Consider the following 115,343-nt stretch of genomic DNA (forward strand, 5'->3'; position numbering starts at 1 on the left):
GGGTAATATTGACCCCACCTGCGACTAGCATGCGACTGGCTGAGCAGTACTTCTCTGCTGATAGATGAATGGCCTTTTCGACCTGTTTGTCTTTAATGTCTTGACCAGTAACCACAAAATGCAGGTGAATATCGGTGTAAACGGCTGGTGTGGTTTCGGCACGTTGCGCAGTTAGCTCACAACGCACATCCGTCACTGCTTGACGTGATTTTTGGAGGATTGACACCACATCGTAGCTGGCACAACCACCCAGTCCTAGTAAGACTAGCTCCATTGGGCTTGAGCCTTTTTCTTTGTCCGCATCGATTTGTACATTGTGTCCTGATGGTGACACGCCCATGAACGCTTTGTTCTCTTGCCATGTAACGCTTGCTTTTGATTCTGACATTGTAAATGTTCCTTACTGTAATTGGCATAAGCCTATTTTTATTGTTTGAAATATATGCAGCTTTGCTAGTGTAGCATAAGCCAAAGCAAGATTTGATAAAGCCATTGTTTGGCTATGGTGTCGTGAGAAAACAATTTCTTGGTTTTACTCTCTTCTTCAATAAATGATTTGAGCACTATGAAGCTATCGTTACTCGCATCGATATTTATCAAATTTTTATTTGAAAAACCTACAAAAGTCTGTTTATAAATAATTGATTTTAAAAGGTAAAACTCGTGAAACATTTTATAGCAAAATACTGTTACACATTCTGCTTGTTTCTTGGTTTAATGACGGTAATGAATCTTGTTTTTAGCTGATATTGATAACCATCACCTTATAATAATTATGATTGCTATCGCAGTATCAGATGAAAACAGGCTATTTTTAAACAAATTAAAAAGGTTTAGTCATGATAGATGCAGACGGCTTTCGCGCCAATGTCGGCATCATCTTGGCAAATACACAAGGGCAGGTTCTGTGGGCAAAACGTATTGGTCACAACGCTTGGCAATTTCCGCAGGGTGGTATCGACCGCGGGGAGACGCCGATGGATGCAATGTATCGCGAGCTCTGGGAAGAGGTCGGTTTACACCCGCGTCATGTGGACTTATTGGCAGTCACTCAAGACTGGCTGCGCTATCGTCTGCCAAAACGTTACGTACGCCATGGCCAGCACCCCTTATGTATTGGGCAAAAACAAAAATGGTTTTTGCTACGCTTAGATGAGCCGAATACCCAACATATCCGCTTTGATGAAGGGAAACCTGAATTTGACCATTGGCAATGGGTCAGCTACTGGTATCCACTCGGACAAGTGATTCACTTCAAACGAGGCGTGTATCGTCGCGCCCTACAAGAGCTGGTACGTGAGCTACCCTTAAAGCAAGAGCTGATCTTGCCTGAGCAAAGCAATCATTTGATTCAGTCTTAATCAGTAAAACGTACTTTTATTGTTTGTCATATTACAAAAAGCCTGTATCCAGTGATGCAGGCTTTTTTGTGTGAATGGTTTTAATAATGATGTATAGGTTCTCGTGAAATCAGTAGAAGTTATCACTGACATTGAATAATAAGTTTTTACTCACTAGCCACTGAATGTGGATACTCTCGACTGACAATGTGAGCGGTGATCTCTGAATCTACCCCGCCATTTTTGCTCAAGGTCAAAATACTCTGGGTTCGTGTTCCATAAGTAGGCTTGCTGGTGTCAGCATTGCCAAAGCTCACAGGCTCAATATAGACAGAGGATAAGGTCTGTTCAAGCTCAGTGCTCATCCCTGTATCTGGCAACTGATCATCCGGTGCCTTGGTATTATCTGACAGCACATTGAATGCAGCTGCTTGCCAGTAGGCAGCCGCGCTGTCCTCGGCAATCAATGGCAACACCTCTTGGCGTAAACGCCCACGCAACCGCTCAGTCTTAAACCAGCTATCCTCTGGCTGACCGTTTGAAATCACATGCAATCCTGTATGTAGCGGCGTGGGGGCATGACCGCGATTATTAACAATGACTGCTTGCCTAGCGTCACCAATAATCAGATTGAAACCCGCATAAGCTTGTAATTCAATCTGTCGTGCAAACGCCATCGGACTGAGCGTACTGGTCAAAAAACGCGTTACCAACTCACCACGTGAACGTTCATTGGCACTTGCCTGCACACCGTCCCGAAAGTTCAATACGGCCGCCCAGCGACCATTTTGCTGATAAATAGTGTCATCCTCGCCTACTGTATCTGTTAGCGACTGCTGATGAATACCTAGCCATGTACCGCCACTTTGCTTATCACGCCCTGCATAAATCGGCTGATCAGACCATTGATGCAGCTTCTCTGTCGGACGCTGCAAAAACTCATCGCGATTAGACAATAGCACTAATGGCAGCTCGTCAAACAACTGCCAAGCAATGGCGACAATACACATAATATTCCTTTGATAAACGTTTATGGGGCGCGAGATTTTTGGTAAAAATAAACATCATCACTTAAAACTGATTTGCTCAGCAAGGATCATCTATCGATCACCACTCAATATCTTATTGGCAGGGTAACTGATTTGGGATGTTGTACGTATCACCTGTGACTGTTTACTCGGCACGTTAAACTCCCACGCTACCATACCTTGATTGTCATTCCAATTACGCTCGGTGACAGGCGGCGTGTGGGTAACGGCGACTTTGAGACTGTCATCACGACTGATAGGCTCGCTCCCCAATACTTGCAGGCGCACAGTGCGGTTATGCTGATTGGTAAATTCATAGGCTTGGGTGGTTGTTAGAGTTTGGGTGCGGTTGAGCACGCCTTTTTCCCCTTGCTTGTCTTCATTGATTAGCGCTTTGACCATCATGCTAGGATCACGACCAAAACCAATCCCCTGCTCTTTTAGCATTTGATAGTTATAGCGCGATTGTCCAACATAGTTGTCATCACGGTACAGCTGTAGTGAGCCGTCCACCCACTCTGGCGTCAGGAACGGCGCTGATGCATACCAATAGGCGGCCGTCTCAACGCTCGGGGTACTACGAACCCACAGCTTACTGCTGCCAGACTGCTCGCCAATGACAGTACGCACTCGCCTGCCACCACTGGGTATCGTCACTCGCTGCGGCAAGCGATATTCAATAATACCGTTTTTATTTTGGCTACTGACCGTAAAGTTCGGCAGTGGTGCCATATTTGGTGCTCTAGAATCGTCGCTATAACCTTCTCTGGCAGATACTACGACAGGCGTGTTATCCGACATAGGTATTGCATACTCAACATTTTGGTTTTCTTCATAAAGTGATAGGCGCGGCACATGAGGCAGTCGTCCTGTCGCGCGCTGGTTGGGGTTGGCTGTACTGAGAGTGACAGGAACGTTGGTCCAATTCTCGCCCGTTTGTTGGGCGATAATCGCAGAAGCGGTGATATTTAGCTGCTCGCTATTGGTGTTGAGACGCGCCTGATACGTAGGCTCCCACCCTGCGCCTTGCACTTGATAGTGCAATTTTAGCGTACTTGGCGAACGACTGGCAGTGCGTACACTCACTTGGGTCACATTACTCGCCGTTGACGTGACACTGCTTGCCATCATCTGATTTAGTGTATCTTGGGCGCTTGCTTGGCGCTGCTCCATCTCAATAATACTTTGGTTAATACGGGTCGCCTGCGCCTCTATATCGCGTGCGTTACTAGCAATCGTACTCGCCGTGTTGACTTGCGTGGCCTTAGTCAAATTTTGCAAATAGGCTTTTGCTAAGCGCGCCGCTTCTAATTCCGCATTAATACTAGCTAAAGTATTTTGCTGTGTTTGTACCTCGGCATCGCCTTGATATTGGCACTGGATTGCTTGCTCTCCTGTTAACTCTTCAATGCTGATTTCACCAATATTGACACCACCTATTGCCTGCACGCTGAGACTGTCTTTATCCATATAAGGTGATAGGCACGAAAATACCACGGTTTGCTCACCGCTACCAGTAATGGGCAATGAGCGTGTCACACTCGCCAGCCCTTGATAGACAGTCACTTGCTCGATACTACTCGTTGCTGCTTGGGCGACGGGTAAGCCTAATACCGTACTGCCCCCAAGCACAAGTGGCAAAACCATAAGGCGCGATCGTTGCGAGCGCCGTGATAAGGTGCGAGCAGGAGCCGTTAGGCCAGACCACTGTGTTCGGTATGCGTTCATATATCTTTCCTTGGGGGTGTGATTAATCATGGCGTCAGCGTAATCTGTTCATGAGATACGTATGTGAAATAATGTCTATTCTATAGGCATTACCGTAGACGTTTTGTCAGTCTTTGGCAATAAATGCTTTTGTTCGTTGTGCTATTTTGATAATAACGGCTCTTTTTTTGCTACCAGTCTGTCAATTGCACCAATTTTTTATCTCCTTCCCCGTTATGGTGCGTTCTATTAACAAACGTGCACTAAATTAACGAAAATAATAGAAAATATTTTTTTATTGCTCAAATATTATACGATTATTGGCATTTTTGAGTTGGCACGGAACTTGAACGCTTAATAACTGTTCAGGAGCCATACTTTATCTTTTGTGTCTATTTAGGAGATGTCCATGTTTTCGTTACCCACTTTAGTCAATCCTCAGTTTGTTGACGCTCACCTACACGGCAAAATCAAATCACGCTTCTCGTTACTAGCGATTGCCGTCATTGGCAGCCTGAGTCTTACTGCTTGTCAAAAGCCTGCCGAAACTGCGACATCGACAGAGACAACAACCGAAACCACGACAGAAACAACAACCACTCCTGCCGCTGATGGCGACACGATCAAAGTAGGCATCTTACACTCGCTATCTGGCACCATGGCCATCTCTGAAACCTCGCTAAAAGATACCGCACTCATGACCATTGACGAAATCAATGCCAATGGCGGCGTGCTCGGTAAGCAGCTAGAGCCTGTGGTGGTGGACCCTGCCTCTGACTGGCCCTTGTTTGCCGAAAAAGCGCGTCAGCTGCTTACTCAAGACAAAGTCGATGTGATTTTTGGTGGTTGGACCTCGGTCTCGCGCAAGTCTGTCTTGCCCGTGGTTGAAGAGCTCAACGGCTTGATGTTTTATCCCGTTCAGTATGAAGGACAAGAGCAATCAGAAAACATCTTTTATACTGGCGCGGCGCCCAACCAGCAGGCCATTCCAGCGGTAGAGTATTTGATGAGTGAAGAAGGCGGCGGTGCAGAGCGCTTTGTATTACTGGGTACCGATTACGTCTATCCACGAACTACCAACCAGATTCTAAAGGCATTTTTGAAATCAAAAGGCGTGGCTGATGAAGACATCATGGAAGAGTACACGCCATTTGGTTTTAGCAACTATCAAACCATCGTCTCGAATATTAAGAAATTCTCAACAGGCAAAAAGACGGCAGTGATCTCTACCATCAATGGCGACTCAAACGTGCCATTCTATCGTGAGCTTGCCAACCAAGGCATCAAAGCCTCGGATATTCCCGTCATGGCATTCTCAGTTGGCGAAGAAGAGCTGCGCGGTATCGATACCAGCTTGCTACAAGGACACTTGGCGGCATGGAATTACTTTATGTCGATCAAAAATCCCGTCAATAGCGATTTTACCAAACGCTATAAGCAGTACGCCTTGGACAAAAACCTGCCGAATGCCGACAAGGTTGTGACCAACGATCCTATGGAAGCCACTTATGTGGGTATCAATATGTGGAAACAGGCAGTGGAAGATGCTGGCACCACCGATGTTGATAAAGTACGTATTAGCATGGCTGGACAGACATTCGATGCGCCCTCTGGCTACACCCTCAAGATGGATGAAGAAAACCATCACTTATGGAAGCCTGTCATGATTGGTCAAATTCGCGCCGATGGTCAGTTTGATACGATTTTTAAAACGCCAGAGGTCATCCGAGCGCAGCCATGGAGCGAGTATATCCCGAAATAAATGGCTCCCTCAATAAATAGGTGCTGAAAAGCGCATGGTGGTAGCAAGTATGAATAGTAGACAAATAGTCCATATCAATGAACGAGCCACCGCCTACTCGCTATCTTGAAGTTCAGCACTTATTCTCAAAATTTTAAGTACCTCCAAACCTTATCACGGCTTCTATGACTTACTGCGTTAAGTAATAGAGGACAAGGATTTGTTGTCTGTAAAAACAGGGAGCCGCACATGCAGCACCATACTTTACGCCCATTGTTGGGGCAGATATTATCCAAAAACAATAATGATCAGCAAGCATTAGCAAAGACATATGCGGCTAGGATCTCAATGGTTGTGCCGCGACGGCTGCTGGTATTAATTGCCTTACTGTTAGCGGCCTTCACCACCATCGTTCATGCAGATGACGATGCTCAATCGGTAAATATCGCCACTGTGACCTCAGAGTCGATGACCGATGGTAGTGACACGCTGCGTACCAATAATGAGCAGTCATTGACTACCCCGACACAGCCTACGACGGCAGTATCAGGCGATGCTATTCAACAATTTGTGGCGGGCGATTTTAGTCAGCGCCAAGCCATGCTAAGTGCTTGGCCAGGATCGGTTGAGAGTTTGGACAATCTTGTCGAGTTGATTGCCAATGATGAGCTGTATCAAGGCAACCGTGGGCAAACGTATTTGCTCAATGCAGAGGATCAACTCTTCACATATCCCGACAAAACCGAAACGTCCGATTGGCCAAGCGATTTGTCCCAAGTCACCTTGACCAATACCTTACGCTCGGCGCTTATCTTTGGACAAGCCAAGGTAAAGCTCGAATCTGACAAGCCAGCACAGCGCTTGCAGGCTGTGGAGATTTTGGCAGATAACATTGACCAAGTCGATCCAGCCATTATCACAGCCGCTGCCGCAAATGAGGACAATGCCAACGTTCAAAAAGCACTAACGGCTCTACAGGCTCGTATTGATTTCAAAAATGGCGATTTACCCACTCAGATTGAGGCTGTGAACCTACTTGCTGATAGCGATAATCCGCAGGTATTGGTTGATCTTGAATCTGCCCTTGCATCTGACGACTTGGATCCCACGCTTGAGGCGGCGCTCAGTGATGCCAGAGATAGCGTGGCACGCCGTATTGAGATAAGCACATGGACAGGTCATATTTTCACTGGCATGAGTACCGCCAGCATTTTATTGCTCGCAGCACTTGGCCTTGCGATTACTTTTGGTTTGCTTGGCGTGATTAATATGGCGCATGGTGAGCTAATTATGATTGGTGCGTATACCACTTATATGGTGCAAAATTTATTTAAAGCTTATTTGCCAGATATGGCGGGCTGGTATTTGCTTGCTGCTATTCCCGCTGCATTTTTGGTCAGTGCCATCATCGGTATGATTATTGAGCGCATTGTCATTCGTCCGCTATATGGTCGTGAGCTGGAGACGCTATTGGCAACCTTTGGCGTGAGTCTAATCTTAATGCAATTGGTACGGATGATTTTTGGCGCGCAAAACGTTGAAGTCAGCAATGTGGCGTGGCTCAGCGGTGCCTATCAAGTGTCATCAAGTTTGGTACTGCCTTATAACCGTATTGCCATCATCGTATTTACCGTCATTGTCGTGGCGCTACTGGTGTACTTGCTCAACAAAACCCGCTTTGGATTATTTATACGCGCCGTCACTCAAAACCGTCAAATGGCACGTGCCGTTGGTATCCCTTCTGCGCGCATCGATATGATGGCATTTGGTTTGGGCTCTGGACTGGCTGGTATGGCTGGTTGTGCGCTTGCTCAAGTGGGCAACGTGAGTCCTGATCTGGGTCAGACGTATATTATCGATACCTTTTTGGTCGTCGTCGTTGGCGGGGTCGGACAAGTATGGGGCGCGGTTTTGGCCGCCTTGGGATTGGGTGTCAGTGGCACGGTGCTTGAGATTGGTATCGGTGCGGTATTGGCCAAGATTGTGTTGTTGGTTCTTGTGATTCTGTTCATTCAGAAGCGGCCACAAGGTTTATTTGCCCTCAAAGGCCGCTTTGTCGAATAAGGAGACTCTTATGATACTGACCAAATTACTGTCTGATACAAGGCGTAGCGCCATTTTAATCGGTTTGTGCTTTGCGGTGCTATTGATACTCCCTTGGCTGCACTTAATGCCAGAGACGTCACCCTTTCACCTATCCGCCTACTGGATTACCCTGATTGGCAAAATCATGGCACTGGCAATGGTGGCCTTGGCACTAGATCTGGTCTGGGGCTACGCTGGTATTTTGAGCTTGGGGCATGGTTTATATTTTGCGCTGGGTGGTTATGCGTTTGGCATGTACTTAACGCGTGAGACTGCTGGCGATGGCTTGCCTGATTTTATGCGTTTTTTGAGCTGGACTGAGATGCCTTGGTATTGGGCCGGCACGCAGCATTTTTGGTGGGCGATGGCATTGGTGGTTTTGGTGCCAGGTGTGATTGCCTTTATCTTTGGTTTTTTTGCTTTCCGCTCAAAAATCAAAGGTGTTTATTTTTCTATCATCACTCAGGCCATGGTCTATGCCGCCGCCCTGCTATTCTTCCGTAACGAGACCGGCTTTGGTGGCAATAATGGCTTCACGGGCTTTACTACCCTCTTAGGTTATGACATTACTGCTGCCTCAACCCGTTCTATGCTGTGTTTTGTTACCGCCTTGTCATTACTCCTCTCTTACATAGGTCTGCGTTATTTGATGAATCAGCCGTACGGGCGAGTGCTAGGCGCAATTCGTGATAGCGAAAACCGCTTACAGTATTTAGGCTATCGCACGCTGTGGTACAAGCTCTCCGCTTGGGTATTGTCCGCCGTCATTGCTGGTCTCGCAGGTGCGCTCTATGTGCCGCAAGTCGGTATTATCAATCCAAGTGAGATGAACCCTGTGAACTCAATTGAGATGGCCGTTTGGGTAGCCACTGGTGGTCGAGGCAGCTTGGTGGGTGCGATTTTGGGAACAGGTGTGGTGAATGCAGTAAAAACCTATTTTACAGTTGCCTATCCTGAGTTTTGGCTATTGATATTGGGCGGGCTGTTCGTTGTGGTCACGTTGTTTTTACCCAATGGCATTATGGGCTTGTTCGACCGCTTTAAAAAGGAGAAAGAGTAATGCTAACTGATAAATCAACAACGTCCGAGCAGCCAACTAATGAGTATGGGCGTACTCATGGTGGTACGGGTCGCAGCCATCCAAAGCCGTCAGGCGTTGATTTTAGCCATGGCATTGCGCTATATCTAGAAGAGGTGAGCGTTTGGTTTGACTCGTTTCGCGCACTCAACAATCTGTCGCTCTATATTGAGGAAGGTGAGCTGCGCTGTATCATCGGCCCCAATGGCGCGGGTAAAACCACGCTGATGGATGTCATCACTGGTAAAACTCGACCTACCGAAGGCAGTGTGTTTTTTGGTCAAACGCATAATCTTGCCAGCCTATCTACCGAAGAAATCGCTGAAGCGGGTATCGGGCGTAAGTTTCAAAAACCCACCGTGTTCGAAAATTTTACGGTAATGGATAATTTGCTACTTGCTGCGCCAAAAGACAAGCGCGTGGTCAAAAGCTTGTTCAACAAACTCGATGCCGATACGCGCGATACCCTCAATTCGACCCTTGAGCAAATCCGCTTGACGGACAAAATCAACAAGCCAGCGGGCTTACTCTCTCATGGTCAAAAGCAATGGCTAGAGATTGGTATGCTGTTGATGCAAAGCCCCAAGCTCATTTTGCTCGATGAGCCTGTGGCTGGTATGACGGATGCCGAAACTGACCATACTGCCGAGCTGTGCCTGCGCCTCAAACAGAACCATACCTTAGTGGTGGTCGAGCATGACATGACTTTTATTGATGCGATTAGTGAAAAAGTCACCGTATTGGCACAAGGGGCGATATTGGCCGAAGGTACCTTGGCGGAAGTGCAAGCCAATGAAGCGGTGATTGAGTCCTATTTAGGTCGATAGTTGGACAATGATTCAATACATCATTAGCCCATAAACCGCGAAGCTATGCAAATGCCAAGCTATGCAAATGCGAAACCCTGCAAATATTAAAAATCATTGAAAGATTAGGAGACCGTCATGTTACAAGTCAATGGTATCAATCAATATTACGGCGGCAGTCATATTTTACGAGATGTCTCGTTTACAGCGCCTGTAGGCGCGTGCAGTGTGGTACTTGGACGTAATGGTGTGGGCAAAACCACGTTACTCAAATGCCTGATGGGGATATTACCGATCAAATCAGGACAAATTTTGCTCAATGACCAAGACATCAGCAAACTCTCCCCCGAGCAGCGCGTGCGAGCAGGTTTGGCTTATGTGCCGCAAGGTCGCGATATCTTTTCGACACTAACGGTAGAAGAAAATATCTTAATTGGTATGGCAAAGTTTTCACGCGCTAAAGCCAAGCAAGTACCCAAGCATTTATATGATATTTTCCCAGTGCTTGATGAGATGAAACATCGCCGCGGTGGTGATTTGTCTGGCGGTCAGCAGCAGCAGCTTGCCATTGCTCGTGCGCTCGCCTCCGAGCCGTCTGTCCTTATTTTGGATGAGCCAACCGAAGGTATTCAGCCGTCTATTATCAAAGATATCGGTCGTGTGCTTCGCGACTTGGCTGACAAAGGGGACATGGCGATTGTACTGGTTGAGCAGTTTTATGAGTTTGCCGAAGAGCTTGCTGACAACTACACCGTATTATCACGTGGTAAGGTCATCTCTCAAGGTGCAGGCGATACGATGGTCGACAACAAGGTACAAGATTTGGTCGCCATTTGATGACTCTTTCTCATACTTAGATAGTCATGCTCGCTCTTTGCCACTGATAATTGTGTTTCTATCTTACGCTGTGCATCATGAGAAACTCTTTATGATCGTTCTAAACCGCTCGCCTCTCTTCTATCATCCATATCTAGGGCATCAAATCAATGCCCTAAATCATCAATACCGCGTGCTTGCCTTGATAGCAATTGTGTATGACCAGCGCTTGAAATTTGCTATTATAGTCAGCACTTTATTATCGATATTATGACACTCTTATGATGATTCATCCTCAGTACGATCCTGTCGCCTTGGCACTTGGGCCCGTCGAAGTCCACTGGTATGGCCTCATGTATTTATTGGCGTTTGCTGCCGCTTACGGTCTGGCATGGTATCGCAGTACCAAGCGTGAGGGCTGGACGACAGATATGGTCTCAGATCTCGTGTTCTTTGGTGCACTGGGTGTCATCTTAGGTGGTCGTGTCGGTTACGTGTTGTTTTATCAATTTGGCGAGTTGCTACAAAACCCAGCCTACCTCTTCAAGGTTTGGGAAGGCGGCATGTCATTCCATGGTGGCCTGATTGGTGTCATGCTGGGTATGCTGTACTTTGCTCGCAAATATAAAAAGACCCCGTTTCAAGTACTCGATTTTATCGTGCCTTGCGTCCCGACAGGCTTGTTGTTTGGTCGCATCGGTAACTATATCAATGGCGAGTTATGGGGCCGTGTCTCTGATGGTGGCTACAATTGGCTCACCTACTTTCCCCAAGCGGCTGGCTTTGATATGCAGCAGCTACAAGCCAATCCTGAGCTACAAGAGGTGATGACTGAGGTCAATGGTCAGTATTTATTGCCTCGTCATCCGTCACAACTGTATGAAGCCTTTGCCGAAGGTCTGCTGCTATTTTTATTCCTTTGGTGGTACTCATCAAAGCCTCGTCCGCGTATGGCAGTGACTGGTGTCTTTATGCTGGGCTATGGCTTGAGCCGCTTCATCATTGAGTTCTTCCGTCAGCCAGACGTTGACCAAGGATTTATTTTGTTAGGTTGGGTGACCAAAGGACAAATATTGAGCACGCCGATGATTATTATTGGTTTGTTTTTAATCGGTTACGCTTACAAGCGTGGCATCTACGATTGGGGTAAGCATGCCGCTTACTAAGGCTCTCGCCTTACCGACAAAACGATTAATCACTTGAATAAGAGGGTACGCCTCATAACGCCTACCCTAGCAATACTTTTAACAATGACAGCTTCTATGTGGATTATTAGCCTAATCTGTGGACGCTGCCAGCAGTAATTAAAGAGCACTTTTATGAGCAATGGCACCCAAAGTAACAACGAGCAAGCGTATCTTGATTTGCTGCGCCACGTCTTAGACAACGGTACTGAAAAAGGCGATCGCACGGGTACGGGTACGCTGAGTCATTTTGGCGCGCAGCTGCGTTTTGACTTATCGGCAGGTTTTCCATTATTGACGACCAAAAAAGTCCACTTCAAATCCATCGCCTACGAGCTATTATGGTTTTTGAGTGGCAGCACCCATGTTCAATATTTGCAGGACAATGGCGTGCGTATCTGGAATGAGTGGGCGACAGCGGAGCAAACAGCACGCTTCAATCGTCCTGCAGGCGACTTAGGTCCCGTATATGGTCATCAGTGGCGTAACTATGGTGCAAGTAAAGGCGCGGACGGCAGCTACAACGATGATGGTGTCGATCAAATCGCACAGGTCGTTGAGCAAATTAAGACCAACCCCAACTCGCGCCGCTTGATTGTATCAGGCTGGAATCCAGGCGAAGCAGAGCAAGTGGCACTACCGCCGTGTCATACACTGTTTCAGTTTTTTGTGGCGGATGGTAAGCTCTCTTGCCAGCTGTATCAACGTTCGGCTGATCTTTTCCTAGGTGTGCCCTTTAACATTGCCAGTTATGCGTTATTAACGCATATGGTCGCGCAGGTTTGCGGCCTAGAAGTTGGTGAATTTGTTTGGACAGGTGGTGATTGCCACATTTACCAAAACCACCGCGAGCAGGCTGAGCTACAACTGACACGTTCGCTATATACACCGCCAACATTGACCCTGAACCCAGAGGTGAAAGATATTTTTGCCTTTGAATACGACGATATTAGCGTCAATAACTATGAGTCTCATCCGACCATCAAAGCCAAAGTTGCCGTTTAAAATACGTCTTGTGCACGACAATAAATAAGTCTGTGAGTTAAAATATAGATGTTTAAAAATATAATAGAAAGGACCCATTATGAGCTATGCCCACACTGAAGTTGCCCAAATCGCCGCCATAAGTAGCAATCGCTGTATCGGTAAAAACAACGAGCTGCCGTGGCATATCTCACAAGACCTGCAGCACTTCAAAAAAATGACCACACGTGACCCGCAAAATACGGCCTCGAGTAGCGATATTCAGGGCATCGTCATCATGGGTCGTAAGACGTTTGAATCCATGGGTAGCAAGCTTTTACCAAAGCGTGTGTGCTTTATCATCTCTACCCAAATGGACTATGCAGAACAGCAAGGACTGGTCGGACATGAATACGCGCATGTGGTGCATAATTTAGATGATGCCCTTACTCATGCCGCAAGTTTGGCACATGGGCTACATCTGGAGACGATCTGGGTGATTGGCGGTGAGCGCGTCTTTAGCGAAGCACTGATGTATACCGACCGCATTGAGCTGACCCACGTAGATACTGATATTACGGATGGCGATGCGTTCTATCCTGAGCTACCAGATCGCTTCAAAGTAGCAGAAGAATCTGAGCAAATGCACGATGAAAAGAGTGATTTAAGCTTCAAATTTACGACCTATAAAGTAGAGAAGACTGACCAATAGTGTTTGATTGACTCAAAAAAAAGGGTCAGCTTCAGATATGTATATTTATCAAAGCTGACCCTTTTTTATTTACTATCGTTTTAGCGTTACAAATCTACTCGTGTAATACTTTATAAACCGTCTTTGCCAGTACAGGGCCAATCCCTTGTACGCCTGCCAACTCTTGCTGTGACGCGCCAAGCAGTTGCTGCATACCGCCAAAGTGATTGAGTAAATCACGGCGGCGCTTTTCACCAAGACCTGGAATGACCTCAAGTACCGATGAGGAGCGGCGCTTGTCGCGTTTTTTGCGGTGCGCGGTGATCGCAAAACGATGCGCCTCATCGCGAATATGCATCAGTAAATGTAATGCTTTGCTATCCATGGGCAAATCTAATGGCTCATGATCCAAAAAGTGCAAGACTTCAAGTCCCGCCTTACGCCCTTCCCCTTTGGCAACACCAATGAGCAAGGTATCACCAAGAATGCCCAATTCAACCAGCACTTCTTTCGCCATACTCAGCTGACCCTTACCACCATCGATAAGCAACAAATCAGGCAACGGCTGCTTTTTATACCGCCTTGTCAGCACTTGCTTCATGGCTGCATAGTCATCGCCGCCTTGGATATCATGAATGGCATATTGACGGTAATCACGCCTGCGCGCACCGCCTTGGTCGAACACCACGCAACTACCGATGGTCGCCTCACCCATGGTATGCGAGATATCAAAACATTCAATCCGATCAATGGTGCGATCAGTCACCTCAGCCAGTACGTCTTTTAGTGCGCCAAAGCGTGCGTGCAGCTCTAAATAATCACCAAGCTTAGTCTTTAGCGCATTGCTGGTATTGAGTGTTGCTAAGTCCAGCCACTCTGAGCGATGCTCACGCACATTGGTTTTGATGACCACTTTATTGCCAAAATGCGTTGCTAGTGCTTCGCTTACCGCTACCTGATCAGGAATCTCATGACTTAATATAATCTCTGCTGGCAGATCGTCCGTCACCTGAAAATAAAACGAGGTAATAAAAGCTGATAGGTTATCTGCTAGCGGCTCGCTACTGTCCACATCAGGGAAATAGTTTTTACCGCCTAACACGCGACCACCGCGCACGGTCAGCACGTTGACACAAGTCATGCCCGCCTGACTGGCAATGGCTATCACATCTGCCTCACCTTGCACCGTATAGACAGCTTGCCTTGCCTGCACTTCACGTAGCATCGACAATTGATCACGATAAAGGACGGCCTTTTCAAAATCTAACGCTTCGGCAGCGCCTTCCATTTTCTCGATCAGCGTACTATGAATATCACTAGAGTCGCCCTTCAAAAAGCGAATGGTGTTATTCACATCTTCTGCATACTCTTCCGGCGATACCAGTCCAACGCAGGGCGCACGGCAACGCTTAATCTGATACTCCAGACAAGGGCGCTGGCGCTGCTTAAAAAAGGTATTAGTGCACTGGCGCATCTGAAACATTTTTTGCATCAACACCAGCGTTTCTTTTGCTGCATGGGCAGAGGGAAATGGGCCAAAAAAACGGCCTTTTTGGTGATTGCCCTTGCCGCGTCCATACGCCAAACGTGGATAAGGCTTATCCGCTGAGATAAACACGTATAGATACGACTTATCATCACGTAGCAAGACGTTATAAGGCGGGCGATACTCTTTAATTAAGTTCTGCTCGAGCAACAACGCCTCGGTCTCACTACGCGTGATAATGGTCTCAATATTATGAATCCGTGCCACCAGTGCCCGCGTTTTTGGATGATCGATCGTCTTGGCAAAGTAACTATTCACACGGCTTTTTAGCGACTTGGCTTTACCAACGTATAAAATATCGCCGTTTTTGCCCAGCATCTTATATACCCCTGGCAAATTAGGCAAGTTCTTGATCAGATGCTTAAGACGGGCTTTTTTGTCATCGACAGGACTCGATTCTGAGACAGTAACCATAGAATGTATTGCTCTTAAAAATCTTAGTAATACTAATAGTTATGGGGCAGGAATCGTGGTTTTGCAAGCTGATTATTACTTCGATAGCACGCACAAAAAAGCCAGCTTTATGCTGGCTTCGTTTGTTCGGTTATATGCTAATTATCAATGGTCTAATGACGGAAGTTTGCCATTAATGCTGGAATACCTGGCAACATACCGACGATAGCCATCACGCCAGTCAGTACCACGAACATAATACCCGGTATGATCCATCGGCTCATTTTAGTCAAATTAGCACTGCGCTCTTTTGAGCCAATCAAGCCCAAATTATCAAGCAATAGCGTGAGTGACCAACCAAAGGCTGGGTTCACTAAGGCAGAAGCAAACACCACAATAGCAGCAGACTGCGTGGTTTTACCTTCGCGCGTCATCTCCATGCCAGCCTCTAAGAGTGGGATGAAAACCCCAACGATCAATGCCACGCACATCACGGGTTGCCAGATGGCCAAATCCATTGGATAGCCCCAAACACCTGCGATAATACAGAACAAGGCCGTCAATAAAGCACCAGCAGGAATCGGACGCCTAGCAATCGCCGCAGGGACGATGTAGGTGCCCCATGATGAGGCAAAGTTGGCACCGCCTAGCACAGAGCCCACTACCTGACGAAATGAAGCGCTGGTCATCGTGTCATCGATGTCCATGAGCACTTTTTCAGTACGCTTAGGGTAGCTGATTTTTTGGAATACCTGATGACCCAAAAAATCTGGTGACCACATAGCAACTGCCAAGATAGCAAACGGCAATACCACAATGAAGCTTTCAATCGTCGGTAGCCCTAACATCCAACCTGTATTCTCACCCCACCAATACATTGGGTTCATATGCGGTAGGCCTGGTGCCGTTTTGAACGCAAAAGGTGCGCCTAGTGTAAAAGCAAGACCGCCACCTAACACGCAACTGAGCGGAACCGCAAGCCAGCGCTTTTGCCAATGCTCAAGCAATGCATATAGCAGGATAGTCGCTAGAATAATAAAGAAAGCAATGTGCGACATACCAATCCCTTCTGCCCAAGCAAAAAGGTTCTTAACCTGTGACGTCGTACCGATAAACCCTAAGTAAATTAAGAGGCCACCGCATACGCCTTTACTGGTTAAATTGGCCAGTAAGCTTCCTCCTTTACTAATAGCAAGCAGCAGGCCAAAAGCCCCAATGAGTAGGCCAAAAGCCATTGGATGCCCACCTGCAGCAACGACAATGGGAATCAATGGAATAAGTGGCCCATGAGTACCAGCGAGGTTGGCTGTCGGTAGCAGAAATCCAGAAAATAAGATAATAAAGAACGAGACAATCAACAGCTCATAACGAACGTTTTCTAAAACAAACGCATCACCTAAGCCGAGTGGTCCTGCAAAGGTTGCTGCAATAGCGCCCACCATGACCACTTTACCGATGGTCGCTGCCATCGCTGGGATAGTATCTTCATACTCAAAACGATAATCACGAAATGGTAAATTGGGACGCCAGCGTTTTGGCTGCATGATTTGCAATTCGTGGTTAAGATAGGCATCTCGACTGTCGAAGCTTGAGCTTGGCTTATGCAAATCTATATAACTGCCTTGCAATTCGCTGTCTTGATTGGCTGGGTTTGGTCGCGGCGTATTAGACCCTGAAGATGAGGCCTGAATGTTACTCATCACATTTCCTTGTGTCGATTAGGTTTTGATTGAATACTTTTTTGGTTTGGCGTTAGCTAAATGACCAATCGGTCATGATAAGCGGAAAACCATTGTATGTTAAGGCATAACGAAATGCGAATTTAAGGTGAATTAAAAAGACTACATGTATCGTTATAAAAATAAATTAAAGTTTTCATTGGATACAATAATAAACTTAATAAGAAACTATTGGGAATAAACAGCGCTAATCTGGACATAAAATTAAATTAAAGGCCAATTTTCTTAAGAATAACTGACATCTGAATATTTTTTATCATATAACTAAATACTAAAGATAGTTATACTAAATATTGCTTTGCGATAACTATAAAGACTATGCTTAGTTACGCTTTGAAACTAGCGGGCGTAGTCATTTTTAACTATGATAAATGTCTTTGTCGTTTATCATCTAATAGCAAGCACTAAAAAACAGCGCTACCCATATCACTGAAAAATCAATAAAAGCAACAGGATAGATTTATGAGTGTACTACCCAGCAATTTTGAGACTTTGAAGCGTCGAGCCAAGCAAAGTATCATGCCGCTACTGACCCCGCATCTTTTAAAGCTGCGACTCAATACTTACACGCCCTATATCGGTGCAGGCATCAAAATCGACCACATCAGCCTCGATCAGGGATTGTGCGTGGTCAGCATGGGACTGACCACTCTCAACAAAAATATCGTCGGTACACAATTCGGTGGTAGTTTATACTCCATGGTAGATCCCTTCTATATGCTCATGCTGATGCATCAATTAGGTAGCAACTATGTGGTCTGGGACAAAAGCTCACATATTGATTTTATCGCGCCCGGTAATAGTAAAGTCACCGCACGAATGAAAATACCTAGCGCTGAGGTGATTACCATTCAAGAGTTGGCAAAAGACGGTGAAGCTGTGTTTCGCGAATATAAAGTCGATATCGTAGACGACCAGAAAAAGCTCATTGCTACCGTCACCAAAACCTTGTATATCAGACTACGCAAATACAGCAAATCTAAAGAGCAGGCCAGCCGAATTGAAACACCCCATACTGAATAGTTTTTGGCTACTTTACTGGTAAGGCTTTTTGACTAATGACAAGGCATAGTATCTATCAGCTGTGAATATCCAGTTAACCACTCAGCAAGTTTAAATTGATAAGCGCGCACATACAAAAACCCCAATCTAGCATTCGCATAGATTGGGGTTTTGTCTTTTTTGGTATGGCCCGCTTATTTATAAATAAACCTATGAATAAGGGCTTGTATCTACTATTACCTTATTTGAGTCAATTCTAAAACCATACAATCAACTCAAAACGGCAAACTTGTACTTAGATACCAGGTGCAGTATCAACTGCATCAGGTACACCAGCGTCAGTCTTTTTCTGAGCTGGACGTGGCGCAAGTTTTTCGCGGATACGTGCTGATTTACCAGAACGCTCACGTAAGTAGTACAGTTTCGCACGGCGAACAGCACCGCGGCGTTTCACTTCAATGCTATCGATCAGTGGTGAGTGCAGCTGGAATGCACGCTCAACACCAACGCCGCTTGAGATTTTACGTACGGTAAACGCTGAGTTTAGACCACGGTTACGCTTAGCAATTACAACGCCTTCAAAAGCCTGTAAACGCTCACGCTCACCTTCACGTACTTTTACTTGTACCACAACGGTATCGCCGGGTGCAAAGTTTGGGCGCTCAATCAATTGAGCATTTTCGATGACCTGAACCAATGGATGCTTGTTGCTCATGAGAGTTATCTCCTCACATTAGATAATAGAGGCTTTACGCATATCACCTGTTTGTAATAATTAATCGTATCTCTTTATAGTGAGATACAACATAAATGGGTTATAACCAACGGCCACTATGCGATGACTCGTTTTATTATTGCTCAAAATTCTGTTTGTTAACTGTTTATCAAGCTTAATGACGATAAAGTCAGGTATCAACAACCTACTTTTTATCTGCTTTTGCTAGTGCTTTAAGCCATTTCGCTTGCTCTACCGTCGGAGTAAACGCTTGCCACAAATCTGGACGACGCGTTTGCGTACGACTGACTTGCTGAGCAAAACGCCACTTAGCAATATTGGCATGATGACCTGAGAGTAATACCTCAGGGACGCTCATACCTGCAAACTCATGCGGCTTGGTATAATGCGGACAGTCAAGCAAGCCATCGACAAACGAATCTTGCTCTGCTGACTTGTCATCACCCATGATATCGGGTAGACGACGTATCACGCTATCCATCAGCACCATTGCTGGTAGCTCACCACCAGTCAACACGTAATCGCCCAATGATACTTCCATATCGACATATTGTGACAGTAGGCGCTCGTCGATGCCTTCATAACGACCGCATAATAAAATCATGCCATCATAATTAGTCATACCGATGACGCTACTCTCACTAAGCGTTTGCCCTTGCGGTGACATATAAATCACCGGACAATGCTCACTATCGACACGGCAACCGTATTCCTTGGCACGCAAGCGTGCATCCTCAATGGCTTTTGACAATGGCTCAGCCATCATCACCATCCCAGGACCGCCACCATAAGGGCGCTCATCAATACGGCGATAGTTATCAGTGGTATAATCACGTGGATTAATGCATTCAATCGTAACTTGCTCCTGAATCACTGCCCGTCCCGTGATTCCAAACTCACGAATCGTGGCAAACATCTCAGGAAAAATACTAATGACGGCAAAATACATCTGATGTCTACTTACATTGAGGCTAAAACAATCGGTGTGACTATTAATAAATTCTGACTAAAAAGCCAGAAGCGATATCACCAGAGGCAATATTAATAATCACTTGGCCATGCCACAAATACGGTTTTTTCAGTCGTATCGACTTCTATCACCGTTTGCTTATGCCATGGAATTAGGCGCTCTTCATTATCCAAACTGTCTGAATTGGTTCCCACGCGCATGATATCATGGGCACCAGTTTCAAACATTTCAGTGATATTGCCTAGATACTCGTTCTGCTCGTTCATCACGCGCAAACCGACCAAATCCGACCAATAATATTCGTCTTCAGCTGTTTCCGGCAAGACGTTTTGTTCGACCCAAACGGTCACGCCGTTCATGGTCTCAGCAACATTGCGATCAGGAATCTGCTCAAATTGAGCCACAATTCCTGTTCCTTGCTCACGCCAAGCTTTCACAGTCAAAGGTTTCATGCCAGTAGCAGTTTTCATCCACCACGGCTTCATATCGAATATCGCTGTACGATCATCCGTATCACTAAACACCCAAAGCCAACCTTTGATGCCATAAGGCTTCTTAAGTTGACCGATTTTCATAAGGGCACTAGCGTTTGGAGTGGATGACATAGCAGCTAACCTAACAATGATTAAAACAGCAATTGCAAAAACAATTGTGTCAAAAGCGATAAACAGTTAATGGCGCACCCTGGTTAGACCAGTTACGCTATGTGTTCTAAAGTCTACTGAATCAGCTTGTAATAAGACTACGAGCGGCTCAATAACAACGGAAACTTAAGCAGTTGCTTCAGTTTGTGCTGCAGACTTGTTGTAAGCTTTTGCTAATGAAGCAACGCGATCTGAAGGTTGTGCACCTTTTGCGATCCACGCATTGTACGCTTCCATGTTTAGGCGTACTGCTTCTTCAGACTCTTTAGCGAGTGGGTTAAAAAAGCCGATGTTTTCAATATAGCGACCGTCACGCGCGCGGCGTTGATCAGCAACAACTACTTGATAAAATGGGCGTTTCTTGGCACCGCCCCGTGCTAAACGAATAACAACCATGTGAATTCTCTCTTTCGCAGGTATACCAAAAAGGGCATAATTATATCACAGTCTTTATTTGTTGAAAACATAAACTGTGCTTATTTAATTATTTATTAACAATAGCTTAAATACCTGTCTATGTAAAACATAATCGAGCATAACCGTACGTTTTATACAATTATTAAGGACTCTCTATTTTAATCAGTTACTAAAATATACCGCGCTTTAGATTTGGTATTATTAAAATATTGGAGAGGCACATAACAAACTGCTTAAATGAATAGCGTCACAGTAAGATTCATCGATTATGCTATTCTATGGTGTGTTGAAGTAGACTTGCACACCCTAATCTCAGCCATCATGTTTAGAAATAACCCGCTCTTTCTCCAAGATACAATCGCGGCTTAACTCAAAACCAAATTTAATCAGACATTTTCTTAATCTGCTGGATTTATATGATTACTCCAAACTCAAAGCCCCGTCGCAAAGGTTGGCTGCCACGTTCTTATTCCAATACTTGGCTGACAACCTTGATGGTCGCTTTTATTGTTCTCATAAGTGTGAGTTTGTCGATTTTATTCTTTTGGCGCAGTCTTTATCTGCCAGAACTCAAAAACCATGCGCGTTATTTGACAAGTGAGCTGCGATTAATCAATAGTGTAAATAAAGACTGGCAATATCGTCCTGATATCCGCCAATGGGTGTATCAACATTCTCATGTCGTGGTGGTGAACAACCCCAGTGACTTTCCAGAGGTGGCTGACAAAGCATTTGTGAGCTTCTTTACTGATGTACTTCAGTATGAGATTGGTGCACAGCTGGGTCGACCTGTCGAAGTTTATTTCAAGTTCAAACCAACACCGCAGCTTTGGGTACAAGACAGCCGCGATGACAGTTTCTGGATTCGTGAGCCAGTAGTTTATTACTCGCAGTACAGCCCAACATTGCTCATATTGTTTTTGATTGGATTGCCTATCTTATCGCTGCTAACGATTATTTTGTTAGCTAGGCAATTGAACCGCCCTTTACGTTATCTACAACGTGCAGCGACTAACTATATTCGTCTGGGTCATGCGACCACACTGCCAACGCAAAAAGGCCCTACCGAGATACGTCAAGTAAACATGGCTTTCAACCGTCTATTTACAACGTTAAATCAAGCCCAAAAAGAGCGAACCATTATGCTCGCAGGTATCTCACATGACCTGAGGACACCATTAACTCGTATGCGTTTGACTGCTGAGATGCTACCAGATGATTTTTTTCGTGAAGGGCTAATTTACGACATTGAGGATATGGATGCGATTTTGGAGCAGTTCATCTCATTTATGAAAGACGGCTCCGATGAGCCAGTTAGCTTGACCAATTTGGACACGATATTTAATGAGATCATGGTGCAGTTCGCACCCATGAAGTTCGTTTATCAATCAGAGTGTCACAAGGTCATTCCTGTACGCCCCTTATCCATCAAGCGTCTCATCATCAACCTGATCAATAACGCCAATCGTTATGGCAAACCGCCGATTTATCTATCAGCCACGGTGATACCAACATTTATAGAAACGGTTGAAGAAGAAGATAGCGATGTCGTCAGTGAGAACGTTGTCAATAAAGAAGCACAAGAGCAACTGATGATTTGTGTGCGTGACTGCGGTGACGGTGTGGCAGAGGATCAATTGGAGCGTATCATGCAGCCATTTGAGCGTGGGGAGACCGCACGTACTACCCAAGGTAGCGGTCTAGGGCTGGCCATTGTAGATCGCATTGCGCGGTTACATCATGGTACAGTCGAAGCCATCAATCACCCTGATGGTGGGTTACAAGTATGTGTACGTATACCGCTACTTTCTAAAGTTGCTGGAGACAGTACTTTGGCTGCTGATGCAGTCGATGACAAATCTACAGTCGATAGTATTACATCGAATGCAGACAATTCTTAATACTATCGCTTGAACAAACCCTGCGTGGATAAATTAATCTTTGCTGCCAATGATAGGCGGAATATATTCAGCACTATTAGTAAATTCTAATGGCTGAGTAATTTCTTCTTTGGCTGTCTTTAGTGTTTGGGTTGTTGATGGCTGCTTTAGAAACAAGTAGTAACCCAGCGTAATCGCATTCAATAGCACCAAGCCACCAAATAAATATGGCATCCTTTGCCTCCTATATTGTCAGACTACCCTAGAATAAGCTGCTGCAAGCATGACACCTGATTATCAAAATATTGGTAATCAGGTTCGTTTAATGATGACAACTTTTTACTTGTCATCATTGTTCAGTATTATTCAGAACTGTTATTTAGTTTCAAAATCGCGTTCGCTTTTTTCTTGCGTCAATTCATCAGCAGCCAAAACTTGTGTCAATGGTTTGATAGGCCATGTCATTACGAATCTTGCGCCGCCAAGATCTCGGCTCTCATCTACTTTCATACTACCATTAAACCAAAAGGCAATGCGCGATACAATAGACAGACCTAGGCCGTAGCCGCCTGATGCTCGTGTACGGCTATCATCCAAGCGCGAAAACGGTATAAATACTTTTTCACGATCAGCCTCAGGAATACCATGACCGTCATCTTCGACGCTAACGAAAGCATTGCCCTTTTTAACACCAGCACTCACGATAATAGTAGTTTCAGCATAACGTAAAGCATTACCTGCAAGATTCTGAATCACACGGTGCAGATAGCGTCGATCAGCAATCGCGGTTACTTTCGCATTTGGCAAGTTGGTCACTATTTTAATCGGCTTACCTAGTGCATTGGTCTCACGCTCAATCTGCTGTAGCAGCTCTATGAGATTTACTGGTTCTAAATCTAATTTTGGCGAGCCTTCTTCGAGCTTGGCATAAGTCAAAATCTCATCAATCAAGCCATTAAGTGATTCGATATCTTCATCGATATAGTCACGCTGCATAAACCGTGAATCTTCGTCATCAGTATCAGCCAGCATATCTACCGCAAATCGAATACGAGCAACTGGCGTACGAAGCTCATGTGATACGGCTCGCGTGAGCTCTCGCTGCGACTCAATCAAACGCTTAATATGTGACGTCATTGCGTTAAAGGTGGCTGATAAACGTGCAATCTCATCTTGACCAATTACTTGTACTTGAATATCAAGGTTGCCTTTACTCACCTCATTAACACCAACTTGAATAAGCTGCAGCTTGCGCTCAAGTGGGAAAATAAGCGCATAAACACCCAAACTGATTAAAAACATACTAATCAGGATCATACTAATAATCAAATTAAGTGGAAACCAGTTAAATAAGGGTACAGGCCCTATCAAGACTGCCATATCATTGATTTCAGACGGAACCACTATCTTGATGGCCGAGCTACTGGTACTACTATTAGGGTCTTGTAATGAGATGACCACTTCATCGCGGCGTAGGCGTGACATTTGATCTGAATCTAAATCGAGCGTGTTAACAGGCACAAATGCCAGAGGAAAAGAAAATTTCTCCTCAAGTTCGGCCAAGCGTGCACGTTTATCAGACAAGGTGACTTCATAAGACAAATCGTCCAATAAAAAGACAGCAATTGCTCTGACTTGCTGCTCCGTAACCTCCGATATCCGTGCTGTTAGGACATTCTCATTATCCGGCAAGCGATAATAAACATCTGCATACACAGGCTGTTCGACGTAACGAACGACAGTATTATCATTTTTAAAGCGTCGTAGCTCGCTGGCAGTAAAATCTACTTCATCAATAGGTATGATTTTAAAATTTGCACCAAACAAACTACTGGCATCAGACAACCAGTATTCCCGCTCTTCTGCAGTGTTTTGGTGAGAGATACCTTCGCTCACCAAATGAAAAGCCCCCATTGCCATGTTTTCACGGTAGGACTGTACACGCTCCTTATTGATAGTACCCATCAATAACTGCGCAAACAATGCTACGCACAAACAGACTATGAGTAGTCCAGCATAGATACGAACAAAAATACTGTGTTTTAAAGAAGAGACTAATGACATACGTGCCGTGACCAACTTAATAAATAAAAACTGCTGACATCATCTAGCATATAATCGCTGCTATGTGATTGATATCGAACACTGTTGAATAGGATTATCAGACGCTAAATATAATATTTTAATGGATATGCAATGATCATCCAAAAAGAATAGACATTTTATGCATTTAGTTCACGTCTATAATAAGTGCTTAATTAAACCACATAACACCGTATTTAAGTTCAAAAATTAAAATTTAGCCACAAAAAAACCAGCAACTAGGCTGGTTTTTTCAAACGGCGATCAATATTTAGTCATTAAATAAGCAAAAATGACTTAATTACCTTCTTTCACAAACAGATAACCCTTACTACGTACCGTCTTAATACGTTTTGGATTTTCTGGATCATCACCGATTTTTGGACGGATACGTGAGATACGTACATCGATTGAGCGATCTTGTCCATCATACTCAATACCGCGTAGACGCTCAAAAATATCTTCACGAGATAAGATACGACCTGCGTTAGACGCAAGTAACCATAGTAGATCGTATTCTGCACTGGTGAAATCAACCAATTCGTCACCTAGATTGACTGAACGACCACCGTTATCGATGACTAGCTCGCCAAACTCTAGACGCTGTGGCACATCTTCTGATGGTGCATTTTCTGAGCGGCGCAATAACGCACGAATACGAGCTAATAGTACGCGCGGCTGAGCGGGTTTGGCAACATAATCATCAGCACCCATCTCAAGGCCGAGTACTTGATCCATGTCTTCAGTACGGGCAGTCAACATCAGAATTGGATTTTGATAATGCGGACGCACTTCACGGCATACGGTCAGACCATCGCTACCAGGAAGCATAACATCAAGTACGACCATGTCTGGTTGCTCATTGACGATACGGCGAATAGCGCGGTTACCATCAGTTTCAATTGCTACTTCTAAACCATTTTTGACCAAGTAATCTTGAGTCAACATGGCCAGACGCTCATCATCTTCAACAATCAAGATTCGGGGGGTGTTGTCTTCTTCAGTCGTTGTCATTGTTATATCCTCTAATACATCTAATTTAAAAGCAGTAAAAGTAAGAGCGGTAAAAATTAATAGCACCATAAAGTGGCACAATCGATGTTCGTATAGCTGTTACAAACTTAGCAGCACAGTATACTATTAAACCTATCGCTTCCCATACTATAGCTGATAGTCGTTAACAAAACCTATAAACTACATCGACTAAAACTTTAGTTTACGTCCAAAAATAATGTCATATATTTCTGCATTAGCTAATGGTTTTACTTTTGCAGACTACTTAATATCTAAGTACATATGAATTATCAAATGAATGATTAAGGTTGCTCAAATACACTCAATCATCGCTGTTCATTTACGATGTTCCATTATCTAATATAACGACATATTACGATTGTCGCCAGTAACTTTTCGGAATATTCTAATATTGTTTCTCTCAATCATAGATGAACCATTTTGCTTTAAAAAATAGAGAATTGATTTATTCATAGCTCAGAGCTTATCGAGGTCAATCATGATAAAGTGAACCAATCATTAACGAGTAGACATAAAAAAACAGCCCATATGATGGACTGTCTTTTTATCATTACTTCTAGCGATAACTCTAAATGATTAGCTAGAACTATCAGCAATGAATTATGCGCGGTTTTTATACTTACGAATAGTCTGTAATTGTCCTACTGACTCTGCAAGCGACGCTAAAGCTGCATTGGTTTGTAGTGTATCAGACTGATTGACCAGCATTTGCTCTGCTTTTTTGCGTGCTTCAACGATTTTGCTTTCGTCAAGATTATGCGCACGCATAGCGGTATCAGCCAATACAGTTACCATTTTTGGTTGTACTTCTAGTACACCACCTGAAACATAAATGACTTCTTCTTCGCCGTTTGCTTTTTGCACTCGCATTGCACCCGGTTTTAGCAAAGTAATCAGCGGTGTGTGACCTGGCAATACACCAATCTCGCCTTCGGTACCAGTAGCTATTAACATGCTAATTTCGCCTGAATACAACTCTTCACGAGCACTTACGACGCGACATTGTAACGTTGCCATACTTAACTCCTTACCATCAAAGCGCAATCAAAAAACAGTAAACACTGCGATGCGTTACTAAAGAGTAGATATAAAATTTATATTATACCTACTCATTAACTCATGCTCATACAACTTACGCTGCAGAAGACTTCATTTTTTCAGCTTTAGCAACAACTTCATCGATGCTACCAGCCATATAGAATGCTTGTTCTGGCAGGTCATCATACTCACCTGCGATGATTGCTTTAAAGCTAGCAATGGTATCGCGTAGTGGTACGTATTTACCAGGTGCACCCGTAAAGACTTCAGCGACGTGGAATGGCTGAGACAAGAAGCGCTGAATCTTACGAGCGCGATAAACAACCAATTTATCTTCTTCTGATAGCTCATCCATACCCAAGATAGCAATGATGTCTTTAAGCTCTTTATAACGCTGCAATACTTCCTGAACACCACGAGCAACGTTGTAATGCTCTTCACCGATAACTTGTGGATCTAGCTGACGCGACGTCGAATCTAGTGGATCAACCGCAGGATAGATACCCTGTGATGCGATATCACGGCTTAGTACGACTGTTGCATCCAAGTGAGCAAACGTTGTAGCAGGTGATGGATCGGTCAAATCATCCGCAGGTACGTATACCGCCTGAACTGAAGTAATCGAACCTGACTGCGTTGACGTAATACGTTCTTGCAGTAAGCCCATCTCTTCAGCGAGTGTTGGCTGATAACCAACCGCTGATGGCATACGGCCAAGTAGTGCTGATACTTCTGTACCCGCTAGTGTATAGCGGTAGATGTTATCAACAAACAACAGTACGTCACGACCTTTGCCAGTAACAGGATCTTTGGTATCACGGAAGTACTCAGCCATGGTCAAACCAGACAGTGCAACGCGTAAACGGTTACCTGGTGGCTCATTCATCTGGCCATATACCATTGCTACTTTAGACTTACTAAAGTCTTCAGTGTTTACAACGCCAGCTTCCTGCATTTCGTGATAGAAATCGTTACCCTCACGAGTACGCTCACCAACACCAGCAAATACTGATAAACCTTCATGTTTTAGAGCGATGTTGTTGATCAGCTCCATCATGTTAACGGTCTTACCAACACCAGCACCACCGAACAGACCAACTTTACCACCTTTAGCAAACGGGCAAAGTAGATCAATAACTTTAATACCCGTCTCTAGTAGCTCAGTGCTGTTTGATTGCTCAGCATAACTTGGTGCTTCACGGTGGATGGACCATTTATCGTCAGCAGTAACAGGACCTTCTTCATCGATAGGACGACCAAGAACATCCATGATGCGACCTAGCGTACCAGTACCTACAGGCACAGAAATCGGTGCACCAGTATTAGTAACAGGTAGGTTACGCTTTAAACCTTCGGTTGAACCCATTGCAATAGTACGTACGATACCATCACCTAGCTGTTGCTGCACTTCTAGGGTGGTTTCGGTACCATCTACTTGCAAGGCATCAAAAATTTGAGGAACTTCATTACGGTTGAACTCAACGTCAAGAACCGCGCCAATAATCTGTACAATACGACCGCTACTCATTGCGTTCTCCTTGAACTTCTATATATAGGTGTAGTCAATTATGAAACAGCAGCAGCACCGCCAACGATTTCCGAGATTTCTCGGGTAATCGCCGCTTGACGCAGCTTGTTATAAACCAACTGTAAATCGTTAATAAGGTCACCAGCATTATCTGTTGCCGCTTTCATCGCGACCATACGTGAAGACTGCTCAGAGGCAATGTTTTCCATTACCGCTTGATAAACAATCGACTCGATATAGCGACCAAGCAATTCATCAATCAACATCTTGATGTCAGGCTCGTAGATATAATCCCAGCTAAGTTCTGTCTGTAGACCACTGTCTTCATCACCAAATGACTGCTCTGGTAGAGGTACCAACTGATTGACTGTCGGCTTCTGAGTCATCGCATTGACGAATCGGTTATAGACCACATAGATACGGTCAAGTTTACCGTTGCTGTAGTCCTCAAGCATGGCTTGAACCGGTGCATTTAATTGCTCAAACGTTGGTTTGTCACCATAATCGGTCACAGCCGATGTAACATTACCACCAAAGTTTTTGAAGAAGCTGACACCTTTGGCACCGATGACTGCAAACTCAGCTTGTACTGACTGATCTTGATAATCTTGGATACTTTTAGTTAAAGCTTTGAATAGGTTAATATTCAAACCACCCGCTAGGCCACGGTCAGAGGTAATGACAATATAGCCAACCTTATTGACTGGACGCGATACCATATACGGATGTTTGTAGTCTGATGAGGCATGCACCAAATGTGAAATAACCCGGCGCATACTATCAGCATACGGGCGACCCACTTCCATGCGCTCTTGGGCACGGCGCATTTTACTTGCCGCTACCATTTGCATCGCACGAGTAATTTTCTGGGTGCTTTTAATACTGGTGACTTTGGCACGTATCTCTTTTAAGCTTGCCATAATGATTCCAATATAAGAGGGTTAAAAAGCATTGGCGCATGCGACAATCGTTTAATATACAACATCACTTTTATAGAATAACATTTTATATCTTGTGGCATTACGCGATCTAATACCGATCATGGTTAAAACAGTGGCGCCAATATCTAGTCAGACAACGCGCCACTTTTCAAACGACAGTCATAACCACTTCGGCTTAACCCGTTAAATTAATAACTGTGATTTTGTTTAAAGGTCTCTAACGCTGACTTTAAACGACCTGCGATATCATCATTGTAGTTCGCAGTGTCATCAATCTCACGCATCAATTCACTTTGCTCATCATGCATATAGCGCAAGTACGCTTCTTCGAAAGAACCAATCTTTTCGACAGGTACGTCAGCTAAAAAGCCTTCGTTTGAAGCATAGATAACCGCTGCTTGCTCAGAGATTGACATCGGCTGATACTGCTTTTGCTTCATCAATTCAGTCACACGCTCACCATGATCAAGCTGTTCGCGAGTGGCGTCATCAAGATCTGAGGCAAACTGAGCAAATGCTGCCAATTCACGATACTGAGCCAGTGCGGTACGAATACCACCAGAGAGCTTTTTGATGATCTTAGTCTGAGCAGAACCACCAACACGCGATACCGAGATACCAGCGTTGACTGCTGGACGGATACCTGAGGCAAATAAACTAGACTCTAAGAAGATCTGACCATCAGTGATTGAGATCACGTTGGTTGGTACGAATGCAGATACGTCACCAGCTTGTGTTTCAATGATTGGTAGTGCGGTTAAAGAACCAGTTTTACCTTTCACTTCACCGTTAGTGAACTTTTCTACATAATCAGCGTTTACACGTGATGCACGCTCAAGTAGGCGTGAATGTAGATAGAATACGTCACCAGGATAGGCTTCACGACCTGGCGGACGACGTAGCAATAGTGAAATCTGACGATAAGCAACGGCTTGCTTTGATAAATCATCAAATACAATCAATGCATCTTCGCCGCGATCACGGAAGTATTCGCCCATCGTACAACCTGAGTACGGTGCGATGTACTGAAGTGCTGCAGGCTCTGATGCTGAAGCAACCACAACAGTGGTATATTCTAATGCGCCAGTTTGCTCAAGCTTACGTACCACGTTAGCGATGGTCGAACGTTTCTGACCGATAGCCACGTATACACACTTAATGCCTGAGGCTTTCTGTGCGATGATCGCATCGATAGCCATTGCTGTTTTACCAGTCTGACGGTCACCAATGATAAGCTCACGCTGACCACGACCGATTGGGATCATAGTATCAACGGCTTTATAACCGGTCATGACTGGTTGATCTACTGACTGACGATCGATAACACCAGGGGCGATCTTTTCAACTTTGTCAGTCATCTTGGCATCGATAGGACCTTTGCCATCAATAGGATTACCCAAAGCGTCAACAACACGGCCTAGCAGCTCAGGACCTACAGGTACTTCAAGAATGCGACCAGTACAATAGGCTTTTTGACCTTCTTGTAATTTTAGGAAGTCACCTAGTACTACTGCACCAACAGAATCACGCTCTAAGTTAAGCGCCATTCCGTAGACTTCACCTTCAAACTCAATCATTTCGCCGTACATGGCATCTTCAAGACCATGAATCTGCACGATACCGTCAGATACTTTGACAATCGTGCCTTCATTCTTTGCAGTTGCACCCGCATCAAGGTCTTGAATACGCTGCTTAATCAGGTTACTGATTTCCGCTGGATTCAATTGTTGCATTGCCTTGTTTCCTTTAATTTATGATAACCCGCCCACTGACTCAAATGCTCTTGCTATGACGCAGATAATATATGACTGCATCGATAAATGGCATTAGGCAGTTAGCTGTGTTTTTAACTGTTGTAACTTGCCGCGCATCGAATCATCAATGACTTTATCACCGACTTTGATTGTAGCGCCTGCCAATAAACTTGGATCAACTGATTCGTGAATCACTACACTGGCATTTAGCGAGGCAGCAAGACGCGTTTGTAGCATTTGACGCTGGTCATCAGTCAATGGGTAGGCAGAAGTCACATATGCGTCAAGCTGCTTTAAGCTTATTGCCTTGTGACGGCGATAATGCTCATAAACTTCAGGAAGCAGCGCTAGACGCTCTTGTTGCGCCAACTGCTTAACAAAATTATTGAGCTGGGGTGATACTTTAGGGTAGCTAATACTGTTACCGTAGCGAGAACCTTTGCTCTCGCCTAGTAGCTGTTTAAAAGCAGAGTCGCTATCACCGGCCACTTGTGAGTCATAAAGATCGACCAAAGCAGCTGACTTATGCTCAGCAGAAACAGCTGGATTGTCTAGCCAAGTACTGAACGACTTGTCATTGACAACAGTGCTAGCGACAAGTAAGAAATCTTCCCACTCGTGTACAGCGCCGTTTTCATTGGCATAGTCAAATGCGGCTTTAGCGTACGGTCGTGCTAAGGTTGATAAGTCAGCCATTATATCCTCACAATTACAGCTTCGCCGCCAGTTGGTCTAACATACTGGCATGTTTTTGCACATCGACTTTGTCTTGCAAAATCTTCTCTGCACCAAGTACAGCCAGTTCAGCAACTTGGGCACGTAATGATTCACGCGCTTGATTGATTTCTTGGTCGATAGACGCTTGCGCTTGTTGACGAATGCGCTCGCCTTCCGCTTGGGCTTGCGATTTTGCATCTTCGATGAGCTGATTGGCACTCTTGTTTGCTTGCTCGATTAGAGCGGCAGCCTTGGTCTTTGCAAGATCAAGTTCCTGCTGGACATTTTGCTCCGCGGTCGCCAAATCTGCTTTTGCTTTTTCTGCGGCATTCAGACCTTCAGCAATTTTACGCTGACGCTCATTGATGGCACCGATAAGTGGTGGCCACACGAATTTCATGCAAAAAATCACAAATATTGCAAAAGCAATGGCTTGACCGACGAGGGTAAAATTGATATTCACGTGATCACCTCTTTGTTAATGAAAAATCAGTTTCATTGATCATGTTTGGTAGTCAAATCTTGACTATATTTAATAGAAAACCCTTGAGCACCAAACATGTACAACTGAGCTTTCGGATTAACCTGCTAGAGGGTTAGCGAACAACAATAGCATAGCAATACCAACACCGATCATCGGAATAGCATCCAAAAGACCTGCTACGATGAACATACGAGTTTGCAACTGTGAGCCAAGCTCTGGTTGACGAGCAACGCCTTCTAAGAATTTACCACCTAGAATAGCAAAACCAATACCTGTGCCAAGTGCGCCAAGACCGATAAGTAGTGCTACTGCGATAACTGTGTAACCACCTAATACTGGATCCATTGATGTATCCTCATTTACCTATTGAATGTCTAATTAATGTTCAGTTGATGATGCAAGCGACATATAAACTATCGTCAGCATCATGAATACGAACGCTTGAAGTGTAATAACTAAGATGTGGAAGATAGCCCACGGTACCGATAACGCCCATTGAATCCAAAACGGCATTAGAGCAATCAGTATGAAAATCAATTCCCCAGCATACATGTTACCGAATAGACGCAAACCAAGTGATACAGGTTTCGCTATTAAGGTAACTGCTTCTAGGATGAAGTTGATCGGGATCAAAATCGCTTGTACGATTGGGTTTTTGGCGCTAAATGGATGCAGTGTTAACTCACCGATGAAGCCGCCCAAACCTTTTTCTTTAATGCTATAAAAGATAATCAGTGCAAAGACAGAGAACGACATGCCAAGCGTGATGTTAGGATCAGTCGTTGGAACAATCTTAAAGAAAACATGATGTGGATCGTGACCCATAGCGGCGCCAACTTGTCCTGCAATACCTGGAATAAAATCAACAGGTATCAAATCCATCAAGTTCATCAAGAAGATCCAAACAAAAATAGTCAACGCCAATGGCGCGATCAGTTTTGATGTACCACTGTACGAATCACGAACGTTGTTATCAACAAACTCAACGATCATCTCAACCGCTGCTTGAGTTTTGCTTGGTACGCCTGAGGTGACTTTTTTGGCAACCATCCAAAAGATGGTACAAAATAAAATACCTAGACCAACTGACCATAGCATAGAATCAAGATGGATAGCGTTAAAGCCCATTTGCCCTGCTTCTTCAGCATCATAGGCAACTTTCCAACCTTCGCCCGGCAGATAGCCGTACGTCCAATTCGTTAAGTGGTGAGAGATATATTCTGATGATGTTTGCTCGGATGCCATAATGTAAGCTTCTTATTAATCAACGATTTAATCAACTACCAAAAATATGGTTGTCATCTGATGGGGTTTAGTGTTTCTATTTGCCTTGCAACTAAGCAAACAAATAAATCATACTAAAAGCACCCATGTAACCAACAACATCCAACCCATAGTTCTATTACTAATGCTATATTTGATAACTTGACATAAATTTTAGCTATCAAAAAAGGGCTTATGATAACTCAGTAATAGCCCTTGCATGTATACGCAAAATTATTATATATGTGCTTGTCTACTGGCCGTTTTTTACGACCGGCGCTTAGTGTAGCGCTCATAAACAAAATATTTAGCTGCCTATATTAATGCAGCGTTGTATTCGTGTAAAGTCAATTATGATTTTATTATCCACTGTATGAATAAGTTAGCTGACAATAACGGCTACTAATATAGTTAGTCGTCCATAACTAAACTGTAAAAATTTAATCATCAGTGAGGTTAATAGCTGGGTCAGCTCTACCCCATCACTGTGTCGTTGCATACTGCGCCTGACATAGAGGCTCATACTTCGATTTTTATAATCATTGGTGCTGTCATTGGACAGTTTTGTACTTTGACTTTCTGAACTAGTCATAGAGAAGTTGGACGGCAGGGTGACTTGCCAGTACTATGAATAAATTATCTATGTGATGATCATTTATTAGCGCTAGCGTATATGCCACAACATCCAACTGTGACTAATTTGCATTACCATAAAACCGATAAACAGCGCAGGCGCCGATAGGGGTTGTACGGTAATAAAAATTAGTGCGAAACCAAACACAGTCAACAGCCATTTAGCCATCTGACCTCGATATAGCTGGCTAACGATATGTTGGCGCGCGCGATATCCAGTGTACCAAAAGATAAAAAAAGCAAAAACGGCTTGAGTCGTAAAACTGAGCAGTGCACCAATGGCGGCGCTCTTTGCTACAGTAAGCTCACTACGTAACCAAATCGTATCTATAACCCAAGCAATAATGATAAGGATAAACAATATCCATGCTTGCCGTTTGATATAGATGCCTATTTTATCTTTTTGCGTGCGTTTGGCAGGCTTGGTCATCGATATTCCTATAGCCTTTCAGCATTGGGATAATATAGCATACTTACAACACTTTTATCCGTAAATGACTTACTCTACAGGCATTACCTTTAAACCAAAATAAAACGCCACTTATTATAAGGAGACAGCCACTATTAAGCAAGTAAAATATGACTTTTATCAGTCACCTAACGCAACCCACTGGTATTGCTATGTTACGTAGCCATAGCAGATACTTGAAAAACAGCTGTCTCACTCTTTTTAAAACTTTAGCTTATAGAACAACCCTAACGAATGGCTTCCTATTCTAGGATATGCATTGGTGAATTTGCTGAGCCATTGCTGTCCATCCTTCTACAAAGTCTTCGCTATCGCTCATATCTTCGATTTGGACAGTGGTATTGATAGGTTGCAATTTGGCAAGCAACCCTTTGCTAGCGGTGCTCTGATTGACTAAGCACATCTGTTTGGCTGGACGATTGTCATTAAGCCAGCGCAATTGACTTGCTTTTGGGGCAAGGTGATGGTCTGGACTTAAGCTACCTGCCAGCTTTATTTGTGTGGCATTTTCAATATATTGATAGGCATCGTGATAGGCCCAATAAGGACGCTGTTTTTGTGTGGATTGCTGTATCTTCGCTACAGCATTGTCCATACGCTGTGCAAATTTTTTGGCGTTGGCTTGGTAGGTGCTTTTATACTTTGGATTGGCATGGCTATGAATAACAGCTAAGGCACGAGTAATGGCCTTTGCATTTTCAGGATCGAGCCAGATATGTGGATCAAATGTACCCGCAATAGGCTTTCCTTGAATATCACGAAGAGGATGTCGAGTAAAAGCATCAAAAGCAAATAGGTCAATGGCATTAGGTGCCATCTCTAAACTGCCAGTCAGGCTGTTTTCTAATGAGGGACCAAACCAAACCACGAATTTACTGTCTTGAATGGCTTTCTTATCACTTGGACTAATACTGCTATGATGCCCCACATCGCCAGCTTGTAAAATTTGGTTAGCAGAAGGTGTGCCTTCCGTTACGGCTTGACTGAGTAAAAACATGGGATGATTGCTGACACTGACCGTTGCTGCGTGCGCGCTTAATGTAAAAGAGCCTAAGACTACCAATCCTGTAATCAGTAAGCGCTGTAACGTAATGATTGAGCGTCGTAAATAAGTAAAAGCAGAGTTCATGGTAAGCTCTTTAATCAATGAGTAACAAAGTTATGAGTCACAGTGTCGTGCCGCATCATTGGATAAAAAATGATCAATATATATAAGCGATGTGAGACAACTGATTCAACTTCACGTTTATTATGTTATACTATAACAATAGAAAACGCTATCATAAAAAACGTCATGCGATTACCATGCTATTTTGGGAGCCTGTACTATGTCTACTACCTCATCGAATTGCGAACATTTACATGATGTGCAAGATTTGACTCCGCATGACGTTATTGAACGCTTAGCAGCAGCAAAAGAGCACTGTCGTCTGAGTGGGGCACGTTTTACCCCTTTGCGCCAGCAGATATATCAGCTGGTTTTAGAGTCTGATCAACCTGTTGGTGCTTATGACTTAATCACGCAATTGCAGCAAATGCGCCTCTTTGAGATGGATGATAGTGATACGCTAAAAGCATCAGGCTTATCAAAGCAATCTGTAGAAAAACCATCAACCAAAAAGCGAGCACCAAAAAATGTTGCGCCGCCGACGGTTTACCGCAGCTTAGAGTTTTTACTAAGTGAAGGGTTGATTCATCAATTAACGTCTATCAATGCTTATGTTCCTTGCTGCCATCCCAGAGCACAGCACACGGCTGCCTTTTTAATCTGCGATCAGTGCCAGCGAGTTCAAGAATGTAGCAGCTTACCAGTACAAGAAATGATGAGTTTCGCTGAGCAAGATGTGGGTTTTACGGTTGAGCGTAGTGTTATTGAGCTGAGTGGTCGTTGCCAAGTTTGCCAGTAAGATTGATTCAGTCTTTTTGGTTGCTTGAGAAGTACGTCGCTGTTCTTGATTGTTTATTTGTATTATCCATTTACCTATTCGTTGTTATCCTATGAGCCTGTCTACCTCACCCTCTAACCAGTCGACTACTGCTATTGTGAATAGTAGTACCACGAATGAAGCTGGCAAACTGCTGAGCTTGAACGACGTCAGCTACCATATCGGCCACCAACGTTTGCTCTCACATATTGATATTGATATTGCAATCAATGAGACCGTCAGTATTATCGGACCTAATGGTGCGGGTAAGTCAACGTTGGTCAAGCTTATTTTGGGTCTGATCGAATCCACAAAAGGCAGTATCACAGCTCATCAACAGCTACAGCTTGGCTATGTACCGCAGCGATTCGCTGTGCCGCCCATATTGCCGCTGCGCGTCTGCGATTTGTTGGGACAAGCAGATAAGAGACGCCTTACCGCTGAGCAGCGACAGTTTATCTTTGATAATTTGTCACTAACGCATTTGTTGTCACGACAAATGCTGCACTTATCAGGTGGTGAGACGCAGCGAGTGCTACTGGCAAGGGCGCTATTAGATAAGCCCAATTTACTTATTCTAGATGAACCGATGCAGGGTCTCGATCCTGATACCGAGGTTTGGTTATATCAATTTATCGATGAGTTGCCGGAGTTTTTGCGCTGTGCGATGCTGGTAGTATCACATGATCTGCACTGGGTAATGAAAGGCAGTCGCCGTGTCATTTGTCTCAACAAGCACATTTGCTGTGAAGGACAACCAAGCGAGCTTGCTATGAGCTCTGAGTTTCAAAAGCTATTTGGTCATCATTATGAGCAGCCATATGTGCATCAGCCACATGCTTGCGAGCATCATGCACCAAGCGAGCTATAACGATAATGACCAAAAACAATGATGAACTAAATCGAAAATAGCTAACATCAAATTCGTTAAAGCCAGCGTTACCAGACCGATAGACAGCACTAACTTTTCTTATAAAAATTTTACGGACACTTCTTATGACCGCTTGGTTAGCCATTATTGCACCTGCTTGGATCGCTGGCAGTATTTTAGCCCTACTATCAGCGCCTTTAGGATGCTTAGTCTTGTGGCGACGCATGGCATTCTTTGCCGATGCTTTAGCACATGGTACCTTGCTTGGAGTCGCACTTGCTGCTTGGTGGCAGTTGCCCATGGGTATAGGTGTGGCATTGGTTAGTGCAGCGGTGGTGCTGTGTCTGGTACTGATGGATGATGACCGTCTGCCAGCTGATGCCGTGCTTGCGGTGGTAGCCGTCACGCTGTTGTGTTTGGGGCTATTGACTTTAACGCAGCTGACCAATCAACAAGCCAATGTCTTAGGGTTTTTATTTGGCAATTTACTTGAACTGGACTGGGCGGATTTGCCACTACTCGCTGGTAGTGTACTGGCTGGATTGGGGCTACTATTGTATATTTGGCCCGCTCAAATAAAACTTGCAACTCATGAAGCATTAGCTCGCATTCAAGGCATTAACCCGACCCGCCAGCGACTATTTTTTATGGGTGTTCTTGCAGGGTTTTGTGCGATTGCGCTACAGGCTGTTGGCAGCTTATTGATTAGCGGTTTATTGGTATTACCTGCACTGACGGCACGCTTATGGTCTTCATCACCAAAACAAATGGTGATCACAGCGTTTATCATTGCGCAGCTCGGCGTGACGCTTGGCGTGTGGGGAAGTATCTGGCTAGATATCCAGACTGGACTCTCTATCGTATTGATATTAGCGATATTGTTTTTTATCGCGCTAATGGTTTCGAAGCTAGCCAAAATAAAATTTCGGTCAGCGCGCTAGCGTGCTGATATATAGGCTATAGCAGCATTACACATCTGCTTTAGTCAACTTTATTTCATTAATATCACTAGAGCTTTCATTGGCTTTATGTTATAAACTTGCTTTACCATTATTTGTACCGATTCACTATATGACTCGTCATTAATTAGTGTTAATAATAGATTAATATAATTTTGAAAATAGTAGATCATTTATCCATATTCGTTCTCACAATGACCATTGTTTTGATTCGATAAGGGACCGACCCAATGCCAAACTATCCCGTCAATAAAATCAGCACGTCCGATGAACAGATAAATATTTTACAAATTACTGATTTGCATCTATCTACGCCTGTCGCTGCTGATACTGACAGTAGTCATGTCAATGAGGTGGGTGATTGTCAGCGTAATTTTGAAGCTGTACTGCAGCAAGCACTGAGTGAAGATATTCGCTGTGATTTGATTATTGTGACTGGCGATCTGGTCAGTAAAGTAAAGCCCGCCACCTATGATCATATCTTTGATGTACTACAGGCAACCCAAATTCCTTTTGTATGTATCGCTGGCAATCACGATGTGACTGATGAGAATGGTGAAGACTTGCCGTTTTTTCAGCGGACACTCATTGCCCAGCCTGCTGACTCACGCTTACTCAGTCGGCACATCATTGAGAGTGATCACTGGCAGTTACTGTTATTAGACTCGTCTATCACAGGTAAAGTGGCAGGTGAGATAACCACTACAGATATTGATTGGTTATGCAAACGGCTTGAGGCATGTGCTAAGCCTGCGCTTATCGCCCTACACCATCACCTCATCCCAGTAGATTCTGACTGGATTGACACCCATATGGCGCAAAACGCTGAAACTTTTTGGGAGTATATGGCGCCTTTTGAGCATTTACAGGTAATCATTAGCGGTCATACTCACCAAGAGCAGATTCGTTATCGTCAAGGTGTGACTGTTTATAGCACACCATCTACCTGCTATCAATTTAAACCTTATTCGCATGATTTTGCTTACGATGAAGCTTGCTTGCCTGGTTACCGCTGGTTGCAATTAGCCAACAATGGAAAGGTTGCAAGCTGGATTGAAAGACTGGATACTTAATGCCCATATTTATTGGTGCATAAAATAGCTATAGCGCTTATACCTCAAGGATTTAGCACTTATTAACTGAGGTAACGCTAGAGAGTAGATTAAGAAAAAATGAGATCAGGATAAAAAATAACTTCATTATTATTAAAAACAATGATACAACTTGTAAAATGAAGCGAAATGACCTGATATCTCGCATTAGTCAGCAATATAGTAGCTAAAATCGTTTTTCACAGTCAGTCATTTACCACATGATTGCAGCCATGCCATTGAACGAAAATGTTGCATCGCAGTATACCTAAGCAATGGTGTGTCGATACCGATAGGCCAACATAACGATATTATTCGATCAGCTGTGTTACTTGTGTTACCAAGTGGTAAAACGTTTGATAAAGGGACAAATTATAGCGTTTGTAAAACTGATAACGTCTTGTCTTTTGATACGTCGTTTTATTGAATTAATTTGAAAAAGTAGGATACCCATATGAGCACCGTGACCACAAATCCAAGTGAATTCAAGTTTACTCCTTATGTGCCAGCCCCAGACGAAGAGTATATGTCTGATGCGCAGTTAGAGCATTTTAAGGCAATTTTGTTGGAATGGAAAAACCAACTGATTGGCGAAGCGGATCGTACCAAAAGCTACATCCAAGACGAATCAAGCGCCATGCCTGATATCAATGACCGTGCAACTCAAGAAGAAGAGTTTGCGCTAGCCTTGCGCACACGCGACCGTGAACGCAAACTTATCCGCAAAATCGACAAGTCCATGCTAGAAATCGAAAATGATGACTATGGATTTTGTGAAACTTGTGGTGTAGAGATTGGTTTGCGCCGTCTTGAAGCACGTCCAACAGCGACCCAATGCATCGACTGCAAGACTTTGTCTGAGATTAAAGAACGCCAAAACCAAGGCGCTTAAATCAGATAGAACTAAGATGACTGTAAAACAAAGCGACCCTATGAGTGGTCGCTTTTTGCATTTTAGACGACCGTTTAGATGACTGCCTCTTCACGCAAACGCTCCCCCTACTCTGTGTTGAGTAGATGACTGATGTAGCGTTGGTGAAATGTTGCCTTTGCTCACGAAACAATCTCATTTAATAAATATCTTTTGAACCTGATTTTTATTATTCTATCTGTATTATTTTTATCGATAGCCATTTATTGTGAAAACTATTCCTACTGATACGCCATCTCACACCAAATCATCCCAGCCTATTGGCCGCTTTGCCCCTTCACCAACGGGTGAGTTGCACCTTGGTTCTTTGACCACGGCACTTGCAAGCTTTTGCCATATCAAATCGCTCGGTGGACAGTGGCTGCTGCGTATCGAAGATACCGATACTGAGCGCTGTGATAGACAGTTTACTGAACAGATTTTGATGGACTTAGAGGTACTTGGGTTGCACTGGGACGGTGATGTCATTTATCAATCTGAACGCATTGATATTTATAACGAATACTTGTCCTCATCGTTACGCCCATTGACCTACGGCTGCCAGTGCTCACGCAAAGATTTAGAGCAGTATTGGGCGCAAGAGGAAATTAGTAGACATCACAATAATGCGCACCTAACACAACCATGCAATCAAACGCAGCCAAACAGACAGCATTACCCACGACGCTGTGTCGCATCTGGCCTTGATAGGCAACAGCATAAATTACGTATACAGCTGCCAGACTATAAAATTGGCTTTCACGATGGTATCCAAGGACTGCAGTGGGACAATCCGCAGCAGACACTAGGAGATATGGTGGCTCGTCGTCAAGACGGTATGATCAATTATATACTGGCAGCCAGCATTGATGACGGCCTACAACATGTGACTCATATCATGCGTGGTTTGGATATTTTACCCATGACCACAGCGCAGATCAGTATCATGCAGGCGGCACAACTGCCAACCATCGACCATTGGTATCATCTGCCATTAATCAACAATACAGATGGTCAAAAGCTCTCTAAGCAAAATCTTGCGCAGCCAATTGATACCTCAGACCCAAGCCAGCTTATCGCTGATGCCTTAAAACTCCTACAGCAACCAAAGGTCGATATTGATACACCAGAGAATATGCTCAAGCAAGCAATTGCTCAATGGGACAATACGCCGCTACAAGGGAAACAGCAGTTGAATTCGCCTTATTAAAGATAACTAAAAAGCAACTCACAAAAAATAGATAGCAAAAAGCGCCACTGTTTGCGGCGCTTTTTTAGTGCTTGATCATAGAATGTATAGACTAACTTAAACTTTTTAGTAGTAGCGGCATTGGCTCTTTTCAATCTCAGGGCTTTCTTTATATATTTTCAATAATAAAGCCACCATCACCAAGCTAATCAACATTGAAGAACCGCCATAACTAAAGAATGGCATGGTGAGACCTTTGGTAGGAATGGCACCCATGTTCATCGCCGCATTAATAATCGTCTGCGCAATAAACACCACACCGATACCGAACGCGGTATAGCTCATGCGCATTTGGCGACGTTTTAGCGCGTTGTAACTGATACGCATCGCACTACCGATAATCAATGCCTCAAGTATCAATACCATACTGACACCAACAAAGCCCAACTCTTCACCCGTAATCGCCAATAAAAAGTCAGTATGCGCCTCAGGCAAATGCGATAGTTTTTGTACGCTTTCGCCATAACCAACCCCAGTGAACTGTCCACGGCCAAAAGCAATCAGACTACGTGCCAGCTGATAATCGGTATCCTGCACATCATCAAACGGATCCATGAACGACATCACACGTACCAATCGGTACTCTGCCGTGGTCACCATCAACACTGCGCCACCAACGGCTGCCGCACCCAATGCTAAGAAATGCTTATAAGGTGCTCCAGCGATATAAAAAATCGCAAATAGCGTCCCCAAAATAACGACAAAAGAACCAAAATCTGGCTGCGACAATAGCAGTATCGTTATCAGTACCACCACTAGCATAATGCGTAAAAAGCCATCTAGGCCATTACGAACCTCAAAAGAGCGACGCACCACAAAATCAGAGACAAACACAATCATGACAAGCTTAGCCAACTCGGCTACCTGAAAGTTAAAGCCTCCCAGCGTGAGCCAGCGCTTAGAGCCGTTAATGGGTGTACTAAACAGCGTTGCCACCAGCAAAATACCAGTAATACCCAACAAAATAAACTGCGTTTCAGTCTTATATAACGTGCGTAACGACACACTATAGTAAGGAATAATGGCAACGATCAAACCTATCGTCATGTATAACAGCTGGTTTTTGAAAAAGTACAGCTCTGTCATACCGCGACTGAGCGCAAAAGGAATAGAAGCAGAAGCCACCATCAGCAGACTAAGTACCATCATGCAGCCGACGCTCGATAATAAGATTGCGCGCGCTGATGGCATAGAAAGCACACCATCTGAGCCAGAGGCTTGCTTGGTTTTGGGCGAAGAACGAAAAAAAGAAGAGAGCGCCATAATTTTATATACACTAACAAACGAAAAAACACGGCGTCTATGAAACGCCACCGTTTAAAAAATCATAAAGTAAATCTTACTAGATAGACGATGATAAAAACCCTCAATCATCAAAAAATGCTTGAGCAATCATTTATCTAGCAATCAGAGTCATTACGATCGACAGTAGCAGCAATTTATAAGCAAAACAATCATTTATACGAGAAATGCTGCTTTGGTTAATAAGTAACTCACGTGCTACTACACCATCTAAGCTAATCTGTTCGAGCCCATAGCCATTTAAGACTTTTAACTGATAATCGTGCTATCTGATTGTGCCGTATCTAACTGAGCAAACAATCGACTGAAATGCTCACCGCGAGCCGCATAACCACTGTATTGATCAAAACTGGCACAGGCAGGTGACAACAATACCGCTTGCACTTGCGATAGGCTGCTAGCAGTGACTTGCTGAATAGTGACAAAGGCGTTTTCTAATGTTTGGCATTGATGCAATGCGACATCATCGCCTAATTTTGTTGCGCGTAAATGCTGCTCAATTTGCTTGCCATCCTCACCAATAAACAGCACTTGGCTGACATACTGATTGATAAAGGGCGTCAACTCGCCAAACTGCTGGCCTTTACCTTGCCCGCCCAAAATCAATAATAGCTTACCATCTTTTGGTGCATAGACCGCGCCTAGCCCTTCGATAGCAGCCATGGTCGAGCCAATATTGGTGCCTTTAGAATCATCAAAATAGTCGATATTAACAAAGCTCCCTACATACTGGCAGCGATGCTCGAGACCTGTGAATTGCTGTAACGTCTCAAGCATACTCTCAAGCGGCAAACCTGCAAGCTCACCGAGCGCTAAAGCTGCTTGCGCGTTTAGCAGATTATGACGTCCTTTCATCAACAGTTTGTCTGCGGACAGTAACCTTTCTGTACCACGCGCAATAAATGTTTGGCCTTCCACATCTGTTATCAGGCCATACTGACCTTTGTCAGGCGCATGGATGCCAGTACTGATCCTTGGCAGATTGTCTGCAACCAATGGACGGGTGAGTGCATCCTCACGGTTGATGACGACGGACTTAGCGCCTTGGAAAATACGATGTTTGGCCTGATGGTAGCCCAGCATATCACCATGGCGATCGAGATGATCTGGCGACATATTGAGGACAGTAGCAACCTTTGCCCCCAAATTTGTGACGGTTTCTAGTTGAAAGCTAGATAGTTCTAGCACCGCCAGCTCCATGTTCGTATTATCCAGCAAAGTGAGTGCCGGTATCCCTATGTTGCCGCCCACACCCACATTGATACCAGCGTCTGCTGCCATTTGCCCCACTAAGGTGGTCACGGTGCTTTTGGCATTGGAGCCTGTGATCGCCACAATCGGCACCGTACAGGCTTCACAAAAAAGCTGAATGTCGCTGACGACGGGAATATTTGCGTGACGAGCTGCTGCAATGGCAGGCATGTCAAGCGAGATACCAGGACTGATAATAATGCGGGCAGCTTGCTGCAATAATTCTGCATCAATGGTACCAAACTGACGAACCTCAATCTCATCTGGCAATTGTGCTGCCAGTGTAGGCGCGACCTGTGCATCTGTTACCGCCACTTGATAGCCTTGTTTGGCAAGATAATGCGCGACCGATAACCCAGACTGTCCCAAACCAACCACGACCTGTAGACCATCACCCTTGTGAATCAAGGTTTCTGTTGCGTTATGAGCGGTCATATCTATTCCTTCTATTGAACGAGCGAGATGTCATCAAGCACACTGATGCGGATAGCGACTCCAAATGACACCGTCGAGATGACAAGCATCATAACGGTATCGTTCAGATTTCGGTACTGATTTTTTATGTGTTTGTGCTATTATTCGCCTATTTTTATATTCAGTGGCTAATGCTATAATAGCTAACTTAATTGATGCGTGACATTGCTATATGATAAAGCAGTTCACCCAAGCATTTTAGTTTATCATGTTGTCACATTAATCGCGCTATTGTCACGTCTCTTTAGCAATGATTTATGTGTTACAACGGGATGTCAGACCCGCATTCTTTTCTGGCAGATTATTGATTACCCTCTACTGCAGCAAGTGATTGCTGATTCTATGTCTTACGATAGGCCTTTTTTATAGCCTATTTTAAGCAATCTGGTTCAAACCATATTTTAGGTAGTTTTATTGCTCTTATCATCTTTTTGAATATTGATGAGCGTATTTGTGATACCAAAAAAATCAGTAGACATACTTATGATTGACCTTTCACATTCCAACACGGCAACATGACCTGTGCATGTTGACGTAAAAGAAAAATGAATAGCTATTTTTAGTGACACGATCATTTTATAAATGAGTAATGATTACTTTTTTTGCCTCTAACCCTATGTAGTTTACTTATGATATCTTTTGTTGATAACTTGCGTGACGAGTGGTTCTCCAACGTTCGCGGTGACGTTTTATCGGGCTTGGTTGTCGCCTTGGCGCTTATTCCAGAAGCCATTGCCTTTTCTATTATCGCAGGTGTTGATCCAAAAGTCGGCCTATATGCCTCATTCTGTATCGCGGTCGTGATCAGTTTTGTCGGTGGTCGTCCAGGTATGATTTCAGCAGCAACGGGTGCTATGGCCTTAGTCATGGTCGATTTGGTAGCCGATCATGGTTTGCGGTATTTACTGGCTGCGACCTTATTGTGCGGCGTCATTCAGGTCGTCATGGGCATCCTAAAGCTTGGTAATTTGATGCGCTTTGTCTCGCGCTCAGTCGTCATTGGCTTTGTTAACGCACTAGCAATATTGATATTCGCCGCCCAGTTACCAGAATTAAATCCCATGACTGAACGTGTCGGTATGACGGTATATATCATGACGGCTGTGGGTTTGGCAATTATTTATCTGTTTCCCCTTATTCCTAAAATAGGCCGTGTGATTCCCTCTCCATTGATTTGTATCGTTGGTTTGACAGCGGTCGCCATGTATATGAACCTTGATATTCGTAACGTTGGTAGCATGGGTGATTTGCCAGATTCGTTGCCTGTGTTTTTGTTGCCTGATATTCCATTAAACCTAAATACATTGTTGATTATTGCTCCTTATTCTATTGCGCTTGCCATTGTGGGTTTATTAGAGTCTATGATGACTGCGACGATTGTCGATGAGCTGACCGATACGCCAAGTGATAAGAACAAAGAGTGCCGTGGTCAAGGCATAGCTAACGTGGTGTCAGGTTTCTTCGGTGGTATGGCAGGCTGTGCGATGATTGGTCAGTCAATGATTAATGTAAAATCCGGTGGACGCACGCGCCTTTCTACCTTGATCGCAGGTGTAGTACTGCTTATCATGGTGGTATTCTTAAGTGAATGGGTCAGCCAAATTCCGATGGCAGCCCTCGTTGCTGTCATGATTATGGTATCGATTGGCACGTTTAACTGGCAATCTATTCGCGAATTCAAAACGCATCCTATGTCATTCAATATAGTGATGCTAGCGACGGTATTGACCACTGTCTTTACGCACAACTTAGCTTATGGCGTTGGTGTTGGCGTGTTGCTATCTGCCTTAGCATTTGCCAATAAGATTGGTCAGTTCTTAACCATATTCAGTGAGTACGATGATAGTAGCAATACCCGTTATTATTATGTTCAAGGACAGGTGTTCTTTGCCTCTACGACACAGTTTTTGAATAGCTTTGATACCAAAGAAGCGGTAGACAGCATTCAAATTGATGTGAGTCATGCACATTTCTGGGACGTTAGTGCGGTTGATACTTTAGACAAGCTGGTCATGCGCTTGCAACGTGAAGGTATTGATGTCAAAGTGGTAGGACTCAACAATGCGAGTCGAACACTGATTGACCGCTTCTCTATTCACGATCGCCGAGATATTGGTTTATTAGATTAAGCAAATCTACGTCTAACTTGTCATTGATGTATGGCAAGGTTTTGTGAATCGATGAATGATTTGTGAATCGATGGATAAATAGAAAGCTGCGTTGGTCAAAAGAGTTGGGTATGTACGTGATGCCTTAGCCCTACGCTGAGTGGCTGATTTTGATGATTAGAATGATGTGGCCGTTTTATGAGTAACTTAAAACCAGATAGTGTCATTGCTTGCTTGGACTGTCCTGATCATGTTCAAGCTGTATTAGAGGCCAGCATGTGGGCTTCTATTCGCTTGCGCGCGCCTGTAGGACTGCTACATTCAGTCCCAAGCTTACAGCAAAAAGCTGCGGTCAATTATTCTGGTTGTCTCAATATCGATGATAAAAATGCCTTGCTTGAGCAGTTCACAACCAAAGAGCATTTGAGCAACTGTGAGCTAAAATCACAGGGCAGACTATTACTGTCTCAAGCTACCACGTATTGCGAGCAAAAGCCTCATAAGCTTAAAACTTATACCTTGCATCGTCATGAAAACCTGAACCAGAGTATCGATTACGTCGATGACAAGGCACAATTGATCGTCATCGGTCATCATGTCACGTGCAAATCGACATTAGGACAACTGATTAGAGTCAGCCACTGCCCCATTTTGGTGACACATGCACCATTTTTGCCCCCTACTACCGCTTTATTTGCTTTTGACAACAGTCCAACGTGCCATAAGCTACTTAATTGGTTGTGTAAAACCCCACTCGTGCGTGCCTTGACCATTCATATTGTCATGATCGGCAAAGAGACCTCTGATAACTGTGACGCCCTACGTGAAGCATACGCGAAGCTCAAGCAAGCAGGTATCAAATCTAAAAAAACATTATTAGACTGCCGTGATGTTGCGGCGGCTTTAAATTACTACCAAAACCAAAACGATATCGGCCTACTCATAACAGGCGCGTTTGGCCAATCGCGTTTACGTGAGTTGCTACAAGGCAGCGATACTAAGAAGTTATTAGGCAGCACCAAAACACCATACCTCCTTTTTCCTAAGGCTTAAGCATCGTTTTATCCACACACATAGCCTATCTATATAAGCGCAGAGCACCAATGACTCTTTTGGTCTCTGCCGCTTACCGCGACCTCTCCTCTATTTAGCTTTAATCAGCTGTCATCAAACGTTCATTTTATTACTAAACTCAAGTTAGCAAATCGTCACATGAAATAGAGGGATAGCCTCCCCAAGCACCTAAAAAGTTGGTTATAATAAAGTTTTCATTAACCAAATGCTAAAGGTTGATTCGCTTTTACTATGTTTATAATGATGGCTCTCATCATTACATCGTCACCCATATACTCTGTTGCAACCGCGGTTATTTTTGAATAGATAAACCCAATTCTACCTCCCCCTTGAGTAGGTTGGCACAGTTCTTGAATAACTTACCGTAAGCAAAGCAGAGATACGACGATGCACCATAATGCCTCTATCAATCTGCGGCATCACACAAATAAGGAATTTTTTATGAAGCTAATCACTGCGATCTTAAAACCGTTTAAGCTCGACGATGTGCGTGAAGCGCTTTCTGACATCGGTGTTAAAGGTGTTACCGTCACTGAAGTCAAAGGTTTCGGTCGTCAAAAAGGTCACACAGAGCTCTATCGCGGCGCAGAATACGTGGTGGACTTTTTACCTAAGGTAAAAGTCGAAGTCGCTGTGATCGATGAGATGGTCGAACCTGCTATTGAAGCAATCACTCGTATCGCTAGCACTGGCAAGATTGGTGACGGCAAAATCTTCGTCACTGCGCTTGAGCAAGTCATTCGTATCCGTACGGGCGAAACCGGACCTGATGCTATCTAGATTTGAGGCCATATCTATAAACATCGATTTATAGAGAAAGGCTCTTACTGCATTTTTATCTATCGGTCATACCGATATCTATATTGTAAATTCAAGGGGAATTTAAATGGAAAGTCAAATCTTTGAGCTCCAGTATGCGCTCGATACGTTTTACTTTTTGATCTGTGGGGCGTTGGTCATGTGGATGGCAGCTGGCTTCACTATGTTAGAGGCCGGATTGGTCCGATCAAAAAACACGGTCGAAATCTTAACTAAGAATGTCGCGCTATTTGCAACCGCCAGTATCATGTACATGATATGCGGCTACGCTATTATGTATGGTGGCGATCTGTTCTTGAGCGGAATTGCAGGCGGCGACACCTTGGTAGAAGACGCACTAGCAGCCTCTGCCGAAAATGGCTTTGGTGGTGACTCTGTCTACTCTGCAGCCTCAGATTTTTTCTTCCAAGTAGTCTTTGTAGCGACTTGTATGTCAATCGTTTCAGGTGCTGTTGCTGAGCGTATGAAGCTATGGGCTTTCTTATTATTTGCTGTTGTCATGACTGGTGTTATCTATCCATTAGAAGGCAGTTGGACTTGGGGCGGTAACGATGTCTTTGGGTTATTTAACCTAGGTGACATGGGTTTCTCTGACTTTGCAGGCTCTGGTATAGTCCATATGGCGGGTGCTGCTGCTGCTCTAGCAGGTGTATTACTCCTAGGACCCCGTAAAGGTAAATACGGTCCTAACGGTGAGATACGTGCGATTCCTGGCGCCAATCTTCCACTTGCGGCACTTGGTACATTGATCCTATGGATGGGTTGGTTCGGTTTCAACGGTGGTTCAGTACTCAAGCTTGGCGATATCGCCAGTGCCAACTCTGTCGCCATGGTCTTTTTGAATACCAATGCTGCTGCTGCTGGTGGTGCTGTGGGCGCTCTGATAATCGCTCGTATCATCTTTGGTAAAGCGGATCTAACCATGCTCCTAAACGGTGCATTAGCCGGCCTAGTCGCCATTACTGCAGAGCCATCAACCCCTTCTGCGCTACAAGCCACTCTTTTCGGTGTTGCCGCTGGTGTCATCGTCGTATTATCAATCTTAGCGTTAGATAAAATCAAAATTGATGATCCAGTGGGTGCAATCTCAGTTCATGGCGTGGTTGGTCTGTTTGGTCTACTAATCGTACCAATTACCAACCCAGCATCTACCTTCATCGGTCAGATTGTGGGTGCGGCGACCATCTTTGCTTGGGTATTCATCGCTAGCTTGATCGTTTGGGGAATCCTCAAAGCACTCATCGGTATCCGTATCTCTGAAGAAGACGAGTACGAAGGTGCTGATATTGCAGAGTGTGGTATGGAAGCTTATCCAGAATTTATCAGATAAGATCTCTTAATAGTCTAAACCCTATCGTTCGATACGCTGATACTACTTACCGTAGTGTCAGCGTTTATTATTTTATTGAGTAACCTCCCCTTACTGACACAATAAAATGTAAAACATAAAAAATCCCGCAGTGCCTTTCGGTAGTGCGGGATTTTATCTATTAAGTACAGATCTGATAAAAAACTACTTGATCGACTTATTTCTTTTTCCACTCTTGGCTACGAGAGAATGGACCAATATAGCCTCTTAGCTTCAAAGTATTACCACTTAGATTTGCCGTCATACGATAATCTTTGCCTTTTTCAGGATCAGTAATCGTACCACCGCTGTATTTACCGCCACCATCAGATTTTAGACCTCTAATAATGGTCGTGCCTATATGCTTTTTACCTTTGGCTGAGTTAGTAGCAATGAGCGTACCTGTCAGTACCCCATTTGACTCAGTAATTTTTACCGTACCTTTTGGCTTGCCTTCATCATATGTCTGCCAAGTCGTATTGGCTAATGGGTCAGCAGCAAATGCCATACTAGCAATACCAATACCAGCAACGGCTAACGTGGTTTTTGTAAATAATTTCATAGATTGACTCCCTTCATACAATGATTGCTCGAAACATTATGTTTCTGATTTCCTATGCTTATCCTTTGCTAGAATCTTTTATTACAAGCTTTGCGACTCTCTACTTATAAAGCGTAGGTTATCGATATTGCTCATAACTCTTTGTCAAAGATTTTGAGCGACATAAGCGATGTCTTGACTCATTATAATCAATTTTCCGACTTTGCCTAGTAATTTTTTTATACTTTATTATTTCTATAAAATAAAACCATATCAAAGACTTACAAGAAGGGATTGTCGATATCTTTGCCCAATTGGTCATCATTTTCCTTTGACTTATCATCATTATTATTATAAAGGTTTTTACTTTCAAATGTGTTTATGACCCGACTCATTAGCTCATGCAATTGCTGAGCGTGTTCATATCCGGATGCATCCAAAGTCAGGTCTAGATCACCATAGATGATGATTTTGTCCTTTTGGTTTTCAATAACAAGATCACCAACCTGCATGCTTTGGTGATCATTGGCGAATGGGTCAATCATGTGTGCATCCTTATGGTGTATTTAAAACTCAAAAAGTATTCTACGTTTTGCTCTATGCCTTTAACTGCGCAAGTAACCACTCCAAAATAGCCCAGACGAATAGCATCCAATCCGGCTCCTGAGCTGAGGTATCAGACCCCTCTGACGCCTCCCCTGCCTTCAGTGGCAAATCCAATGCTTCTCGCTTAGTTTGAATGTCCAACATCGGCAAGACATCGATACCGGTTTCAGCGGTCAGCTCATCGATACTAATAACATCAATGCGTTCAGATTCGTCATTTGGTGCGTAATATACCCCTGCCTGATTGGTCGCGGGTATATACACTGCTTTGAAAAAATGGCTGGGTACAAGCACACGATTGGCAAGCTGCTTGGTCTTAGTATTGGTAAATGCGACGCCAGTAATGGTATAAACCTCACCGTATTGCTGGGTCAAATAGCGAGTTGCCGATTCGATATTACGCCAAATATAACGATTATTGCGCGGCGACTGCGGCGCGATATTGGCCAGACTAAAGCTATCATACTGTTGGCTGCGCGTTGCCATATTGGCATTTGGTGCTAGGTGTCCGCGATCATAACCAGAACCTGAATAGTCAGATAATGACGCGCGTGCTGATTCTGGGAGCTTGCTTTCTTCATGGAAGCTATCTTCACGGTCGATCTGTTTGGCTTGCTGCAGACGTGTGCGATCTAGATGTTCTGCTGACCACAGCGGTGTCCGTGATACACCAGAGTACATAACGGCAAAGCCATCCATGCATAATGCTTGTGTCTTATTACTTAGCTTGGTGTTGGTAAATTCAGGATAGATACCACCATAAAAAGATTGGCTACACTGCGTGAAATCATCAGCATGCGCCTGATTAACACCTATTACAACTGTCATGACAGTCATTAGTATGCTGTGTTTAAGTCCATATGTGCGCTCACGGAAACTTATCATTCAATCTTCAACCATTTATACTCATCATTGCGTATCTGCTATCCTAGCAGGCAGTTAGCAATAAAGAAAGATAGCGCGCAAGTCGTGACATTTTAAATGGTATCCGCTATACTTAGGCGTTCAAAAAACGGTGAAGTGGGTGAGTGGCTGAAACCGCACGCCTGGAAAGTGTGTATACGTTAATCGCGTATCGAGGGTTCGAATCCCTCCTTCACCGCCAATCTTATAAAATCTTAGTTTTCCCACCTTGCCCCAATCCTACTCATATATTAATCAAACCCTTTATAAATAACGCGTCTAGCGTTTTTTTTATGCCTATTATTTTCCCAATCCCACCCAACGTGACCCACCTATCACGTCGCTTGTGTTGGTCTATTCGTTGGTCTATTATTCATATAGACCGTAATTAGACCAACATTCGATCTAGATTTATGCGCCTTAGACCAACACAATTGTCTTAACGCTTTGAATGTATAGCTCGTAGGTATGAGGAACAGACCAACATGTTAAGTGATACCAAAATTCGTAAGCTTAAACCAAGTGAGAAGTGCATGCCTTTGCGGCCTGACAAGTATACTGACAAGTATGGATTACAGCTTTTTGTGCGTAGCACGGGTACAAAATCATGGATAAGCGTTTATCGCTTTGATGGTAAGCAAAAAAGTATTACTCTTGGTACTTATCCCTTCATGTCCCTATCTCAGGCTAGACAAGCCAATACTGAGATCAAAGCACTGTTGGCTGACGGTATTGATCCAAAAAATAAAAAGCGGCAGGATAAGCTTGCCAATATTCATGCGCAAAAATTCAATGACTATGCGCTAGACTGGCTTGCTGAACGACAACGTAACGTCAAGCCGCGTACTTATCAGCAAGACTATAACCGTATGCATAAAGACGTGTTATCACATTTTGAAGGCATCGCTTTAAAAGATGTAAGCTTTGAAGACTGCCGATCAATGGCAGACGAGATCGAAAAGCGTGTGAACAAGAATGGTGAACCACCACGTGAGGTTACCAGACGCACTATTGATTTGGTTGCTAATGTTTTAAAGCGTGCCAAACGCGAACGTATCATTGAGCAAAACCCAATCGATGATCTAAAGGAACTCTATCCTAAAGCCAAAAGTCAGCACATGAAGCATGTTGATATCAGTGAGCTTCCTGGCCTACTACAAGCCATCGAGGGTTATCATGGTCACGACCAAACCAGACTGGGTATGAAGTTCTTAGCCTATTCATTTTGTCGCACCATTGAGTTACGTATGATGAAATGGTCACACATTGATTTTGCTAACCGTTTATGGCGTGTTGATATCGACAATCTCAAAATTGCGCGTAAGCATGTCGTACCACTATCAGATCAAATGCTCGCAGTGCTAGAAGAAATGAAAGCCATCACAGGGCAATATGAATATGTTTTCTATCACACGGGCATGCATCAGCCTTATAGTGAAGAGTTCATTAATAATGCGTTAGACATCCTTGGCTATGCTGGCAAGCAGACTGGGCACGGGTTCCGTCACATCGCTTCAACCAATTTGAACGAGCTCGGCTACATGGGCGATGCGATTGAAAAGCAGATGGCGCATGATAAGAAAAGCAGCATTCGCGCAGTGTATAACCACGCGCAACACTTAGAAGAACGCCGTAAAATCATGCAAGTCTGGGCAGATTTTTTAGATCTGCTCAGGGATAAAGGCGAGGTCGTGGACTTTCAGACAGCACGTCAGCAGATTGAGCAGTCGTTAGTTAATCATCAATCTGATAGCCTTGAAGCAATGAACAAACAACAACTTATTCAAGCACTCATTAATAAAGGTATGACAAAAACAGAGTTACAAAAGCTATTACAATAATTTAATACCATCCCAGATTCTGTATAACTACTTTTTATATAAAATACTCAATAACTACATCGAATCGAGTGGCTTCACCTACTAAATTCATTTAGCCTTTGTTGAACTTTTTTTTGTAATCATCTTCAACGAGCTGATTGATAACCTTAGTGGCAGTTGTGCCTCTGATTTTCATAATAGAGTCCAATTGATCTTGGTTTTTCTTATATATCTTGACTTCACTTAAATCTTCATTTTTGTTGCTCGCTGAAAATTTACTCCATGCATCTTTCATGTTCTCTATAATTTTAGTTCTATGTGATATTTCTGGTATTGACTCAAGATCAACTGTTGGGTCATTCACGTCTATGTCTTGAGTAAAAACCTCATAGGTATATTCTGCATTTGATAAGACATCAAGACTTGCTAATATTAAATTATACTTGTCTTCTAGAGAGGAGGGTATGAAAGCATTCTGAAGTATGAGGTGGTCTCTTTTTTCTGAGCTCAGATAGTTATAAGCCCATTCAATTTGTTCGCTATCATCACCCTTAAGCCACTTGATTTCTCTATCAGTACGATTTCTAAAATATACGGATTTGATAGTTTCTATACGCCATATCAATGGAAGATTGTTTTCCACTACATAATGTGCATAATACGGAAGGGTGAGTGGAATGTAGTTAAAATGCATGACCTCATATTTTAGATAATTCGAAATATGAGAAACTAACTCATTACCTCCGACCATAGTTTTATCGTAAAGAAAATCTTGAACTAAATAAGCAATGTGCAGAGCGTTACGGAGATCACCTTTTATCCAGTTCAATGAGCTATCTGGCAGCTGGTTATTAATTTTAAATCGCATTAGCTCATGAAAGTGTTGAATTGGATATGGCTGAGACTTGAATATGCTGATCAAAATAGACTTAAAAGCTCCCTTATCCCACTCCATGTTAGCTGATGCATTCCCCCAATACATATTGTTCGCAAATACTAGGCTCTTGCACTCATCCTCATTGAAATGTCCAATCGTCTTATAAAAATCCTCTAAGTCTTTCCAGTTTTGGTTTAAATGATAAAAATACAAATCAGTATTAAACTTATATTGTTGGGCCAAGTGATATGCATTAGCTTTGTTTAACAATTCTTGATTTAACCTGTCAAGTGATTGATTATAGTCTTCTGTTACAACCTCATTATTAACAACAGTAGTTGATAAAGCCGTAGTAACATCTCCACTTTTCTCAGCCGATATTTCGGAATTGTCGTGATACTGGTCAGCAGTCTGAACCAAGTTTCCATCATTATAATCTGAGTTATTATTATATGTCATAGCAAAAATACCTTCAAAAAAACTCTTAAAAAGTGGGTATATAGTCTCTTTTAGTAGGAAAAAACTATGTATTTACTACATAGAAACTCCCTAATATAGAGGCGTGAGCAGTCCTATGCTCTTTTTTAGCTTAAAATAGACTGCATTTAGTCTTTCATCTTTTCGCTTTAACTATACCTTGTATATAAACTTCGTCCTAGCACTAAATTCGGATTGTTTCATCTCAACATTAACGCTTCGTTTAGGTGCTATCTATGTTCGTCGGAACAGATAATCCCAGCACTAAATAAGCACACTTAACGACACGTTTTAACACCCGCAGTCTGCTAACTCCACCTGAAAAAATCTCCAACGCAGACAGCGATTTGCTATCAGACTTGATAAAAAAACTCCAAGCACACAAGAAAAAATCTGCTCTCTAGCAGCCCGCTCTTAATGGGTTATTTATATTATTACTAATTACTATTAATTACAGCTAAGCGCTTATCGCTTAGCACTGATTCATCTATTCATCGAGTTATAAAAATACAGACTTACCTCACCCTATGAAACCAACTTCATAGGAACCCTATCATGTCTTACTCACACCTAAACCAGCCGCTAGTTGTCGCAAACGTTCATAATTTGGTCACGGATATACTGGCAAACACTGTCAGTTTTAACGAGATCATGGATAAACTGAACGGGTGGTATTACCCGTTCATGAATCATCTAAATTCTGATCTAATTTATTCACAAGCAGTCGTGGCATTTTTTAGTAGTACACAGGCTGTCGTTGGCGATACCTATCCAGAAAATGTGATTTGGGATCATGATAAAACCCAGCGTTTTATTAATATGCTGTCATGCTATAGAAATGATATTGAGAATGAACGAAATGCGTTCACTTACCAAGAATCTCAAAATAAAATACGGTTACATGGCTACGTCAATAATCTGATCACCCACTATTCAAGGCTGCTATTCATCCGTATAGATTTAAAATATGCACAAGAAACGAGCCATCTCGTTAGTCTTGAGGATTTTTACTGTCATATGAACAAATTGAGAGAGCTTATTGGTAAAACAAAAAGTTGCTTTGAGCACCTGCAAGGCAATGCTTGGGCTCTTGAGCAAGGAGGAATCAATGGTGGACTGCACTGTCATTTGCTACTTATGTACGATGGATCAAAGCGACAGAATGACTGGCATATTGCTAAAGAAGTGGGTGAGAAGTGGAAAGCCATCACTGGTGGTCTAGGTGAGTACTATAGCTATCACGATCCAGAGCGTAAGCAGCAGTATAAGCAATATGGCAAGTTAGGTATCGGTATGATTCATCGTGATAACCCTCAAGAAGTAGAAAACGCAGTGCGATCAGCTCTATACTTAACTGATCCTAATAAGGATAAGCAGCGGCCTAATAAGGATAAGCAGCAACTAAAACTATTGCTACCAAATATGCGTACTTTCGGTCATGGTGTTTATAGAACATCGAAACGTAGAGGCTTACCACCAATATCAAAATAATTTCAGATATACAGTATCGCCATGAGATGAGATAAGGAGCCATCGCTACCTTATCCATCTACCGCTAAACGTCTAATCAAGGTCTGCTTTATAGCAGGCCTTTTTTATGCGCCACTATCAAGGAGATGCTATGAAACCTATCTGTCCCAATTGTCATTCAGCACACGTTATAGAGAATATAGATACCAACATGCAAAGCATGTCAGAGCATCTGTGCTCACCCAAGCTCTTAGTCAGTCTTGGGGTGAGCGTCTGCAAGTACTACAAGATCAACCCTATGATCGGGATGGTTGCAGGTGGCGCTATTGCCACCGTAATTAATCTGGCACAACAAAGACTGATCCAGCCGCCATTACTCAGAGCGACTATCATGCCGCGCTATCTATGCAGTACCTGTCAGCATACCTTTAGTATCTGACATCCTCATTTATTTACTCAATCAATTATCAAAGCGTTTAAACAATCAATCTTAAAAGGAGTATTAACATGGCACATTTAATCGAAAGCATGGCATACGTTGGCGAAACCCCTTGGCATGGTCTTGGCAACGAGCTATCCCCCAAACAGCCGATTGAGGTCTGGGCACGTGAGGCTGGGATGGACTGGCGTATTGAATCATCAGATGTCAGCTACATGGCAACCAATGATAAAGGGCAAAACCTGATCATGCCTTATGACAATAACAAGGTGTTGTATCGCTCAGACACGCTTGAGCCGTTATCAGTGGTGAGTCAGCGCTACCAAGAAGTACAACCAAGTGAGATATTAGAGTTTTATCGTGATCTGACTGAACAAGCAGACTTTGAGCTTGAGACCGCAGGAGTGCTTAAAGAAGGACGTAAGTTCTGGGCACTGGCTCGTACGGGGCAATCAGCAACGCTACGTGGCGGTGATGTTAGTCATGGCTATTTGCTACTAGCAACCGCTTGTGATGGCACGCTTGCTACTACAGCACAGCTCACCAATATTCGCGTTGTGTGTAATAACACTTTAGCGATCAGCCTCGCTAACAGTAATGGCGGTGTGGTGAAAGTACCGCATAGCACGACCTTTGATGCCGACAAGGTCAAACGTCAACTGGGCGTCTCCGTCAGCCAATGGGATGACTTCAATTATGAGATGAAGCAATTGACCAATAGACGCGTCACGCAAGCAGAAGCGGCCAACTACTTAAACCGTGTGTTTAACGATGTCAAAGACGACGGCTTGATTCTGTTTAATACCGCTAAGAAGGAAAAAGATGCGGTTCCTAATGCCAAAGCGATGAATCAGGTGATGAGTATGTTTAACGGTCAAGGTCGCGGTGCAGGTTTGGCGTCCGCTAAAGACACGGCTTATGGGTTGTTAAATGCGATGACAGAATTTGTTGATCATGAACGCCGCGCCATGTCGCAAGATCATCGTTTGGACTCTGCTTGGTTTGGGGCTGGTGCGAAGCTCAAGGACAAAAGCTTAGAGGAAGCACTACGCTTGATTGCCTAGCTACTCTGTCTAACGAATTAACCACGCCTTTGCGCGTGGTTTTTTTATGCCGTCAATTAAGCAAGGCACATTTACAGATCACCAAGAATAAATCTACTAAAGGAGTTCACCATGAACCTGATCGCAGTAAACCATACCACCACGACTCAGCTAAAACCCAAACGTTCAGTCATGACAGCTAAAGCGTCTCGAACCCCTAAACCTAAAACCAAGGCCAAACCAGCAGAAGTCACGCTAAAGCAAAATGAAGTTATTAGTAAACCTGTTCAAGCAAAGACATCAACCACGCCTAAGCGTTTGGTCAATACCAAAGACTTAAGCCGTGAAGATTGGCTACAAGTACGCAGACAAGGCATTGGCAGCTCTGATGCCGCTGCCGCTTGCGGTATCCACCCGTATCTATCCATGCTTGAGCTATGGATGATTAAGACAGGGCGCATGAGCGCAAACATTGATGCCAGTAGTAATAACGGCATCGAGGGCTACTCGCCCCTTTACTGGGGCAATACACTTGAACCCATGGTCGCTAAATATTACCAAGAGCATACTGGTAACAAGGTACGTCGCGTCAATGCTGTCTTGCAGCATCCTGATCCTGACAAAGCGTTCATGCTGGCGAATTTAGACTATGCCATTACAGGTAATGACGAGGTGCAGATACTAGAGTGTAAGACCGCTGGTGAACATGGTGCCAAGCTGTGGAAGCATGGCGTACCCTTATATGTCACTTGCCAAGTACAGCATCAGTTAGCAGTGACTGGTAAACAGGCTGCGCATATCTGCGTGCTGCTGTGTGGACATGAAGCCAAGATATATAAGGTTGAGCGTGACGAGTATCTGATAGCAAGTATCACTGAACAGGAGCGTCTATTCTGGCAATACGTAGAAACGGACACGCCGCCCACACCGGATCACTCTGAGTCAGCCGCTCGTGCACTAAAGCAGCTGTATCCAACCGCTAAGCCGTCAAGCAAGGTTGATCTCCGCGAAGACGCTGGCGCTAACAGGTTGTTTGAACAACTGCTTAGCTACCGCGTATCCATGGAAGATATCGAGCAGCGCCATGACCAAGTAAAGCATCAGCTACAAACGCTGATTGCCGATAATGAGGTGGCTGTGTTCGGTAAAGGCGCTATTTCTTGGAAACGCTCGAAAGACAGTGTTGGGCTCGATAGTAAGGCGGTTATCAAGGCGCATCCTGAATTGCTCGCGCAGTTTGGTAAAACCAAGCATGGTAGCCGTCGTTTTGTCATTCTTAATGACTAAGCCATCAGTCACTTAACCATCAACACAGCAATCAACCAGTCAAAGCGAATCAATCAAAACAAGCACATAAAGCCCACCTATCACAGGTGGGCTTTTTTATGGCTAAACACAATCTATTAAACACAAGGAATTTCATCATGATTAAAGGTCTAACCATTACTCCACCAGTTCTAGGTCGCATCAGCATCGGCCGTGTCATTGAAAAAGACGGCAAGCGTCTGCCTGCCAAAGACGATCAATTCACTATCACCAGTCAAATCCAAAACAAAGATGGTTGGGTCACCCATCCACTCGATGCAAAGCTACGCGAAAAGAATGACGGTAAGCTCAGACAAATACCAGTACGCATGCTGTTTAATGATCCTGAGTTGAATTTACGCGCAGAATACACGCTGTTCGATAGACAAACAGGTCGTCCACTATGCGTGGGTGACGGTGAACATTGTCAGCGCAGAACCAATAATGGTGTCGAGCAGCTTCCTTGCCCATCACCTGATCGCTGCCCCTTAGCGCAAGGCGGTGCTTGTAAGCCCTATGGCCGTCTCTACGTCAATTTAAGTGAGGATGATGAGTTGGGTACGTTTATCTTTCGCACGACTGGCTTTAATAGTATTCGCACTTTAGCCGCACGTCTTAGCTACTTTGCAGCAGTATCAGGCAATAAGCTGTCGTGTTTGCCATTGCAACTCACACTCCGAGGTAAAAGCACAACCCAAAGCTATCGTACGCCGATTTACTTTGTGGATTTGACGTTACGTGATGACGTGACACTAAAGCAAGCGGTACAAGATGCACAGGCAATTGATCAAGAGCTTAGCGAACACGGCTTTGATCAAGCAGCATTAGAGGAAGCAGCCAAACAAGGTTACGTAAATTCCTGCTTTGAGATTGATAGCGATGGTCTGATGGATGTGGCTGAAGAGTTTTATCCAGTAAAGACAGATGAGGCCAATAGCAGTCCTCAAGGAGAGTCGAAAAATAGTGTTGCTCCCTACAATGTCGGTAATATTGAAAGAAGTCTAAGGGAGAGTGTGACAGCTATAAGTTAAAACAGTGGTAAGGATAGACGGCATAAGAAAGGAGTTGATTATTCAGCTCCTTTTTATGTTGCATATCTGGCCAATCATTGGACTACATGGGATGCCGTAAAAAAATATGGGACTCCGTAACTGTATGAGAAGAAAGATTCTCATTAACTTACAAAGGAGATATTCATGGAACAGTTAAATGCGAACACACAACAAAACGTATCAACAGCTAGCGCTTTACAGATACCTCGCATGATACCGCTCAAGCAAGTAATGCATTATACAGCGCTTAGTAGTACTACGATTTATGAGATGGTCAATAAAAAATCTGATCGTTACGATCCAACATTCCCTGTTCAAGTGAAGTTATCAAGGGGACGTGTAGCATGGGTTGAGAGTGAGATTGCAGAATGGTTAGAATTCAAAATAGCTGCGAGAACTTATTAAGTAGTGATATGAAAATAAGCCACTCGAAGTGGCTTATTTATTAAATAATTGAGAGTATGAAATTTTTAGAACAATATAAAAGCAATTGGAGTAACTATTATTAAGCTCAGTAATGTCCTTTCAAACCATATAATAACGAGGTCTCTAACTTTAATAGGTATATCTGTAGATAAGATACTTGGCACACTAGCAGAAAAGAAAATAATAGACGATACGCAAACAACTGCAATCACAAATTTGGTAATTATGTCTGCTTCAACGACCAACAATGGGGGCAAAAACATTTCAGTAATACCAAGAGCAGCTGCCTTTGCGGCTAGCATTGGATCAGGTAACTGCAATAGATAAGTAAATGGATAGAAAACATACGCTAGGATATCAAACAACAATGTATATTCTGCTAACATAAGAGCGACAATGCCAATAGATAAAATGGTTGGCAGAATGCTCATCGTCATCAACAATCCATCTTTTGTATTTGCCAATATATTTTTAAATATATTGTCAGCTTTGCCAGCTGCTTGCATACCTTCCTTAAAGGCATGGCTTACTCTAGACCCACTATATTCATGCTCATTTTCTGAATGAATAGGTGTACCGTCAATATACTCTTCAGGCATGTTACGCAAAGGGTAGATACGTACTGTTATAGCGGTGACTAAGAAAGTAACAAAAAGCGTCGTCCAAAAATACAGGTTCCAGCTTTCCATTAAATCAAGCGTTTTAGCAACGACAATCATAAAAGCTACAGTCACAGTGGAAAAACCGGTTGCTACAATAGCAGCTTGACGTTTGGTGAAGTTCTTTTCACGATATTCACGATTTGTAATTAACAAACCAACAGCAAAACTGGCTACAAAAGATGCTAAAGCATTAACTGCAGAGCGACCTGGTGTATTCCAAATAGGCTTCATAATGGGTTTAGCAATAACGCCCATAAACTCAAGCAATCCGTAGCCTGTAAGCAGCCCTAAAAATGCACCACCTAAAGGAACCATTACTCCTACAGGGATTACCAAATAATTAAATACATAAGGGGCAATGTGAGGGTTAAGGAACCACTCTGGTCCCTGTTCAAAATAAACCAAAAGTGCAAAGAAAGTACCTAGTATCTTTAGCATGGTAAACACGATATGAAAGGTACTTTTATTCCATGATTTATTAATAAATGGATAAACACTACCAGCAACAATGAGTAATAGGATGAAAAAAGTTATCCCTGTTGGAAAGTTACTACTTAACCAAGTAGCCATATGATCCAAAGGTATCGAAGAAACCTCACCAATCTTAATAGGTACAAAGAATATAAAAATGCCTAGTAACGAATACAAGAAAAATCGAAACACTGATAGTGAAGATACCAATTTAGATCGATTGCCTTCCATGAGATATCTCTCCTAGATAAGTTGAAATAAATAAATCAAACACTAGCTCTATAACTTAATAGTAACTAGTGTCTAATTTCGTCAACACATACACTCTAGTCTGTTCGTCCTTCTAAACCTGCTAACTCTTTGTCTGAAGCAACAGGAGCTTTCATCTCGAATATTTTTTCTACGACAGTGTAATCATAGTATCCGAGACGTGCTAAAGGTTTGATGGCAGCAATATCTATTTTGCCATTATCCATAATGAACTCATCTTTGATGTGAACATGCGCAACACGGCCAATGATAATGTCAAATGTTGAAACTGGATTTCCTGTTGGAATACGAATGGATTGAACATACTCAATCTCAAAGTTAATTGGTGACTCGGCAACTCTAGGTGCAGGTGCTTCGATACAATCAGATTTTGTGACACCGGCAAATTCAAACTCATCTTCACCGTACGGTAATGCTTTAGCAGATTTATTAACGGCTTCACGCAAATCATATGTGGCCATGTTCCACACAAACCATCCAGTTTCTTCAAGATTACGCACAGTATCTTTACGGCTTTGACCGTCATCTAAAACAGATTGATTAGCAACAAACATAACCATCGGTGGATCCCAAGTTAAGTTTTGATACTGACTATAAGGGGCAAGGTTAACTTTACCGTCTTTCGATATAGTCGAAATCCAACCAATTGGTCGAGGCACGGCGCTACTCTTGAACGGGTCGAATGGTAAGCCATGACTACGGATACCATCGTTCTTAGGAGAATAATGCATAAAATATCCTTATAAATGTGTTACTAGAAACCAGAGCTAAAGAATGTATTATTTGTATATACAATTCATCCTTATTTAATAAAATAGCTTACTTTTTTTAAGAGAGCAAGTGAAAATTACTTATTTTTTGAATTTTGAGAAACAAAAATCACTTAAAAAAATAGCCCCGTTTTTCAATGAGGCTATTCAAGATTCTAACTTCAGTTTTGATATAGCTAGCGTTTGTTCAAGATAACTGTTCACCTATTTTTCCTTGAAAAGGATAAGATTAATAACTGCTTAAAAAACCTGCTTTTACAAGAGTGCAAGGCTTATTAGCACCGAATATCCAACCCTCACTCATTCAAATAAAGCTCAGCCATCTCATCAAGCCTCGCTTTTACCTCTTTCCAGTTCGGCATTACCTGCGTTAATAAGCGCCAGAAATGCTCGCTATGATTATGCTCAGCGATATGACACAGCTCATGAAGTATCACGTAATCGATGCATTCTTTAGGTGCTTTTACTAAGTGCGGATTAAGTATTAAATTGCCTTTAGCTGAGCAGCTTCCCCACTGCTTTTTCATGGTCATTAATTTTACTGAAGGACTATTTTTAACCCATGAAGCCTTATATATCAAGGCTTCAAGCCTCTCTCTAGAGATCGACCTAAATTTATTCTTATACCATTCATCAATTAGGCTTTTCACGAGAACCGCTCGTTTTTCAGCGTCTAATTCAGAATCACTTTGAGACAATTCTACATATAACTTACCGCGGCTGAGCTTCACCGTACTGTTTATTTTATCGCTGGTTTTTGCATCTGCTATCACTTTTAACACATAACGACGACCCAGATAAAACTGAGTCTCACCGCTGACATAACGTTTGGGTAATACATGGTCTTTTCGCTTGGCAAAGTCCTGTAGATTTTGCCATATCCAGCGCGCACGCTTCATCATCGCGTCATGTATCATCTCATCTATAGCATCAATAGGCGCAGTAACGACCACACGCTGATCAGGATGTACTTTAATGACCACTTTTCGAGGCTTGGTCTTTTTAGCAATCAGCTTGTCGCTTTCAGGTTTCTTTATCTTCTCTTTATAAGTTGCTTCTTTACGCACGACTTCATAGTCAATCTTATATTGACCATAATAAAATACGCCATTCTCAGTCATTACCTACTACCCTCTTGCTGCTCTTAGGCTACTTGTCTCTCGAAAGTCCAAGACGGGTAATCTTTAGCACTTCCTCAATAAGCTGTTGCGCTTTGTCGATACCCAAATCCATAAATAACATCGGTAGCAATTTGACACTAATAGCATTTTCAATTTCTGCTGGATTGATAGAATACTCAGCCACTGCTGTCTTAACAATCTTATCAATCTCAAAGGCATAAGCGACTAGCTTGTCATTCTCTAAATCTTTATCTACCAAGAAATCAATATCAAATAAGTGCTTAAATAAACCAAAATAAGCCTGAGCATGTTTGTTTAACTTACCACTATCATCGACAAAATCATTCGGCACATCAGCGTCTTCGCGTACTTGCTTGCGTAGATTAACAAAGGCTTTTAGATCCTGTTTATAACGATCACGCTTGCCATCAAACGAGGCATCTTCAAAGAAAGACGCTGATTGCAGCGCAATTTTTATAGCATTAGAAAATGCAGTTAAAGCCGCATAAAAGTCGTCACGCTCTTTAAGTTTGGTATCGACTACCCTGCCATCTATTTCCTGCATTTTTGGTGCAAGCACCTGTCTTAACGCTTGCCCGTCTTGCTTGTTTTTCACCGATGAGAAAATAGCCCATAGCTCGCTATGTAGTCTTGGTAGCTGCTTGTACTCAGTATCCATCGCGTTATATAGACCCTTAAGGTCTTCGATATCAAAGCCACCTTGCGTACGCTCGGCTAAGTCTTGATACTTCTCGATGGTGATATCCAGCTCTTTTAAAATGCCGCGATAATCAATCAAATAACCAAAGCGTTTTTTCTCATGCAAGCGGTTTACCCGTGCAATTGCCTGAATCAGGTTGTGCTGCTTTAAGGGCTTATCGATATACAGTACGGTGTTTTTTGGCTCATCAAAGCCCGTTAGTAGCTTATCGACAACGATCATAATGTCAGGACCATCATCCTGACTAAAAGCTTCTATAATAGCTTTGGTATATGCCTTTTCATCACCGCCATACTCTTTGGCGACATTGGCTTGCCACCAATTCTGGACAATGTCTTTTGACTCGCCATCGACGGTATCATGCCCCTCACGGGTATCAGGTGGCGACATGGCAACCACTGAGGTCACTTTGCCAATCTTGTCTAACGCCATTTTATAGCGGATAGCTGAGGCTTTAGAATCACAAGCCAACTGACCTTTTAAATGCTGCTGTTTAAAGTTTTGGAAGTGATCAGAGATGTCGTGAGCGATCAGCTCAATACGACCTTCAACCTGATAGATTTGACCTTTTTGTGAGAACTTACGTTTGAGATCAGTCTTTTGATCATCGGTAAGCTTTTGAGTGATACGGTCAAACCAAGCGTCAATGGCTTGGTCATTGGTATTGAGCTCAGGGATACGCTCTTCGTATAACAGTGGGGTAACGGTCTTATCTTTGACCGCTTGCTGCATGGTATAAGAGTGAATGATGCTACCGAATTTGTTTTCGGTCTTATCATCCTTTAGTAATGGCGTACCCGTAAAGGCAATAAAGGCAGCGTTCGGCAAGGCTTGCGCCATACGGATATTATTCTCACCGTTTTGGCTACGGTGACCTTCATCGACCATGACGATGATGTTTGGGCTGTCGTTATAGCATTCATCATACTTAACGGCTGAACCAAACTTATTAATAATGGAGAAGATAACGCGCTCGTTACCATGCCCGATTTGCTGCGCTAGACGGCGACCAGAAGTTGCCATGGCATCAGTTTTGTCGCGATCGCTAAGTACGCCACCAGAAGCAAAGGTTTTACTAAGCTGAGTTTCAAGATCGACACGGTCAGTGACAACAATAACACGGCACTTGGCGAGCTCCTCTAACCAAATAAGCGCTTTGGAGAAGAACACCATCGTAAAAGACTTACCACTACCTGTGGTATGCCAAATAACACCGCCCTCACGACTACCTTTTTCATCGAAACTGCTGATACGTTCAATCAGGGCTTTTATGCCAAAGACTTGCTGATAACGGGCAATAATTTTGCCAGCCTTTTTATCAAACAAGGTAAACAGGCGCATCATCTCAAGCAAACGCTGTGGCTGTAATAGGCTGATGATTAAGCGGTCTTGGTCGGTGACGGCTAGATCACCGCCAGCAATCAATGACTGATATTCCTCTTTGATAGAGGTAGGACGATCACCAAACAGATTCTCAATTTGCTTAGGACTGAGTGCTTGGTTTTTTATACGGGCAAACTCAGGCTCAGAGATTTCTTCTTCGACCCATTTTGCCCAAAACTTCTCAGGTGTGCCGCAGGTAGCATACAGACCATCATTACCATTAACCGCGAGCAACAACTGGCTATAGGCAAATAGATGCGGGATTTCTTTTTGCTTTTGATTGCGAATATGCTGGGAGACCGCTTGAGCGTTGGTCGATTGCCACTCTCTACTAGAGTCAGGGCGTTTGGCTTCGATCACTGCTAGCGGTAGACCATTTACAAAGCAGACGATATCAGGTCTACGACTGTTGGTACCCTCGCTATTGAGTACCACCATCTCTTCGGTAACGTGAAAGCTATTATTGCCAATATTATTCCAGTCTATCAAAGCGATAGTTTGTGAGGTTTTTTTACCTTCAATAAATTCAGTCACTGTCACGCCATAGAGCATGGCGTTGTATAGCGCCTCGTTTGCTGTCTGCAAACCTAAGTTCATAGCGGGATTTAGCTCGTGCATGATCTTATCAATGGCGCTGTCTGATAAATGATGCGGTGTGCCCTCAAACATAAAAGTCTGCTTGGCTAAAAACGCACGCATGATGGGCAATAGCACCACTTGATTAGTGGCTTTATTCAATGCGGTTTTTGAGCGCATGGCATTGCATTGGTTGGGTGGAATAGACTGATAGCCCAGCGTGGTAAGCAAGGTTAAGGCGGGAATCTTTGAGCTGAATTCTTCGGCGAAGTTGATGCTGGAGTTAATATTCATAGCTGAACTCATTGAGTAATAGGGTAAGCAATTGAGTATTTAATATTGTGTCATCAGGGTAGCAAATCTAACACTACGCTGTATCTGCTTGTTTATCTTCAGGGCAATTTTGGGCAGATCTTTTGTTACTCCACTAGACAAGTAGAGTGATCAACTAAATAAACTGTCTAAATTCAGAATTCGTATTTTCATTAATGGAAATTACATGAAATCCGTTTATAGTCAACTCTTTAACAACTTCTGCATCAGGATGTTTGCTTGAAGTAGTTCTATGAGAAACAGGCATAATCGTTCTACTAAAACCTTCAAGCGCTTGCAGATCAAAATCATACTTTGATCCATGATGTGGTACTTGAATAATATCGACACAGTCGACATAGCCCGCGTATATGTCTTTTAATTTAAAGCATTTGAAGTCGCTATCACCTGTATAAATGCAGCCAGACATACAAAGGCATGTATAGCAAAATTTTGAATTGATAAGTAATGTTTTATGATGAGATAAATGAAAGTACTGACATTTTCTCAGGTCGTTAAATAAATCTGGACCTGAATATAACAGCATAGAATTTTCATTGATTTTCCCTTGCAGCTTATTGTAAATGGTTTTCATCTTATTCTTGAGAGTAGTATTTTCTAAGTTGCTAAGAGTATAGTTAGGATCGTTCATCAATGTACTTGTACTGATACGTGCTCTACTTAACTCTCGATCTACTTCAATTCTACGTACTTTATCTTCATAATTATAAGGAATAAAACACCATCTTATTGTTTCCATACCAGCAGTTGATGTAATAGTCAAAGGAGTACCGCTTTCAATTTCAATTGATTCACTTGAATTGTTATTTATTAACTCCCTTAAGTCACGGGGATCAAATTGTCTTTCAGGATCAAAAGTATTAATTGTAGGTTGAATCCGGACTATAGTGGTATCAGAATCAAAATAAGATTCAGGGTTATTAATTATATCCTTCAGATCTACTGAAAATTTACTATAGAAGTTTAATAACAAGTTCCTTTGCTGATTATTTAAAAGTGGAAGAACAACTACTTTAATCTTTGTTGCTGATTTTTTTAGATCAGGTATGGATGAAATATGATCTTTATCGAAATGCGATATAAAAAGAACATCTACCACTTCATCTTTAAATGCATCTTCAACTACAGGTCTTGCTTTTTTTGGAGACATAGTTCCACAGTCATACACAATATTGAAGTCGCTGTGGCGTTCTGAATAAAAAGCACCTTGCCCTACAGGGTGAAACGTACGAATGGTCATAGATTATCCCCATCAACCACCACCCTTTTCTTACCCGTCAACAACACCTGCATCAACGCCTTTTTCTCTTGCTGCAAATCAGCCAATTGCTGCTCAAGCAACTCAATTTCTTTATCGGCATTCGTTAATACGGTAGCAATTTTTTGTTGCTCAATTAATGGTGGTAACTCCATACTAATTTCATGAAGCACTTTTGTGCTTAAGTTCGGTGGATCTGTCCCTAGCAAAGCATGGTTAAGCTTAAGAGCTACCTCTATCGTTGATAGCAACTGGTACATATATTCACTGCTAACTTTTTCAGAAAATAATAGTTTAGCTACTCGTTGATTTAAGAGCGATTCATCAGCTTTGTTTTTTAATCTTGCAATTTTCAGTTGATTGCCTAATGTTGGGCGTGTCATAGCAACAACAACATCGCCTACCTTGAGATTAAACCTATTATATTCATCCTTATAGCCCTCTGGTAAGTAACTTGAATTATCCCACTTTATTTCACCTATACCTACGTTAGCTATTTTTAACCACTTATAACCTTTTTCTAAAGCATCGCTACTTTTGAAAGCATAGCCATTAAATAACTCAACAACATCACCAATGGTTAGGCTCTCCCACTCACCCTCAAACCTTTTCCCCGACTCATCAAGCAAACGCTTTTTACCCGTCAGCAATTGCTGCATCAAGGCTTTTTTCTGCTGGGTACTATTCTCAATCAAACGCTCGGTGGTGTTAATCGCTTTATCCCAAGTCGATAGGATTTTGGCGATTTTTTGTTGTTCTGGGAGAGGTGGAACTGCTATAAGATAATTCTTCACCATTTGTACGTTTAGATTCTGAACACCACCACCGGCAAACTGCTCTCGAACAGCTAAATACCGATAATAATCAGTATTCAAAACATATTTTAAATAATTGCTATTCAATTTTTTATTAGGCTTAATTAGAGTAAGGCTAACATAGACACTAAAATCATATTTAACGTCTACAATTGCAGTCTCACCTATTCCCGCACCTACACGAGTCATTAATACATCGCCAAATGCTGGTTTCGTATTTTTCGTTAGTCGCTCATGTAGCTCTCTTGGTATATATTTAACCTTTTTTGTATACAATAAACCCTTCTGTACATTACTTGCTGAGAAGAAAGGTACACCTACATTTTCATCAACATACTCAGGTGTTGCCGCTACTCCACATGTTATTTTTGATAGGTTCTCAAATTTATCTAAATTCCAATTGTTAGGTAGATTTTCAAAGTGTTTATATTTCATAACTCAACTCCTTTAAAAACCCTACCATCTCAACTTCTAGGCTTTCTAGTTCAGCCTTCAATTCAAGACGCTCAGTACGCACCGCGTCCAGATCAATCTCCGCCTCTTCCTCAAACGTATCGACATAGCGTGGAATGTTTAGGTTATAGTCGTTTTCTTTAATTTCATCAAAGGTTGCAAGGTAAGCGTATTTATCCACGCTTTCCCGCGCTTTATACGTCTCAATGATTTTAGCAATATTGTCTTCAGTGAGCTGATTTTGGTTTTTACCTGATTTAAACTCATTGCTGGCATCGATGAACAATACTGTGTCATCCGTTTTGTTCTTTTTAAACAGTAGAATAGCGGCTGGAATACCCGTCCCAAAGAACAGCTTTTCGGGTAAGCCAATCACCGTATCGAGTAGGTTTTCTTCGATGAGTTGCTGACGGATTTTGCCTTCACTTGATGCACGGAACAGCACGCCGTGTGGTACAACCACACCCATACGGCCAGTCGCAGGTTTGAGCGTTTCGATCATATGGCTGATAAAGGCATAGTCGCCCTTAGTCTTGGGCGGGACACCGCGATGGAAGCGACCATAGAGATCGCTGCTGGCATCCTCATGACCCCATTTATCCAGTGAAAACGGTGGGTTGGCGGTCACCACATCGAAATGTAATAAATGCTTGCCGTCACTACCTAATAGCAGCGGATTACGGATGGTATCGCCCCACTCGATACGGTGGTTGTCCTCACCGTGTAGGAACATATTCATCTTGGCCAGTGCCCATGTCGAGCCAATGGCTTCTTGACCGTATAGCGCATACTTCTTGGAATTTGAGTTTTTGCGTACCATTGCCCCGCACTTGATGAGTAGCGACCCCGAACCGCAGGCAGGATCACATATCTCATCACCCTCACTTGGCTCAAGGATAGTCGCTAGTAAGTTAGATACTTCAGGCGGTGTGTAGAACTCGCCAGCCGTCGCGCCACTACTTGCCGCAAAGTGCTTGATTAAGTATTCGTAAGCATTGCCAATCACGTCGAGGCTACCGACACGCTCAGCACTTAGATTGAGAATGTCTTTGCCAAAGTCTTCTAATAAATGGCGTAGTAGCTCATTCTTTTGCTTTTCTTGACCTAATTTATCTGTGTTAAAGCTGATATCTTGGAAGACATTTTTGAGCTTGGTGCCGTTGGCTTCTTCAATTGCATGTAGCGCCTCGTCGATGCGCTGTCCATTCCCCGGCTGATGACGCTGCTCGTATAAATCCCAAAAGCTTGCGCCTTCAGGCAAGACAAAACGCTGCTTGGACATCATTGCGTGGATCAGTTCAGGGTTGTCGCCAAACTGCTCGACCAGCTTGATGTACTCATCGCGGTAAACGTCTGATAAGTACTTGAGAAACAGCATGGTCAAGATAAAGTCTTTATAGGTGTCGGCGCTGATAACCCCGCGAAAGGTGTCGCAGGCGTTCCATACGGCTTTGTTGATATCGTCTTGATTGATTTTGCTAATATTATTAGTGGTACTGGCAGGCATTTATTAGTCCTAGATACTTTAGAAGGCGTGAATTTTTATGAGGGTTAATTAGGGGGATTACCATAACGCCGCTCTCTGCGGCAATTTCGGAGCGCAGCGGTAAAACTGTCCGGCAGCAGCACCTTGTTATACGATACTTGAACCTACTTCCTACTGGACATATACGGCCAAGGGCGGGCATTTGAAAAACAATTAGAATCAGGCTTTGTTGAAAATTTGACTCTCCCGATAAGCTTTAGATAGTCTGTCGCCAAACCTAGACAACGGCGCTGATCTAACGCTTAACTTTATCTCTATTTCTGCGCATACTTAAATTGATGAAAAGTTGGGGCGGTATTTATGCTGATCTATTAGATCGCCTAACTCTTTGTTTAGCCCTGCTAGCGTGTCAATTCCTTTCTTATCTACTAAATATTGAGTTAAGCTTTTGAGTGAATATAGCTGTGATGAAAACATTTTTCCATCACGAAACTGTTCCAAATATTCATCTAGCCTCGTAACAACTTCTGTCTCAAAATCTTTAAAACCCACCGCGACTGACCAAAGTTCAAATTCCCAATCATCTATGCCTTTTGCTTTGGGTTGAGAAATGACGCCCTCAATGAATTTCTTAATAATATTTCGAACATCAGCGTTCGAGATATTAAAGATGCTGTAAAGCAAAGAGCTCGAAAACTTACGTTGATCTTCTAGTTTGTAAGTTTCAAGTTCAGACACCAGCCGGCGGACTCGGTCCTTATCAGTATATTCGCCTTTTACCACCCCAATATAACCGTATAAATTACCTATAGATCCATTGAGTACCGCATGCTGATCCCAACCATGGGCTGTTTTGGAAATAATTTTGTCGATTACGGTATTTAATATATTTATCAAAACTTCAGTTTCGATCTCACGCTCAAATAAATTATGTTGGTGTGCTAAAAATTCACTTATTGCCTCATAAATCCCTATAGTTGTTGAACTACTACCAATTATTTGGGAAAACTTATTCATGACTTTTGAAATATAATCATCTTTTAAATCAAGTACTGCAAGTATTTTCACACAGTTTACAAATTTAGTTTCATGGCCGTTGAATAAACTTCGATCTTGTATTAATCGATCTGTTAAGTTTGGCAAAACCGTAGAAACAATCCATTCTGTACACTCATCATTAGCTTCTAAACAAAGTTGAGTGGAATCCTCATTTTTGAAGAATACGCTAAGCTCTGACTGCAGTTCTTTTGAGGAGTAAAATTGGATAGCAGAGTAAACTTCATACTGATTAAGTATTACTTTATTTTTTACTGATTGACGAAGTATAGTAATCTTCACAAAGTCTCTCATTACTGCTTCGTAAGGTGCATATTGATCAATCATGATATGATTTTTCAAAGCGAAGGTTAGCAGGTTAATGTGCGTGGAAGTTGGTTCATCGGCATTATTACTAAAACTTATTCCCCCCGCCTTTATACTTTTAACCGTTTTTGTGAGATTAAGTATTTTTTGTGAGGTTTCATATGCTTTCTGATGTACAGAGTGCAAGGATAAAAAATCATATAAGACTTGATTCTTTTTTATCTCTGATCTTGGGAATTTAAAAAACTCATCTTGAAGCTCTACTTCAACTTCCTTTTCAAACTTACTTTTCTGTTCTGTAGCAAAGGAGTATTTTAAATGCCACAAAATAGAGTTTTTGTTAAAAAGTGCTATTAATAACATTGAGTATATTCGGTGCTTTTTACAGGCCTGAATAAGTTCAGAGTTTTTCTTAAATGCCAATTCATACTCGTTACACTTATAGCTTTCATAAGATTCTGATGACAAAGATTTTATAAAGTCATGGCTTTTACATTCGCATGCTGCGAAAGAGATGTGCTCTCGGTCTTGTTGCTCTGTATTTTGAGATGAATCAATTTTCTCGTTCACAAAGTACGTAGCTTGTCCTCTTTCATTTACATCGGGTAAGATAACACCCTTGATATTAGCTAAAGATAATATATGAAAGATGTTTGTGAGCTTAGCGTTTCTTCGATAAAACTCCTTTTTTTCGTCTACGCTGAGTGATTCTATACGAATAAGAATTTCCAAGAATTTTTCGTGAATCAGCCTGGTAGTGTCGCTGTAGTCTGTAGTCAATACTCCTTTAGATTCGAATAGCTCAAATATACTTAATCCATCGTTATCGTAACGAAATCCGCAGTTGGTTACTGCTCTTTTTATTTGATTGTGACTTATTACATTTTGTTGCTTTAGATGCTTTATACGGTCGTATACAAAATTGATAACTTCCTGTTCATCGTCTGTATACACTGCCCTATCGTCTTTAATTATTGATGTTAAAAAAGACTGTGTAAGCGCTGATTTTTCCTCTAAATGTGGAAACTCAACAACAGAATAGCTTTGGCTATCTAGAACTAATGTGGTAACCCCATGATTTTTCAAGTAGCTTTCTTGAGGTTTGTCCATTCTGAAATTTACCAGATACATAGGTGGGACTGAAGAGGAATGGCTTTGTATCCATTTCATTATGTGTTTAAGGTTAATGTCGTTATAGGAATACCCTAAGAACAGAACAGTATGTGTGGAGAATATAGACTTGATGTAATTCTCTATAAGTGGAAAATTTCTTGAATAGTTGAGGTAATCATCTTCTTTGAAAACTATATTATGATTTTTGAAATCACCATGGATTTTTATAAACTTATTCGGACTGGTTGAACTGACTAAGTCCTTGTCTGTACATATCTTATCGTATAGATAGCCTTCCTGCTCTATTGCATTTTCAATGACGCAGTCCCAGTTGGTGGTGATTATTACGCGTGGGTTTATTTTCAAAATCGTGCGATGTAAACTCGATGGAGCGATGTCTTCAGGAAAATACTTTTTCAATGTTTGGTTATATTTCTGCTCTCCAAACTCAAGATAATGGAGTTGAGCTAGCTTTAAATAATCTAGCTCTTCAGTTATTGCTAAATCTGATTTGAGCTCACTTATTAGATCGCTCCACGAAGGCAGGCTTATATAATCAGTATCAGAGCTTTTTGATACACCTGCACCAACAAATATAGCTAATCTATCTTCTTCATTAGCTTGCCTAATATTTTTAATATGTACATTGTGCAGGTGCATTCTAAATCCCCTTTGCTTCTTAACAGTTAATTAAATTCGGAGTAAGCCTTAATACCCACTTTGGGTCTAAAACGGTTACTCTTGCGATACCGTATAACGCCCGCAGCATGCGCGGCTTTGTAGTGAAGGCAAGGCCGCAACGAAAAAGCCGTCGCCATGCCTACGATTGCTAGGCTTCCTTCGCATGTAGCACCTCCATAATGAAAACCACCAATGTATGTGCAACATTAACCACGAGCCGTGCCTTAGCAACCATGATGCTTATGCTAGTATACATAGAGGTGAAGGGGTTATTTGCTTTATTAAGCGTGGTGGCAAGCAATATCAGAAGGTTTAAGCGATGAAACAAAAAAAGAAACTCAAACAACTGAAAACTCTTTTTTAGTGATAGTATATGTTTGAAATCATATAACCACGTAGAAATATTTAGTTACAAAAATCTATAATGTAAATCTTATTACTTACCTTATATCCAATACTATAACGCTGTTGGTCTATTTGCTGGTCTAATACAGTATATTACTATTACAAAAACAATTAAATCAAATACTTATAATAAAAGATTGACTTCCTCCTTCACCGCCAATCTTATCTATTCTGAGAAACGCACTAGTTTTTCTGTGCTGTCCTACTCTATCCTAAATAAAATTCAGACACCTTAACAGTAAGACTGTCAGTCTGATCGTCTAATGCTGCCTGAATGGTGATTTTTATCCTATCTATCAAAAAAAAAACCACCAATAAAGAATATTGCTGGCTCATATCACTGCTCTATTGCTGCTAATATCTAAACCTACAGCTGTTTACTGCCCATACATCTCTTTATTGCTTCTTTTTCACTGTCACTTAGATTCATATGTAACTTGTTCAACCCCAAATTTATGCGGCAGTCTCGTCTGATTTTTTTCGTTTCAGCAGACATGACTGGTTTTGGAGTCGCGTTTACTGCTTCTGCAAAAGCAATGCTTGGTACCATCGCGTTGGCTGAGTAGCCTATTACACTGAATAAGGTGATAAATAGTACGAACAAGGTTTGTCTCATGGGCGCTCTCAGTCGATTTTTAAGATGATTATTTAGGACAGTCAATGAATATTTAACATCACTGGTTTGATTGAAAAGCACTACTTGAGATAACTAGCGCGCGCAGACGATGTTAATACTGCCTCTTATCATAGCCAGTTCCTATGTTAAGTAGCTTGATGAAAGTTTAAGAAACGTTAAGGTGTGAGCGTTTTGCATATCTGCTAGACCGTAACATCTCTTCAAGTAGAGACACAAGACCGGATATATCACAACTACTAGCCAAACCATTGCACATAAAAATGACGCCTACTTAGGGCGTCATTTTTAAATAATCAGATATCACTTTTAAGAGCGGTGTCTGTAGTCGTTTTTGCTTTGTTTATCGTTTTTATATTTGCCCTGATATTTGTCTTGATGCTTTTCTTGTGCTTTATGCTTGGCAGCCACTATTTTTGCTTTTTGCTGTGATACCTTTGCCTTATTTTTGACAACTTTATGCTTACTATCTGCCTTGCTATCTGCTTTGTTACCATGTTTTTGGTGTTGTACTTGAGCGGCATGAGACTTTGAGTAGTCAGGTGCAGCGTTGGCTTGACTAACCATAGATAAACAAGCGGTAGCGGCTAGAATCGAACTTACTATTATCTTTTTCATTGTTTTTTCCTAATGTAATTCATATTAATAAATGATGATTAAAGATACCTTATGAAGTATCACGATAAAGCATCGCTCTATCGACAAAGAAAATGATAACTGGTTCTCGTATTAAGTAGCTTTATGAAACTTGAAGAAAGGTTGCGATTGTTACCACTACTAAGCGCATTTACACATTAGGCGGTAGAAAGCTACAGAGTTGTACTACTAGTTGGGTATCGACTGAACCCATCAGCCTATGTATGATGCTTTTGGCAGCCGTACAAAGAATTTATAGCGCTTAGCATCTAACAACTATACACAGCTCAACTCTTCTATCAGCGCTGATTGGATAACAAATTTATGTGTGGGTTATTACGTGTTTTATTAACTGTAATTGGGGCAATACTCATTATCGACTGCGTTACCTTGATGGCTGTTGATAAGGTTAATTTTGGTACAGTGCTGCCTTTTTTGATAGGCGTGGTTTTTGTAGGGCATGGACTAGGTGCTCACTCGATTGCGAAAAATCCTTTACTGCGACGTATTTGGTACGGATTGTGGCTAGCGTTTGGGTTATGGCTCGCCAGCTTTTTGCTCTTTGTTTATTCATTGCAGCAGCAGATTGCCCAGGGCAAACAATATTTGCCACCTGTAGCAGCTATTATTGTACTCGGTTCTGGGACGGTCGATGGCAAGCCGACCCCTACCTTAGCTAGTCGCTTGGATACGGCAGCAACACTGATCGAGCAGCAGCCACAGGCGCTCATTATTACGAGTGGCGGTGTGGGCTATGAGCACACGCGCAGTGAGGCGGACATCATGGCGACGTACTTGCAGCAAGCACATGACATTCCACTAGATCGTATCTATCAAGAAGGAAAAAGCACCAGTACTGAGGAGAATTTGGCGTACAGCCAAATCATACTTGAACAGCATGGTATTGATAAAGAGGTACCGATTGCGATTGTCACCAGCGACTTTCATACCATCCGCGCAGCCGCCATTGCCCTCCATCAAGGTTATACGCAACCAATTACACTCGCCAGCCCAACCCCACTGTCTATTCGCTACAATGCATGGTTTCGAGAGTATTTTGCCTTTGGTAGCGGTTGGCTACTACAAGAATACTAATCGGCAGATGCCGTAACAAAAATATTACAAGGCGCTCAACTGGACGCCTTTTTTTGCAAAATATAAACCACGAATTTTGCCTCTGTTTTGAATGATGCTTTCTCTACTGCTGTCAGCAACGCTTGTCTTTTTTCACTACGTGCGCGGTAGGCATACGGGGTCATGGTCATTAAATCAGCCAAATCATCCGCTGATAATGTCATCTCTGTACTAACATGGTCAGTCCCCATCAAAGTAAAGTATGGCGCCAACTCGTGTAAAAACTTATCAGAATCATGCTCACGCACATCATCAAATAAGGCATCTCGCATCGTCGCCAAGTGTCCGGCATCTGGTTTGGCAATGATTAAATAACCATCATCGGCCAATACCTCAGCGAACGCTTCAGGCAAAATAGGACTAAAAATACTGCTAATACCCGTCACACTATGAGAGCGTAACGGTAGATGTGCGGCGCTGGTCACTAGCGGATAAATCACCGTTGTTTTGGCAGCGTTAGTATTATTGCGCTGATACCAAAGACGACCTGCCGCTTTACTCACTTTAGCCAATTCCACCAATGCAGGTTTGCTGATATCCGCTGCGAGTAAGTTATCAATAATACCTGAGCCCAGTTGTGCCATTGCTTGCGTGTAGTAGCCTTCGCCGCAGCCAATATCAAGCCAATTCACAGACTTGGTATTTTGCGCCTCTATGGCCTCACTTTTTGACAGTAGCGCTGCCATCTTTTGGCTAATCAGATTCTGTAACGGCCCATAGTGACCATGGTTCAAAAATCGCTTGCGGGCATTGATAGATTCTTGACTGTCGCCAGGTGCTTTTGATTTCTTCTGCTGTACAGGCAGCAGGTTGACGTAACCTTGGCGAGCCACATCAAAAGGGTGTGAGGTTTGCTTGGGGTGCAAACTACCGTCACAGCGCCAAGTATCTGCGGCAGGCTGTAGTGGCGACTGGCAAAGTGGGCAAATAAATAAGGACACAGGTATCTCAAAGTCATAGCAATATGACCCACATTTTAACAAATTTCGCGTTGCTTAGACGATAAAAAGCCACCTCAATAATCATCGAGATGGCTTCTAAGCAGGAAAGTTAGGTATGTTTGAGGCTTGTTTTTCTAACGCAGCTTCAAGGTCATTAGCCCAAGGATGACGAGAATGATGGCGATAATCCAAAACCGCGTCACCACTTGCGTTTCTTTCCAGCCAATTTCTTCAAAATGATGATGTAGCGGAGCCATACGGAAAACGCGTTTTTTGCGCAATTTATAAGAGCCAACTTGCAGCATTACTGATAGTGCTTCAGCGACAAATAGACCACCCATAATGGCAAAGGCAATCTCTTGTCGCGTCATCACGGCAATCGTACCGAGCATCGCACCCAGTGCCAACGCGCCCACATCACCCATAAATACTTGTGCAGGATGCGCATTGAACCATAAAAAGCCAAGACCTGCCCCGACCATGGCGCCACAAACGATAATGACTTCAGAATTATAGGGAATGTACGGAACATGCAAATAATCCGCAAAGCGCACATCGCCTGACACATAAGCCATCGCACCCAAGCCTGCTGCGACAAGCACTACTGGTAGGATTGCCAAGCCATCTAGGCCATCGGTTAAGTTAACCGCATTGGACGCACCATTGATCACAAAGTAGGTAAAGATAATAAAACCAATACCAAAAGGTACTGCCGAAAATGGAATCATCCAATCTTTAAAGATCGGTATCAACAAGTCCTGCATCTCGCGAGTGGTGTTGATATCCGGCTGTAGTGTGGCGATGTAGTATAAAGAGACGCCGACGAATAATGCGCCCATCGACAACCAAAAATATTTCTTTCGCGCAATCAGACCTTTGGGATCTTTATACTTGATTTTGAGCCAATCATCCGCCCACCCTACAGCACCGAAGATCACCATAACAACGAGCAAAATCCACACATAAGGATTGTTCAAACGTGCCCATAATAGAGTCGATACCCCAATAGCACTGAGAATCAATACCCCGCCCATGGTTGGCGTGCCAGTCTTGACCAAATGCGATTGAGGCCCATCATTGCGAATGGCCTGACCGTATTTGAGTGACCGCAGGTGCTGAATGACACGCCCGCCAAAAAACATACTAAATGCGAGGGCAGTGACCACCGCAAGCAGCGCTCGCAATGTCAACGAAGAAACCGCAGAAAACGGCGTATAATACTGGCCAAGCCAGCCAAACAACCAAACTAACACCGCCTACTCCTCTACTAGCGCATGAATAAGTGTTTCCATTGTCATGGAACGCGAGCCTTTGAATAACACAGTACAAGGCTTAGCTTGTTGCGCTTGCAAATACGGCTGTAAATACTGTAATAAACTGTCTTTGTCTGAGAATGCATGAGCATTGATATCAGCAACCTCTTTCGCACCAGCAACGGTGGCCTTGGCATAGTCGCCAACACAGAGCAGCACATCGATACCTGTGGTCGCGATCGTACGGCCGAGGCTTTGATGCTCACTAACTGCCGCCTCTCCTAGCTCGCCGATATCACCCAACACCATCACTTGCGTACCCGTTTGTGCAGCCAATACTTTGGCAGCGGCACGTACTGAGTGTGGGTTGGCATTGTACGTATCATCAATAAGGCGGTGCTTACCCAGTATCTGACTGTTCAGACGACCTTTGGCTGGGCGTGCATTTTCAAGCCCAATAACAATGTCGCTTACCTCAATGTTTAGCGCATGCGCACAGGCTGCAGCAGCCAAAGCATTATTGACATTGTGTTCGCCTGCTAATGGCAAGTTGATATCATGAATCTGATTACCGATATGTAGCTTAAACTCACTACGCTCTGGCTCTACATCTAAATGGCTCGCGCTGACATCGGTATTACCAAACCCAATCACATGTGACGTGTGCTTTTCAGCAATGCGGCGTAACTGATTGGTAAAATCGTCTTTATCAGGAACAATCGCAAACTGCGCATCCGTTAAGGTGTGATAAATCTCCGCCTTGGTTTGGCAAATACCTTCACGGCTACCGAACTCACCCAGATGAGCCGTACCAATATTTAGGATACAGGCCACATCAGGGCGCACAATCTCAGTCGTATAGGCGATCTCACCAATGTGGTTGGCACCTAACTCTAAAATGGCATAGCGATGATGGTCTGATAACTCAAGCAGCATCATTGGCACACCCAAATCATTATTGAGGTTACCACGAGTAATTAGTGTCGGTGCCAAACGACCAAAAATGCTACCTAGCATTTCTTTGCAGGTGGTTTTACCACTAGAGCCAGTAATCGCAATCACGGTCAGATCTTTATGCTGCTGACGACGATAACTGGCCAGCTGCCCTAACGCCAAACGGGTATCACTGACAACCAGCTGCGGAATCGCATTTGACTCAGATAAGGTAGGACGAGACACGACGGCTGCGATGGCACCTTTTGATGCGGCCATGTCAATATAGTCATGACCATCGAAATTCTGACCACTTAACGCCAAAAAGATATCACCAGGTTTTATCGTACGGGTGTCGGTCGCAATACGCTGACTGGCTAATGATGCCTGCCCTGCATCTGCATAGTCTTGTGGCAACTGCCAATGACTATCGAGCGATGCTGTCGCTGCGAGCATATTATCCATTTGCCAGACATAAAGCCCTTGCGACTGGATGGTGTTATCGTGGTCGGCTGTCATAATGGTTACCTTATATAATGACTACTTCATTTTTATATTCAATGATTAATTTTTTGATAATAAGCGTATTGATAGTCAATCGACTATATACGGCCAGATTGCGCTAACGCCTGCTGCAGAATAACACGGTCATCAAAATCATAACGGACGTTGTTAATCTCTTGATAGGTCTCGTGGCCTTTACCAGCGATGACGACGATATCGTCTGGACCTGCCTGACTCACGGCATATTCAATGGCCTTTTGGCGAGCAGGTTCTATATGTGTACGCTGATATTGCTCAGCACTCATCCCAGCCTGCATATCCTGTAAGATGGCATTAGGGTCTTCGGTACGTGGATTGTCAGCGGTCAAGACAACTTGATCAGCACCTGTGAGGCCCGCTTGCGCCATCAGTGGGCGCTTACCTGCATCACGATCGCCGCCACAACCAAACACTGCCCATAGCTGGCCTTTACAGTGAGTTTTCAGGCTCGCCAGCACTTGACGTAAGGCATCTGGCGTATGCGCATAATCAACGATAAAACAGCCATCATTCGATGGCACGCGCTGCATACGCCCAACTGCACCTTGTAGCTTAGGAACAGCCGTCGCAATACGCTCGATACTGATGTCTGACTTAGCACCGAGCGCCGCAGCTGCCGCCATCGATGCGAGCAAATTGGCAACATTAAAGCGCCCTAATAGTGGACTGACAATCTCGATAATATCCGTTTTCTCATCACCAACTGTTTTATCATTAAAGTCAGTACGCAGACTTATCTTGACGCCCTGTAGACTTGGCTCGATATCAGCAGCGACAAAAGTAGCAGATGTTGCAGGCTCTAGACTGTACGTCCATACCGTCAAGTCGCTAGCAGTGGCTGTATCCAACATAATCTGAGCATGTTCATCATCGACGTTGATGATGGCATGGGTCAAATCTGGGAAGTGGGCTTTATCAAACAGCTTGGCTTTGGCAGACGCGTATTCTTCCATATCAGCATGATAGTCTAAGTGGTCACGACTCAGATTGGTATAAATAGCAATGCTAACTGGCACGCCTTGTAAACGCTGCTGATCCAAACCATGAGAGCTGGCCTCTAATGCCAATATTTCAGCATTTTCGGTGCCCATTTGATATAAAAACTGCTGTACAGCCAAGGCGTCTCCAGTGGTATGGCTGGCTTGCACCAAAGCGCCAAGGCGACCATTACCTGCCGTACCCATCACTGCACTGCTCATGCCTGTTAATTGGGTCAGCTGTGCCACTAATTGACTGATGGTGGTTTTACCATTGGTGCCCGTGACAGCGACTACCTTTGGCAGCGTCACTGGCTGCTGATATTGCAAATATGCTTGGATTAAGCTGCCTAAGAAATCACGAATATTAGGAACGTATAAGATTGGGCACGGCAGCGCTGCTAATTGCTGCTGTGCGTTAGACTCACCATCCATCTTCAGAGGGGTATTTGCTTCGCTAATCAAGGCAGCAGGATCCATCTCTGAGAGGACAAAAGCAGCCTTCTCAGCGGCTTGTAGCAAATAATTTCGGCTCTTTTGGTAATTTGGATTGTGGCTTTTTAAAAGAATGAATACGTCATTATTGGAGAGTTGACGGCTGTCTAGTTGGAACTGCTGAAAAGGAATATGAGCAATGGATTGAATCTGATCCGCCCCTGACTGACTCGACGCCTGTTGAACCGATGCTGCGATCATCGCGGTTAGCTGTTGCGCCAGCCTATTATCGCTAGTATCGATAAGCTGCTGTAGAGTGGCCGTCGTAACAGTGGCACTATTTGGCGATAAGGTAGGCATGGTCATGAGCAAATCCTAAACAGTTAATACAAATCAGCCCTTAAAGAGCTGACTACTTAAAATCAGTGAACGCCTACTGTGGTTCTGTTTTGAGCGGCTTATCTAAAGGCACATTATACAATCGTAACGCTTCTTTCATCACGTTGTGGAACACAGGTGCGACCGTTAGACCCGCATAAATCTGACCGCGCGGATCTTCAATAAGCATGACGCCCACAAGCTTTGGATTAGACGCTGGTGCCATACCAGCAAAGACGTTACGATACTGATCAGTATAGTAACCACCTTCTGGATTGATACGGCGCGAGGTACCCGTCTTGCCTGCCACACGGTATCCGTCAATGGCGGCGGCTCTAGCTGTTCCACCTGCCTCGGTCACGCTCTCAAGCATCTGTACAATAGACATCGCCTGCTCGCGCGCCATAATTCGTTTGCTTGGTTGCGGTTTGTCATCTTTGATCAAAGTCAACGGGTGCATCACGCCACCTGCTGCGAGGGCTGAATAAGCCTGCGCTACCTGCGCTAGTGTCACTTGTAAACCATAACCATAGCTGACTGTCGCACGGCGTGAGGTTTCTTTCTCTTTTGGCGTCACAATCAGACCACTGCCCTCACCTGGGAACTGTAAAGGTGTTTTTGAACCAAAGCCAAACTGTCGTTGCATATTAGTAATGGCATCAGGCGGTAGCGACAACGCAATCTTCGTCGAGGCCACGTTACTAGACTTCTGTAATAGCGTCGCCATGTTAATCATGCCCAAGTTATTATGATCGCGGATGGTATAGCCACGCACGCGAATTGAGCCAGGATTGGTGTCAATTAAAGTGGTCGGCGTATATTTGCCTGAATCTAGAGCGGCGGCAACGGTGAACGGCTTCATCACCGAACCTGGTTCAAACACATCCAATAGCGCACGGTTACGCTGGTTTTCACCGGTCATCTCATTGAGATTGTTTGAGTTGAATGATGGCCATGTGGAGAGCGCCAGCACTTCACCAGTCTGTACGTCGACGATCATACCCGTCGACCAGCGCGCTTTTTGCAGACGCCCTGCTTTTTCTAGCTCTTTGTAGAGCAAGTATTGCAACCGCGAATCAATCGTCAGCGCCACATCTTTGCCTGGTATCTCAGGCTCAAGTTGCTTGATCTCTTTTAAGCTGTTTTGTTTGGCATCTTTTAAAACAAGCACTTTGCCATCGTCGCCTGCTAAATCTTTTTCATACTGGCTCTCAATACCAGCACGTCCTTCGTAACCACCCTCAGGGTCGTTGGCGTTTTGCCCCATAAACCCTAACAACTGCGCGTTAGATTGCGGCTGCGGATAATAACGCTGAAAGAAGTTTTTCTCATGGACACCAGGGAAATCAAGCGAGCTAACACTTTGCGCAATCTCAGGTGTGACTTTATTGAGAAGGGGTAAATAATGCGAGCCTGCACCAGACGGCAGCGCCGCTTTGACTGCTGCTTCATCGGTCACATCAATACTGTCATCGATTGCCGTGGCTTTTTTTAGCTCATCGAAAGAGATGTTGGCAGCCGCAGCCAGCGTCGTCAGATCCATATTGTCCAAACGCTTTTGCATACGCGCCTGCAATTGTGGACTATTAGGGTTGGTTAAGATAATACGTTTGAGCTCGTAGTATTCGCTCGCGTAATCATGCGGGCTAAATGACACGGTCGCCAGCGGTGCGCTCACTGCAAGTGGTAAATCATTACGGTCAGTAATCATACCGCGATAGGATTTTTGCGTGCGCTCACTGGTAATGAGCTCGTTACCTTTGTCTTGATAAAACTGCGCGTTGGCCACCTGAATATAGTAGGCACGGCCAATCAATAGCACCAATATAACCAGCGCCAAACCCCAAACGGTACGAAAGCGGTTTTTGTCCTGCTCAAAACCGCCACGAGAGGACGCGCCAGAGGCTTTACCTAAAAATCCTCTTTTACTCTTTGGGTTTCTGGCACTAGCATGCGTCCCTTTCGTGTCACTCTTTTTGATACGATCAAATAATTTGGCTTTACGACTGCCTGCCGCTTTATCACTCGTTTGTCCAGATTTAGCAGCGCTCGCACGGCGTAATGGTTTGGTCACCTTGCCACTGGCTGGTTTTTTGCTGGTATTTTTTGCTGGTGTGGATTTAGGTTTTTTGTCGCTCATTGTCCTGCCTCCGCTACCGGTTCTTCAGGGGAGATATCGGTAGAAGCTCGTGGTCCGACCACATCTAAATCTAACTCATCGTCGTCATCAAAGACTACTGGTGCCAAGGCGGTGGCGACACCAGGCTGAATAATCAGCTTATCCTTTAGTGTCGGTGAGTACATACCCAATTCCGCCACTGCACGACTGGCGATTTGCGGCGTGGCGCTAAAAGTTTGCTGTTCAATCAATAGACGCTGATGTTCTATTTGTAGCTTACGCTCTTGTTTTTTCATGTCTTGCAAGGTTTTATAATCCTGATGATATTGCTGAACGGCTTCGGCAGTCTTGATGCCGCTCCATACGATTGCGGCTGCCAAGAGCAGTAATACGACCACATAAATGCTCACCACATTGAACCGACGCACGAATAGCTCGCCGATATCGGTGTTATAGGGCGCGGCGGCGCGGCGGTTTGCAGGTTTGTCAGATATTGCCATGACGATCTCAAAAAGTGAACGTAAACGATAAAGTAGATAATGGTCTGCAAGCAATGAACGCATCATTGCTCAGCCATACCATTGATAAAAATAAAACCAAAGATGACCGTCTTATAGCGGCAACAGCCTACCGCTATAGCGATATGTCATATCAAAACCTGCTGTCTTACTAAACCTGCTATCTTGCAAAGTCGAATAGGTCGAATAAATAATCACGTTATTTTAGAGTAAAGAATGACTGAGTTGCTTGATATCTCAGACACTCTCAACTAATAAATGACGGAAAATTATTTGCTGAGCCTAACAGACAATATTTACAGCTTTTTAACAGTGGCGTAGCGATTAAGACATTTATGCATCATTCAGACAAACAATAGCAATCATATGCGATTTACTCAGTGTTTTCATCCATGATTTATGGCGCGGTCGTCTGCTGATACTCTGTGTCGGTGCGAGTTGCCATACGCAACCATGCACTGCGCGCGCGCGGGTTTTGACTCGTTTCAGCTTTGCTTGGGCCGACACGTTTTGGCTTGCTAAAGTAACGTGGACGATTGGGCGGCGTCGGCAAGTTTTCATCTTCTGGATACTGCCCTTTGCTATGTCGCTGCAAAAACTGCTTGATACGGCGATCTTCTAATGAGTGAAAACTAATGACCGCAAGCTGCCCACCTGACTTTAAGATAGGAATGCTTTGCGCTAAAAAGTCGTCAACATCGCCCAGCTCATTATTAATAAAAATACGCATGGCCTGAAAGCTTTGCGTGGCTGGGTGCTTGCCGCGCTGCCAATTGGGATGCGCCTCTTTAATTACCTCTGCCAGCTCAAGTGTAGACTCGTAGCTCTCCATTTGTTTGATAGCGCGCGCAATACGGCGACTATGACGCTCTTCACCAAACTCATAAAGCACATTGGCCAATGTCTCATCGTCCACCTGCTCAAGCCATTCGGCAACTGACTGGCCACGGCTGGTATCCATGCGCATGTCTACTGCCCCATCGCGCATAAAGCTAAAACCGCGGCTACCATCATCAATCTGCGGTGATGAAATACCCAAATCCGCCATCAAGCCGTCCACTTGCGTAATACCCATAGCAGCTAAACTATCAGTCAACGTTGCAAAGCTGTCATGAACCACACGCACACGGCTGTCTTTACTTGCCAACTCTTGCGCCACGCTAATGGCTGTCGGATCTTTGTCAAAGACAATCAGTGTGGCGTCATCGGCAAGCTGACTTAATAGTAACCTGCTATGACCGCCACGGCCAAAGGTCGCATCAACGTATATACCTCTTATATTTAAGCCATTTTGGTCGCCGTCTTTTTGCTTGGGTAGAGATTTTACACCCAACACTGCCGCGACGGTCTCTGGCAACAGCACCGCATCGTGGACAAAATCCAACTTATTAGACGGAGCAGAATCTTCCATCGACGATTGCAGGTTTTGAGCTGCATCATTTTCTATCGAAGAGGGGCTGATCGCAGGCTTAGGAGCAGCCGCGACTGAAGAATGGTTAGCGTTAGCATTTGACTTAGATTTAGATAGGGACACAAACAACTCAATAGATGACGACCATACTGGCCAGTAATTGGATGAAAATAAACAAGTTATGACTTGCTTAGCATTATTATCGCAAGGATACACGGCTAGTCAAGCACTAGAAGGGCTTTTCATTAAAAATATCACATGTCTCTGTTATACTAGCGCTATATTTTACGCTATTTCTTCACATCGACTTCATATCTTTCATCGCTATTTATACTAATAGCTTATATCGATAGTAAACTTTGAGACTTTTATCATGCACACCTCTACTGACAGCAAGCGCCCTGTACGTACGCGTATCGCCCCATCACCAACTGGCTTCCCACACGTAGGCACTGCTTATATCGCCCTATTCAATTTGGCTTTCGCCAAAGCGCATGGCGGCGAATTTATCTTACGTATCGAAGATACCGACCAGACGCGCTCGACTGAGCAATCAGAGCAAATGATTTTGGATGCCTTGCACTGGGTTGGCCTAGACTGGAGCGAGGGTCCAGATATTGGCGGCCCACATGCCCCTTATCGTCAGAGCGAGCGTAGTGATATCTACAAAAAACACGCTGAGATACTCATAGAAAAAGACCATGCGTTCCGCTGTTTTTGTACCCCTGAAGAGTTAGACGCTATGCGCGCTGAACAAATGGCCAATGGCGAGACGCCGCGTTATGATGGTCGCTGCGCACATCTTGCTCCAGAAAAAACCGAGCAATTAGTAAGCGAGGGCAAACCACACGTGATTCGTATGCGCGTGCCGACCGAAGGCACTTGTCAGGTACAAGACATGCTACGCGGTACGGTTGAGTTCCCTTGGACCCAAGTCGACATGCAAGTACTGCTAAAAACAGACGGTATGCCAACCTATCATCTCGCCAATGTCGTCGATGACCATTTGATGGAAATCACTCATGTGATGCGCGGTGAAGAGTGGCTCAACTCTGCGCCTAAGCATCAATTGCTTTATGATTATTTTGGTTGGGAAATGCCAACGCTTTGCCATATGCCACTACTACGTAATCCTGATAAATCAAAACTGTCTAAGCGTAAAAACCCAACCTCTATCACCTACTATCGTGATGCAGGCGTGCTACCTGAAGCGTTGCTCAACTATCTTGGTCGTATGGGCTACTCAATGCCTAATGATGCCGAGCAGTTTACGCTAGAGGAAATGATTGCCAGCTTTGACATTCAGCGTGTGTCGCTTGGTGGCCCTATCTTCGATATCGAAAAGCTGAACTGGCTTAATGCCGAGTGGCTACGTGCGCTTAGCCCTGAAGAGCTAAAAAATAAAATCCTTGAATGGGCCAGTAATAGTGACAAGCTCACCGCCATCGCAGCGGCGATTCAGCCACGTATCGAGCTATTGTCTGATGCGGTGAATTGGGGTGGTTTCTATTTCCAAAACCTACCTGATATCAACGCTGAAAGCTTCACTCATAAATCGCTCACCCCTGAGCAAATTATTGAGATGCTGCAATTGGCGCTTTGGCAGTTAGAAGTCTTACCAACTTGGTCAGAAGAAAATATCTACGCCACGCTAAAAGGCCTAGCCGCTCACCTTGATATTAAAATGCGTGACTTTATGGCGCCGTTCTTTATTGCTATCGCTGGTAGCACGTCATCAACGCCCGTTATGAACTCCATGGCAATTATCGGTGCTGATATGACATTGACTCGCTTGCGTCATGCGGTTGATGTACTGGGCGGCCTCGGTAAAAAGAAACTGAAAAAGCTAGAAAAACAAGCAGCAGAATTGCCAGATTTTTTGGCTGCTGCTGAGTAATTCAGAAGCTGAATAACTTATCTACTAAACAGTTAATTAGCGAAACTTGTCGAATGTAAAAGGGTCAAGCCATCTTTGACCCTTTTTTTGTTGTTAGTCAATACGGCTACTTCCATATCATCAAATTTTTAATTGGAAATAAACATGGCTACCAAAACCGTCACGATAGAAAGCAAAGATTATGTGTTTAACACCCTAAAAGAAGCGCAAAAATACTACGATACCATCGTAAAAGAGCTTTTTGAGGCAAACCTTACCCTAACCACAGGTCAGGATTTTGAAGATTTAAAATGGATATACCGCACTTACTGCGGTTATACCAAGCATAATCTAGATAAATTAGGCAAATATGACATCATTGGGGTCAAAAGTATCAGAACGATCCGAGAAAAAGGCGGTCAATATGTGCCAACGGAGTGCTGTGCGATTATTTTTTCTGATGGTAGCGAAGCAGAGTTTTATACCGATAAAGCCATCAAAGAGATCGCGCTTAAGCAAAATCCACGCTAATTTGGAATTCTTGGGCCTTTAGAATAGGCTAAAACGCTTTTTTTGCATATTTATGCATTATTTTTAAAATAGTGGTTGACAAGACTGCCGCTCTTACATAAAATACGCACACTCTTAGCGAGGGGCTATAGCTCAGTTGGTAGAGCACTTGCATGGCATGCAAGGGGTCAACGGTTCGACTCCGTTTAGCTCCACCATACTTATTTATAGCAACGCTCAGTATTACTGAAACGTAATCGTAAATACTCGCTAGTAGGACGATATCAGCACCTAGGCAAGGCTTGCTCTATTATTAATAGATAAGCTATCTGATATTGTGAAGTACCGTTGTAACCACTGGTTATAACACTCTATGCGTCCCCATCGTCTAGAGGCCTAGGACACCGCCCTTTCACGGCGGTAACGGGGGTTCGAATCCCCCTGGGGACGCCACTATTCGGCGTCACTTATTAGCCCTTTTGCATAGCATCAGATCAGACTAATAAGCGAACACTAAAAAAGCCCAGTCATCATCCGGTGACTGGGCTTTTTTACGTCTGTCATTTCTCAAATATGTCTTAACGCTGCTCTCACCACCTTATAGCTATCCGCGCTATTGCCAAGCTATTCAATGCTCGCTACTATCTATCCCATCAGCATTTGATAAAATATAAAAATACCCTACGACGTATGGATTTTTGGTGCTACTAAAGGAAGGGATTAGCTATGTTTGGTATTGAGAATTACCTAGGGTTTGTCCTAGCCGCTATTTTATTGAACCTCACGCCCGGCACCGATAGCATGTATATCATCACCCGCAGTGTCTCGCAAGGACGAGCCGCAGGGGTTTATTCTGTATTAGGCATCACCTCTGGCGCTTTGGTACATACATTATTCGCGGCGCTAGGACTGTCAGTGCTGCTCGCCAACTCCCCTACGGCATTTATGCTCGTGAAGTATATTGGTGCGGCTTACTTGTGTTATTTAGGCTTTAAAATGCTAACGAGCAAAAACTCGAACTCAATCGCAAACAGTTTGTCTAAAGCTCAGAATGTGACTAACCAAAAGGCCGTAGACGGCTGGAAAATCTATCAGCAAGGCATGTTGACCAATGTGTTTAATCCAAAGGTTGCCTTGTTTTTTATTGCGTTCTTTCCGCAGTTTATCGACGCTAGTTATGCTTATGGCATGCTTTCATTTTCAATATTGGGCCTGACTTTCGCGACCACTGGCTTTATATGGTGCTTATGTTTGGCGCTATTGGCGGCGCGATTTAGTACACGCTTGCGGGAAAACCCCTCTATTGAAACAATGTTAAATAGAGTCAGCGGTATGGTGTTTATTGGGCTGGGGATTAAGTTATTGACTGAGAAGGGTTGAGTACTTAAGTAATCAGAGACAAAAGCGTGTGTTATAAAAAAGGCCTCAATCATGATGATCGAGGCCTTTTGTCTATATGAAGTTTGATGAACTATTACACTGCTTCTTTACTCTCAGCAGCTAATTGACGTAGTACATAATGCAACACGCCGCCATGACGCACATATTCACGCTCTTTTGGCGTTTGTAGACCGACATTGACCTCAAAGGTTTCTGTCGAGCCATCAGCACGGGTGGCGGTGACGGTGGCGACTTTGCTCTCGCCATTATCAAGGCCTGTGATGCTGAGCACTTCTGAGCCATCGAGGTTGTATGTAGACGCGTCTTCATCGCCTTTAAAGGTCAACGGCAAGACGCCCATGCCCACAAGGTTAGAGCGGTGAATACGCTCAAACGAGTTGGTCAATACCGCCTTAACACCCAGCAAAATCGTACCTTTGGCTGCCCAATCACGGCTTGAGCCTGAACCGTATTGCGCGCCGCCAAGTACCACAAGCGGACGCTTGTCTTCTTTGTACTTCATCGCCGCATCATAGATGGCCATTTCTTCACCATCTTCGAGCGTTGCGCTGTCGTCTTTGAAGTAGTAAGTATAGCCGCCTTCTTTGCCGCCCATCATGGTATTTTTGATACGGATATTGGCAAAGGTACCACGAGTCATGACTGCATCATTACCACGGCGCGAGCCATAGCTGTTGAAGTCTGCTTCCATCACACCGCGCTCTTGCAAGTACTTACCTGCTGGTGAGTCTGGATCGATATTACCTGCTGGTGAGATATGATCGGTGGTGATTGAGTCACCAAACAGACCTAAAATACGCGCGCCTTCGATATCAGGGATTCCTTCTGGCTCCATGGTCATACCATCAAAGAACGGTGGATTTTTGATGTAGGTCGACCCTTCATCCCATGGATACAATTGGCTATCCGCTGAACTAATTGCGTTCCACGCGGCACTACCGTCAAATACTTCGCCGTAGTTTTTGCGGAACATATCAGCATCAATATTGTTGGCAATTAACTCGTTGATCTCTTCTGAGGTTGGCCAGATATCTTTTAAATAAACATCATTGCCATCTTGATCCTGTCCTAGTGGATGAGTGGTCAGATCGATATCAACAGTACCTGCCAATGCATAGGCAACGACCAATGGTGGTGAGGCTAAGTAACTGGCTTTGACATGCGAGTGAATCCGACCTTCAAAGTTACGGTTACCAGACAGTACCGCTGCCGCGACTAAGTCGTTTTCCTCAATGCCTTTTTCGATCTCTTCTGATAATGGCCCTGAGTTACCGATACACGTCGTACACCCATACCCTACTAAATAGAAGCCCGTCTTTTCTAGCTCATCCATCAGATGGGTCTTTTCTAAATAGTCGGTGACCACTTTAGAACCAGGTGCGAGTGAGGTTTTGACCCATGGCTTGGCTTTGAGGCCTTTTGCAGCGGCTTTTTTGGCCACTAGACCTGCACCAATCATTACTGCTGGATTGGAAGTATTGGTACAAGAAGTAATGGCAGCAATAACTACCGATCCGTCTCGTAGTTTGTGTTGCTTGTCATCGATGCTGACATTTGAAAAGACATTGTTTGCTGGTGCATGTTTGAGATCATCGTCTCTTGTGTCGACTTCGATCTTTGGTTCAGCTGCCAAGTGTTCCGCTTGCTCTTGCTCGCCGCCTTCTTGGTCAAAGCGTACTTTGCCTTCGACTTCTGACTTGCGATCTTTGGTCATTTTTTCTAGCGTTTCGCCAAACTTCTCATGCATATCAGATAAGTTGATACGCTGCTGCGGCAGATTAGGGCCTGCCAGTGCTGGCTGGACAGAGGACAGATCAAGCTCTAGCTTACTGGAGTAAGTCGCCGCTGGCGTATCGGCATCATGCCATAAACCTTGCGCCTTGGCATATTTTTCGACCAACTCAATTTGACTCTCTTCGCGGCCTGATAGACGCAGATAGTCAATCGCCATTTGGTCAATTGGGAAAATACCACAAGTTGCACCGTACTCTGGTGCCATATTAGCAATCGTGGCACGATCTGCAAGTGGCATACTATGTAAGCCTTCGCCATAAAACTCGACAAACTTACCAACCACGCCATGTGCTCGTAGCATCTCCACCACACGCAATACCAAATCCGTCGCGGTGACACCTTCTCTGAGTTTGCCTGTCAGCTCAAAACCCACCACTTGCGGAATGAGCATCGATGACGGTTGACCAAGCATCGCCGCTTCAGCTTCGATACCGCCAACGCCCCAACCAAGCACACCGATACCATTAATCATCGTCGTGTGACTGTCGGTACCAAACACCGTGTCAGGATAGGCTGTCAGCTCGCCATCGACCTCTGCTGCCATGACCACGCGCGCAAGATACTCAAGGTTGACTTGGTGGACGATACCCGTCGCTGGCGGGACAACGACAAAGTTCTCAAAGGCATTACGGCCCCAATGCAAAAACTCATAGCGCTCATTGTTACGCTTAAATTCAATTTTTTCGTTCAAATCTAGCGCATCTTCGCGGCCATAAGCATCAACCTGTACAGAGTGATCGACGACCAACTCACTAGGGATAAACGGATTGATCTGCTCAGCCTTTCCGCCAAGCTCGACCACTGCATCACGCATCGCCGCCAAATCGACTACTGATGGTACACCAGTGAAATCCTGCAATACCACACGCGCTGGCATAAAGGCGATTTCTTTTGACGCCTCAGCCCCTGCATCCCAGTTGGCAACCGCTTCAATATGGTTTTTACCGACCGACTGGCCGCCATCTTCGTTACGCAGTAGATTCTCTAACACGACCTTCATACAAAATGGTAGCGTTTTGATATGCTCGTAAGTTTCGGTAAGTTTGGGCAGGCTGTAGTAGGCATGCTCCTTGCCAGCAACTGAAAGGGTGTCTTTTACATTAAAAATATCACTCATGATAGCTTCCTTATCGTTGTTATAGATCCTAGACATAAATTATTATAAGTTTATATATAACGGGTGGCTCAATAGATGATCGATATATCTTTAATCAGCAGAGCAGTTTAATAAAACGGTCTGATGTGACTCTGTGTTAACAAAAGAGATAACCATCTCTTTGCTGTTTAACAGAAACGTCCTTTTACCATAACAAACATATGAGGCTTTGTTAACGTCTGGACGTTGTCAAATCGTGGCACAATCGTAAACGTACCAAAGGTTTGGCTAGCCAATCTTGAGTGACTCATTCCTTTTTATTCTTTTGGCGTCGACCACTGCGAAATACATAGCTGTCTTCATAAAAACTAGGCACTGCATTTTCTGCCCAAAAATGCGGCACACCTAAGATTGGCAATGGCGCAAGCTGGCGCGGTGTCACGTCATCTTTTGATAATAATGTGTCCATGTATTCGGCAACTTTGTCATCCAAAAAACGTATACGCTCAGCTAATGGTAGGGTAAAGAAACTTTGCGTCACATGGATGATAATGCTGTGCGCACATAAAGGTTTGCGCGGATAGAGTAACTGCTCTAGCAAGGCATGCCCAAAGATATAGACTGCGACTTGAGCGCTGTCATCAGGCTGTGTTGGATCGTCCCATTTATCACGGGGTCTCACCAAACTTGACTGCCAGTCGAAATCAACCAATGCCTCGCCGATACTAGCATCAGAAGTCACTAGCACCGCCCCATTTTCATCAAACACCGTAATAGTGTCGCGCACACGCCCTCGACGCTCACTGATGCCTTGTTTGGCGATTTCCAGCATGTGGTAATAATTCAGCACTGCTTTGGTCTTGGGAAAGGTCAGCCAAATACTGCCATTAAATAGGTCATGCAAGTTGTCACGCGTCGGAATGTTGCCAGTTGTACCGATGAAATGCTCGTAAGCCTCCCCTTCAGGTAATGCGTTTTGAGAGACAAATTGTAGCGTTTGAGGCGTTTGGTTATGGGTAGGTTTGGTCTGCGGTAATGGCTGTTCTAAATGATTGGCCTGCTGCTGCATCGCCGTTTTTAAGACGTTGGCAATCGTGTCAGGCGTACTGATGTCAGAAGCATCTACATACTGCTCATCTAAACTATCCGATTCACTTAAGCTATTCATCTGCTGACTTGGTCTACTAAGGCGCTCAATAGTGGTGCTCAAGTAATGTCGTTGAGTAATGTGCAACAGCCACGGCGCTTGCCAATCAATCTCAGCAAAGCTGTTATCAAGTGTGCCCTCTATTTTAGACGGCGGCTCAATACAGGCGGTAGAATCAGGTTTGGTAGGTAAATCACTGGCAGGCATAGGCGCTATCTCTTAAAGGCTATCTCTGTTAGACGTATGGACGGTCTATGGTATCATGGTGCGCTTTTTTACAGCTAGATGCACCGCTCGAAAGGTCTTTTTGAGCGCTATGGACGAACAAGTTTTATGGCAAATTTTAATACCCACTTAAATGTCGCTTTTATGGTCAGCGGCACTCTGAGTTTGACGGTTTATAAGGCAGGCTTGATTGATGATTCAGGGTTTTTAGTATGCGTGGCGCTTGGTACCATCGGTGGATTACTACCAGACTTGGATTCTGATAATTCAACACCGATTAAGCTCGGTTTTAATATCACCTCGTTTATATTTGCCTTTGGTCTGGTCATGCATTGGCGTAGCGATCTGAGTTTGCTCGCATTGATCGCATTATGGCTCGCGGGGTATGGTTTTATGCGCTATGTGATCTTTCATATTTTTACCACTATGACGGTGCATCGCGGCGTCATCCACTCTGTGCCTTATATGGCGATACTTGGACTGGGGTTAACCTGTCTAAGCTATTATGGTCTACATCTACCGCTGACAACCAGTTGGTTTTATGGTCTGTTTTTATTTGGTGGCGCGATGGTGCATTTATCATTGGACGAGCTATATAGCGTCAATTTGTCCAATATGAAAATGAAGCGCTCATCGGGTACGGCGATGAAATTTTATCAGCCAAAAGACAAATGGTGGTATCTGCTCTTATATACTATCCTTGCACTACTGGTATATGTTGCCCCGCCTTTTGAGATGTTTTGGTTACGACTGAGCGACCCTTCTGCATGGGCGCAGCTCAAAGTCGGTATATTACCAGAGTTAGTAAAAGGCATGCTGCAATAAAGTTATCATAAGATCATTAAGCATAAACGAATAAGCCCAAACGAAAATTAGAGTCAAACATGCAATCTTCCTTACCCGTGTGCCCTTGCCAAATCAATCCATTATCAGGCACAAACTCGCCACTCTCTTATCAAGACTGCTGTCAGCCCTATCATGATGCTTTTTATAATGATGAAGTAGATAAGGCGGATAGTATAAAAGTGGAGACAGCCGAACGGCTTATGCGCACGCGCTATAGGGCCTTTGTATTGATTAAACCAGACTATATCGTTAAGACTACCGTACCCGCGCAGCAAACTTTGCTTGATATCAATGCGATTGAGAGTTGGGCCAAAGAGACGGACTGGGCAGGATTAGAAATCGTGGCGCATATACCGAAGCTGAGTAAAAGACATGCGCAGGTTGAGTTTAAGGCGTATTTTAGAAATTCTGAGGAAACAACGGGTGGTTTAGCAGAAAAAATACAGGCGCATCATGAGTTATCTACCTTTGTGACAGTAAAAGACAGAACTAGTAACGATGCGCATTGGTATTTTTTAGATCCAACGGTTGCGATGACAGTGACGCAAAAGCAACCGTGCATTTGTGGGTCTGCAGAGAAATTTAAGCGGTGTTGTGGGGTTTATATTTAAACAATTTTAGTTATTTATCTCTCCCTAAACACTCGCCCCCACTTCCCTTGCAATCGCAATGCCTTCGTCCACTGTCAAAAACTTGCGCTGGCTTGGGCTGTCCTTATAAATGACATCGCCATCTTGAAATATCAGGCATTCATTGACCGCCAATTGTTGCCATTTCTCATTTTCAGTCAATGGCACGGTCACTAAGATAGTAACTTTATCTGTGTCTGTAGTCACATCACCAAAGTTAATCGCCATATCATCATCAGCGAGTTTGGCTTCACCAAATGGCGCTTTACGCGTAAGATAAAACAGTAAGCTACCTGCATAAGCCAGTTGCCACCTGCCATTGGATATTAAGCAATTAAATAGACCATTGGCAGATAGATAACGACATTGCGTAGTCAAAAAATTAAACAGCGTCTTGTCATCAGGACGCGATTTAAAGCTGCTCTTTAGACGATTAACCAAATAACAAAATGCCATTTCAGAATCGGTCGAACCTACTGGCTGACAATGTGAGGCATTGCCATTGTCTTGCAAGCGCTGACAGCGTTTGATAAATTCGCTATTCATCTGTCCATTATGCGCAAACACCCACTGCTCGCCCCAGACTTCGCGGACGAATGGATGGGTGTTTGCCAAGCAGTTCTGCCCTTGAGTCGCTTTGCGGATATGCGCAATGACATTCATGGCTTTAATTGGATAATTATTGACCAAATCAGCGACTGGAGACAGATGGCTTGGACGATTATCATGAAACAAACGCAGACCCGTTGAGTCATTTGCCGTCTCATCGTTAGCTTTGTCATTATTGCTACATTCGCTGCGCTCAAAAAACGCTATACCAAAGCCATCTTCATGACTGTCCGTCATACCGCCGCGCTTGCGAAATCCTGCAAAGCTAAAGCCAATATCCGTTGGGGTATTACAGTTCATTCCTAAGAGTTGACACATTTAATCGTTACCGCCGTTATTGTCGTCTATTATTGAGTTGCCTTGAGTAGCATTGCTTTGATTGGCAGATAGCGCATCAAAGTCAGCATCACTCATCTCATCAAGCAAAGCGGCACCATCAGTTGGGATGGTATCCAATATGCGCTGAGCTTCTGCCAAGTCGGTGTCTTCTACCCAGAGAACGATACCAGAGTTCATACCAGGGATTGCGCTGAGCGACTGCAAGGACACGGTTATGCCGTTATTACGTAATAGATTGGCATGCAGCTCTCCTTGCATATTGGTATCAAAGCGCGCCAGTTTGTGCCAGTTGTCAACGTGATCGGTCATGGGATCGCCTCTAAGGTTTCGGTACTAAAATTAGTACTAGCATTGGTACTAGAATAAATGAATCAGCAATGCTTAAGACAATTGATCTAACGTATATTCTTTGATTGCAAACTCACTACTATTTAATGTTTCTTGCGCTTGCTCAGCTTGGGTGATACTGCTAAACACGCCGACTATTTGATTGTCTGGTTTGCTTAATAGTACAAATACGGTATTTTGCGACTTTTCAACATGCGCCCAATGGTAAGCGGCCAAACGTTTCATCAAGTCAGGGTTTTTGACCATGATGTTATCACCCGTACGACCTTCGGTACGGTTGTAGTGAATCACATTTAGGCGTAATAACCAGAAAATCACCGCCGCTTTTGCCAGCATAACAGGTAGTGCACGGTTTTCGTCGTTATTTAGCGGGCGGATCGACTCATAACCTTGTAAGAACGCTGCCATTTTACTGCGGTCAAAGTTAACGGATTCACCTTGTTCTGCAACGCCCCACGTGGTACAAAAATCATTTATGGTAATCGCAATGTCCATCACGTAATGCTCTACACTGACTTCGGTAAAGTCCAATAGACCCGTCAAACGCGCTTCGCCTTTTTGTAGATTCCATAAGGTATTGTCGGCGAACATATCTAAATGACATAGACCTTTTGGCAAGGTTGTCAGTGGCAATTCTGAATAAGAGCGCCAGATATCGCTCATCAGCTTGGCTTCGTCACCTGGCATGAACTGCATTTCACGGTCACGCACGTCGCTCCATGGATACAAAGGCACGCCATACTGCTCACTTGGCTGCAATGCTTGCAGCGTCTCATGCAGCATGGCTAATGCTGCGCCAATATCATGACACATCGCTTGCGTGGTTTGCTCGGGATGTGAGCCCGCTAAGCATGGCACTAAAGTGATGGCTTTGTCTTCATAATGGATGACATAGCGTTTATCATCGCCATCTGTTTGCGAACCATTTGACTCAATAACGGCTAACGGGGCGGCGACTGGTAATTTGCCATTTAATTGATTGAGGATAACGGCCATTTTTTCGATATCAGCGGGCGGACGCTCTTCAAACAACGTGAACACGTAAGAGTATGTGCCATCTACATCGTCAGTCGTTTGAATAAACCAGTTTGAGTTTTTAATGCCTTGAGTGATCGGAATCGCGCGGGCAAACGACACGCCAAAGCTTTGGCAAAAGGCGGCAAACTGATCATCGGTTAACTGGGTATAGACGGACATGACATCTCACTTATAGCAATTGGATAAGAAGTTAAATAGGATAAATTTCTGCGGTAATGACAGCAATTGTACCGCGCATGATAAAACGATGGCGAAAAGCGTAATAATCTTGCGAAAACCTGCCTGAAATAGCAGTGATTTTGCTAGACTAGCGCCTATGAATTGATTATAAGGTGAAAGACCCTATGTTAGCAAAGCGTATCATTCCTTGCTTGGACGTTGACAATGGCCGCGTGGTCAAAGGCGTACAGTTTGTCGATATCAAAGACGCAGGCGATCCTGTCGAAGTCGCCCGCCGCTACAATGAACAAGGCGCTGATGAGATTACTTTTTTGGATATTACAGCGACCAATGACGAGCGCGATACCACTTATCATACCGTTGAGCGTATGGCGGAGACGGTATTCGTTCCGCTGACTGTTGGCGGCGGCGTGCGTAAAATCGCTGATATACGCAATTTGCTCAATGCTGGCGCGGATAAAGTGGCGATTAACTCAGCAGCCGTATTTACGCCGGAGTTCGTCGGTGAAGCCGCGCAGAAATTTGGTAACCAATGTATCGTCGTTGCCATCGATGCCAAACGCGTCGCTGATATCAACGTCGATGGTATTGTCGTACCACGTTGGGAGATTTTCACTCATGGTGGCCGTAAGCCAACGGGTATCGATGCCGTTGCTTGGGCGAGCAAAATGGCAGAGCTAGGCGCTGGTGAATTACTGGTCACCTCGATGGACGGTGATGGCACCAAAAAAGGCTACGACTTGGCGCTCATGCAGCAAATTACGAGCCGCGTCAATGTACCAGTTATCGCCTCAGGTGGCGTTGGTAACCTGCAACATTTAGCAGAAGGTGTACTAGAAGGCGGCGTCGATGCCGTACTTGCCGCCAGTATTTTTCACTTCGGTGAGTACACGGTATTGGAGGCCAAAGAGTATATGGCAGCGCAAGGAATACAGATGCGTCTTTAGCACGCTCGTAATATACAAATAAAACCCAAAAAAATGCTATCATAGCGCTAACCATTTATTTTCGTTCAATTAACTAGGGCAACGCCAAAATAATAGGCGACCGAGTCGATTGAACGCATCAGACTATTTAGCTATTTATTGACGCCTATATTTCAATTGAACGCTTATTAAGCAAAGGATTTTTTATGTCGAATTTACAACAGCAGCGCAACGACGTGACTCATATCGATGGCAACCTACATCAAAACGCTGATGCTCGCATTGGTATCGTTGTCGGTCGTTTTAACGGTTTTGTCGTTGAGTCATTGGTTGATGGTGCCATCGATGCCCTACTCCGTCATGGTGTATTGGGTAGCAACATTACTGTTATTCGCGTGCCTGGCGCTTTTGAGCTACCACTTGTCGCCCAACGTGCTGCTGAATCAGATCGTTTTGACGCGATTGTGGCACTGGGTGCAATCATCCGTGGCAGCACGCCGCATTTTGATATTGTAGCTAGCGAGTCGGCCAAAGGTTTGAGCGCTGTGGCAATGGATTATAATATCCCTGTTGCTAACGGTATCATCACTACTGACAGCATTGAGCAAGCTATCGAGCGCTCTGGTACTAAAGCGGGTAACAAAGGCTCTGAAGCTGCGATGGTTGTACTAGAAATGATCGCTGTTTTGTCACAGCTAGATATTGATGACAGCATCGATGAAGCGTAAGCTTTAAAGCCCATATTTACCAGTTTGAAGGGTGCTGCTATTTAGTAATAACAGCACCTTATAGCACTAGCCAGCTATCAAAACAATTGGCTATTTTTTGAATTTTCGCCGTATTTCTATACCCTTTGAAATTTTGAATAAACAAAGCTAAAAAGCTACTTTGTTAATTTATATTTTGACTGGGTATCATCTCAAAAATTTAGGTACAGACCCCCTATGACTGACCAACTCAAGCGCGCTATTAGCGCTGCGAAAACCGCACAAGCCAATGATGGACAAGCTGAAGCTACCCGTATAGCGAGCAGTAGTGCGGGTGATCAAACATTCGATATGAGTGAGTCTTCTTACAAGACCAGTCACACTGCTATCCGTAAGGCACGTCGCTTTGCGATGCAGGGCCTATACGAATGGCTCGTTACTGATCGCCGCTTTGATGTAGATGGCAAGCTTGGCTGGAAAGCCAATGCTCCGCACGATATTGCTGCTCGCACGCGTGCAACCAATGCCATGCATACCGTCCATATCGGTTATTATCATGAAATGATGCGCGACATCCCAGAGCAAATTGAAGCGCTCGATGCGCTTATCAGTCAGCATCTCGATCGTGAGGTTGATAAGCTAGATACTGTTGAGCACGCTATCTTGTTGATTGGCGCGTATGAGCTACAAAACCGTGTAGAGATTCCTTATAAAGTCGTGCTTGATGAAGCGATGAAGCTAAATAATCACTTTGGGGCGACTGATGCTCACAAATTGATTAATGCGGTACTGGATAAAATGGCCGGTGAGCTGCGCGCTTTAGAGGTACAAGCAGATACTAATGCCAATCTACGTACGTCACAAAAAGCGGCGGCTAAACAGTCTGAAGCAAATCCAGCCGATAATATCGAAACTGCTGCTGAAACAGAAAGCACGATCGTCGATGAGCCGACTGCATCAAACAAGCCGCGTATCAGTGCTAACAAAGCCAACGTTAAACGCAGTAGTGCCAGTAAAGCCAGTGCAAATATCAGTGACTTTAAGGCGAGCAAGAAAAACGCTAACGATACCAAAGACTAAGACTAGTTATGAACGAGTTTGAGCTGATTGAGCGTATATTCTCACAGATGCAGGCCACGCATGCGCCATTAACGGATATCGAAAAAGGTATCGGTGATGACGCGGCTGTGATGGCATTGCCAGCAGGATCACGCTTGGTTAGCTGCATTGATACATTGGTTCAAGGGCGTCACTTTCATGCTGACTTTGCACAAGTAGATAAGCTTGCGTTTGAAATTGGTTATAAAGCGGTCGCGGTTAATGTTTCTGACATTGCAGCGATGGGTGCGACGCCGCATAGTATTTTGCTAGCGTTGGCATTGCCTGAGCGTCTAGCGAATCATGAATGGCTCACGACATTTGCCAAAGGATTGTTTCATGCCTGCCAGCTGTTTGGCGTGACGTTGATTGGCGGTGATACTACCCGTAGCGAGCACCTGGTGCTGAGTGTCAGTGCGCAGGGACTGCTTACCGCAGATACACCAGCTGTTTATCGCTCAGGGGCACAAGTTGGCGATAAAATCTATGTCTCAGGCACCCTTGGTGATGCCGCTTATGCGCTACAGCATCCTGATAGCGCACAAGGCATAGAACTGGCGCATCGCTTGCACATGCCGACACCGCGCATCGCTTTGGGTGCAGCATTAGCGAAAACTGGTGCAACTGCGATGATCGATATCTCTGACGGTCTTTATCAAGATCTTGGACATATCAGTCAGCAAAGCTCAGTCAGTATGCGTATTCATTTAGATCAATTACCGAGTAGCGAGTCACTAGCCACGGTAGAGTTATCTGAGCGTTTGTTATGTCAATTAGCGGGTGGCGATGACTACGAATTGGCGTTTACCTTGCCTGCACATATTGAACCACCTACTTCTAATACGCCTGTCACTTGTATTGGAGAAATCGTTGCGCTCGCAGATTCTATTGCGACAGATGCCAAATCGCCTAATCACTCACGTCTTGAACTGTTTTATCAAAATCAGCCAGTCACACCGACTCAATCTGCCCCCTTCTCTACGTGGCCTAATCTCACCGGTTATCAACATTTCACAGGCTAATCCATGACTGATCAACACTTATCTAAGCCTGATATTCGACAAGCAAATGACTGCCCGCCTCTACCAATCGGTGCCAGTATGCTTGACCGCATGGTTTATTGGCTCGGACTAGGTTTGGGTAGCGGCCTACCTCGACGCGCGCCCGGTACGTGGGGCACGGTTGGTGGTCTGATTGTGGGTGTGCCACTGATGAGCTTGGGTTTCGTTCCTTTTTTAATCTTGACGATTTTGTCGTGTTTGGTTGGTGTTTGGATTTGCGGGCGTACGTCTGAGTTGATGCAGGTACACGATGATCCGCATATTGTGTGGGATGAATGGGCTGGCATGTGGATTACCCTATTGCCGTTATCTTATATATTATCATATGTATTTCCTACGTCTGAAAATACCTTGTCGATAATGATGCTGCCGATGTTTTGGGGCTGGCTACCGACTGCTTTTATCCTATTTCGCGTATTTGATATTTTAAAGCCACCACCGATTGGTTGGGCAGACAAAAAGGTTGCGGGCGGCCTTGGCGTCATGTTGGATGACATTATTGCAGGGATTATGGCAGCAGTGATTTGGCTGATTATTTATATCATTGTGATGATGTTTATGTCTTTTTAATATTATTCCGCGGAAATCATTAGGGCATGTTGAACATTCGACCATGGCACTGACAGCGACTATTTTTTAGGCGATTCGATGTTAAAAATAATAAGTTTAGTCATTCTAAGCGCTTATTTTTAACGATGAAGCGGCAAAAAAGAGTCCTGTCCCTGCGGGCTGATGCTAAAATTGCCCCATACTGCGTTACAAATCTCGCTAAGGCATCTGCATTATCGTCGCTTTGTGCCTTGTCTGGAACAATTTTAGCGATCAGCAGTGCCTATTTGCGAATGTTCAACACGCCCTACTTCGGTTTAGCCATCTTACGTATTTGATTTTGCTTGCTTAAGTTTTGGGTATTCAAGTTACAAAGCTTGCACGTCATAATTTTTTTTGTGCAAGTTTTTACGCTATAATTCAACATTATATTTTGTTACATTTGTAGGCTTATTATGACATCTCCTCTTTCTGTGATTATTTTAGCGGCCGGTAAAGGCACTCGCATGCAGTCGGCAAAGCCAAAGGTTTTGCAGACCCTAGCTGGTAAGTCATTATTGGCCCACGTATTAGATACTTGCAATCAGCTCACTGTTGATGAAACCATCATTGTCCATGGTTTTGGCGGTGATCAGGTAAAATCAGAGATTACCAATCAATATACACAGTCGTCGTTTACTTGGGTTGCTCAAACTGAGCAGTTAGGAACAGGTCATGCAGTCAAAGTGACACTGTCTGATTTACCGAAATCAGGGAAAAGTCTCATTCTATATGGTGATGTGCCATTGGTCAGCTGCCAGACATTAGCTGCTTTAAAAGCTGCCAATACTGACGGTATGTCTATGCTGACGTTGACTGTCGATAATCCGTTCGGGTTGGGTCGTATCAAACGTGACCAAAACGGCAACATTGAAGCCATCGTTGAGCAAAAAGATGCCAGTGCTGACGAGCAAAATATTAGAGAGATCAACAGTGGTATCTACTGCGTAGACAACGCCCTACTGCATAAGTATTTGCCAGAGCTCTCTAACAATAACGCGCAACAAGAATATTACCTCACTGACATCGTCAAAATGGCCGTCGCTGATGGTATTACGATTGCGGCGATTGAGCCTGAGCATACGTTTGAGATTGAAGGGGTTAATAACCGCCAACAACTCGCAAGCCTAGAGCGCACGTGGCAACGCAAGGTAGTCGCCGACCTACAAGAAGCAGGCGTTCAATTTGCCGATCCCACGCGCGTGGATATTCGCGGGTCGTTGAGTGCCGGACAAGATGTGTTTATTGACGTCAATGTGGTATTTGAAGGCGACTGCACTTTAGGCGACAATGTCTATATTGAAGCAGGCTGCGTCATCAAAAACGCTCAGATAGGCAATGCTTGTTATATTAAGCCTTACTGTGTGATTGATCGCGCTGACATCGGAGCTGGTGTCGACATAGGACCTTTTGCACACCTGCGTCCTGATACGGTATTGTCTGACAACAGCAAAGTCGGTAACTTTGTTGAAATTAAAAAATCAACAATCGGTCAAGGCAGTAAAGTAAATCACCTAAGCTACATCGGTGATGCAACTGTCGGCACAGGCGTCAATGTCGGTGCAGGTGTCATTACTTGTAATTACGATGGTGTCAACAAGTCGCAGACCATCATTGGAGATAATGCCTTTATTGGTTCCAATGCAAGCCTAGTCGCGCCCGTCACCATCGGAGACACGGCTACCATCGCTGCAGGCTCTGTCATTACCAAAGACGTTGATAGTAGTGCTTTAGCATTTGGCCGAGCTCGTCAGGTACAAAAAAATGACTTTCAACGACCGACTAAAAAATAACTGATTTATCGAAAGTTTGATCAATCGCCGTCATTCTTGAGTAAACCTAAGCAGTACGGCAATCGTGGTAGTACTGCTTCATCATACTTTTGAGCTAATAACTGAGCATTGGTAGCTAACGACACTTACTAGTCTTGTACCATCATATATTGAATTATTAAAAAACAAATTTAAGGAAAAGCCATGTGTGGAATCGTTGGCGCAGTTGCTGAACGCAATATTGCGAATATCTTGCTTGAAGGTCTTAAGCGTCTAGAATATCGGGGCTACGATTCGGCTGGTTTAACCGTCATTCGTGATGGTGAGCTACATCGTGAGCGTCAAGTGGGTAAGGTTCAAGCCTTGGTCGATGCGGTTGAAGCCAGTACCGATTTTTTTGATGGGCATATTGGTATCGCTCATACTCGCTGGGCCACGCATGGCGAACCTGCACAGCGCAATGCCCATCCGCACATATCTGGTAAGATTGCCGTCGTTCACAATGGTATCGTCGAAAACTACGCTGAACTCAAAAAAGAGCTCATCGCTAAAGGCTACGAGTTTACCTCACAGACCGACACCGAAGTGGTGGCGCATCTGATTCATGACATTTATGAGCAAACCAATGATTTGCTAGAAGCGGTACGCGCAGTGATTCCTAAGCTGCATGGTGCATTTGCTTTAGGCATCATTCACGTGGACACACCAGATGAGCTGGTCGCGGTACGTTTAGGTTCGCCTTTGGTGATTGGTGTTGGTATTGGTGAAAATTTTATCGCCTCAGATCAGCTGGCACTACTGCCAGTCACCAACCGCTTTATGTACCTAGAAGAAGGCGATATTGCCAAATTGACCCGTGACAGTATTAAAGTCTATGTCGATGGCGAGGAAGTCAGCCGCGAAGTGCATGAAATCGATGCCAAGCAGCATAATGCTGACAAAGGCGAGTTCAAGCACTATATGCTCAAAGAAATCTATGAGCAGCCAGATGCAGTCGCGCGTACGCTTGAGATGGCGATTGATAACCGCCAAGCATCAGCCCTGCGTGATGACTTTTTAGCACGCAATGAAGCGCAGTTATCAGGCGTACAGCATGTACAAATCATCGCTTGCGGCACCAGTTATCATGCGGGGATGGTTGCTAAATATTGGTTTGAGAGCTTGATGCGCCTATCCTGCTCTGTTGAGGTTGCTAGTGAATTCCGCTATCGCAATCCTGTAGTACTCGACAACTCGCTGGTGATTTGTATCTCTCAGTCTGGTGAAACAGCCGATACCTTATCAGCCCTGCGTGAGATCAAAAAACAAAATCCAGCAGGACTGGTTAGTCTAGCACTATGTAACGTGCCTACCTCATCCTTGGTTCGCGAGACAGACATATTCTTGCCGACCCTTGCAGGTCCCGAGATTGGTGTAGCATCGACCAAAGCTTTTACCACCCAGCTGGTCGCACTCATGCTATTGGTTTTAAAAACAGGCGCAGTACAGCAGCGTATCGACAGCGCAAACCTAAGCACCTTACTTGGCGAGCTACAAAAGCTGCCCGGTCAACTCTATGCCAGCTTGCACCTTGATGCTCCGATCAAAGCGATGGCGGAGCACTTTGAAGATAAGAAAAGCTGCTTATTTTTAGGGCGCGGTCTACAGTTCCCTATCGCTCTGGAAGGCGCGTTAAAGCTCAAAGAAATCTCTTATATCCACGCTGAAGGCTACGCCGCAGGTGAGCTCAAACACGGTCCGCTAGCGCTTGTTGACAAAGACATGCCAATCGTAGTGCTGGCACCCAAAGACAGTATGCTCGATAAGCTCAAAGCCAACATGCAAGAAGTACACGCCCGTCACGGCGAGCTGTTCGTCTTTGCTAGTGAAGATAGTCACATCAATGCTGAAGACCGCCTACATGTAGTATATGTTAAAGCAGTTTGCGAGACGCTTGCCCCTATCGTCTACAGCGTACCCGTGCAGCTACTGTCCTATCACGTAGCAGTGATGCGCGGTACTGATGTCGATCAGCCACGCAATCTTGCCAAATCAGTGACGGTTGAGTAATATAAGTCATTGATTTTATTATAATTTCTATTAATAAATTACCCGTCACACTATTGTGTGAGGATTCATCCTTTGCTATCTTGTATCAACGAGGTGGCAAAGGATTTTTTTGTGAATAACAAAAATAGAAAAGGACCCACAACAACTGAGTCTTCGAAAGATTATCAGCCATTTGTCAAAATAGCTGATATATTCTCACTTGGAAGATCTCACCGTGTCTTTGGTCACAAGACTAAACGAACACACCACTACAGCCCTATGTCAGCAACCAAGGAAGAGATAGCTGAGTTCATGAAGTCTGAGTTCCCTCAAGCAAAGTACAAGATTGAGGCAGTAAATAGCAGTGGGTCAATTTTATCCCATGATATTGGTTTAGATGATTTGAGACCTGGAGGTACTGTATCGGGACCTTTCATAACTTAGATTAAAGAGCTAGCTTGTCCTTATATTCACACATACCTTTTAATGCATCATCTATTAACGCTTTCATTTTAGATAACTCTAGAATCTTAACTTCAATTTGCTTGTTTTTTTCTAGAAGCTTTTCACCCATTTGTGATTGCGTCAGGTTGTTTGAATACAATAGCTCTGTTAGCTCTCTAATCTCTTTTAAGGTGAAACCTAACTCCTTCGCCATAATAATCATATTGAGCTGTTCCACAATCCTGTTATCGTAATCTCTATAACCATTAGATTTTCTAGATGGTGACGAAATTAATCCTTCCCTTTCGTAAAAACGGATCGTATCTCTGCTTAGTCCGACTGTTTCAGTTAATTCTTTTATATTCATTATCGAGCACCCTCAATTAACGCTTGACTGTGGAGTAATGTCCATAGTTTATAGTAGGCGTTAATTAACAACAAGTAGGTTCTTTTATGGATATAAATATTCTGACGGACGACAACGTCGAGCTGCGTGCAACCCTCTATAAAGCGAATAACCCTAAGGCCGTTGTTCTAATAAATCCAGGAACCGCTACTAAAACTTCTTATTATTTGCCGTTTGCTAAATACTTAAGAGAGCATGGTTTTCATGTCATTCTATGGAACTATAGAGGGTTTTGCGATTCTAAAATAAGTCATCTAAAGGAGTGTCATTATCAGTATTCTGATATTGGGCGCTATGACATTCCAGCTGCCATCGATACAGCTAAGCGCCTATTTAAGGATTTACCCTTGTATTGTGTGGGTCATAGTACTGGTGGTCAACAGGTAGGTCTGGCTCATAACGCCGATCAATTAGATGCTCTAATTGCAGTGGCTGTATCGGCAGGATATTTTAGCTATATGCCGCTTCGCTATCGCCTTAAAGCCAATTTCTTTTTCCGTTTTTTAGCCCCGCTTAGTAATAAAGTCTTTAATTATGTGCCGGCTAAAAGCTTCAAACTCATGGAAGATTTGCCAGCTGGTTTTACAGAGGAATGGGGGGCTTGGTGCCGAGAAAAAGAGCTGTTTTTCTCAGATAAATTCTATGGGAAAACCATTCCCCTTGGGACTTACAAGAATTTTAATGTGCCAACTTTCGTCTTCACTGCCGATGATGATGAAATCTGCACTGAACGCAACCTGCATAATTTTTGGAAAAATGTGACCAGCGATCTACCTATCACTTTTAAACGCTATAGCATTGGCAGGGGCTCAGACCAATCAGTTGGACATTTTGGCTACTTTAGAAGTAAAAACACTCATATTTGGCAAGATATTTTAGAGACGATCAACAAGGTACATCATGATAAACCGTTACAATCACTATAAAACCCTGATTTTCATTGTATTACTTAATGTGTTCTCGAGCATTTTGCACTATGTTCATAATGTGGTCCATTTTGACCACTATCCTGAGCCTGATTGGTTATCCCCTCAGCTTGTAGATGCCTTCTGGTTCGTCATGACACCAATCGGTATCTACGGCTTGATCGTGGCTGTCAAAAGCCAGATGACCAAAGGACGTTGGTGGCTTTATTTGTACGCCTTAATGGGGTTGTTGTCGTTACTGCACTACAACATAGAGACTGATAATATCATGACTGTTACCATGCACAGTCTTATCTGGTTTCAAGCAATTTGTGCCTTTTGGTTAATCGGCTATGTAACGATGTATTTTAAAAATAAAAGCAAACATCAAGAACACTAATTGATAAAACTTTGGTTTTTATAAGAATGAGCTAACCTCTTATCTATCGTTTTAAGGAATTGAAAATGAATGTTGAAGAAACTATAGCAACATGGGAAACAGAAGAAGCACTCATTAGAGAAAAGCTAGGTGACGCTGACGTCATTCCATTATCAGACTTAACCACTCGCAGCGGTATGGACATTTTTAATGCTATGTTTGCAGGAGATCTGCCTCATCCTCCTATTGGTCTAACGCTCGACTACACTCCTATTCATATGGAAAAAGGTATTGCCGTTTTTCAAGGGCGTCCAAAGCGTCATCATTACAACCCATTGGGCACAGTCCATGGTGGCTGGTTTTGTACGCTTTTAGATTCTGCTGTTGGCTGCGCTGTACATACCCTTTTACCAGCAGGAAAAACCTATACAACGTTAGAGATAAAAGTAAATATGGTGCGAGCTTTGACAGTGGCAACACCTTTAGTACGGGCTGAAGGTAAAGTCATTCATGCTGGTCGAAGAACAGCAACTGCTGAAGGAAAAATTATAGGGCCTGATGGCAAGTTGTATGCTCATGCCACCACAACCTGCATCATTCTTGATGTTTAGATAGAATTTTCGATAGTTAATGAAGCTTACCTGACAGTCTCAAGTCTAATAGCTTCTAAACCAAAGAAAACCGCTAAGAATATAATGGATGTTATAGTGAAACCATTATAAAAATGGTATAGCAAGATTAAACGCTATTTTTCGCAGCCTCTGGAGACGCAGTCACAGCAAGCAAGAAAAGTAGCATTTTATAACAGATTACTAAACTAGGCGTGATTTTCAATATTAAGCAATATCATATCGTTCTTAGTCTTTATATTTCAAACACACCAATCCAAATCTTCAAAATAACCCTTTATAAAGAAAATAAAGTCCCACTACGAATAACAATACCGAAAAGCACTTCTTTAACAGTGGCGGTGAGAGCATATGAGCGACTTTTGCCCCAACTTTAGCGGTAAAAAAGCTCATACTCGCAATGCCCAAAAAGGCATAAATATGCACAAAGCCAATGGTATTGGGTACATCAACTTGCTGCTGCATACCAAAGAACATAAAGCCGAGCGCACCAGCAATGGCAATAGGCAAACCACACGCCGCCGACGTGCCTACCGCCTTTTGCATGACCACATTATAACGGGTGAGATACGGCACCGTTAAGCTGCCACCGCCAATACCAAAAATGGCCGAAGCCACACCAATAACACCACCTGCCGCAAGTTGCTTGGGTTTAGACGGTAATACCACAGGCGCATGACTCGCATCACTCATATGTGTACGTCTTTTACCAGCGGTAAACATTCTATAAGCCACCCACAGTAAAAACACCCCGACAATCAGCTGCAGATATAACCCTGATATTTGCCCTGCTATCCCTGCTCCCAAAAAACACCCGAGCGCCAAACCAGGTGCTAGATTTTTAAAGACCGGCCACATGACGCCGCCGTTTTTATTATGCGCCATCAGCGAGCTGATCGAAGTGACGATAATGGTCGCAAGCGACGTCCCCAAGGCCAGATGCATAATGGTATCGGCATCGTAGCCCATTTGGGTAAAGACGATAAATAACAGCGGTACGATAATGGTGCCACCGCCCACGCCGAAAAGCCCGGCCGCAAACCCTGCTAGTGCACCTATGATTAAAAAAATGAGTAGTTCCACGGGATAGTGTCTTCTTATATAAATTTATTTTCTGAGCAAGTGCTCTATATTAATGCCAGTTATGACTTATACAAGCTCAACTTGACCGACGTAATGATAAGCACGGTTAAAATACACTAAACTCTCATCTTGCCCGCTTGGGGATTCTGGAGGTTTGATAGCGACCACTCGGCACATCAGCACACTATGCGTACCCACTTCTTGAATGTGCTCAATCTCACAATCAAAGCTCACTAGCGCATCTTTCAGGATAGGCGCGCCTGTCACAAGTTCAGTCCAAACTCCTTGCTCGAAGCGCTCATCTGAGCTTAGTTTAGAAGCAAAAGCATTGGATAAATGTTCATGCTGGGCACCAAGCACATTGACGCTCAAGACTTTATTATCCACAAAATGTCCATGTGAGCGCGCGGCTTGATTCATACATACCAGCAGTGTCGGCGGTGTATCAGTGACGCTACATACCGCCGAGGCAGTAAACCCATGAGTGCCTGACGGACCATTGGTGGTGATCACATTGACCGCCGTTGGCAATAGCGCCATGGCATCTCTAAAATCAGTGGCTTCAATCATATCTTTTATCATTACTACAATCCTGAGAAACGTTAAATCTATAAGTACCTTGTTAACTGAGGCCACTCATAAGCTTAAACAAGCCAAAACTTGTTAAGTTTTGCTAAACGCTCAGCTCTTGCCGCACGATTGCCGCACCAGCGCTCAGCGCATGTAGCTTGCCGCGTGCCACCTCACGAGACAACGGCGCCATACCGCAGTTGGTCGAGGGATACAGCTTGTCCGCATCGACAAATTGTAAGGCCTTGCGTAGCGTATCGGCTACCTCCTCAGGAGTTTCAATATCATTAGTGGCGACATCGATTGCACCAACCATGACCTTTTTACCGCGAATGAGCTCTATCAAATCCATGGGCACATGCGAATTTTGACATTCTAATGAGACGATATCGATCTTTGACTGCTGCAGTTTAGGAAAGGCTTTTTCGTATTGACGCCACTCTGAACCCAGCGTCTTTTTCCAATCGTTATTGGCTTTGATGCCGTAGCCGTAGCAAATATGTACCGCCGTTTCGCACTTTAAGCCCTCAATCGCGCGCTCAAGCGTGGCAATACCCCAGTCGTTGACATCATCGAAGAACACATTAAAGGCAGGTTCATCGAACTGAATGATATCCACGCCTGCTGCTTCCAATTCTTTGGCTTCCTGATTAAGAATCGTCGCAAACTCCCACGCCAGCTTTTCGCGACTTTTATAATGATCGTCATACAAGGTGTCAATCATGGTCATCGGCCCAGGCAATGCCCATTTGATCGGCTTGTCAGTATGCTTACGTAAAAACTTGGCATCTTCTACAAACACAGGTTTTTGGCGGCTCACGGCACCCACCACTGACGGTACGCTGGCATCATATCGATTGCGGATACGCACAGTTTCGCGCTGGTTAAAATCCACGCCGTCTAAGTGCTCAATAAAGGTAGTGACAAAGTGCTGACGGGTCTGCTCACCGTCACTGACGATATCGACGCCTGCTTGCACTTGCTCTTGTAGCGATACTAGCAGCGCATCCTGTTTTGCCTGAAGCAATTCTTCACCGTCAAGTTGCCACGGCGACCAAATTTTTTCAGGTTCTGCCAACCAAGAGGGTTTTGGCAAGCTGCCAGCGGTCGATGTTGGTAATAATAAAGTCATGTCGTATTATCTTCTCTATTTCAGATGTCTCTATTTTAGGTGTTATAGCGTGCGCTTTTATATTTGGATTTTTTAAGCGACGTTCTCGTTTACAGCGTAATTGGCCGCCCATGCTTCAAGAATATCTTGGTAAGGCTTGATAAAATGCGTTTCGGTAAATTTGCCTTGTTTGACCGCCATTTGGCTACGCTCTTCACGGTCATAAACAATCTGCGTCAGCGAGTAGTCTTGGTATTTTAGGCTTGGCTGATAGACCTGACCTGCGCTTGAATTGGCATTATAAATCTCAGGACGATAAATCTTTTGGAACGTCTCCATGGTGCTGATTGCGCTGATCAGCTCAAGATCGGTGTAGTCGCTGGTCAAATCACCCGCAAAATAAAACGCTAATGGTGCAGCGCTGCCCTCAGGCTTAAAATAGCGCACGGTTAAGCCCATTTTGTGAAAATAGTCGTCGGTTAAGGAGTACTCGTTTTGCTGATACTCAACGCCCAGCACAGGGTGCACATTGGTGGTTCGGTAATAGGTCTTGCTGGTTGAGACACTCAAGCAAATCACAGGCTGTTTGTTAAAGTTGGCTTTGTAGGCCTCTGAGTTCAATAAATATTGAAACAATTTGCCGTGTAAGTCGCCAAAGTCGTCAGGCGCTTTGGCATTTGGATTTTTGTTAAAGTGCTCTAGCAGTACCACGCTAAAATCATAATCACGCACATAAGAAGAAAAGCTGTTGCCGACCATGCCATTGATGCGCTTGTTTTCTTTATGGTCCACAATGGTGGTTTGCAGCATCTCAATCACAGGGAACTCATCGCCATTGCCTTCGATATCCATGTTGGCAGACACGATGTCCACTTCGACCGAATAACGATCGGCATTGGGGTTGTCCCAATGTGCCAGCGCGTTAAAGCGGTTGTTAATCATGGTCAACGCTTTACGCAGATTGTCTTCACGCTGCTCGCCGCGCGCCAGATTGGCAAAGTTGGTCGTCATGCGCGTGCTGCTGGCAGGCTGATAGTTTTCATCAAAACGAATGTGCTTGATTGAACATGCAAAAGGCTTAGTCATGGTGATTCCTACCCTACAAATTGAGATAATACTAAATGTCTGTATGGGTATATTAAACCAAATCTTTAACATGAATAAAAACGATATAAACTTAGTATAAGATGAATTTTATTCATGTTAAGAAAATAACCTGCTTGTTTTTTGAATAAAGTACATCTCTATATATAAGAAACCCCAAGATAACAGCACTGCTATCTTGAGGCTTAAGTCTTTACGTATGAAAACGCTCAAATATATCGGTCACTAAAAACCTTGCTCTTCGCTACACCCCAAACCCACAGGTAATGCTGTTGTCTTTTTTATCAAAGGTTAAATGCTTGTAGCCCTCGCCCGTCACTTGATAGCCACTACTGTCGTTTTTGGTTACGGTATTAATATCATGTTTATCAACAGGCAGCGTGAATTCACTGCGTAGCGACTGTGGATCATTGGCAAAATACAGCTTTAAATGCGACCATTCAAAACCGCTGAGATATTCAATTTTTGAGAGCTGTTTACCAAAGGCGGTCGCGTTATTTAGCGTGTAAGTGGTGATGGTTTCGTCCAAATGCTCCAGTTGCTCCTCATCAGACGAATTGTAAGGTTTGATACGTGTATCGGTATCGATAATCGATTGCTGATAAGGTATGGGTAAGCTGCTGGTTGTCGGGTTAGGATAATCACAGCCTTTTTGCATGGATTTGAGATATGGGGTCCAGTCGGTACTGGATGCCTGCCGCGTTGCACAACTGGTTAGTGATAAGGCGGCGACCATACTGAAAATGATGGCGGTTAGCGTCATGAGTGCCTCCTAACGACAAATCATAAGATATTGTTTGATAATGTCATTACTATAACGCATTGATATATCAGACAATTAAACGATAAGTAAAAAGGCATACACGTTCTATAGCAGTTTGGTTGTGAGATGTATCAAAAAACCCCATACGTGGTAGTCACGTATGGGGTGCATTATCATCATGATGACTGTGTATTGCAGTATGTTAAATATGTGGGCTTCTCTTCTTCCCATGTGGCACCAGCCATTTGGCAAACCATCCTGACACATCGTCCATCAACGTATAAACAACTGGAATGACCACCAGACTGAGTAGCGTTGAGGTCACCAGCCCGCCCAATACGGCGGCCGCCATCGGTCGTCTAAACGTAGGATCGGCATCACCCCAACCAAAGACCAGGGGTAACATGCCTGCACCCATCGCAATGGTGGTCATGATGATAGGCCGCGCACGCTTGCGACAGGCATCCATAATGGCCTCAAAACGCGCGAGCCCGCGGCGCTGAGCAATCAACGCGTAATCGACGAGTAGGATTGAGTTTTTGGTTGCGATACCCATGAGCATAATAAAACCAATCATCGACGGCATCGACAGACTACTATTGGTAATGACCAAACCCACAAACGCGCCGCCTATCGATAACGGCAGTGCCATCAAAATGGTAAATGGCTGCAATAAACGGCCAAATAATAAAATAAGAACGCCTAAGATACAGACCACACCCACCGACATCGCAATGATAAACCCACTAAACAGCTCCGCCATATTTTCGGCTTGACCTTGATCAATGATGGTAATCGAAGGCGGTAATTGCTGCATCGTTGGCACGGATTTGACCGCTTGTACTAGATCACCTAGCTCGCCATCCGCTGGTTGCACTGTGATGCTAAT

The 115,343-nt window shown here is 43.8% G+C and carries 103 protein-coding genes and 3 tRNA genes (2 of these 106 cut by a window edge); 49 read left to right on the forward strand and 57 right to left on the reverse strand.

All coding sequences use genetic code 11. From position 1 onward, the window contains the following. Positions 1 to 388, reverse strand: the 5' portion of a protein-coding gene (locus BTW00_RS04565) for an OsmC family protein (RefSeq protein WP_075106436.1). It extends 26 nt beyond the left edge of the window; only the first 388 of its 414 coding nucleotides appear in the window; it begins with the start codon at positions 386 to 388; the stop codon falls past the left edge of the window. Between the two features lie 451 nt (positions 389 to 839). Between BTW00_RS04565 and BTW00_RS04575 the strand changes: the two genes are divergently transcribed. After that, positions 840 to 1,361 (forward strand): RNA pyrophosphohydrolase, encoded by a 522-nt coding sequence (locus BTW00_RS04575; RefSeq protein WP_058023527.1) that lies wholly within the window; start codon positions 840 to 842, stop codon positions 1,359 to 1,361. A 146-nt stretch (positions 1,362 to 1,507) separates the two neighbouring features. On the opposite strand, the gene BTW00_RS04580 is transcribed toward BTW00_RS04575, so the two are convergent. Further along, positions 1,508 to 2,350 carry an NRDE family protein gene (locus tag BTW00_RS04580; protein ID WP_075106438.1) on the reverse strand — a complete coding sequence of 281 codons (843 nt, stop codon included), beginning with the start codon at positions 2,348 to 2,350 and terminating at the stop codon, positions 1,508 to 1,510. Positions 2,351 to 2,440: 90 nt separating this feature from the next. Continuing rightward, the gene (locus tag BTW00_RS04585; RefSeq protein ID WP_083603570.1) at positions 2,441 to 4,096 is read right to left on the reverse strand and encodes a DUF4139 domain-containing protein; all 1,656 of its coding nucleotides are present in this window, start codon (positions 4,094 to 4,096) and stop codon (positions 2,441 to 2,443) included. Between the two features lie 388 nt (positions 4,097 to 4,484). On the opposite strand from BTW00_RS04585, the gene urtA reads away from it, so the two are divergent. The 8 genes from urtA (at position 4,485) to BTW00_RS04625 (ending at position 13,460) form a co-directional block, all read left to right on the forward strand. After that, a complete protein-coding gene (gene urtA / locus BTW00_RS04590; RefSeq protein ID WP_075106439.1) occupies positions 4,485 to 5,837 on the forward strand; it encodes an urea ABC transporter substrate-binding protein in 1,353 nt (450 codons plus the stop codon). A 447-nt stretch (positions 5,838 to 6,284) separates the two neighbouring features. After that, the gene (urtB, locus tag BTW00_RS04595; protein ID WP_143506544.1) at positions 6,285 to 7,880 is read left to right on the forward strand and encodes an urea ABC transporter permease subunit UrtB; all 1,596 of its coding nucleotides are present in this window, start codon (positions 6,285 to 6,287) and stop codon (positions 7,878 to 7,880) included. Between the two features lie 10 nt (positions 7,881 to 7,890). Then, a complete protein-coding gene (urtC, locus tag BTW00_RS04600) occupies positions 7,891 to 8,961 on the forward strand; it encodes an urea ABC transporter permease subunit UrtC (protein ID WP_075106441.1) in 1,071 nt (356 codons plus the stop codon). Beyond that, positions 8,961 to 9,806, forward strand: coding sequence for an urea ABC transporter ATP-binding protein UrtD (gene urtD / locus BTW00_RS04605; RefSeq protein ID WP_075106442.1), 846 nt, complete (start codon positions 8,961 to 8,963; stop codon positions 9,804 to 9,806). Before urtC ends, urtD begins: the two co-directional genes overlap by 1 nt. Positions 9,807 to 9,923: 117 nt before the next feature. Continuing rightward, positions 9,924 to 10,622, forward strand: a complete 699-nt coding sequence (gene urtE / locus BTW00_RS04610) for an urea ABC transporter ATP-binding subunit UrtE (protein WP_058023522.1) — start codon at positions 9,924 to 9,926, stop codon at positions 10,620 to 10,622. A gap of 260 nt (positions 10,623 to 10,882) precedes the next feature. Beyond that, positions 10,883 to 11,767 carry a prolipoprotein diacylglyceryl transferase gene (gene lgt, locus BTW00_RS04615; protein ID WP_075106443.1) on the forward strand — a complete coding sequence of 295 codons (885 nt, stop codon included), beginning with the start codon at positions 10,883 to 10,885 and terminating at the stop codon, positions 11,765 to 11,767. A 153-nt stretch (positions 11,768 to 11,920) separates the two neighbouring features. Then, complete coding sequence (locus BTW00_RS04620) at positions 11,921 to 12,790, forward strand: thymidylate synthase (protein WP_075106444.1); 870 nt, start codon at positions 11,921 to 11,923, stop codon at positions 12,788 to 12,790. Between the two features lie 79 nt (positions 12,791 to 12,869). Further along, positions 12,870 to 13,460: a dihydrofolate reductase gene (locus BTW00_RS04625; protein ID WP_075106445.1), complete on the forward strand. Its 591-nt coding sequence runs from the start codon at positions 12,870 to 12,872 to the stop codon at positions 13,458 to 13,460. 94 nt (positions 13,461 to 13,554) lie between these two features. Here the strand turns inward: BTW00_RS04625 and uvrC are convergent, their stop codons facing one another. Both uvrC and BTW00_RS04635 read right to left on the reverse strand, forming a co-directional pair. Next, positions 13,555 to 15,399, reverse strand: coding sequence for an excinuclease ABC subunit UvrC (uvrC, locus tag BTW00_RS04630; protein WP_075106446.1), 1,845 nt, complete (start codon positions 15,397 to 15,399; stop codon positions 13,555 to 13,557). A gap of 152 nt (positions 15,400 to 15,551) precedes the next feature. Further along, positions 15,552 to 17,078: a DUF3360 family protein gene (locus BTW00_RS04635; RefSeq protein WP_075106447.1), complete on the reverse strand. Its 1,527-nt coding sequence runs from the start codon at positions 17,076 to 17,078 to the stop codon at positions 15,552 to 15,554. A gap of 501 nt (positions 17,079 to 17,579) precedes the next feature. Here BTW00_RS04635 and BTW00_RS04640 point away from each other — a divergent pair. After that, entirely contained in the window at positions 17,580 to 18,140 is a 561-nt protein-coding gene (locus BTW00_RS04640; protein WP_075106448.1) for a DUF4442 domain-containing protein, read from the forward strand. A 274-nt stretch (positions 18,141 to 18,414) separates the two neighbouring features. Here the strand turns inward: BTW00_RS04640 and rplS are convergent, their stop codons facing one another. From rplS to rpsP, 4 genes are all read right to left on the reverse strand, one after another. Then, positions 18,415 to 18,834, reverse strand: a complete 420-nt coding sequence (gene rplS / locus BTW00_RS04645) for a 50S ribosomal protein L19 (protein WP_075106449.1) — start codon at positions 18,832 to 18,834, stop codon at positions 18,415 to 18,417. A 205-nt stretch (positions 18,835 to 19,039) separates the two neighbouring features. After that, positions 19,040 to 19,804 carry a tRNA (guanosine(37)-N1)-methyltransferase TrmD gene (gene trmD, locus BTW00_RS04650; protein WP_075106450.1) on the reverse strand — a complete coding sequence of 255 codons (765 nt, stop codon included), beginning with the start codon at positions 19,802 to 19,804 and terminating at the stop codon, positions 19,040 to 19,042. A 92-nt stretch (positions 19,805 to 19,896) separates the two neighbouring features. Further along, entirely contained in the window at positions 19,897 to 20,430 is a 534-nt protein-coding gene (gene rimM, locus BTW00_RS04655) for a ribosome maturation factor RimM (RefSeq protein ID WP_075106451.1), read from the reverse strand. Positions 20,431 to 20,595: 165 nt separating this feature from the next. Continuing rightward, positions 20,596 to 20,865, reverse strand: coding sequence for a 30S ribosomal protein S16 (gene rpsP, locus BTW00_RS04660; protein ID WP_021812802.1), 270 nt, complete (start codon positions 20,863 to 20,865; stop codon positions 20,596 to 20,598). A gap of 437 nt (positions 20,866 to 21,302) precedes the next feature. Between rpsP and BTW00_RS04665 the strand changes: the two genes are divergently transcribed. Next, positions 21,303 to 22,787 carry an ATP-binding protein gene (locus BTW00_RS04665; RefSeq protein ID WP_075106452.1) on the forward strand — a complete coding sequence of 495 codons (1,485 nt, stop codon included), beginning with the start codon at positions 21,303 to 21,305 and terminating at the stop codon, positions 22,785 to 22,787. A 33-nt stretch (positions 22,788 to 22,820) separates the two neighbouring features. Here BTW00_RS04665 and BTW00_RS04670 read toward each other — a convergent pair whose 3' ends face one another. The 13 genes from BTW00_RS04670 to BTW00_RS04730 form a co-directional block, all read right to left on the reverse strand. Further along, positions 22,821 to 23,000 (reverse strand): hypothetical protein, encoded by a 180-nt coding sequence (locus BTW00_RS04670; RefSeq protein WP_075106453.1) that lies wholly within the window; start codon positions 22,998 to 23,000, stop codon positions 22,821 to 22,823. Positions 23,001 to 23,141: 141 nt separating this feature from the next. After that, positions 23,142 to 24,830 (reverse strand): ATP-binding protein, encoded by a 1,689-nt coding sequence (locus tag BTW00_RS04675; protein WP_075106454.1) that lies wholly within the window; start codon positions 24,828 to 24,830, stop codon positions 23,142 to 23,144. A gap of 315 nt (positions 24,831 to 25,145) precedes the next feature. After that, positions 25,146 to 25,862 (reverse strand): response regulator, encoded by a 717-nt coding sequence (locus BTW00_RS04680; protein ID WP_058023509.1) that lies wholly within the window; start codon positions 25,860 to 25,862, stop codon positions 25,146 to 25,148. Positions 25,863 to 26,483: 621 nt separating this feature from the next. Continuing rightward, positions 26,484 to 26,900 (reverse strand): F0F1 ATP synthase subunit epsilon, encoded by a 417-nt coding sequence (locus tag BTW00_RS04685; protein ID WP_058023508.1) that lies wholly within the window; start codon positions 26,898 to 26,900, stop codon positions 26,484 to 26,486. A 115-nt stretch (positions 26,901 to 27,015) separates the two neighbouring features. Further along, on the reverse strand, positions 27,016 to 28,449 hold the full coding sequence (gene atpD, locus BTW00_RS04690; protein ID WP_058023507.1) for a F0F1 ATP synthase subunit beta: 1,434 nt from the start codon (positions 28,447 to 28,449) through the stop codon (positions 27,016 to 27,018). A gap of 38 nt (positions 28,450 to 28,487) precedes the next feature. Next, positions 28,488 to 29,369 (reverse strand): F0F1 ATP synthase subunit gamma, encoded by an 882-nt coding sequence (atpG, locus tag BTW00_RS04695; RefSeq protein WP_075106455.1) that lies wholly within the window; start codon positions 29,367 to 29,369, stop codon positions 28,488 to 28,490. A 209-nt stretch (positions 29,370 to 29,578) separates the two neighbouring features. Then, the gene (atpA, locus tag BTW00_RS04700) at positions 29,579 to 31,123 is read right to left on the reverse strand and encodes a F0F1 ATP synthase subunit alpha (RefSeq protein ID WP_058023505.1); all 1,545 of its coding nucleotides are present in this window, start codon (positions 31,121 to 31,123) and stop codon (positions 29,579 to 29,581) included. 93 nt (positions 31,124 to 31,216) lie between these two features. Next, positions 31,217 to 31,840: a F0F1 ATP synthase subunit delta gene (locus BTW00_RS04705; RefSeq protein ID WP_075106456.1), complete on the reverse strand. Its 624-nt coding sequence runs from the start codon at positions 31,838 to 31,840 to the stop codon at positions 31,217 to 31,219. Between the two features lie 13 nt (positions 31,841 to 31,853). Beyond that, the gene (locus BTW00_RS04710) at positions 31,854 to 32,324 is read right to left on the reverse strand and encodes a F0F1 ATP synthase subunit B (RefSeq protein WP_058023503.1); all 471 of its coding nucleotides are present in this window, start codon (positions 32,322 to 32,324) and stop codon (positions 31,854 to 31,856) included. A gap of 117 nt (positions 32,325 to 32,441) precedes the next feature. Continuing rightward, positions 32,442 to 32,690: a F0F1 ATP synthase subunit C gene (gene atpE, locus BTW00_RS04715; RefSeq protein ID WP_010197960.1), complete on the reverse strand. Its 249-nt coding sequence runs from the start codon at positions 32,688 to 32,690 to the stop codon at positions 32,442 to 32,444. 33 nt (positions 32,691 to 32,723) lie between these two features. After that, positions 32,724 to 33,590 (reverse strand): F0F1 ATP synthase subunit A, encoded by an 867-nt coding sequence (gene atpB, locus BTW00_RS04720; RefSeq protein ID WP_075106457.1) that lies wholly within the window; start codon positions 33,588 to 33,590, stop codon positions 32,724 to 32,726. 682 nt (positions 33,591 to 34,272) lie between these two features. Then, positions 34,273 to 34,671 (reverse strand): ATP synthase subunit I, encoded by a 399-nt coding sequence (locus tag BTW00_RS04725; RefSeq protein ID WP_075106458.1) that lies wholly within the window; start codon positions 34,669 to 34,671, stop codon positions 34,273 to 34,275. A 286-nt stretch (positions 34,672 to 34,957) separates the two neighbouring features. Then, a complete protein-coding gene (locus BTW00_RS04730; RefSeq protein ID WP_075106459.1) occupies positions 34,958 to 35,839 on the reverse strand; it encodes a metal ABC transporter solute-binding protein, Zn/Mn family in 882 nt (293 codons plus the stop codon). 199 nt (positions 35,840 to 36,038) lie between these two features. Here BTW00_RS04730 and BTW00_RS04735 point away from each other — a divergent pair, with 199 nt between their 5' ends. The 6 genes from BTW00_RS04735 (at position 36,039) to gluQRS (ending at position 41,676) form a co-directional block, all read left to right on the forward strand. Next, positions 36,039 to 36,617 (forward strand): Fur family transcriptional regulator, encoded by a 579-nt coding sequence (locus BTW00_RS04735; protein WP_058023499.1) that lies wholly within the window; start codon positions 36,039 to 36,041, stop codon positions 36,615 to 36,617. 91 nt (positions 36,618 to 36,708) lie between these two features. Next, positions 36,709 to 37,506, forward strand: coding sequence for a metal ABC transporter ATP-binding protein (locus BTW00_RS04740; protein WP_083499546.1), 798 nt, complete (start codon positions 36,709 to 36,711; stop codon positions 37,504 to 37,506). A 125-nt stretch (positions 37,507 to 37,631) separates the two neighbouring features. Beyond that, positions 37,632 to 38,447, forward strand: coding sequence for a metal ABC transporter permease (locus BTW00_RS04745; RefSeq protein WP_058023498.1), 816 nt, complete (start codon positions 37,632 to 37,634; stop codon positions 38,445 to 38,447). A gap of 248 nt (positions 38,448 to 38,695) precedes the next feature. Next, positions 38,696 to 39,538, forward strand: a complete 843-nt coding sequence (locus BTW00_RS04750) for a metallophosphoesterase (RefSeq protein WP_075106460.1) — start codon at positions 38,696 to 38,698, stop codon at positions 39,536 to 39,538. Between the two features lie 472 nt (positions 39,539 to 40,010). After that, the gene (gene dksA, locus BTW00_RS04755) at positions 40,011 to 40,448 is read left to right on the forward strand and encodes an RNA polymerase-binding protein DksA (protein WP_075106461.1); all 438 of its coding nucleotides are present in this window, start codon (positions 40,011 to 40,013) and stop codon (positions 40,446 to 40,448) included. Positions 40,449 to 40,695: 247 nt separating this feature from the next. After that, complete coding sequence (gene gluQRS, locus BTW00_RS04760; RefSeq protein WP_371915058.1) at positions 40,696 to 41,676, forward strand: tRNA glutamyl-Q(34) synthetase GluQRS; 981 nt, start codon at positions 40,696 to 40,698, stop codon at positions 41,674 to 41,676. A 105-nt stretch (positions 41,677 to 41,781) separates the two neighbouring features. Here the strand turns inward: gluQRS and ftsW are convergent, their stop codons facing one another. Beyond that, the gene (gene ftsW / locus BTW00_RS04765) at positions 41,782 to 42,978 is read right to left on the reverse strand and encodes a putative lipid II flippase FtsW (RefSeq protein WP_178379254.1); all 1,197 of its coding nucleotides are present in this window, start codon (positions 42,976 to 42,978) and stop codon (positions 41,782 to 41,784) included. A gap of 288 nt (positions 42,979 to 43,266) precedes the next feature. Continuing rightward, entirely contained in the window at positions 43,267 to 44,703 is a 1,437-nt protein-coding gene (murD, locus tag BTW00_RS04770) for a UDP-N-acetylmuramoyl-L-alanine--D-glutamate ligase (RefSeq protein ID WP_075106462.1), read from the reverse strand. A gap of 668 nt (positions 44,704 to 45,371) precedes the next feature. On the opposite strand from murD, the gene BTW00_RS04775 reads away from it, so the two are divergent. The 4 genes from BTW00_RS04775 (at position 45,372) to BTW00_RS04790 (ending at position 50,073) form a co-directional block, all read left to right on the forward strand. Further along, positions 45,372 to 46,871, forward strand: a complete 1,500-nt coding sequence (locus BTW00_RS04775; RefSeq protein WP_075106463.1) for a SulP family inorganic anion transporter — start codon at positions 45,372 to 45,374, stop codon at positions 46,869 to 46,871. A 177-nt stretch (positions 46,872 to 47,048) separates the two neighbouring features. After that, positions 47,049 to 47,903, forward strand: a complete 855-nt coding sequence (locus BTW00_RS04780) for a universal stress protein (protein WP_075106464.1) — start codon at positions 47,049 to 47,051, stop codon at positions 47,901 to 47,903. 462 nt (positions 47,904 to 48,365) lie between these two features. After that, on the forward strand, positions 48,366 to 48,704 hold the full coding sequence (locus tag BTW00_RS04785; RefSeq protein WP_010197981.1) for a P-II family nitrogen regulator: 339 nt from the start codon (positions 48,366 to 48,368) through the stop codon (positions 48,702 to 48,704). A gap of 106 nt (positions 48,705 to 48,810) precedes the next feature. Continuing rightward, positions 48,811 to 50,073 (forward strand): ammonium transporter, encoded by a 1,263-nt coding sequence (locus tag BTW00_RS04790; RefSeq protein WP_075106465.1) that lies wholly within the window; start codon positions 48,811 to 48,813, stop codon positions 50,071 to 50,073. A gap of 196 nt (positions 50,074 to 50,269) precedes the next feature. Here BTW00_RS04790 and BTW00_RS04795 read toward each other — a convergent pair whose 3' ends face one another. The 3 genes from BTW00_RS04795 to BTW00_RS04805 all read right to left on the reverse strand — a co-directional run bounded on the left by BTW00_RS04795 (position 50,270) and on the right by BTW00_RS04805 (position 52,066). Then, positions 50,270 to 50,653 carry a DUF2147 domain-containing protein gene (locus BTW00_RS04795; RefSeq protein ID WP_058023491.1) on the reverse strand — a complete coding sequence of 128 codons (384 nt, stop codon included), beginning with the start codon at positions 50,651 to 50,653 and terminating at the stop codon, positions 50,270 to 50,272. A 260-nt stretch (positions 50,654 to 50,913) separates the two neighbouring features. Continuing rightward, a complete protein-coding gene (locus BTW00_RS04800) occupies positions 50,914 to 51,177 on the reverse strand; it encodes a hypothetical protein (RefSeq protein WP_075106466.1) in 264 nt (87 codons plus the stop codon). 52 nt (positions 51,178 to 51,229) lie between these two features. Then, positions 51,230 to 52,066 (reverse strand): DNA/RNA non-specific endonuclease, encoded by an 837-nt coding sequence (locus tag BTW00_RS04805; RefSeq protein WP_256714004.1) that lies wholly within the window; start codon positions 52,064 to 52,066, stop codon positions 51,230 to 51,232. 186 nt (positions 52,067 to 52,252) lie between these two features. Here BTW00_RS04805 and BTW00_RS04810 point away from each other — a divergent pair. Continuing rightward, positions 52,253 to 52,343: transfer RNA gene (locus tag BTW00_RS04810), tRNA-Ser, on the forward strand. A 283-nt stretch (positions 52,344 to 52,626) separates the two neighbouring features. Then, complete coding sequence (locus BTW00_RS04815) at positions 52,627 to 53,982, forward strand: integrase arm-type DNA-binding domain-containing protein (protein ID WP_075106467.1); 1,356 nt, start codon at positions 52,627 to 52,629, stop codon at positions 53,980 to 53,982. A 91-nt stretch (positions 53,983 to 54,073) separates the two neighbouring features. Here the strand turns inward: BTW00_RS04815 and BTW00_RS04820 are convergent, their stop codons facing one another. Continuing rightward, positions 54,074 to 55,297, reverse strand: coding sequence for a hypothetical protein (locus tag BTW00_RS04820; protein WP_075106468.1), 1,224 nt, complete (start codon positions 55,295 to 55,297; stop codon positions 54,074 to 54,076). 573 nt (positions 55,298 to 55,870) lie between these two features. Between BTW00_RS04820 and BTW00_RS04825 the strand changes: the two genes are divergently transcribed. The 6 genes from BTW00_RS04825 to BTW00_RS04850 all read left to right on the forward strand — a co-directional run bounded on the left by BTW00_RS04825 (position 55,871) and on the right by BTW00_RS04850 (position 61,029). Then, positions 55,871 to 56,806 (forward strand): inovirus-type Gp2 protein, encoded by a 936-nt coding sequence (locus BTW00_RS04825; RefSeq protein ID WP_075106469.1) that lies wholly within the window; start codon positions 55,871 to 55,873, stop codon positions 56,804 to 56,806. 130 nt (positions 56,807 to 56,936) lie between these two features. Then, positions 56,937 to 57,224: a hypothetical protein gene (locus BTW00_RS04830; RefSeq protein ID WP_075106470.1), complete on the forward strand. Its 288-nt coding sequence runs from the start codon at positions 56,937 to 56,939 to the stop codon at positions 57,222 to 57,224. A gap of 68 nt (positions 57,225 to 57,292) precedes the next feature. Next, positions 57,293 to 58,288 carry a DUF932 domain-containing protein gene (locus BTW00_RS04835; RefSeq protein ID WP_075106471.1) on the forward strand — a complete coding sequence of 332 codons (996 nt, stop codon included), beginning with the start codon at positions 57,293 to 57,295 and terminating at the stop codon, positions 58,286 to 58,288. A gap of 171 nt (positions 58,289 to 58,459) precedes the next feature. Further along, positions 58,460 to 59,554, forward strand: coding sequence for a YqaJ viral recombinase family protein (locus BTW00_RS04840; protein WP_075106529.1), 1,095 nt, complete (start codon positions 58,460 to 58,462; stop codon positions 59,552 to 59,554). Between the two features lie 137 nt (positions 59,555 to 59,691). Next, a complete protein-coding gene (locus tag BTW00_RS04845) occupies positions 59,692 to 60,603 on the forward strand; it encodes a hydrolase or metal-binding protein (protein WP_075106472.1) in 912 nt (303 codons plus the stop codon). 165 nt (positions 60,604 to 60,768) lie between these two features. After that, the gene (locus tag BTW00_RS04850; RefSeq protein ID WP_075106473.1) at positions 60,769 to 61,029 is read left to right on the forward strand and encodes an AlpA family transcriptional regulator; all 261 of its coding nucleotides are present in this window, start codon (positions 60,769 to 60,771) and stop codon (positions 61,027 to 61,029) included. Between the two features lie 65 nt (positions 61,030 to 61,094). Here BTW00_RS04850 and BTW00_RS04855 read toward each other — a convergent pair whose 3' ends face one another. The 10 genes from BTW00_RS04855 to BTW00_RS04905 form a co-directional block, all read right to left on the reverse strand. Then, the gene (locus BTW00_RS04855) at positions 61,095 to 62,414 is read right to left on the reverse strand and encodes a YjiH family protein (RefSeq protein WP_075106474.1); all 1,320 of its coding nucleotides are present in this window, start codon (positions 62,412 to 62,414) and stop codon (positions 61,095 to 61,097) included. A gap of 95 nt (positions 62,415 to 62,509) precedes the next feature. Continuing rightward, entirely contained in the window at positions 62,510 to 63,184 is a 675-nt protein-coding gene (locus tag BTW00_RS04860) for a flavin reductase family protein (RefSeq protein ID WP_075106475.1), read from the reverse strand. A gap of 335 nt (positions 63,185 to 63,519) precedes the next feature. After that, positions 63,520 to 64,344: a M48 family metallopeptidase gene (locus BTW00_RS04865; RefSeq protein WP_075106476.1), complete on the reverse strand. Its 825-nt coding sequence runs from the start codon at positions 64,342 to 64,344 to the stop codon at positions 63,520 to 63,522. A 28-nt stretch (positions 64,345 to 64,372) separates the two neighbouring features. Next, positions 64,373 to 67,318: a type I restriction endonuclease subunit R gene (locus tag BTW00_RS04870; protein ID WP_178379255.1), complete on the reverse strand. Its 2,946-nt coding sequence runs from the start codon at positions 67,316 to 67,318 to the stop codon at positions 64,373 to 64,375. A 154-nt stretch (positions 67,319 to 67,472) separates the two neighbouring features. Then, positions 67,473 to 68,597 (reverse strand): MBL fold metallo-hydrolase, encoded by a 1,125-nt coding sequence (locus BTW00_RS04875; protein WP_075106478.1) that lies wholly within the window; start codon positions 68,595 to 68,597, stop codon positions 67,473 to 67,475. Beyond that, positions 68,594 to 69,865 (reverse strand): restriction endonuclease subunit S, encoded by a 1,272-nt coding sequence (locus tag BTW00_RS04880; protein ID WP_075106479.1) that lies wholly within the window; start codon positions 69,863 to 69,865, stop codon positions 68,594 to 68,596. The genes BTW00_RS04875 and BTW00_RS04880 overlap by 4 nt, the downstream gene beginning before the upstream one ends. Beyond that, on the reverse strand, positions 69,855 to 71,390 hold the full coding sequence (locus BTW00_RS04885) for a type I restriction-modification system subunit M (RefSeq protein WP_075106480.1): 1,536 nt from the start codon (positions 71,388 to 71,390) through the stop codon (positions 69,855 to 69,857). Before BTW00_RS04885 ends, BTW00_RS04880 begins: the two co-directional genes overlap by 11 nt. A 309-nt stretch (positions 71,391 to 71,699) precedes the next feature. After that, the gene (locus BTW00_RS04890; protein WP_075106481.1) at positions 71,700 to 74,504 is read right to left on the reverse strand and encodes an SIR2 family protein; all 2,805 of its coding nucleotides are present in this window, start codon (positions 74,502 to 74,504) and stop codon (positions 71,700 to 71,702) included. A 793-nt stretch (positions 74,505 to 75,297) separates the two neighbouring features. Continuing rightward, on the reverse strand, positions 75,298 to 75,546 hold the full coding sequence (locus BTW00_RS04900; RefSeq protein WP_075106483.1) for a hypothetical protein: 249 nt from the start codon (positions 75,544 to 75,546) through the stop codon (positions 75,298 to 75,300). Positions 75,547 to 75,873: 327 nt separating this feature from the next. After that, complete coding sequence (locus BTW00_RS04905) at positions 75,874 to 76,182, reverse strand: hypothetical protein (RefSeq protein WP_075106484.1); 309 nt, start codon at positions 76,180 to 76,182, stop codon at positions 75,874 to 75,876. A 342-nt stretch (positions 76,183 to 76,524) separates the two neighbouring features. On the opposite strand from BTW00_RS04905, the gene BTW00_RS04910 reads away from it, so the two are divergent. Next, complete coding sequence (locus BTW00_RS04910) at positions 76,525 to 77,295, forward strand: YdcF family protein (RefSeq protein WP_075106485.1); 771 nt, start codon at positions 76,525 to 76,527, stop codon at positions 77,293 to 77,295. A 35-nt stretch (positions 77,296 to 77,330) separates the two neighbouring features. Here the strand turns inward: BTW00_RS04910 and BTW00_RS04915 are convergent, their stop codons facing one another. The 6 genes from BTW00_RS04915 to BTW00_RS04940 all read right to left on the reverse strand — a co-directional run bounded on the left by BTW00_RS04915 (position 77,331) and on the right by BTW00_RS04940 (position 85,413). After that, the gene (locus BTW00_RS04915) at positions 77,331 to 78,281 is read right to left on the reverse strand and encodes a putative RNA methyltransferase (protein ID WP_075106530.1); all 951 of its coding nucleotides are present in this window, start codon (positions 78,279 to 78,281) and stop codon (positions 77,331 to 77,333) included. Positions 78,282 to 78,409: 128 nt separating this feature from the next. After that, a complete protein-coding gene (mraY, locus tag BTW00_RS04920; protein ID WP_075106486.1) occupies positions 78,410 to 79,528 on the reverse strand; it encodes a phospho-N-acetylmuramoyl-pentapeptide-transferase in 1,119 nt (372 codons plus the stop codon). Between the two features lie 3 nt (positions 79,529 to 79,531). Next, positions 79,532 to 80,980, reverse strand: a complete 1,449-nt coding sequence (gene murF / locus BTW00_RS04925; protein WP_075106487.1) for a UDP-N-acetylmuramoyl-tripeptide--D-alanyl-D-alanine ligase — start codon at positions 80,978 to 80,980, stop codon at positions 79,532 to 79,534. Positions 80,981 to 81,063: 83 nt separating this feature from the next. Next, complete coding sequence (locus BTW00_RS04930; RefSeq protein WP_075106488.1) at positions 81,064 to 82,782, reverse strand: UDP-N-acetylmuramoyl-L-alanyl-D-glutamate--2,6-diaminopimelate ligase; 1,719 nt, start codon at positions 82,780 to 82,782, stop codon at positions 81,064 to 81,066. A 67-nt stretch (positions 82,783 to 82,849) separates the two neighbouring features. Continuing rightward, positions 82,850 to 84,934 (reverse strand): penicillin-binding protein 2, encoded by a 2,085-nt coding sequence (locus tag BTW00_RS04935; RefSeq protein WP_075106489.1) that lies wholly within the window; start codon positions 84,932 to 84,934, stop codon positions 82,850 to 82,852. Next, the gene (locus BTW00_RS04940) at positions 84,931 to 85,413 is read right to left on the reverse strand and encodes a cell division protein FtsL (RefSeq protein WP_075106531.1); all 483 of its coding nucleotides are present in this window, start codon (positions 85,411 to 85,413) and stop codon (positions 84,931 to 84,933) included. Before BTW00_RS04940 ends, BTW00_RS04935 begins: the two co-directional genes overlap by 4 nt. Before the next feature lie 14 nt (positions 85,414 to 85,427). Between BTW00_RS04940 and BTW00_RS14050 the strand changes: the two genes are divergently transcribed. Beyond that, entirely contained in the window at positions 85,428 to 85,586 is a 159-nt protein-coding gene (locus BTW00_RS14050) for a hypothetical protein (protein WP_156770989.1), read from the forward strand. Between the two features lie 242 nt (positions 85,587 to 85,828). Here the strand turns inward: BTW00_RS14050 and rsmH are convergent, their stop codons facing one another. After that, entirely contained in the window at positions 85,829 to 86,842 is a 1,014-nt protein-coding gene (gene rsmH, locus BTW00_RS04945) for a 16S rRNA (cytosine(1402)-N(4))-methyltransferase RsmH (protein WP_075106490.1), read from the reverse strand. Positions 86,843 to 87,215: 373 nt separating this feature from the next. On the opposite strand from rsmH, the gene gltX reads away from it, so the two are divergent. From gltX to BTW00_RS04970, 5 genes are all read left to right on the forward strand, one after another. After that, positions 87,216 to 88,739, forward strand: coding sequence for a glutamate--tRNA ligase (gene gltX / locus BTW00_RS04950; protein WP_075106491.1), 1,524 nt, complete (start codon positions 87,216 to 87,218; stop codon positions 88,737 to 88,739). 144 nt (positions 88,740 to 88,883) lie between these two features. Further along, positions 88,884 to 89,249 carry a hypothetical protein gene (locus BTW00_RS04955; RefSeq protein ID WP_075106492.1) on the forward strand — a complete coding sequence of 122 codons (366 nt, stop codon included), beginning with the start codon at positions 88,884 to 88,886 and terminating at the stop codon, positions 89,247 to 89,249. A gap of 121 nt (positions 89,250 to 89,370) precedes the next feature. Next, positions 89,371 to 89,446 (forward strand) — tRNA-Ala (locus BTW00_RS04960). A gap of 159 nt (positions 89,447 to 89,605) precedes the next feature. Continuing rightward, positions 89,606 to 89,681: transfer RNA gene (locus BTW00_RS04965), tRNA-Glu, on the forward strand. 273 nt (positions 89,682 to 89,954) lie between these two features. Beyond that, a complete protein-coding gene (locus BTW00_RS04970) occupies positions 89,955 to 90,608 on the forward strand; it encodes a LysE family translocator (RefSeq protein WP_075106493.1) in 654 nt (217 codons plus the stop codon). A 94-nt stretch (positions 90,609 to 90,702) separates the two neighbouring features. Here BTW00_RS04970 and acnA read toward each other — a convergent pair whose 3' ends face one another. Further along, positions 90,703 to 93,540, reverse strand: a complete 2,838-nt coding sequence (acnA, locus tag BTW00_RS04975) for an aconitate hydratase AcnA (RefSeq protein WP_075106494.1) — start codon at positions 93,538 to 93,540, stop codon at positions 90,703 to 90,705. A gap of 286 nt (positions 93,541 to 93,826) precedes the next feature. Then, positions 93,827 to 94,873, reverse strand: a complete 1,047-nt coding sequence (locus BTW00_RS04980) for a DUF3025 domain-containing protein (RefSeq protein WP_075106495.1) — start codon at positions 94,871 to 94,873, stop codon at positions 93,827 to 93,829. A 126-nt stretch (positions 94,874 to 94,999) separates the two neighbouring features. Here BTW00_RS04980 and BTW00_RS04985 point away from each other — a divergent pair, with 126 nt between their 5' ends. Then, on the forward strand, positions 95,000 to 95,716 hold the full coding sequence (locus BTW00_RS04985) for a metal-dependent hydrolase (RefSeq protein ID WP_075106496.1): 717 nt from the start codon (positions 95,000 to 95,002) through the stop codon (positions 95,714 to 95,716). 59 nt (positions 95,717 to 95,775) lie between these two features. Continuing rightward, entirely contained in the window at positions 95,776 to 96,348 is a 573-nt protein-coding gene (locus BTW00_RS04990) for a YchJ family protein (protein ID WP_075106497.1), read from the forward strand. 24 nt (positions 96,349 to 96,372) lie between these two features. On the opposite strand, the gene BTW00_RS04995 is transcribed toward BTW00_RS04990, so the two are convergent. From BTW00_RS04995 to BTW00_RS05005, 3 genes are all read right to left on the reverse strand, one after another. Continuing rightward, on the reverse strand, positions 96,373 to 97,293 hold the full coding sequence (locus tag BTW00_RS04995) for a class II glutamine amidotransferase (protein WP_075106498.1): 921 nt from the start codon (positions 97,291 to 97,293) through the stop codon (positions 96,373 to 96,375). Continuing rightward, positions 97,294 to 97,623 carry a DUF2007 domain-containing protein gene (locus BTW00_RS05000; protein WP_143506541.1) on the reverse strand — a complete coding sequence of 110 codons (330 nt, stop codon included), beginning with the start codon at positions 97,621 to 97,623 and terminating at the stop codon, positions 97,294 to 97,296. Between the two features lie 72 nt (positions 97,624 to 97,695). Then, complete coding sequence (locus BTW00_RS05005; RefSeq protein WP_075106499.1) at positions 97,696 to 98,859, reverse strand: homoserine kinase; 1,164 nt, start codon at positions 98,857 to 98,859, stop codon at positions 97,696 to 97,698. A 185-nt stretch (positions 98,860 to 99,044) separates the two neighbouring features. Between BTW00_RS05005 and hisF the strand changes: the two genes are divergently transcribed. The 8 genes from hisF (at position 99,045) to BTW00_RS14160 (ending at position 107,504) form a co-directional block, all read left to right on the forward strand. Continuing rightward, positions 99,045 to 99,827, forward strand: coding sequence for an imidazole glycerol phosphate synthase subunit HisF (gene hisF, locus BTW00_RS05010; RefSeq protein ID WP_075106500.1), 783 nt, complete (start codon positions 99,045 to 99,047; stop codon positions 99,825 to 99,827). A 185-nt stretch (positions 99,828 to 100,012) separates the two neighbouring features. After that, positions 100,013 to 100,534, forward strand: coding sequence for a 6,7-dimethyl-8-ribityllumazine synthase (gene ribE / locus BTW00_RS05015; RefSeq protein WP_075106501.1), 522 nt, complete (start codon positions 100,013 to 100,015; stop codon positions 100,532 to 100,534). Between the two features lie 216 nt (positions 100,535 to 100,750). Beyond that, complete coding sequence (gene nusB, locus BTW00_RS05020; protein ID WP_083603573.1) at positions 100,751 to 101,593, forward strand: transcription antitermination factor NusB; 843 nt, start codon at positions 100,751 to 100,753, stop codon at positions 101,591 to 101,593. An 8-nt stretch (positions 101,594 to 101,601) separates the two neighbouring features. Next, positions 101,602 to 102,633, forward strand: a complete 1,032-nt coding sequence (gene thiL, locus BTW00_RS05025; protein ID WP_075106502.1) for a thiamine-phosphate kinase — start codon at positions 101,602 to 101,604, stop codon at positions 102,631 to 102,633. Positions 102,634 to 102,636: 3 nt separating this feature from the next. Further along, a complete protein-coding gene (locus BTW00_RS05030) occupies positions 102,637 to 103,242 on the forward strand; it encodes a phosphatidylglycerophosphatase A (protein ID WP_058023460.1) in 606 nt (201 codons plus the stop codon). Between the two features lie 434 nt (positions 103,243 to 103,676). Further along, positions 103,677 to 105,053, forward strand: coding sequence for a bifunctional UDP-N-acetylglucosamine diphosphorylase/glucosamine-1-phosphate N-acetyltransferase GlmU (glmU, locus tag BTW00_RS05035; RefSeq protein WP_075106503.1), 1,377 nt, complete (start codon positions 103,677 to 103,679; stop codon positions 105,051 to 105,053). A 183-nt stretch (positions 105,054 to 105,236) separates the two neighbouring features. After that, positions 105,237 to 107,081: a glutamine--fructose-6-phosphate transaminase (isomerizing) gene (gene glmS, locus BTW00_RS05040; RefSeq protein WP_075106504.1), complete on the forward strand. Its 1,845-nt coding sequence runs from the start codon at positions 105,237 to 105,239 to the stop codon at positions 107,079 to 107,081. A gap of 111 nt (positions 107,082 to 107,192) precedes the next feature. After that, positions 107,193 to 107,504: a hypothetical protein gene (locus BTW00_RS14160; RefSeq protein WP_256714005.1), complete on the forward strand. Its 312-nt coding sequence runs from the start codon at positions 107,193 to 107,195 to the stop codon at positions 107,502 to 107,504. A 1-nt stretch (position 107,505) separates the two neighbouring features. Here the strand turns inward: BTW00_RS14160 and BTW00_RS05050 are convergent, their stop codons facing one another. Beyond that, positions 107,506 to 107,871 carry a MerR family transcriptional regulator gene (locus BTW00_RS05050; protein WP_075106505.1) on the reverse strand — a complete coding sequence of 122 codons (366 nt, stop codon included), beginning with the start codon at positions 107,869 to 107,871 and terminating at the stop codon, positions 107,506 to 107,508. Positions 107,872 to 107,957: 86 nt separating this feature from the next. Between BTW00_RS05050 and BTW00_RS05055 the strand changes: the two genes are divergently transcribed. The 3 genes from BTW00_RS05055 (at position 107,958) to BTW00_RS05065 (ending at position 109,805) form a co-directional block, all read left to right on the forward strand. Beyond that, positions 107,958 to 108,836: an alpha/beta fold hydrolase gene (locus tag BTW00_RS05055; protein WP_075106506.1), complete on the forward strand. Its 879-nt coding sequence runs from the start codon at positions 107,958 to 107,960 to the stop codon at positions 108,834 to 108,836. Between the two features lie 61 nt (positions 108,837 to 108,897). Then, positions 108,898 to 109,215: a hypothetical protein gene (locus BTW00_RS05060; RefSeq protein ID WP_256714006.1), complete on the forward strand. Its 318-nt coding sequence runs from the start codon at positions 108,898 to 108,900 to the stop codon at positions 109,213 to 109,215. Positions 109,216 to 109,280: 65 nt separating this feature from the next. Next, on the forward strand, positions 109,281 to 109,805 hold the full coding sequence (locus tag BTW00_RS05065) for a PaaI family thioesterase (RefSeq protein ID WP_075106508.1): 525 nt from the start codon (positions 109,281 to 109,283) through the stop codon (positions 109,803 to 109,805). A gap of 282 nt (positions 109,806 to 110,087) precedes the next feature. On the opposite strand, the gene BTW00_RS05070 is transcribed toward BTW00_RS05065, so the two are convergent. From BTW00_RS05070 to BTW00_RS05095, 6 genes are all read right to left on the reverse strand, one after another. Further along, positions 110,088 to 110,906: a sulfite exporter TauE/SafE family protein gene (locus tag BTW00_RS05070; RefSeq protein ID WP_075106509.1), complete on the reverse strand. Its 819-nt coding sequence runs from the start codon at positions 110,904 to 110,906 to the stop codon at positions 110,088 to 110,090. Positions 110,907 to 110,972: 66 nt separating this feature from the next. Then, entirely contained in the window at positions 110,973 to 111,476 is a 504-nt protein-coding gene (locus tag BTW00_RS05075) for a flavin reductase (protein ID WP_025646795.1), read from the reverse strand. A gap of 103 nt (positions 111,477 to 111,579) precedes the next feature. Further along, on the reverse strand, positions 111,580 to 112,608 hold the full coding sequence (locus BTW00_RS05080) for a methionine synthase (protein WP_075106510.1): 1,029 nt from the start codon (positions 112,606 to 112,608) through the stop codon (positions 111,580 to 111,582). A 72-nt stretch (positions 112,609 to 112,680) separates the two neighbouring features. Then, a complete protein-coding gene (locus BTW00_RS05085; protein WP_075106511.1) occupies positions 112,681 to 113,673 on the reverse strand; it encodes a DUF1852 domain-containing protein in 993 nt (330 codons plus the stop codon). Positions 113,674 to 113,935: 262 nt separating this feature from the next. Further along, on the reverse strand, positions 113,936 to 114,454 hold the full coding sequence (locus BTW00_RS05090) for a hypothetical protein (protein WP_075106512.1): 519 nt from the start codon (positions 114,452 to 114,454) through the stop codon (positions 113,936 to 113,938). A 202-nt stretch (positions 114,455 to 114,656) separates the two neighbouring features. Next, on the reverse strand, positions 114,657 to 115,343 hold the end of the coding sequence (locus BTW00_RS05095) for an efflux RND transporter permease subunit (protein ID WP_075106513.1). 2,409 nt of this gene lie beyond the right edge of the window; only the last 687 of its 3,096 coding nucleotides appear in the window; its start codon lies off the right edge, out of view — the gene reads right to left on this strand; its stop codon occupies positions 114,657 to 114,659.

This window comes from Psychrobacter sp. C 20.9 (assembly GCF_001921765.1).
GTDB lineage: Bacteria > Pseudomonadota > Gammaproteobacteria > Pseudomonadales > Moraxellaceae > Psychrobacter > Psychrobacter piscatorii_B.

Bases quoted from the DNA above. Each gene is read 5' to 3' on its own strand.
- BTW00_RS04665 (WP_075106452.1), top strand. From the start codon at position 21,303: ATGATTACTCCAAACTCAAAGCCCCGTCGCAAAGGTTGGCTGCCACGT.
- atpE (WP_010197960.1), bottom strand. From the start codon at position 32,690: ATGGATCCAGTATTAGGTGGTTACACAGTTATCGCAGTAGCACTACTT.
- acnA (WP_075106494.1), bottom strand. From the start codon at position 93,540: ATGAGTGATATTTTTAATGTAAAAGACACCCTTTCAGTTGCTGGCAAG.
- BTW00_RS05055 (WP_075106506.1), top strand. From the start codon at position 107,958: ATGGATATAAATATTCTGACGGACGACAACGTCGAGCTGCGTGCAACC.
- rsmH (WP_075106490.1), bottom strand. From the start codon at position 86,842: ATGGAAGATTCTGCTCCGTCTAATAAGTTGGATTTTGTCCACGATGCG.
- BTW00_RS04625 (WP_075106445.1), top strand. From the start codon at position 12,870: ATGAGCTATGCCCACACTGAAGTTGCCCAAATCGCCGCCATAAGTAGC.
- BTW00_RS04795 (WP_058023491.1), bottom strand. From the start codon at position 50,653: ATGAAATTATTTACAAAAACCACGTTAGCCGTTGCTGGTATTGGTATT.
- BTW00_RS04995 (WP_075106498.1), bottom strand. From the start codon at position 97,293: ATGTGTCAACTCTTAGGAATGAACTGTAATACCCCAACGGATATTGGC.
- murF (WP_075106487.1), bottom strand. From the start codon at position 80,980: ATGACAGCCGACCACGATAACACCATCCAGTCGCAAGGGCTTTATGTC.
- BTW00_RS04985 (WP_075106496.1), top strand. From the start codon at position 95,000: ATGGCAAATTTTAATACCCACTTAAATGTCGCTTTTATGGTCAGCGGC.
- atpG (WP_075106455.1), bottom strand. From the start codon at position 29,369: ATGGCAAGCTTAAAAGAGATACGTGCCAAAGTCACCAGTATTAAAAGC.
- BTW00_RS04955 (WP_075106492.1), top strand. From the start codon at position 88,884: ATGGCTACCAAAACCGTCACGATAGAAAGCAAAGATTATGTGTTTAAC.
- BTW00_RS04805 (WP_256714004.1), bottom strand. From the start codon at position 52,066: ATGACAGTTGTAATAGGTGTTAATCAGGCGCATGCTGATGATTTCACG.
- BTW00_RS04685 (WP_058023508.1), bottom strand. From the start codon at position 26,900: ATGGCAACGTTACAATGTCGCGTCGTAAGTGCTCGTGAAGAGTTGTAT.
- BTW00_RS04860 (WP_075106475.1), bottom strand. From the start codon at position 63,184: ATGCATTATTCTCCTAAGAACGATGGTATCCGTAGTCATGGCTTACCA.
- BTW00_RS04875 (WP_075106478.1), bottom strand. From the start codon at position 68,597: ATGACCATTCGTACGTTTCACCCTGTAGGGCAAGGTGCTTTTTATTCA.
- BTW00_RS04885 (WP_075106480.1), bottom strand. From the start codon at position 71,390: ATGCCTGCCAGTACCACTAATAATATTAGCAAAATCAATCAAGACGAT.
- BTW00_RS04980 (WP_075106495.1), bottom strand. From the start codon at position 94,873: ATGCCTGCCAGTGATTTACCTACCAAACCTGATTCTACCGCCTGTATT.
- rimM (WP_075106451.1), bottom strand. From the start codon at position 20,430: ATGTCATCCACTCCAAACGCTAGTGCCCTTATGAAAATCGGTCAACTT.
- BTW00_RS04970 (WP_075106493.1), top strand. From the start codon at position 89,955: ATGTTTGGTATTGAGAATTACCTAGGGTTTGTCCTAGCCGCTATTTTA.
- BTW00_RS04585 (WP_083603570.1), bottom strand. From the start codon at position 4,096: ATGAACGCATACCGAACACAGTGGTCTGGCCTAACGGCTCCTGCTCGC.
- BTW00_RS05005 (WP_075106499.1), bottom strand. From the start codon at position 98,859: ATGTCCGTCTATACCCAGTTAACCGATGATCAGTTTGCCGCCTTTTGC.
- glmU (WP_075106503.1), top strand. From the start codon at position 103,677: ATGACATCTCCTCTTTCTGTGATTATTTTAGCGGCCGGTAAAGGCACT.
- murD (WP_075106462.1), bottom strand. From the start codon at position 44,703: ATGACCGCTCATAACGCAACAGAAACCTTGATTCACAAGGGTGATGGT.
- BTW00_RS04725 (WP_075106458.1), bottom strand. From the start codon at position 34,671: ATGACCAAGCCTGCCAAACGCACGCAAAAAGATAAAATAGGCATCTAT.
- BTW00_RS04580 (WP_075106438.1), bottom strand. From the start codon at position 2,350: ATGTGTATTGTCGCCATTGCTTGGCAGTTGTTTGACGAGCTGCCATTA.
- BTW00_RS04830 (WP_075106470.1), top strand. From the start codon at position 56,937: ATGAAACCTATCTGTCCCAATTGTCATTCAGCACACGTTATAGAGAAT.
- dksA (WP_075106461.1), top strand. From the start codon at position 40,011: ATGAGCACCGTGACCACAAATCCAAGTGAATTCAAGTTTACTCCTTAT.
- BTW00_RS04865 (WP_075106476.1), bottom strand. From the start codon at position 64,344: ATGACTGAGAATGGCGTATTTTATTATGGTCAATATAAGATTGACTAT.
- BTW00_RS04890 (WP_075106481.1), bottom strand. From the start codon at position 74,504: ATGCACCTGCACAATGTACATATTAAAAATATTAGGCAAGCTAATGAA.
- BTW00_RS04575 (WP_058023527.1), top strand. From the start codon at position 840: ATGATAGATGCAGACGGCTTTCGCGCCAATGTCGGCATCATCTTGGCA.
- BTW00_RS04990 (WP_075106497.1), top strand. From the start codon at position 95,776: ATGCAATCTTCCTTACCCGTGTGCCCTTGCCAAATCAATCCATTATCA.
- nusB (WP_083603573.1), top strand. From the start codon at position 100,751: ATGACTGACCAACTCAAGCGCGCTATTAGCGCTGCGAAAACCGCACAA.
- BTW00_RS04735 (WP_058023499.1), top strand. From the start codon at position 36,039: ATGTCTACTACCTCATCGAATTGCGAACATTTACATGATGTGCAAGAT.
- BTW00_RS04880 (WP_075106479.1), bottom strand. From the start codon at position 69,865: ATGAAATATAAACACTTTGAAAATCTACCTAACAATTGGAATTTAGAT.
- lgt (WP_075106443.1), top strand. From the start codon at position 10,883: ATGATGATTCATCCTCAGTACGATCCTGTCGCCTTGGCACTTGGGCCC.
- BTW00_RS04670 (WP_075106453.1), bottom strand. From the start codon at position 23,000: ATGCCATATTTATTTGGTGGCTTGGTGCTATTGAATGCGATTACGCTG.
- BTW00_RS05080 (WP_075106510.1), bottom strand. From the start codon at position 112,608: ATGACTTTATTATTACCAACATCGACCGCTGGCAGCTTGCCAAAACCC.
- BTW00_RS04820 (WP_075106468.1), bottom strand. From the start codon at position 55,297: ATGACATATAATAATAACTCAGATTATAATGATGGAAACTTGGTTCAG.
- atpB (WP_075106457.1), bottom strand. From the start codon at position 33,590: ATGGCATCCGAGCAAACATCATCAGAATATATCTCTCACCACTTAACG.
- hisF (WP_075106500.1), top strand. From the start codon at position 99,045: ATGTTAGCAAAGCGTATCATTCCTTGCTTGGACGTTGACAATGGCCGC.
- BTW00_RS04635 (WP_075106447.1), bottom strand. From the start codon at position 17,078: ATGAGTAACATTCAGGCCTCATCTTCAGGGTCTAATACGCCGCGACCA.
- BTW00_RS04640 (WP_075106448.1), top strand. From the start codon at position 17,580: ATGAGTGTACTACCCAGCAATTTTGAGACTTTGAAGCGTCGAGCCAAG.
- thiL (WP_075106502.1), top strand. From the start codon at position 101,602: ATGAACGAGTTTGAGCTGATTGAGCGTATATTCTCACAGATGCAGGCC.
- BTW00_RS04800 (WP_075106466.1), bottom strand. From the start codon at position 51,177: ATGATTGACCCATTCGCCAATGATCACCAAAGCATGCAGGTTGGTGAT.
- BTW00_RS04870 (WP_178379255.1), bottom strand. From the start codon at position 67,318: ATGAATATTAACTCCAGCATCAACTTCGCCGAAGAATTCAGCTCAAAG.
- BTW00_RS04930 (WP_075106488.1), bottom strand. From the start codon at position 82,782: ATGACCATGCCTACCTTATCGCCAAATAGTGCCACTGTTACGACGGCC.
- urtC (WP_075106441.1), top strand. From the start codon at position 7,891: ATGATACTGACCAAATTACTGTCTGATACAAGGCGTAGCGCCATTTTA.
- BTW00_RS05090 (WP_075106512.1), bottom strand. From the start codon at position 114,454: ATGACGCTAACCGCCATCATTTTCAGTATGGTCGCCGCCTTATCACTA.
- BTW00_RS04815 (WP_075106467.1), top strand. From the start codon at position 52,627: ATGTTAAGTGATACCAAAATTCGTAAGCTTAAACCAAGTGAGAAGTGC.
- gltX (WP_075106491.1), top strand. From the start codon at position 87,216: ATGCACACCTCTACTGACAGCAAGCGCCCTGTACGTACGCGTATCGCC.
- BTW00_RS04675 (WP_075106454.1), bottom strand. From the start codon at position 24,830: ATGTCATTAGTCTCTTCTTTAAAACACAGTATTTTTGTTCGTATCTAT.
- BTW00_RS05000 (WP_143506541.1), bottom strand. From the start codon at position 97,623: ATGACCGATCACGTTGACAACTGGCACAAACTGGCGCGCTTTGATACC.
- trmD (WP_075106450.1), bottom strand. From the start codon at position 19,804: ATGTATTTTGCCGTCATTAGTATTTTTCCTGAGATGTTTGCCACGATT.
- BTW00_RS04705 (WP_075106456.1), bottom strand. From the start codon at position 31,840: ATGGCTGACTTATCAACCTTAGCACGACCGTACGCTAAAGCCGCATTT.
- urtE (WP_058023522.1), top strand. From the start codon at position 9,924: ATGTTACAAGTCAATGGTATCAATCAATATTACGGCGGCAGTCATATT.
- BTW00_RS05030 (WP_058023460.1), top strand. From the start codon at position 102,637: ATGACTGATCAACACTTATCTAAGCCTGATATTCGACAAGCAAATGAC.
- BTW00_RS04775 (WP_075106463.1), top strand. From the start codon at position 45,372: ATGATATCTTTTGTTGATAACTTGCGTGACGAGTGGTTCTCCAACGTT.
- BTW00_RS04940 (WP_075106531.1), bottom strand. From the start codon at position 85,413: ATGGCAATATCTGACAAACCTGCAAACCGCCGCGCCGCCGCGCCCTAT.
- BTW00_RS04825 (WP_075106469.1), top strand. From the start codon at position 55,871: ATGTCTTACTCACACCTAAACCAGCCGCTAGTTGTCGCAAACGTTCAT.
- rplS (WP_075106449.1), bottom strand. From the start codon at position 18,834: ATGAGCAACAAGCATCCATTGGTTCAGGTCATCGAAAATGCTCAATTG.
- atpA (WP_058023505.1), bottom strand. From the start codon at position 31,123: ATGCAACAATTGAATCCAGCGGAAATCAGTAACCTGATTAAGCAGCGT.
- BTW00_RS04850 (WP_075106473.1), top strand. From the start codon at position 60,769: ATGGAACAGTTAAATGCGAACACACAACAAAACGTATCAACAGCTAGC.
- ribE (WP_075106501.1), top strand. From the start codon at position 100,013: ATGTCGAATTTACAACAGCAGCGCAACGACGTGACTCATATCGATGGC.
- BTW00_RS05050 (WP_075106505.1), bottom strand. From the start codon at position 107,871: ATGAATATAAAAGAATTAACTGAAACAGTCGGACTAAGCAGAGATACG.
- BTW00_RS04745 (WP_058023498.1), top strand. From the start codon at position 37,632: ATGACCGCTTGGTTAGCCATTATTGCACCTGCTTGGATCGCTGGCAGT.
- atpD (WP_058023507.1), bottom strand. From the start codon at position 28,449: ATGAGTAGCGGTCGTATTGTACAGATTATTGGCGCGGTTCTTGACGTT.
- urtA (WP_075106439.1), top strand. From the start codon at position 4,485: ATGTTTTCGTTACCCACTTTAGTCAATCCTCAGTTTGTTGACGCTCAC.
- uvrC (WP_075106446.1), bottom strand. From the start codon at position 15,399: ATGGTTACTGTCTCAGAATCGAGTCCTGTCGATGACAAAAAAGCCCGT.
- BTW00_RS04900 (WP_075106483.1), bottom strand. From the start codon at position 75,546: ATGAGACAAACCTTGTTCGTACTATTTATCACCTTATTCAGTGTAATA.
- BTW00_RS04790 (WP_075106465.1), top strand. From the start codon at position 48,811: ATGGAAAGTCAAATCTTTGAGCTCCAGTATGCGCTCGATACGTTTTAC.
- BTW00_RS04935 (WP_075106489.1), bottom strand. From the start codon at position 84,934: ATGAGCGACAAAAAACCTAAATCCACACCAGCAAAAAATACCAGCAAA.
- BTW00_RS04835 (WP_075106471.1), top strand. From the start codon at position 57,293: ATGGCACATTTAATCGAAAGCATGGCATACGTTGGCGAAACCCCTTGG.
- BTW00_RS04785 (WP_010197981.1), top strand. From the start codon at position 48,366: ATGAAGCTAATCACTGCGATCTTAAAACCGTTTAAGCTCGACGATGTG.
- BTW00_RS04730 (WP_075106459.1), bottom strand. From the start codon at position 35,839: ATGAACTCTGCTTTTACTTATTTACGACGCTCAATCATTACGTTACAG.
- BTW00_RS04750 (WP_075106460.1), top strand. From the start codon at position 38,696: ATGCCAAACTATCCCGTCAATAAAATCAGCACGTCCGATGAACAGATA.
- urtD (WP_075106442.1), top strand. From the start codon at position 8,961: ATGCTAACTGATAAATCAACAACGTCCGAGCAGCCAACTAATGAGTAT.
- BTW00_RS04855 (WP_075106474.1), bottom strand. From the start codon at position 62,414: ATGGAAGGCAATCGATCTAAATTGGTATCTTCACTATCAGTGTTTCGA.
- BTW00_RS04840 (WP_075106529.1), top strand. From the start codon at position 58,460: ATGACAGCTAAAGCGTCTCGAACCCCTAAACCTAAAACCAAGGCCAAA.
- BTW00_RS05075 (WP_025646795.1), bottom strand. From the start codon at position 111,476: ATGATTGAAGCCACTGATTTTAGAGATGCCATGGCGCTATTGCCAACG.
- urtB (WP_143506544.1), top strand. From the start codon at position 6,285: ATGACCGATGGTAGTGACACGCTGCGTACCAATAATGAGCAGTCATTG.
- BTW00_RS04780 (WP_075106464.1), top strand. From the start codon at position 47,049: ATGAGTAACTTAAAACCAGATAGTGTCATTGCTTGCTTGGACTGTCCT.
- glmS (WP_075106504.1), top strand. From the start codon at position 105,237: ATGTGTGGAATCGTTGGCGCAGTTGCTGAACGCAATATTGCGAATATC.
- BTW00_RS04905 (WP_075106484.1), bottom strand. From the start codon at position 76,182: ATGAAAAAGATAATAGTAAGTTCGATTCTAGCCGCTACCGCTTGTTTA.
- BTW00_RS04845 (WP_075106472.1), top strand. From the start codon at position 59,692: ATGATTAAAGGTCTAACCATTACTCCACCAGTTCTAGGTCGCATCAGC.
- BTW00_RS05085 (WP_075106511.1), bottom strand. From the start codon at position 113,673: ATGACTAAGCCTTTTGCATGTTCAATCAAGCACATTCGTTTTGATGAA.
- BTW00_RS04680 (WP_058023509.1), bottom strand. From the start codon at position 25,862: ATGACAACGACTGAAGAAGACAACACCCCCCGAATCTTGATTGTTGAA.
- ftsW (WP_178379254.1), bottom strand. From the start codon at position 42,978: ATGGCGCTCTCTTCTTTTTTTCGTTCTTCGCCCAAAACCAAGCAAGCC.
- BTW00_RS04620 (WP_075106444.1), top strand. From the start codon at position 11,921: ATGAGCAATGGCACCCAAAGTAACAACGAGCAAGCGTATCTTGATTTG.
- rpsP (WP_021812802.1), bottom strand. From the start codon at position 20,865: ATGGTTGTTATTCGTTTAGCACGGGGCGGTGCCAAGAAACGCCCATTT.
- BTW00_RS04740 (WP_083499546.1), top strand. From the start codon at position 36,709: ATGAGCCTGTCTACCTCACCCTCTAACCAGTCGACTACTGCTATTGTG.
- BTW00_RS05065 (WP_075106508.1), top strand. From the start codon at position 109,281: ATGAATGTTGAAGAAACTATAGCAACATGGGAAACAGAAGAAGCACTC.
- BTW00_RS04910 (WP_075106485.1), top strand. From the start codon at position 76,525: ATGTGTGGGTTATTACGTGTTTTATTAACTGTAATTGGGGCAATACTC.